We start from the raw sequence: 99,716 nt of genomic DNA on the forward strand, positions 1-99,716 counted from the left end.
GGGCACTGCCATTGGTCGCCTCGCCACCCGCGCCACCGGCGGCGCCCCTGCCGGCATAGGCGTCGCCGCCAACGCCGCCGACACCGTAGGCATTGCCGCCCCGCGCATTGCCGCCGTCGCCGCCGACGCCGCGGCCGCCGTTGCTGGTGCCGTAGTTGAGCGCGGTGTTGCCGATGTAGCCCACCGAATTGCCCGTGACCGTGCCGATCAGCGTGCTGGTGGCGTTGGCGGTGGAAGTGTTGAACGCGTTGGTGAACGTGGAGGTGGCGGTGCCGCCGTTGTTGGCGGCCACCCCCGCCAGCGCGTTGGCGTTGGCCGCGCCGGTGCTGTTGTTATTGTCGTTCCGGTTGCTGTTGTCCAGCGTGGCGCTGGAACTGTCGTTGGCGCTGGCGCCCGCGCCGGATTGGGTGACGGCCGTTTGCGCATACGCCTGCGTACCGAAGCACAGCGCGACTGCCGCGCCGATCAAGATTTTTTTCATGGTTGCTCCTACCTTGCAAAGAAGTGAATGTGCCCGGGCGAACCCTCTCCCGGTCTCACTTCCTTCGCAAGCTTGGTGCCATCCGCGCCAAGGCCTTGTTCTGCAAGGCTTATCTTGCCGGTGGCGCGGCCGCGCCGGCGGATTTCAGCAGCGGCGCGTCACGCCGCTGTGACAACCCGGCGCTTCACTCATTCTGGCCGTCGGTGTAACTTGCGCGCGACGGCGCGCTGATCCCGTGCTTGGCCAGCAAGCGGTAGAGCGTCATGCGCGATACGCCCAGGTCACGCGCGGCCAGCGTGATGTTGCGCCCGGCGCGCAGCAGGCTGGCATCGATGGCGTCGCGCTCGGCGCGGATGCGGGCGTCGTCCAGTTGCAGCGGCGCGCGCGCCGGCGAGGCCGCGGCCAGGCCCAGATCCTGCGGCAGGATCAGGCGCCCTTCGGCCATCACCATGGCGCGGCGCACGCGGTTGATCAGCTCGCGCACATTGCCAGGCCAGTCGTGCTCGCGGATCGCCTGCGCGGCGCGGCTGCTGAAGCCCTTCACGCGCGGCGCGCGCTCGCTGGAAAAGGCATGGAAAAAATGTTCGGCCAGCGGCAGCAGGTCGTCCTTGCGCTCGCGCAGCGGCGGCACGTCCAGCGCCAGCACGTTGAGCCGGTAGTACAGGTCTTCGCGGAAGGCGCCGCGCTGCACTGCCTGCGGCAGGTTGACGTGCGAGGCGGCGATCACGCGCGCATCGACCGCGATGCTGCGCGTGCCGCCGACGCGGTAGATGGTCTTCTCCTGCAGGAAGCGCAGCAGGTTGGCCTGCAGTTCCAGCGGCAGGTCGCCGATTTCATCGAGGAAGATCGAACCGCCCTGCGCGCTTTCGATCAGGCCGCGCTTGTCGCGCGCCGCGCCGGTGAAGGCGCCGCGCTCGTGGCCGAATAATTCGGATTGAATCAGCGCTGCGGGAATCGCGCCGCAGTTGATCGGCACGAACGGCCCCTTGCGGCGCGGCGAATGCGCATGCACGGCCTGCGCCGCCAGTTCCTTGCCGCTGCCGCTCTCGCCCCAGATCAGCACCGGCGCGCTGGCCGCCGCCACCTTGACGATCTGCCGCCGCAACCGCGTGATGGCGGCGCTCTGCCCGGTCAGCGTGGCGTCGTCGTCGGCGCGCGGCCTGGCATCCTCGCTGCGCAACGCCGCCATGCCAAGCGCATGGCCCAGCGCATGGCGCAGCCGCTGGCTGTCCACCGGCCAGGTGTGATAGTCGGCGCAATGGTCGCGCAGCAGCTGGCGCCACCCGGCATGCTCCAGCAGCAGCGGCGGCAGCACGGCGATCCAGTGCGGCGACCAGTGGTCGAGCAGGAAGGCGTTGAGATCGGCGCAACTGTCCATGTCCTGCACCAGCAGCAGGCCGACGGCGCACGGCCGCGCCTTGAATTGACGGCGCGCCTCGGCCAGCGTGTCGGCCCGCGTCACGTCCCAGTCCGCCGGCAGCCCCGGCGCGCCGACGCCCACGCAGAGTATCGATTTCGTCGTCATCCCCATTGGACGGGAAATGATGTGAAAAGTTCAAGGCTTGCCCCGCTGCGGAGGCCAATATAGAATGCGCGCTACTTTTTAAGCAGGTGAATAACAACCTGTCAATAGTGCATAAAGCCTAAAACAACAACGGGATGTAGTGAGATGACTGACTTTGAATTGAAACCGGCGACGCTGCCGGGGTGGACGCAACGCGCGTCGCTGCGCGTGCTCAAGCTGTTCGGCTGGCGCATGCTGTACCGCCCGCTGCCCGGTCCGCGCGGCATCGTGGTGGTCTATCCACACACCTCCAACTGGGATTTCTTCGTCGGCCTGTTCGGCAAATGGACGCTGAACCTGCCGTTCCGCTGGCTGGCCAAGGACTCGCTGTTCAAATCGCCGCTGGGCGGCTGGTTCCGCGCGCTGGGCGGCGAGCCGGTGGACCGCAGCGCGCCGCAAGGCATGATCCGCTCGCAGGCCGAGCGCATGAACGCGGCCGACTGGTACTGGCTGGCCATCACGCCGGAAGCCTCGCGCAGCCATCGTCCCAACTGGAAGAGCGGCTTCTATCATCTGGCGATCGAGGCCAAGGTGCCACTGTGCCTGGTGTATATCGACTATCCGAACAAGACGCTGGGCGTAGTCGACCATCTGCATTTGAGCGGCGACCAGGCGGCCGACATGGCGGCCATTGCCGCCATCTACGCCGGCCACCATGGCCTGTATCCAGAAAACGAGGCGCCCATCGTGCTGCAGGAACGCCGCGTCGAGGAACGCCAGTAAGTTACGCCGTCGCCGCCAGCATCACGCCGATGGCGGCAATCGCGGCGCCGGAGACCTTCAGCGCCAGCGCCGGGCTGACGCGGCCCAGCAGATACCCACCATACACCAGCAACGCACTGGCCAACAGCAGGCCCGCCGCGCTGCTGGCCTGCGGCAGTTCGTGACCATGCGCGTTACCGTGCAGGAGCGCGAACGCGCCCACCATCACCGCGCCTGCCGCCGCCGGCAGCCGCACCGCCACCGCGATCAATACGCCCATCAGCGCCACCGTCAGCGCGATGCCGGTTTCCAGTCCCGGAATCGTCAGCCCCATCGCGCCGCTGGCCATGCCGGCCATGACCATGCCGATGAAGGTGGCCGGCAGCCATTTCGCATTTGGCTGGCGCACGCTCCATGCGCCAACCGCAAGCATCGCCAGCAGGTGATCGAGGCCGGTGAACGGATGGGCGAAACCTTGCAGGAAGCCGTGCGTATGGACGCCGGCGCCGGTGTGCGCCAGTGCGGCGGTGCTGGTGGCAGCCAAGGCCAAGGCTGCGATAGTCTTTTTCATGTGAGCTCCTAGTGTGGGGTTTGGCCCAGCAGGCCTTGTTCGCGAATGAAGTCGATTACCTTGGTGACGCCCTCGCCGCTGCGCAGGTTGGTGAAGATAAAGGGACGCGCGCCGCGCTGCTGCTTGGCGTCGCGCGCCATCACATCGAGGTCGGCGCCGACGTGCGGCGCCAGGTCGGTCTTGTTGATGATCAGCAGATCCGAGCGCGTGATGCCTGGGCCGCCCTTGCGCGGAATCTTCTCGCCGCCGGCGACGTCGATGACGTAGATGGTCAGGTCGGACAGCTCCGGGCTGAAGGTGGCGGCGAGGTTGTCGCCGCCCGATTCCACCAGGATCAGGTCCAGGTTCGGGAAGTCAGCCTGCATGCGGGCGATGGCTTCCAGGTTGATCGAAGCGTCTTCACGAATGGCGGTGTGCGGGCAGCCGCCGGTTTCCACACCCATCAGACGTTCGGCCGGCAGCGCGTCGGCGCGCAGCAGGATCTCCATGTCTTCCTTGGTGTAGATGTCGTTGGTGATGACGGCCATGTCGTACTTGTCGCGCATGCCCTTGCACAGCATTTCGCACAACGCGGTTTTGCCGGAACCTACCGGGCCGCCGATGCCCACGCGCAGAGGATTGGAGGTATTCATTTTGTGTGTGCTCTTTCAGGATCTGTATAAACGGCTGTATTGAACTTCGTGCTGCATCGACAGCAGCGACAGGCCCGGCGCCCAGTTGCACATATCGTCATCGCTGACGGTTTGCGCATGGCGGGCGGCGGCTTCGATCTCTTCGCGCAGCGACAGCAGCATGCGCTGGCCGGCCACCTGCCCCAGCGGCACGGATTTGACGCAGACCAGCACCTGATTCTCAGCCCAGGCGAACAGCATGGCCAGCAGTGCCGAGTCGTGCGGGATATTCAGGGCGGCGACGGCGCAGCTGAAGGCGGTGGGCAGCGCGACTTCCGGTTCGGATTGCAGGTGCTTCAGCATGGCGGCATCGGTAATGCCTAGTTCGGCCACCAGCTTGGTGAGCGAGTAGCCCATCTGGATGGTCTCGGCGCGGAATTCGGCGCTGTCGCGCGAGGCGATGAATTTTTCGCTCCAGTCGCTGACGGCGCACCAGTCGCGCCGCGACCAGGCTTGCATCAGGCGCCAGGTGATCGGCGCTTCCCATTGCGCCACCACTTCGTGCAGGTGGCGGACGACCCATGCGCGCGCGGTGTCGGCGTTGCGCACCGCGCCGCTTTCCAGCGCCGCCTCCAGCCCTTGCGAATAGCTGTATGCGCCAATCGGCAAGGCCGGGCTGGCGAATTGCAGCAGGTTGAGGAGCGCGGCGGCCTGCATTTATTTAGGATCGCTCGGACGGTGAATTTTCTGGCGCAGCGGGATCGGCGCCAGCGGGCCGTTGTCGTGATGATGGCCATGGCCGCCGCCATACGCGCCGGACTCCGGCTCGAACGCCGACATCTCTTCCACCACCGTGGCGCCCAGACCGGCCAGCATCTCCTTCAGCACCGCATCGGCGCGGATGCGCAGGAAGCCGTCGCCCACCTGCGCCTGCGTGTGGCGATTCCCGAGGTGGAAAGCGCAACGCAGCAGCGCATGCGCGTCGGCGCAGGTAACTTTGTAGGTCGGCTCCGGCGCGGCGACCACGCGCACCACGCGCTTGTCCTCGCCGGTCAGCAGGTCGCCGTCGCGCAGCACGGTGCCGCGCACGGTGAACACCGCTACGTCCTCGCCGTTGTCCAGCGTCGCGCGCAGGCGGCATTTTTCGCGCAGCTCATACGGCAGCACCAGCTGCGCGGCAATGATGTCGGCTTGCGGAATCTTGGTATGTAGTGTCAGCATAAAGCGGTCAGCATGGTCAGAACAGGAAATAGCGCTGCGCCATCGGCAGGACGACGGCCGGTTCACAAACCAGCAATTCGCCATTGGCGCGCACTTCGTAGGTTTCGGGATTGACATCCATCTTCGGCGCCAGGCTGTTGTGGATCATGTCCGACTTGCGCAGCGCGCGCATGCCCTTGGCCACGATCAGCGTTTTATTCAGTTTCAACGCGTCGCCGATGCCGGCGTCATACGCTGCCTGCGACACGAAGGTGAACGACTTCTTCAAGCCGCCGCCGAAAGAGCCGAACATCGGCCGGTAATGCACCGGCTGCGGCGTCGGAATCGAGGCGTTCGGATCGCCCATCAGCGCGGCGGCGATCATGCCGCCTTTTAAAATCATCTGCGGCTTGACGCCGAAGAAGGCCGGCTTCCACAACACGATGTCGGCGATCTTGCCCACCTCCAGCGAACCGACGGCATGCGCAATGCCGTGCGTGATGGCCGGGTTGATGGTGTACTTGGCGATATAGCGCTTGACGCGGAAGTTATCGTTGCGCGACGAATCCGGCGCCAGCGGTCCGCGCTGCACCTTCATCTTGTGCGCCGTCTGCCAGGTGCGCATCACCACTTCGCCGACGCGGCCCATGGCCTGCGAGTCGGACGACATCATCGAAATCGCGCCGATGTCGTGCAGGATGTCCTCGGCCGCGATGGTCTCGCGGCGGATGCGCGATTCGGCAAACGCCACGTCCTCGGTGATGGCGGCATCCAGGTGATGGCAGACCATCAGCATATCCAGATGCTCGTCCAGCGTATTGACCGTGTACGGCCGCGTGGGATTGGTCGACGACGGCAGCACGTTCGATTCGCCCACCGCCGCGATGATGTCCGGCGCATGGCCGCCGCCCGCGCCTTCGGTGTGGAAGGTGTGGATGGTGCGGTCCTTGAACGCGGCCAGCGTGTCGGCCAGATAGCCGCCTTCGTTCAGCGTGTCGCTGTGGATGGCGACCTGGATGTCCATCCTGTCCGCCACCGACAGGCAGTTGTCGATGGCGGCCGGCGTGCTGCCCCAGTCCTCGTGCAGTTTGAGGCCAATGGCGCCGGCCAGCACCTGCTCTTCCAGCGGCGCCGGCAGGCTGACATTGCCCTTGCCGAGAAAGCCCAGGTTCATCGGGAACGCATCGGCCGCCTGCAGCATCGAATGCAGATGCCACGGCCCCGGCGTGCAGGTGGTGGCCGAGGTGCCGGCCGATGGCCCGGTGCCGCCGCCGATCATGGTGGTCACGCCGCTCATCAGCGCTTCCTCGATCTGCTGCGGGCAGATGAAGTGGATGTGCGTGTCGACGCCGCCGGCGGTGACGATCATGCCCTCGCCCGCGATGATCTCGGTGGCGCCGCCGATGGCCATGGTCACATCGGGCTGGATATCCGGATTGCCGGCCTTGCCGATGCCGGCGATCACGCCGTTCTTCAAACCGATATCGGCCTTGACGATGCCCCAGTGGTCGATGATCACCGCGTTGGTGATCACCGTGTCCATCACGTCGGCGGCCACGCGCTGCGACTGGCCCATGCCGTCGCGGATCACTTTGCCGCCGCCGAATTTCACTTCCTCGCCGTAGGTGGCGTAGTCCTTTTCGATTTCGATAAACAGTTCGGTGTCCGCCAGCCGGATGCGGTCACCTGTGGTCGGACCAAACATCTCCGCGTAAGCGCGGCGCGAGATTGTAGCCATGAGAGCCTTTTAGCTTTTTGGTGGTTTGGAGTCCAGCTTGCCCATTACTTTCCCGTTGAAGCCATAGACTTCCTGGTCGCCGTCCAGCTGCACCAGTTCCACGGTGCGCTGCTGGCCCGGCTCGAAGCGCACGGCGGTGCCGGCCGCGATGTTCAGGCGCTTGCCGTAGGCCTTCCAGCGTTCCAGCTTGAGCACGGAATTGACTTCAAAAAAATGGAAATGCGAGCCGATCTGCACCGGGCGGTCGCCCTGGTTGGTGACGACGACGGTGACCGTTTCGCGGCCCACGTTCAGACCGATCTCACCCTCTTCAAGCTTGTATTCACCTGGGATCATGATGAACTCCTTATGGGATGGGGTTGTGGACAGTCACAAGCTTGCTCCCATCCGGGAACGTCGCTTCGACCTGGATGTCGGGGATCATTTCGGGGATACCCTCCATGACGTCGGCGCGCGTGAGTATGCGCGTGCCGTCGGACATCAGTTGGGCGACAGTTTTGCCGTCGCGGGCACCTTCCATGATGGCGCAGGTAATCAGCGCCACCGCTTCCGGGTAATTCAACTTCAAGCCGCGTGCAAGGCGGCGTTCCGCCACAATGCCTGCGGTAAAAATCAACAGCTTGTCTTTTTCGCGTGGAGTCAGGTCCATGTCGTTGTGCTCTTTCTGCTCTTTCAGGTTTGCCAGATGCGCGGCGTGACGGCCGCGCGTTCCAGCAGATGCGGGCGCAGGCGGCGCCACACGGCCAGCATCAGGCGGCGCGCGGTTTCGCTGTCGTCGCCCAGATGGCGCGCCACCAGCACCCCTTTGGTTTGCGTAACGCCGAAAACATGCGCGCCGTCGGCGGCGATGTCGGCACGAATATCATTCAGCACGGCGGCCGGCAGCGGCTTGCCGGCCGCCGTCAGCGTGGCGCACACGGTATGGCCGTTCAGCGCCAGCGGGCTGTCCAGGCGGCCGCCGACCATGTCGCCCTGCTCCCACCAGATCAAGCGGCCCTCGCGGCGGATGCTGCTGCGCTGGCGGATGCGGCCGGTGCGGAACAGCTCGCCCGAGCCGCGCCGGCCCATGCACAGGATTTCGCAGCCGAGGAAGGTGGCGCCGGCGGCCAGTTCCACGTGCTGCTCCAGCACCACGTTAGCGGTATCAAAGAAGATCGTTTCCTGCGGCAGCCATTCCAGCGCGGCGCCCTCGTTGACATGCAGGTGCACCGCCTGGCGCGACTGTTTGCCGTTGGCCTGATACCACTTGGCCGCGCCCGGCGTGGTGATGAAGGCATGCGCCTGCGTGCCGACGCCGATGTCGATTTCCAGCTGGTCGCCGCCGACCACGCCGCCCGGCGGGTGGACGATGATGGCCTGGCAGACCTTCTGATCCTCCGGGTAAAGCGCCTTCTGCACGCGCAGCGGGCCGTAGTGGATTTTGTTCAGCAGCCGCGTAGTGCCGGCGTCATCCGCAAAACCGAGCGTGAGGCTGGCCTGCCAGGCAGTGGTGCCGGCGCCAAGGTCACGCGATGCGGTGCAGTCAGGCATATAAAAAGGAGGATGAAATAATGTACTGTCCTATGCAATCGTCATGCCAGCTCTTAGCCTCCCTGCCAGACCAAGCACGCACCGTTATGCGGCGCATTGCACCAAATAAGTGCAACCGTTGTAAAAAGTTCCCTCTGGAAAATATATTTCGCGATTTCTACGCCGGCAAAAGCTTGGCCTCACGCTACAAAAGCAGCTTTTTCATTGTTGGGGAATAATAGATTTCATTGAATAACAGAAACTAAAGTTGCCAGGTTTGAACTGGGAGGTCCGTCATGAAAAACAAATTCCTTACGCGCGCGATCGTCGCCGCAGCATTGCTGCCGATGCTGGGCGTCGCGGCCGTCTACAACAACGGCTCCAAGACCACCACCTTCGACGTGACGCTCAAAATCATCGCCGACTGCACCATCGCCGCCAACGGCCTGGACTTCGGCCAGACGCAAGGAGTGCTGGCCACCAACGTCAGCATTAACACCACGCTGCAGGTCACCTGCACCAACACCACACCCTATAACATCGGTCTGAACGCGGGAACCGGCACCGGCTCCACCACGGCGGCGCGCGTGATGACCGGCACCAGCGGCAACAGCAGCACCGTCTCGTTTAATCTGTACCAGGCTGCGGGCAACACCATCTGGGGCAATACACAGGGCACCGACACCAAGTCCGGCGTCGGCTCCGGCGTCGCGGTATCGCATACGGTGTACGGCGTGGTGCCGGCGCAAGCGACGCCGCAACCGGACACCTACAAATCGACCATCACCGCGACCGTGTATTTCTGATTCTTGATGCGGACGCAAGGGAGCTTTGAGCCGCGCCCTATTGGTATGCAATCGTGCGGTCCCCATACTGTCTGCTTCTCGTATTGAATCTGGGAGCAGCACATGAAAGTATTCGTCACCGGCGCCGCCGGTTTTATCGGCAGCTCGATCGCCGCGGGCCTGGTCAAGGCCGGCCATGAAGTGCTTGGCCTGGTGCGCAAGCCGGAACAGCTGGAGGAAGTGAAGAAGATCGGCGTCACCGGCGTTCTGGGGTCGCTGACCGACCGCGATCTGCTGATCGCCCAGGCGCAATCGGCCGACGCCGTCATCAACGCCGCCAGCAGCGACAACCGCGCGGCGGTGGAAGCCTTCATCGATGCGCTGGCCGGCAGCGGCAAGGTGTTCCTGCATACCAGCGGTTCGAGCATCGTCGGCGATGCGTCGGGCGGCGAAGGCACCGACAAGATCTATTACGAAGACAAGCTGCCCGCGCCCACTGAAGACAAGGCCGCGCGCGTCGCCATCGACAACCTGGTGCTGGATGCCGCCAACAAGGGCGTGCGCTCGGCGGTGCTGTGCAATACCCTGATCTATGGCCACGGCGCGCTGCCGCGCGACTCGGTGCAGCTGCCACGCTTGCTGAAACAGGCGCGCAAGAGCGGCATCGTGCGCCACGTCGGCCCTGGCCGCAACATCTGGTCGAACACCCACATCGACGACGTGGTGGACCTGTACCTGCTGGCGTTGGAAAAGACCGAAGCCGGCACGTTCTACTTTGTGGAAAGCGGCGAAGCCTCGTTCGGCGAAATGAGCAGCGCGATCGCCAAGGCGCTCAACCTGGGCCCGGCCCAGGACTGGCCGCTGGAACAGGCCAAGGAAGAATGGGGCTACGAGATGGCCTCGTATGGCCTGGGTTCCAACAGCCGCGTGCGCGGCGAGCGCGCCCGCAAACTGGGCTGGCAGCCGCATCGTCCGCCAGTGCTGGACTGGATCGCCGGCGACATGCTGCGCGGCTGACGCTAGCGGATCGGCGTGTAGGTCAGTCCGAACATCTGGGCATATTCGGCCAACGGCGGCAGGCCTATGCTGCGCCGCCGTTGGTCGACATGGGCCTCATCCTCGATCGGAAAAAATTTCAACGGCTTACCGGACAGCTGCGAACCGTATAGCTGCGGCTTGCCGTCGAAGACGCGGACGCGGTCTTCCAGCAGCGCCAGGTCGTCGCCCCGGGCGTCGCCGCGCTTGACCGCGTCGCGCAACAGCGGCAGGTATTTACGCTGGGTGTCATTGTCCGCGTGCTGCACCACCAGGAAAGCGGTCTGCGACGCCGCGCCGGCGAAACGCAATCCTGGCCAGCCGAAGGCATCGATGATCTCCGCCAGACGTTTGGTATTGGCGACGTCGATTGCGGTTTGCTGCTTCCATTCATCTGGCGTCAGGTCGCCGTTGCCCGCACGGCCGCGATATAACTGGTCGGTCGCGCCCATCGCTTCCAGGTCCCGCACCGCCTTGGCACGTTCAGCGCTGATGGCAGCACTGCTTAGCACGACGTCCTCGCCGAACAGGATGAAGGATTGGCCGCCGTCCGGAATCACTCGCGCTTGCACATTGCCCGTCAAATGCTGGCTTGTCTTGTCGTTCTCCGCATGATTGGCTTTGGCGCTGATCCCGGTTTTGGCGCCGATGGCAAAAATCATTCCGCCGACAGGTTTGCCGTCGGCATAGAAAGACACCGTGGTCTGTGACAGGCCGTCCTCCGCCCGCGCGGACAGCACAACACTGGCCAGGGCGCCGATGAGCAGGATGCGTGGATACCGCGTCATTGCGCCTCTTGTGTTGGCGCCGGCGCCGGCTGCGGCGCCGCTTTGGCGTTCAGGCTGTTGATCACGCCCGCCGGCACTTCGACCGGCTTGCCGTTGACCGTCACCTTGCCGTCCTTGATCTCGATGACGGTGCGCAACTCGTCCTGCTCCACCACGCCGTAGCCGCCGCTGACGGTCCTGCCGACCACCATGCTGACGACGGAATCAGTGCCTGCATCGATCTGTTTGGCGGCATCCGGCGCCGCCGGATTGATGGTCCTGGTGATGAAGGCGCGCGATGCGTCACGCACCAGCGCCACCGGCAGCCGCACCTCAATGCGGCCGACCAGTTTCTTCAGCAGCGCCGACAGATCCTTGAAGTCCGCCTCCACCACTTTCTGGAAGCCGATGCGGCCCTTCAGCGAAGCCGTGTTACCGTGATAGCCGATGCTGATGTTGTCGATGAACAGCGTGGCGCCGGCAATGGCGACGCGCTTGCCGAAGTCCTGCAGCGCTTTCAGCAACTGCTCCCGCTCTTCCGCCGCTTCCAGCTTCTTGCCTTGCTGTTCGCGCCACTGCTTGCCCAGTTCCGCCACCGCCTTGACCGGCACATTGGTCAGGCGGAAGGCGGAGTTGACGTGCTCCACACGCTCATTGCCGAACACGATGGCCTTGATCGAGCTGCCGTAGATGATCTCGGCCATCGCGCCACGGCGCCGGACATCCGACTTCGCCTCGATATCCTCGAAGCGCATCGTCTCCTTGAGTTCCGTGTCGCCGGCCGGCGCATCGCGCATGACGATGCTGCCGATCTTGAGGACGGCGGTGCCGTAAGTCACTTCGTCGGCGCCGGTCTGCTGCTTGCTGATCATGTTCATGTTCAGCAAGCTCACCGACATGTCCGGACGCGAGATCACCAGCGACGGCCACACGGTGGTACTGGTGGTTGCTCGGCCGCTCTTGTCGACATTGACCTTCGAGACCAGTTCAGTCCAGGTGAAATCGGTGCCGTTATCCTGCTTGTAGGCATACGGCGCCAGTCTGGCGACGTAATTGACCTGCCCCTTGACACCGCCCGCCACGCGCGTCATCGGCAGCGGACGCTCGGTGCCGAAGATCTCCTGCAGCTTGGGGCGCAGCTCCGGCGAAAACTGGAATTTGGAATAGGCTTCGAGGCGCTTGCCGGGCGTGCGTTCCTTGCCCAGCACCGCCTGGACCTCCTTGGCGGCATCGCCCAGCGTGATGATGGTCTCTTGCTTGAGGAAGTGGGCTGGCGCCGCGTCCTGGGCGTGGGAAGGAGTGGCCAGCAGGCCGCCAGCCAGTGTGACTGCGAGGAGTGTCTGTTTCAAGGTGCGCGCCGGAGAAGTGGAAGGTGTAGCATTTTACCCAACCATACCCTCCGGAAATACACGCATTGTCACTCCAGATCGGGATACGGACTCTTGCCGCCGTCCGCGATGAACTGGTCGATGCGCGCCTCCAGCACCGGCAGCGGCACCGAGCCCAGTTGCAGCACGGTGTCGTGGAAGGCGCGGATGTCGAACTTCTGGCCCAGCGCCTTTTCCGCCTTGTGGCGCGCGTTGATGATGCTCATCTCGCCCAGGTAATAGGACAGCGCCTGCCCCGGCCACGAAATGTAGCGGTCCACTTCCGTTTCGATCTCGTGATCGGACAGCGCGGTGTTTTCATGCAGATAGTCCTGCGCCTGCTTGCGCGTCCAGCCCTTGCTGTGGATGCCGGTATCGACCACCAGGCGCGATGCCCGCCAGGCCTGGTAACTGAGCATGCCGAAGGTTTCATACGGCGTTTCGTACATGCCCATCTCGGCGCCCAGGCGCTCGGTGTACAGCGCCCAGCCCTCGCCATAGGCCGAGATGTAGGCGTTGCGGAATGGCGGACGGCCCTTCTGCTCCATCGCGATCGGCATCTGGAAGGCGTGGCCCGGCGCCGATTCGTGCAGCGTCAGCGCCGGCATGCTGTACAGCGCGCGCGCCGGCAGGTTGTAGGTGTTGACCAGGTAGACGCCGGGACCGCCGCGGCCGGAGGTGTAGAACGGCGCCTGGTCGTCCGGCACCGGGATCACCGCGAAGCGGCGGCGCGGCAGGTAGCCGAAGTACTGCGACACCTTGCCGTCGAACTTCTTGGCCACCCACGCGGAGCGCATCAGCAGCTCTTCCGGCGTCTTGGCGTAGAACTGCGGATCGGTGCGCAGGAAGTGCAGGAAGGCCGGCAGGTCGCCCTTGAAGCCGACCTGCTTGATCACGTCCTGCATCTCGTTGCGTATCTTGGCCATTTCATCGAGACCGACCTGGTGGATCTGGTCCGCGCTCATCGAGGTGGTGGTGAATTCGACGATCTTCGACTGGTAGTAGGCTTTACCGTCCGGCAGCGTCTCCGCCGCCAGCTCTTCGCGCGCCTTGGGCACGTATTCTTCGCGCATGAATTTCAACAGCGTCTGGTGCGCCGGGATCACGACAGTCTGGATCACCTTGACCGCCTGCGCGCGCAGCTCTTCCTGGCGCGCGGCCGGCATCGCAGCCGGCATGGTCTTGAACGGCAGGTAGAACACCGTGTCCTGCGGCGTCTTCGCCTCGGTCACCGAGGTGATGGAACCGTCGCGGCCCACCAGCGTGACCTTCGGCGGCGTGAAGCCGCGCGCCAGGCCGGCGCGCATGTTGACGATTTCCTCGTTGAAGTAGCGCGGCACATCGGCCAGCTGCTTCAGGTAATCGCGGAATTCGGCGTCCTTGGTCATCGGACGGCGCGCGGTGCCGGCCATGTTGGACCAGAAGGCGGTATCGGCGTTCAGCGGCTTTTCATATTCCTTGAACTGCTGGGCGGCGATGAAGGCGGCGATCTGCGCCTTGTAGACCTGGTAGTTGATGCGCTCGGGCGCCGACAGCTTCGCTTCCTTGATGCCGTCCAGCTTCTTCATCACGCCCTGCCAATAGGCGGTGCGGCTGTTCTGGGTGGCGACGTCGATCTGCGGCAGCGATGGCGAGACGCCGCTGTCGTCGTCGTCCTCGCCGTCTTCCTGCTTCTGGCTCAAACGCCATTTCCATTCCTGGGTGTAGATGGCCTTGAACTGGGCGTCCGACGGACCGGCCTTGACAACCGAGCCAGCACTGGCGGCGCCGGCCGCATTCAGACACAACAGCATGCATGCACCGGCGATGGCGGTGCTGAACTTCTTTTCCATAAGACTCCAGGTAGATTACATGGTCAACAGATTGCGGCGCTCGCGCAGCAGCGCGGTAAAGCCTTCGGCGTTCAGCGGACGGCTGAAGAAATAGCCCTGCATCTCGTCGCAACCGCGTTCGGTCAGGAACTGCACCTGCTCGCGCGTTTCCACGCCTTCGGCGATCACCCGCATGTTCAGGTTGTGCGCCAGCGAGATGACCGACAGCGCGATCGCCGCGTCGTCGCTGTTGGTGGTGACGTCGTCGACGAAGGACTTGTCGATCTTCAGCACGTCGATCGGGAAGCGCTTGAGGTAACTCAGGCTGGAATAGCCGGTGCCGAAGTCGTCCAGCGAGATGCTGACGCCGATGTCCTTCAGGCGGCGCAGCGCCGCCACCGCCTTGTTCGGATCGCCCATCACCGTGCCTTCGGTGATTTCCAGGCCCAGGTACTCGGCCGCCACGTCGAACTTGCGCAGCGTGCTTTCCACATACGGCACCGTGGCGTCGTTGGCGAACTGCCCCGCCGCCAGGTTGACCGCCACCTTGATCTTGCCCAGGCCCTGGTCGTGCCACACCTTCATCTGCGCGCACACGCTTTCCAGCACCCACTCGCCGATCGAATTGACCAGGCCATATTCCTCCGCCAGCGGGATGAAGCGGTTCGGCGGCACCTTGCCCAGCACCGCGTTATCCCAGCGCAGCAGCGCCTCGGCGCCGACCATGGCGCCGGTCTTCAGGCAGACCTGCGGCTGGTAGTGCACCTCGAATTCGTCGCGCGCGATGGCGCCACGCAGCTGGCCCTGGATCGCCAGCTTGTCGCGGATTTCCGCGTCCATGCGTTCGGTGAACAGGGCGTAGTTGTCGCGGCCGATTTCCTTGGCGCGGAACAGCGCCGTGTCGGCGTTGCGCACCAGTTCATCGAAGCTGTCGCCATCGGTCAGGCTGACCGCGATGCCGATGCTGGACGTGACCGTGATCTGCTGGCCGTCGATCACCAGTTCCTTGCGCAGCCCGGCCAGGATCTGCTGCGCCATCACCATGGTGGCGCTCAGTTGCGCATCGTCGGCAACGATGATCTGGAATTCGTCACCGCCCTGGCGGGTGACGATGTCGCCCTCGCGCACGGTTTCGCACAGGTATTTGGCCACCACCTGCAAGGCCTTGTCGCCCATGTCGTGGCCATACGAATCGTTGATGCTCTTGAAGCGGTCCAGGTCCAGGCACATGACCGACACGCAGCGGCCTTCGCGGCGCGCCGTGTTCAGCGTCTGCGAAAAGCGCTCGCGCGCCAGCAGGCGGTTCGGCAGCCCGGTCAGCGCATCGTGATTGGAGAGGAAATCGATCAGGTGCTGCTCGGCCTTGCGCTCGGTGATGTCCATGAACACCGCCACGTGGTTGATCACGTGGCCGTCGGCGTCGCGCACCACGGAGGCGCTCAACAGGCCTGGATAGGTTTCACCATTCTTGCGGCGCGCCAGGATCTCGCCCGACCAGTGCCCCTTGGTGATGACCGACTGCACCAGCGCATCGAACGAGCCGGGGTCCAGTTCGCCGGCGTGCAGCAGCCCGACGTTCTGGCCCAGCACTTCCTTGGCGGTGTAGCCGGAAATCTGCGTGAAGGCGGGATTGGTGGCAACGATGCGCGCCTCGCGGTCGGTGACCACGATCGCATCCTGGGTCGCCTCGAACACCTGGCTGGCCAGACGCAGGAACTCCTCGTTGGCGCGGCGCTGCTCGACTTCCTTGGCCAGTTCGGCGGTGCGTTCGGCCACGCGCTGTTCCAGCAGCGCGCGCTCCTCGGCCAGCGCCTTCTGCGCGCGGCCCAGGCGCACGTGGGCGTCGGTACGGGCCAGGATTTCCTCGGCCTGGAACGGCTTGGCGACAAAGTCGACCGCGCCCAGTTCGAAGCCGCGTACCTTGTCGTCGGTATCGTGCTGGGCGGAGAGGAAGATCACCGGCACCTGGTTCAGTTCCGGATTGGCCTTCAGGCGGCGGCACACCTCGAAGCCGTCGATGCCGGGCATGCGCACGTCGAGCAGGATCAGCTCCGGCGGCCGCGATTGCGCGGTCCATAGCGCCAGCTCGCCGTTGGGCGCCTGGCGCACGTAGTAGCCGGCCTCGGTCAGCAGGTCGCTCAGCAGCTTGAGCGAGGCCGGCGTGTCTTCCACGATCAGCACTTCGCCCTTGGTGTGTTGTTCCGACAAATCCCGATGCATGTAAAGTCTCTCGCCTGATTTAGCTGCTACGTTTCATTATCATATACTGGTCAGGCCGCAGGCTCCAGTTCATTACCCGCCTCGTCCAGCAGCGCACACAGCTGCGGATACTGGTGCAGCTGCACCATGTGCGCGATGCGCTCGGCCACATCGGCCAGCGCCGGCGGCAGAGGCTCCAGCAGCATGGCCACGCGCGCCAGATTCAGCTCCTGCACGGCGGTCTTCAGGTCGCTGCGCAGCTCCGGATCGAGACGCCGCAGGTCGTCGCGGTTCAGCGGCTCGGGCGGCGCCTGGCGCGCGGCGGCGCGGTGGCGGCGCACGAACTGCAAATTCAGCTGCTGCTCCAGCACTGCGTACAACTGGTCCTGCTCGACCGGCTTGCGCAGGAATTCGTCGGCGCCGGCGCCCAGCGCCTCCTCGCGCTCCTCGGCGAAGGCGGACGCGGTCAGCATCACGATGCTCGGCTGCGGGCCTTCGTGGTTGGCGCGGATCTGGCGCGTGGCGCTGATGCCGTCCAGCGCCGGCATGCGCCAGTCCATGAACACCAGGTCCGGCTGCCACACGTCGACCATGGCCAGCGCCTGCACGCCGTCACCGACCACGGCGACGTCGAAGCCCAGCGGCTTGAGCAGGCTTTCCATCAGCGCCCCGCCATCGGCGTTATCGTCCGCCACCAGGATGCGGCGGCGCTGCTGCGGTTCCAGCACGGCCACTTCGTCCTGGTCGATGACCGGCGCTTCGTCGGCCACCTGCACGGCGACCGTGAAGTAGAAGGTCGAGCCATGGCCCGGCGTGGAGTGCAGCGCCAGCGTGCCGCCCATCAGCTGCACGAATTCGCGCGAAATGGTCAGGCCCAGGCCCGTGCCCTCCTTCGCGCCCGGGCCTTCGGCCTGGATGAACGGTTCGAAGATGCGCAGCTGGTCTTCCTCGGCGATGCCGGGGCCGTCGTCGATGACGGCGAAGGCCAGCTCGCAATGGCCGTTGCGCGACACGCCGCGCACCTTCAGCGTGACCTTGCCCTGCGCGGTGAACTTGACCGCGTTCGACATCAGGTTCAGCAGCACCTGGCGCAGCTTGGTGCCGTCCACGCGCGCGCTGACCGGCAGGCCGAGGCAGTCGAGCACCAGCTCGACGCCGGTCTGCACCGCGCGCATGCTGACCATGTCCATCACTTCCTGCAGCATGTCGTTGACGTGGACCACCTCGGTTTGCAGCACGGCGCGGCCGGCCTCGATCTTGGACAGCTCCAGGATGTCGTTAATCAGCGTCAGCAAGTGCTGGCCGGAGCGGTGGATGATGGCCAGGTTGCGCTTTTCTTCCGGCAGCATGTTCTTCGAGTCGGCCATCAGGCGCGAGAAGCCGATCACCGAATTGAGCGGCGTGCGCAGCTCGTGGCTCATATTGGCCAGGAAGGTGCTCTTGGCGCGGTTGGCCGCCTGCGCCTGGCGCACCGCCACCGACAGCGCATTGGTGCGCTCGGCAACCAGCTCCTCCAGGTGGACGCGGTGGCGCACCAGCTCCTGCTCGGCCGTGCGGCTGGCCGTCACGTCGTAGTTGACGCCGACCATGCGCATCGCGTGGCCCTGGCCGTCGCGGAAGGTCATGCCGTCCGCCTTCAGGTGGTGGACGGAGCCATCGGGCCAGATCAGGCGGTACTCGATGTCGAATTCGGCGGCGCCGTTGAGCGCCTGCTGCAACAGCATCTCGGTCGGAATGGCGTCGTCCGGGTGCACCATGCTGCGCCAGGTCTGGAACGGATTGTCCAGCTTCTCGCCCTCCATGCCGTGCAGGCGGTACATCTGTTCGTCCCACACCATCTGGCCGGTGACGATGTTCCAGTCCCAGATGCCGATGGCGGCCGCGCTGGAGGCGATCTGCAGGCGCTCCTCGCTGGCGTGCATGGCGACGTAGCGGCTTTCCATCAGCCGCACCATGTCGCGGATGGAGGCGTTCAGCGTGCGCAGTTCGCCGGTGTACCAGTCGCGCGGCGGCGCGGCGCCGGAATTCTGGCCGGCCTTGACGCTGGCGGCGTAGCGTTCGATATTGGTCAGCGGTTTGAGGATCAGTTGCCACAGCAGCAGGTAGAGGCTCAGCACCAGCGTCACGTCCAGCACGAAAATCAGGCCGGCGATGGTGTACAGGCGCTGCCGCAATTGCTCGATCAGCACCGCCGGCGAAGCGTACACGGTGATGGTGCCGATGTTCTGGCCGCCGGCGACGATGGGCCGCTGCTCGGACAGCAGTTCGGGATCGGACGGCAGCCGCTCGGCCGGCACCAATTGCGCCTCTTCGTTGCGGCTCAGGATGAAGGGACGGGTGCTGGCCGCCGGCGCCACCGCGCTGGCGTACAGGTCGCGGTTGCTCAAGCCGCTCTTCATGATGGTGACGATCTGGGTTTCGTCGAAGTTCCAGGCCGGCAGCGCCACGGCGGCGGCCAGCTCGTCGGCGCTGTTGGCCAGCGTCTTGCGCAGCTGCTCCCAGCGCTGCGCCCGTTCCACCTGATAAAAGTACAGCGCAAACGTGGTCAACACCAGCGTGACCACGGCGGTCAGCGTCACGCTGACAAAAACGGCGATCGATACTTTTCCTATACGGCGCGCAAGTCGAACCAACATCGGCAAACCATTCTTCGGGGTTAATCTGCGTTGTAACGACTTAGATCATAGGTTCAATCCAGCGTGAAGTCCATGCATATTTGCGCCTAAGCAACATCCTTAACGTTATGTAATTGATCCCATGCATTGGCGGTGCTCAGGAACAGCTTGCCGTTCAGTTGCGGCAGCAGCGTACTATTACGTAGACGATCCATCACCGGCCCCTTCACCTCGGCCAGATGCAGGCCGATGCCGCGCCGCTTGAGGCTCTGGTTCAGCTCCGCCAGCGCCATCAGGGCGGTGGTGTCGATCGAGCTGACCGCCGACATCACCAGCAGCAGCTGGCGCGCGCTCTGGTGCGTGGCCAGTTCGCATTCGATGCGCCCGGTGACCGCCTCCACATTGCCGAAGAACAGATTGGCGTCGATGCGCAGCGCCAGCAGTTCCGGCTGCGTCTCGGCCGGATAGCGTTCGATATTGCGGAAATGCTCGCTGCCGGCGATGCGACCCAGCACTGCGATGTGCGGCCGGCTGGCGCGCCAGATCAGGGTGCCCATCGACAGCGCGACGCCAATCACCACGCCCGCCTCCACGCCCATGACCAGCACGCCGAGACAGGTGGCGCCCCAGGCCAGCGCATCGCCGCGGTCGTACCGCCAGGCGGTGCGCAGGATGCCCAGTTCCAGCATGCCCAGCACGGCGACGATGATGGTGGCGGCCAGCGTCGGCAGCGGCAACAGCGCCAGCCAGCCGGTGGGCGCGATCAGCGCGCAGGCCAGCAGCATGGCGGTGATCAGACTGGCCAGCGGCGTGTTGGCGCCGGCCGCGAAGTTGACGGCGGAGCGCGACAGGCTGCCGGTCACCGGGAAGCCGCCGGACAAGGCACTGGCCACGTTGGCCGCGCCCAGGCCGATCAGTTCGTGGTTGCTGACCAGCTTCTCATTGCGCTTGAGCGCCAGCGACTGCGCCGCCGACATCGACATCAGGAACACGATGAAGCCGATCAGCAGGCCCGGTTGCAGCAAGGCGCGCCAGTGCGCGCTGGACGACGCCAGGTTCAGGTGCGGCAGGCCGGCCGGCACGGCGCCGGTGGTACGCACGCCCATCTCTGCCAAACCGGTGAACGCCATCAGCCCGATGCCGCCCAGGACCACCAGCATCGGCGCCAGCTTGGCGCAGACGTCGGCCGCCACCGGCGACAGGCCGCAGCGCTTCAGCACCCCGGCCAGATACTGGCGCGCCAGCACCAGCAACAGCAGCGAACCGACGCCCAGCGCGGCGCTGGGCAGGTGCGCGTGCGGCAGCTCCGCTCCCAGCAAGGTGTGAATCTGATCGTAGGCGATGACCAGCGCCGAACCGACGGTAAAGCCGCTCATCACCGGGCGGGAAAAGAAGTTGGCCAGAAAACCCATGCGCAGCAGGCCGCACAGCAGCAGCACGCCGCCCGACACCAGCGCCAGCTGCGCCGCCAGCACGCCGGCCAGCGCCGACCCCGGCGCCGCCAGCGGACCGATGACGGCGGCCGTCATCAGCGAAATGATCGCCATCGGCCCGACCGACTGCGTCATGCTGCTGCCGAACAGGGCGTAGACGATGGGCGGCAGGATGCTGGCGTAAATGCCGACCACCGGCGACAGCCCCGCCACCAGGGCATACGCCATGCCCTGCGGGATCATCATCATCGCCACCACCAGCCCGGCGCTGACGTCGCCCGGAAGTTGGTCACGCCGGTAGTGCTTCAGCCATTGCAGCATCGTCGTTCCACTGTACAGAAAGACGCCAGTTTACCTTAAATGCGTTTACCGAATTAGCTCATTCGATAACCGCATAACGATAGTTGCAAATTTTAAAACACTCATCTATTGTGTTGTCATGCAGGCCTTATGCGCCCGCGGAGGAAACATAGCATAGCTCGGCCGGCACTTTAAGGGCGAGCACGGTACCTTTGCCAGGCGCGCTGGTCACTTCCAGAACCGTGCCGACGCGCTTGGCGCGTTCATGCATGCCGACCATGCCGAAATGTCCCCCGTGCATACGGCGACGCAATTGGGCGTCGTCAATTCCGCAACCGTCATCGACCACACTCAGCGACAATCCGTCCCGCAGGTAGTCGAGCCTCGCCGTGATCTGGCTGGCGTGTCCATGACGGAAGGCGTTGGTCAGCGCCTCCTGCGCGATGGCACACAGCTCTTCCTGCACCGGCGGTGCCAGCCGACGCGGTGTACCGGTCGACACCAGATTGAAGGCGACGCCTTCATGCTGTGCGGCCATGGCGTTGCCGCAGCCTTCGATTTGTTCCTGGAGATCGCGTCCGCTTCGAAGTTGCTGCACTTGATCGCGGCCTTCGTTAATCGCCTGCTCAGCCTGCGTAAGTATCGATTCGAGCTTGATGCGTGGCTCGCTGTCCTCGGGCAGCTTGGTCAGCACCGTGTAGACGCGCAGTATCAGCGCCTGCACGCTTTGCAGGAAAGTGTCGTGCAAGGTGCGGGCGATGCGCACGCGCTCGTCCATGCGCACTTCCAGCTGACGCGCGATGGCCGCTGTCGCCTTGCTCAACCGATAGCGGTACAAGCCATACACCGCCAGGATCGCGGCAAGCACGCACATCAGTTGAAACCACCAGGTTTGCACGACGGTCGGCGCGATCTCCAGCTGCAGCGTGGCCACTGACGTGCCGGCCAGGCCATCCTCATTGACGGCGCGCACGCTGAATGTATAACGGCCCGGCCCCACATTGGTGTAATAGGCGGCGCGACGGCTCCCCGCGTCCTGCCATTGCGGATCGACGCCGTCGAGCCGGTACTGGAAGCGCATGGCTTCCGGCTTGCGCAGGCTTGGCGCCGTATATTGGATGTTGAAGCTGCGCGTGTCCGGCGGCAGGCGCAACGGCGATGTTGCCGGATAGGAGCGGTTGTCGACATTGACGCGCAGCAGTTGCGCCACCGGCCTGACAGGGTTGGGCCGCAGCTTGGCCGTATCAAGCCGCACCAGGCCTCCGCTGCCGCGCAGCCATAGCACGCCGCCGCCCATGTCGTACACGGACGGCTGACGATTATCCAGCGTTGCCTGGCCGGGATAGCCTTCCTGCGAATCGATCAGTTCGTACACCAGCGGAATAGCGGGCTGGCGCACCGACGCGTCCCAGTCTTCGCGGCGAATGTGGACCAGGCCGCGGCCGCCGTTCAACCACCGGTCGCCATCGGCTGTCACCGCCATGCCGCTGACGTTGCGCAATGCCTCCACGCCGGCCGGCCCAAGGGCGACGAACTTGTGGTCGAGCAGGACCGCAATACCGCGCTCCCCTGCCACGACCAGTTGCGGGCCGGGAAAGATGCCCGACTCCTGGCCCACCAGCGCGATATCGTAGGGGGTAAGCTTGCCGTTATCCAGGAACTTCAGGCTGCCGTCGTTATTGCTAAGCCACATCTGGCCGGGACCGCCCGGCGCCAGCATATAAATGCGCTGGGGGATGTTGAACTCCGTGCGATCGTGCCACCGGCCGTCCATCCATGCCATCAGACCGGCTTGCATGGAGACCACCCACAAGACCTTGCCGTCGTCGAACATGCTCACCACGCTGATGTCCGCTGGTTTGCCATCCCGTTCCGGGAATGCAATCCGACTGGACTGGCCTCGGTAGATGCGCTCGATGTAGCGTCTGCCGGCGACCAGGATGGCGCCGTCGCGATCGGTCGCGATCGAGGTGCCCGAGCGTTGCGGGTCGCGGACGGCCACGCCGTCGGCGCCGATGGTCCAGATGCTATTCATCTGCCCGTCCGCCACCCATAACTTGCCCGCATTGTCGCTGGCGGCATTGAGTTCGCCAGCGACGCCAGCCATATTCGCAGGGATCAGCTTGTTTTCGCGAAAACGGTCAATCCCCGACTTGGTGAAGATCCAGACATTGCCTTCCCGGTCTTCCAGCACGCCACGCGTGCCAAGGTCGCTGAGCTGCCAGGGCTGGTCGAGACGATCCGTGGCCTCGTGTTCCGGGTCCAGCGCCCCGCTGCGCCGGGCGCCGGCGCGGGCCATTCGACAAATGCCGCGCGGGCATAGCGGAACCCAGAGATTCCCATCCCGGTCGAATTGCCCCGCGCTGCGCGCTGCGCCCTGGTTAAACGACGGCAGTCGCTGCGCATGCTGTCCGAGTGGCGGCATCGGTACCAGTCGCACGCGGTCGTCATTACCATTGATCCAAAGACGTCCATCGGGCGATAGCAGCAAGCCGCCTTGCATGCCCTCGCCCTCCACGCGCACCAGTTTGTCCGTGGCACGGTCATGGCGGTACAGCGCCTGCCTGTTCGAGATCCAAAGGCGACCGTATTGATCCACCACCAGGCTCTGGGTCGCCTCCGCCCATTCCGCACCGCTGGACATCACCTGCCACCGGCCTTGGGCATAACGATACAGCCCGTTCAGGTTGATGGCCCAGATCGCCCCGTCGCGGTCCAGTGTCATGGCGCGGAATGTGCCCAGTTGATGCGGGAGCGGCGGCAGTTGGGTGCTGCTGCCGTCCGCATGCAGAACCATCAGACCGTCCGGCACAAAGCTGATCAGCAGATCGCCATTGTCGGCTGCATGAAGTTTGTAAACGCGGCTACCCTTGAGCGGATAGCGCTCAAACGTCATGCCGTCAAACCGATACAGCCCGCCGCGCGTACCGAGCCACAACCAGCCATCCGGGGTCTGCGCCATGCTCGTGATATCGGACGGCACGCCGTCCTTCTGTGTCCAGCTGGTGTGGTTGAGCTGATCCAGCCGGAGATCAGGATTGAGCGCATGCGCACATGGCCACCACAGCAGTGAAAGCAAGCCGACCGCCAATGGCCAGTGGTATAGACGCATGAACATTCCTGATCGCAAACTCGCGATTTTAGATTGTCCACAACAAACGCAACATGCCTATATATGGTGAGGTGACTGCAAAACAACAGCGATGCCAGGTGACAGTATGTGAGTATTGCGCATGAACAAGGTGCTATCCTTGCAGCATTCGGCCACAAGCGGTCTATTACAATGATGTTCGGGCTTAGGCAAGAACTGGCACTTTCATGTACCGTCCACAGCGTTGCAATTAAGGACCTAAAAAGGAAAGCAAAAACATGCAGCTTCATAAGATAACTATCGCATTTTGCGCGCTGTGCGTGTCTGCCCCCAGCTGGAGTTCCGGAGACAACGACCTGTGGATTCTGCCGACCGCCATCGCATGTTTAGCTCAATATCCCGAATTGTCCAATACTCGCCTTGGCACTAACCTGATAAATTCTGACAAACTCCAGCAGCACATCAATAAAGCGAAGGCCGTCCTGGCGTCTAATCCATGGCAAGGTCGTGCACTCTGTGACGAGCTGATGCCAATGAAACGCGATCCGCAGCGTGACGATCAAACGTATTTAAACAACATGCGTGACAGGCATCTGGATACATTGAAGGCACTTACTGAACGCTTCCCGGATGGCTGGTCTTTCTCGCAGCAGCCAAAATAACTTGCAAAGATCCTATAAGGACTGGGATCGGCTGCCAAAAGCTGACTAAGAAAAATTCAATTAATACTTGGAATAATATTCGGCATTACCCTTTTTTTCTAAATTCTGACTTGGGTATTGGGGGCATCTCCAGAGAAGATGCATAGTCCGATTGATAGGTTTAACTGGAATGTTTTTGTGGTTGCTCAGCGGGTCTCGCTTTGCCCGTTACGCGTTGAGTATAGTGTACTTTCTGAGTGCGCTTTTGCCCGCATTGTCGGTTGTTCGGCCAGGCGAGACTCCTGCATTCATCGCTCTATTTTTGTCCTTTAGTACGTTCACAATTGGTGCTGGTGTTTTCTCGTTCGGTCAACTGTCTTGCGTGCATTGACCGATCCAGTATCTTTAACAAGAGAATAATGCAGCTTCCGGCCAACAGCGGATTTTAGAATTCGGGCTACCGACAATGACATTTCGTGCTCACGCGACTTTGATAGCTAACTGGACTCTTGCAGTGTCTCCAGCTGTCTTATGGCTTTACTTTCTCGTATGGAGGCACTCGGACTGGAAGGGGCAGTTTGTATATTTTTTTTCCGCGTGGCTGACACTTCTAGGGGCTAGCTTTGTAGGTATCTTCCGCGTTACTCATGGGGAGCTACTTGCTGCTAGACTAATGTATTCCTTTTTGTGGCTTTTTACCATCATTCCAATCTCTTGGTTTTTAGCTTTCTGCGCGGCAGTTGACGGTGCAGCAGTCATGCCGTAAAGCGTAGGCCGAAATCGGCCAGAACTGGTCGGTCGGAAATGCGTTCCTAATATTCAATATTTGTAGAACATTTGATGAACTACCTAGAACTCAAGTCACCCCATGATGGGGCGTTGCTGATATTGGAGATTACCGACCGGTTCCATGACAGCGTGGAATTTAATGTTCAGGTAAAGACTGGTAACTTCTCTGGCTCTGCTTCCTCATCGACGTTCATGGCCGTTCCACTTGAAACGTGGTTTCAAAGTATGGCCGACGACTGGGCGGGGTGGAAAGATGAGAAAAAATAGGGAGACTTGGAGAGTCGTGTCCAGTTGAGTGCTACTGCCGACAAGACCGGACACATTAAAGTAAACGTGTTTTTAGCAGGTCAGGATTATGATTCTCAACTGCGAGTAAATATCATGTTTGAGGCAGGACAGCTAGACGACATGGCACATGATGTTGCTCGCCTTTTCGCGTAGTTCATTTTCGGCCATTCTCTGTTTATTGCTAGCGGTTTCTGGTTGTGCGACTGAAAACAGCATGTCTGAAGTATTAATATTAATTTCCAAATCCGGAGCTGACTTCTACGGAAAAACTTATACTTCTAGAACTGATCTGGCTACAGCATTAGTATCGAAGCAGGTGAGCACTGTTCATTTAGTGCTAGACCACGGCGTTCCATACAATCAAGTTGAAATGACCTTTGGTGCTGTACAAGACGCTGTGCTGTGCTTGATGTTAGATTGATCGGCAGTTGCAAAGGCTGCTGAAATCTGTCAAAAAAAGACAGATGCTCAATGGGAGGAGAACATGATTAAAGTAAATTTATTTACGTTCCGGAACCTGGCAGAATTGATAGTGCTGGCGACACTGGCAATTGCTATTCCTTATTTCGTTTTCGAGTCGTCGAGGCCCTGGCATTATCTTGCAACCGCCGCTACTTTTTTCATATCACCAGGCATAATAATCGGCTCCTTTCTCCATGGTGACCCTCATCTGTCTACCCGAATCGACCTGTATGCAGGAGTTCAAATGCAATTTTTTGCGATGTGGTTACTCTATCAAATTTTTAAAATGCGTCAGCCTTGCTTAGCGCAGATTACCCACTCGTAGGCTGACGCTTACGACAGCCTACGATCAATAACAGACATTAATAAGATACTTAACTTTTTTATTTAAAATTTAAAACCCAAGGTATCATGGAATCTCAAAGAATAATATTTTCCGACATCATTTTGAGAGAGTATTCAGATTCAGACGCCGAAGAATTTACAAACGCTATCCTCGAATCGGTTGAGTCGGTCGGCCATTGGATGCCCTGGTGCTCCAGGGAATACACAGTTAGCGATGCACTACAATGGTTTTCTGATTGCCGAAAAAAAGAAACGGCAGGTGCGGCATATGAATACGGTGTATTTTCTCTGTCTACAGGAAAATTTTTGGGCGGTGCCGGGCTAAATGCCCTTCAACATCAGTACAAACTTTGCAATCTGGGGTATTGGGTTCGCCAAACGGCGCAACGACAGGGAGTTGCGTCTAAATGTGTACAGGCACTTTCACATTATGCATTTCACCAATTAGGACTTCATCGTATAGAAATCGTAGTCGCCGTGGGCAATACTGCTAGTGAGCGCGTTGCAGTAAAGGCTGGTGTGGTTCATGAATGTATTGCAAGAAACCGTCTTTATTTAAATGGTGCGCCAATGCCTGCCCATGTTTTTTCATTAGTGCCTAGCTAAAGGGATTTCACCTCACGCTTGCAAGCGGACTTCTTGCCTCACCATGTTCGCCGCGTTCAGTCAACAGCGGGCGTTGCGATAGCGAAGGATAATTTTAGTGAATTTAGTTGCAGATAATCTCAGCAGAAAATTGGCATTTGCAGGAACAGTAGCAGCTGCTTTTTGGGTGGCTGGGTTATATTTTGCATTTCATCCGACAAGCCTGTTCGGACTTCAGTACGTTATAACTGCGGGCGTCTTGGAATGGGCATCAACAATTTTCGCATTAGGTGCAGGCGCCTGGTGCATGCTTTTACTTTATCAAGCCTTTCGATGTCGCGGTGTGGCATGGTGGGCATACGTTATAGGTCTTGTTACAACAGGTGGTACAGTCCTTGTTGCGCTGATTGCTTCTTACGCCTTATTTAATAGTTATTTTTAATAAATCGAGCGATTTCGGCCACTACCGGATGATGGGGTTAGTCTATCCCGCGTAACTTCAGATGCGGGCAATGAATACGTCATCGTTAGCTTCTCTGACGGGGGACTCAATTGTCGTGGTTTCTTTCAACTGATAGAACTCTCATCAAGCGGTATCGTCAAGATTTCCCAAGAGTTTGGAGAGTGTCATGAGCTTGCCGGTGCAGGCTTCGTTGCGCCAAACCCGGTAGTGCACCTTAGACAATCCATTGATGGCAAAACCGTCGAGATGAGTAGCTTCCTTTGGCGGGATGGGGCGATCAGCAAGATTTTCCAATCGACGGATACTTGTCGCTCACTAGGCTTTTCAGCGACGACGGTTTCCAGGAAGTTGAATTCCAACATGGAGAAGCAAGTTGGCGGCGTTGGAAGATTGCAGTTCTATTCGGCCCCTATAGAGACTTGTGCAAAGAATGGAATGTTCGTTCTTCCTGGTGAAAGGCTAACGTCGTCATTGCGATTTGAAAACTTTGTATATGTCACGTACATAAATCCAAAGACTGCCAAGCAGGCTGAGGGATGGGTACACGCTGACCGGCTCTTTTCTGCGGAACAGTGACTGGCCACATCCAAGTGTATTTCTGTGACCGGCAAAATGCTTGGCAGCGCGACTCGAACGAAAATTAAAATGGCCTATTGCGCCAGTATTGCTGGCATATCGTTTCCTAGTCTATAGGGAATTCGATCAGTAGCTTCTCGACTTTTTCACCTCCAATGATCTTGACCGTGCCGTGTTCACAATCAATTTCTGTTGGTAGTTTATCTTCGGCCCGGAGCGCCAATCTCTGTCTGATGTGGTTGGCGTCAATGCCTTTTTTCTTAAGGTACAGTCGTTGGGCGACGATGTTTGTTAGTACTTTCTTTTCGTCGTCGCCTAACACAATCGCGACCTCCAGCGAAGGTGCGGGGGAATATTTATAAAGGGTGAACTCGCCATTTTGAACAATGGTCGATTTTTTCTTGTCGAACTTGAGGTAGGCCAGCTCGCGTACCGGATCAACGATCTCCGAGACCAGATCACAGCGAAGTGTATAGTTTTTTCGGTAGGCGTTTAGGTCATCAACGCTCGCGATGGCTGAAAGGGAGAAGCTACTGCCCAATAGAAACGTGAAAGCGGTCTTGATTAATTGCTTGCTCATCGCTCTACTCCTTTATTGACTCTAGAGAATCGTAACCTTAAAATTTGTCTTAATTTTCACACAATGTCACTTCAATAATATTGTTGTGTGACGGGGAGCGAGGCAAACGTCCGGGTCGCAGCGCAAGCCGCTGATCGCATGAGTCTGCGTATCCATCCAGACGACGCCTACATCCTGCAGTATCATTCTTAGCGACGACACAACCTGTATCCCTAACGGAGACCCACATGAAACGCGTAACCGGCATCGGCGGCATCTTCTTCCACGCGAAAGATCCTGTGGCGCTGCGCGCCTGGTACAAGGATCATCTCGGCATCGACGTGCAGGTGTGGGGCGGCGCGGCCTTCACCTGGGAAGGCAAGGAAACGACTGTCTGGTCGATCGGCCCGGCGGACAATGGTCACTTCGAGCCGAGCACCGCGCCGTTCATGATCAACTACCGCGTCGACGATCTGACCGCCCTGCTCCAGGCCTTGCGCGACGAAGGCTGCCAGGTGCTCGACAAGACCGACGACTCGGACTACGGCAAGTTCGGCTGGGTCATCGACCCGGAAGGCAACAAGGTCGAGCTGTGGCAGCCGCCCGCCGGCCAATAAGCGCCTAGCGCCTAGCGTGGCAGCGCGTCGCGCGCCGCCGCCAGCACTTCAGCCGACAGCGCCTCGTCGTCGACCGCGCGCGCCAGCACGATGGCGCCGACCATGGCCGCATATTGCGCCAGCGCCTGCTTGCGCTGCTCGGCCGCATCCTCGGCGGGCATCAGCTGCTGCAAGACGGCGATCTGGCCGCGCGCGCCTTCGGTCATCGCGTGCCGTGCCTTGTCGCCCAGACGGCCGATGTCCGGCCCCAGCGCCGTCACCGCGCAGCCGCTCTCCGGATGATCGCGGTGGGTCTCGCTCAGATAGCTGGCGCGGATCTTGTCCAGCGCCGCATCGCGGCCATCGGCCATAAAACCTTCCCAGCGCTCCACCGATTTCTTCAGCGCGTGCGCGGCAGCCTCGGCCAGCAGGTCTTCCTTGGACTCAAAGTGGCCGTAAAAGCCGCCGTGCGTCAGCCCTGCGCTCTTCATCAGATCGGACACGCCGATACCGTCATATCCTTTTTCGCGGAACAGCCGCGCGGCCGTTTCGACGATGCGCTCACGGTTGAGCGCTACCTGTTCCCTGCTGACTTTCATTTTCGACTCCTACCTCTAATCTATTGACATTATATATTACAGGCATAATATATCAATCATTACGATCATCATTAAAGGAAGCCATCATGAAAGCAGTCATCAGCGCCTATGCCCGTTCGCCCTTTCATTTCGCCCGCAAGGGCAAGCTGGCCGAAGTCCGCCCGGACGATCTCGGCGCGCAGGTGGTCAAGGGCCTGATCCAGCGCACCGGCGTCGATCCGAAGTTGCTGGACGACGTGATCCTCGGTTGCGCCTATCCGGAATCCTCGCAGGGCAACAACCTGGCGCGCATCGTCTCGCTGCTGGCCGGCTTTCCGCATGAAGTCAGCGCCATGACCATCAACCGTTTCTGCGGCTCGTCGATGTCCGCCATCCATATCGCCGCAGCCAATATCGAGGCCGGCCTGGGCGAAGCCTATCTGTGCGTCGGCGTCGAGTCGATGACCATGGTGCCGCAGGGCGGCTTCAACTTCTCGCCAAATCCGCAACTGCTGGCCGAAACCGACGCCTACATCAGCATGGGCGATACTGCGGAAAACGTCGCCCGCCAATACGAGATCGCGCGCGCCGACCAGGAAGTGCTGGCGCTGCAATCGCACCAGAAAGCCGCCGCCGCGCGCGCGGCCGGCTTGCTGAAGGACGAGATCATTCCGATCACCACCGCCAGCGGCGAGGTGGTCGCCGAAGACGGCTGCATCCGCCCCGGCACCACGCTGGAAGCGCTGGCGTCGCTGAAGCCGGTGTTTGATCCGGAGCATGGCGTGGTCACCGCCGGCACCTCGTCGCCGCTGACCGACGGCGCCTCGGCGGTGCTGGTCACCACCGAGGAATTCGCCCGCAAGCACGGCCTGAAGCCAAGCGCGCGCATCGTCTCGATGGCGTCCGTCGGCGTCGATCCGGCGTTGATGGGCATCGGACCGATTCCGGCCACGCAAAAAGCCCTCAGGATCGCGGGCCTGAAAGCAGAGGATATCGATGTGGCGGAGATTAACGAAGCCTTCGCCTCGCAGGCGCTGGCCTGCGTGCGCGAACTGGGCATCAAGCCGGAGGCCTTGAATATCGATGGCGGCGGCATGGCCATCGGCCATCCGCTGGGCGCCACCGGCGCGCGCATCACCGGCAAGGCGGCGACGCTGCTGGAACGCACCGGCGGCCGTTACGCGCTGGCCGCGCAGTGCATCGGCGGCGGCCAGGGCATCGCCACCATCCTCGAAAAGCTCTAAGCAGCCACCTCGATGCAGTTGCGGCCCGCGCGCTTGGCGCGGTGCAGCGCTGTGTCGAGGCGGTCAAGCACGGCGCCGCTACCCTCCTCCGGCCCCACCTGCGCCACGCCCAGCGCGATGCTGACGGCGGCGCCGAAGTCGACCGCCGGCAGGTCGGCTTCGGCGATCGCGCTGCGCAGCTTTTCCGCCAGCCGCACCGCGTCTTCAGCAGTGGTGTGGGTGGCGACGATCAGGAATTCCTCGCCGCGCATGCGCGCCAGCGTGTCCGAGGTGCGCAGACGGCCCATCACCGTTTCCGCCACTTTGCGCAAGGCGATCTCGCCCACCTGGTTGCCGTATAAATCGTTGGACGACCGGAAGCTGCTGACGTCAAACGACAGCAGCGCCAGCGGCAGGCCGTAACGGCGCGCGCGGCGGATTTCGTTGTCCAGCGCATCTTCGCCGGCGCGGCGGTTGGCGGCGCCGGTGACGCCGTCCACGGTACTCATCTGTGACAGCCGGCCGGACAGCGCATCGTTCTGATGCTTCAATTCGCTCATGCCGAGACCGAAGCTGACAAACTGCGCCAGGCTGGCGAAGCAGGCAAATTGCTCGCGCGAGAAGCTGATATGGCGGTCGAACATCAGGCAGATGGCGCCCATCTCCGGGCCGCCCGGATCGGCGCGCAACGGCAGCGCCAGCACCATGCGCACATTGCGGTCGTGTAGCGCCATCGCCAGTTCGGGATCGCCGGCTTTTTCCGGCGCGTCCAGCAGCACCATCTCGCCGCGCGCCACCGCCATCAGCGGCGGGAACACATCGCGCAGCGGCGATTGCAGCAGACGGTCGCGCCGTTGCAGCAGGCGGCTCAGATCAAGGTGGTTGCGCGCCTCCTGCGCCACCAGTTGCAGGTCGCCGCGCTCCTTCATGTGCAGCACGGCGGTGTGGCGCACGCCGGGGAAATTACACAGGGCCAGGCAAATCTGCGAGGACATGCTGGCGATGCTGTCGATGCCGCTCAACGCGCGCTGCAGGCTGCGCTGCACGCCGAGCAGGTCGCGCAGTTCCTTTTCCTTGTCCAGCAACGCCTGCTGCATGGCGGCGGCCGGGTCGGCCGGTACGGCCAGCGCCTGCCGCACGGCCTGCTGGAGCTCATCGTTCAGCACCGGGCAGATGCGATAGTCGAAGGCGCCGTAAGCCATCAGCTCCGGCAGCCAGGCGGTGTGTTCGAAAGCGCACAGCAGCAGCACCGGTGCGCCGGCGCGGCCGCGTATCAAGGCGCCCACACCGGCCAGCTGACTCAGTTGTTCAAAGCCGCTCAGGTCGAGGATCAGCAGATCGGCTTCGCGCCGGGCCAGCTCGGCGCCGGCGGTGTCCACATGGTCGCACATCACCAGTTGGGAGAACATTTCGCCGCAACAGGACTGGAATTCCGCCCTGCGTTCCGGGGCGGGATGGAAAAACACGCCAGTGCTGTTCGACCGGCTGTAGACGTGCGACATGATGTTGCCCCCTAGTATTTATAATTTGTTTATCTCTCGCACGATAGTGTGCCATAAAGTTCAAAACTAGCAATCTTTTTGCAATAATTTTATGCTTTCGGCATATGTGAACAAGCGCACCGTCATGCAAGCGGGCCGCGCCAATACTGTTTCTTCCAGAATCAAGGAGGGACACCACCATGGCACAATCGGAAAACAAGGCCGACTCCGGGGCGGCCAGCATGCAGCGCGAAGTCCAGCAGCGCCAGGATCGGATCGACCAGCAAGGTCCGCGCGCCAGCGTGACCGGCAAGGGCGAGGCGCCGGAGCAAACCACCGGCCACGAATATCCCGGCACGCCGCTGCCGACCCAGCATCTGCAAAAGCCGGGGCTGGAGGCGGACATGCAGCTCAAGCCCGAATTCCTCGCGCCCGACTACTGCGGCAGCGGCAAGCTGGCCGGCATGGTGGCGCTGATCACCGGCGGCGACTCGGGCATCGGCCGCGCGGTCGCGGTGCTGTACGCGCGCGAAGGCGCGGACGTGGCCATCATCTACCTCAACGAAGACCAGGATGCGCAGGACACCAAGCGCTACGTGGAGGCGGAAGGCCAGACCTGCCTGCTGCTGCGCGGCGACGTACGCGATGCGGCGTTCTGCCGCGACGCCGCGCATCAGGCGCATGAACGTTTCGGCCGGCTGGACATCCTGGTCAACAACGCGGCCTTCCAGGAGCACACGCAAAAGCTGACCGATCTGACCGAGGACCGCTTCGACCTGACCATGAAGACCAACGTCTACGGCTACTTCCACATGGCGAAGGCGGTGGTGCCGTACCTGAAGCGCGGCGCGGCCATCATCAACACCGGTTCGGTGACCGGCCTGTCCGGCACGGAGGATTTGCTGGACTATTCCACCACCAAGGGCGCGATCCACGCGTTCACCAAGTCGCTGGCCTCCAATCTGCTGGAGCAAGGCATCCGCGTGAACGCCGTGGCGCCGGGACCGGTGTGGACGCCGCTGAATCCCGCCGACGCCTCGCCCGAGAAGATCGCCAGGTTCGGCGCGGACACCGACATGAAGCGCCCGGCCCAGCCGCAGGAGCTGTCGCCGTCGTATGTGTTCCTGGCGGCGCCGTGCTGTTCCAGCTACATCACCGGCATTGTGCTGCCGGTGACGGGCTCCGTGGGCGCCTGAGCCATGGCCGCGCGCGCATTGTGGAAAGGGGCGATCAGCTTTGGCCTGGTCTATATTCCGGTGGAGATGTACACGGCGGTGCAGGAGCATGATCTGGATCTGACCATGCTGGACCGGCGCGACTTTTCGCCGGTCGGCTACAAGCGCTATAACAAGAAGACCGGCAAGGAAGTCACGTGGGACGATATCGTCAAAGGCTACGAGTACGAGGATAACGAGTACGTGGTGCTGTCGGACGAAGACCTGAAGCGCGCCAATGTGGAGGCGACGCAGACCATCGACATCGTCGCCTTCGTGGAGGCGGCCGACGTGCCGCTGACTTACTATGAAACGCCCTACTACCTTGCGCCGTCGCGTGGCGGCGCCAAGGTGTACGCGCTGCTGCGCGAGACGCTGCGCAAGGCCGGCAAGATCGGCATCGCCACGGTGGTCATGCGCACCAAGCAGCACCTGTGCGCGCTGGTGTGCGTGGAAGACAAGATCGTGCTCAACACTTTGCGCTATGCGACCGAGATCCGCAGCGCGGAGGAACTCAAGCTGCCGCCTGCGACCTTGAAGGCGGCCGGCATCAGCGACAAGGAGTTGAAGATGGCGCTGTCGCTGGTGGAAGGCATGAGCGAGGACTGGAAACCGGAGCAGTACCACGACACCTACAAGGAAGACGTGCTGGCCATGGTCAAGAAAAAGATCAAGGCCGGGCAGACCAAGACGATTACCGCGCCGGAGTCCGAGCCGAGCACGCCGAAGGCCTCCAACGTGGTCGATCTGGTGGCGCTGTTGCAGGATAGCCTGGGCAAACGCGGCGGCAAGGCGGCGCCGGCCAAGGCACGCGCGGCCGATGACGAGGAAGAGGACGAAGCAAAGCCAAAGTCCAAAGCCACCGCGACGCGCAGCCGCGCCTCTGCCCCGGCGTCCAAGGCCAGCGCAAAGACCGCAGCCCACACGGCGGCGGCCAAACGCAGCAAGCCGGCCACCAGCCGCGCCAAGGCAGCCTGACCACGCGCCGCAGGATGGCGGCTGCGCGATTTTTCAGCCCTGGCCCGGCTTGAAGTACATGCGCTTCATGGCCGGCGCCAGGCCCTTGGCCGATTTGGCGTAATCGTCCCACGGCGCGTTGCCGACATCCAGACGCGTATGGGCGTTGGCGACGTTCCAATAGTCCGCGCCCTGCAAGCCTTCCAGCTCGTCCCAGGTGATCGGCACCGAGATGCCCAGGCCCGGACGCGTGCGTGCCGACCAGGCGCTGACGGTGGTGGCGCCACGCCCGTTGCGCAGGTAGTCGATGAAGATCTTGCCGACGCGGTTGCGCGGCCCGCTCTTCAGCACAAAGCGTTCCGGTATGGTCTCCGCCATGTGCGCGACGATGGCTTGTGAAAAGGCCTTCACGTCATCCCAGCCGTAGCCCGGCTTGATCGGCACCACCACGTGCAGCCCCTTGCCGCCGCTGGTCTTCAGGAAGGCAGGCAGTTCCAGCTCCGTCAGGAAGGCGCGCATCAACTGCGCCGCTTCCTTGACCTGGTCCCAGGTGACGCCCTTGCCGGGATCGAGGTCGAAGATCATGCGGTTCGGTTTTTCGTAGCTGCTGCCGTTGGCGTTCTGCGTGTGCAGTTCGATCACGTTCATCTGCGCGGCCGACAGCAAGCCCTCTTCCGTTGGCACTTCCAGCATCGGCGGATGGTCCGGATCCAGCGACTGCTTGAACTGCTTCACGCCCGGCATGCGCGAGACCTCGGCGTGCTTCTGGAAGAACAGTTCTCCGCCTACGCCTTCCGGTGCGCGCACCAGCGATACCGGGCGGCCTTTCAGGTGCGGCAGCATCAGCGACGCCACCAGCGCGTAATAGCGCACCAGCGTTATCTTGGTGGCGCCGCTTTGCTTGTCGATGATGCGGTCTGGATTGGTGATTTTCAGTGACTTGGGCAGCTTGCCCTCGACTGGTTGTTCGCGCTCGATGGCGCTGGCTTTCTTGTCCATGCGAAGTCCTTTGAATACAGAATGCCGGATCGAGCCGGAATGCGTCCACTCGCCAAATGCGACTTCCGCCACCAGCACCGGCTTGAGCCAGTGGGCTTTCCTGGCGATGTCGCGGCTGGGCGCGAACGGACTTTTGTCTGCGGCCTGCTTGTCCATCTTCGCTTTCAGCTCGGCCAGCGAGGTGGCGTTGAAGCCGCTGCCGACGTTGCCGGCATATTGCAGCTTGCCGTCCTTGTCGTAGGTGCCGAGCAGCAGCGAGCCGAAGCCGCTGCGCGCGCCCTGCGGATCGGTATAGCCGCCGATGACGAATTCCTGGCGCTGGCCGCATTTCAGCTTGATCCAGGTGCCGCTGCGGCGCGCGGAGTAGCGCGAGTCGCGGCGCTTGCCGATGATGCCTTCAAGGCCCATCTGGCAAGCGGCGGCGATCATGTCCTGCGGCGAGGCGCTGAGCGCGGCGCTGAAGCGGATGGTGTCGTTGGCGCGCTTCTTCAGTACATCCGCCAGGATGGCGCGGCGTTCTTCCAGTGGCAGTTCGCGCAGGTCGTGACCGTTGTGGAACGGCAGGTCGAAGAGGAAGTAGACGATGTCGCCGGGATGCTCTTCGTCGAAGGCGTTTTGCAGCAGGCCGAAGTCGGGACGGCCGTTGTCGTCGTGGACGACGATTTCGCCGTCGTACCAGCCGGTTGGTAACTTCATTTTGGTCAGCGCGGCGTGCAGCGGTTGCAGCTTGTGCGTCCAGTCGTTGCCGTTGCGGGTGATCAGGCGGATGTCCTTGCCGTCCACGCGCGCCAGCAGCCGGTAGCCGTCGAACTTGACTTCGAATAGCCAGTCCTCCGCCGATGCCGGCGGAGTATCGACCAGTGTGGCCAGTTGCGGCGACAGTGTCTCGGGCAGCGCGGACTTGGGCGCGGCCTGCTCGGCGGTGGTGGCCGCGCGGCGCGCGGCGGCAGGCGACGCGGCGGCGGGCGACGCGGAGGGCCTGGCGACAGGAGTGGGCGCCGGGCCGTCGGGCATCGGCAGCGCTTTCACGCTGTCCGGCATCTCGTCGATCACGCTGAACTCTTCCGCCGGACGGGCGTAGTCGTCCTTCTCCTTGATCAGCAACCACGGCTCCTGCTTCTCTCCCTTACCTTTCATGCGCACCAGCACCCAGCGGCCGTGCATCTTGTGGCCGTGGATCTCGAATTTCAGATTGCCCGCCGCCAGCGCCTTGCGCGGATCGTCCAGCGGATACCAGGTGCCCTTGTCCCAGATGATGACCTTGCCCGCGCCGTACTGCTTGGGTGGTATCGTGCCTTCAAAATCGTTATAGGAAATCGGATGATCCTCGACGTGCACCGCCATGCGCTTGTCGTGCGTGTCGTAACTCGGGCCCTTGGGCACGGCCCAGCTCATCATCACGCCGTCCAGCTCCAGCCGGAGATCGTAATGCAGCCGCGAAGCCCAGTGCTTCTGGATGACGAACGCCAGCGCCTCCCTGCCCTCGTCGCCGCCTTCGGCAGGTTCGGGGGTGATGGCGAAGTTGCGTTTGGCCTTATAGGTTTTGAGGGAGTCTGTCATCCCGTCAGACTATGCCCGTCCGTTTCGCGGAACCGTGCGTTGGCGAACATGTAAGCGATTGTAAAGGCCGTCAACGCTTGGTTTCCGGGCCGCGTTTTCTGCTCAGTGACACGGGAATTGTCCCGGCCCTGAAACCTTACTAAAGGATGTATATCATGACCAAAGTAATCGCTACCCTGATCGCCGGCCTGTTCGCTACCGCTGCATTCGCACAGACCCCAGCTCCTGCTGCCGTCAAGGCCGAAGCCAAGGAAACCAAAACCGCCGCCAAGGCGGAAGCCAAGGAAACCAAGGCTGAGATCAAGGCAGAAGCCAAGACCGCCAAGGTAGAAGCCGACGCCAAGAAAGACGTCGCCGTCGCCAAGGCCGAAGAAAAATCCGACAAGGCCGATGCGCACGCCAAAGCCACCAAAACCAAAGCCAAGGCCCACGCCAAAGCTGAAAAAGCAGAAGCCGCGACCACGCCAGCGCCTGTCACCACCAAGTAATCACGTCGCTTCAGGCGTAAAAAAAAGCGGACCTTTCGGTCCGCTTTTTTATGCTTCACTGATTTTACTGCTGCGCTACCGTCTGCGCCGGCGCGCCGGCATCCCAGCCGCCGCCCAGCGCGCGGATCAGCGCCACCGTGGTGACCGCGCGATTGCCGCGCAACTGCACCGCATTGCGCTCCACCGTCGCCAGGTTGCGCTGTGCGTCCAGCAGATCGAGGTAGCTCGAACGGCCGGCGCTGTACAACTTCTGTGCCAGATCGGCCGAACGACGCGCGGAAACGACTGCTTCGTCGATCTGCGCCGTCTGGCCGGCCAGGATGCGCAGGCCCGCCAGATTGTCCTCAACCTCGGCAAACGCCGTCAGCACGCTTTGACGATACGTACCGACCGACTCCTCCAGCGCACCCTCGCTGCGGGTGATGTTGGACTTGTTGCGGCCACCGTCGATCAGCGGCATCGACATCGCCGCGCCCAGCAGCCACGAACGGCTGCTCCACTTGAACACGTCGGCCACGGTGTTACCCGAGATGCCGCCCGCATTCGCGTTCAGCATCAGCGACGGGAACATCGCCGAACGGGCCACGCCGATGCGGGCGTTGGCCGCTTCCATCGCGCGCTGTGCGGCGGCGATGTCGGGACGGCGCTCCAGCAGCGACGATGGCAGGCCGGCTGGAATCACCGGCAGCAGCGCCGTGTCCAGCAACGGGCTGTTACCCGCCGTGTAGCTGGCCGCCGGTTTGCCCAGCAGGACAGCCAGCGCATGCTCGGTGGTCACGCGCTGACGTTGCAGGCCGATGGCTTCCGCCTTCGACGTCGCCAGTTCGGTCTTGGCGCGCGACAGATCGAATTCGCCGATGTCGCCCAGGTCGAAACGACGCTGGTTGACCTTGACGTTTTCTTCGCGGGTCTGCACCGTGCGGTTCAGCGTTTCCAGCTCGGCGTCGGTAGAACGCAGACGGAAGTAGGTCTGCGCCACGTCGGCTTGCACCGACAGCAGCACCGAGCGGTAAGTCGCTTCGACCGAGGCCGCATCGCCACGCGCCGCGGCGACGTTGGACGATACGCGACCGAACAGATCGACCTCGTAGCTGGCGGTCAGGTTGGCGCTGAACACCTTGGCCGGCGCCACCGGCGTACCGGCCGGCAGGCCCAGTTCCACGTCCGACTGGCGCAGGCGCTGGGCGCCGATACCGACGCCGACTTGCGGAATGCGGTCCGCTTCGGCGATGCCGGCGATAGCGCGGGCCTGCTTGACGCGGGCGGCGGCCACCGACAGGTTGGCGTTGGCGCGGGTGGCTTCGTTGATCAGCTCATTGAGGGCCGGATCATTGAACGCCAGCCACCACTCGCCGCGCGGCTGCGCTTCGGCGGCTTGCGCCTGTTTCCAGGTGCTGCCGTCGGCAGCCGTCTTGGTCGGCAGGTCGGCCGCGGCAGGCAGCTGCGATTCCTTGAACGCGGTCGGCACGTCCATCGCAGGTTGCTTGAACTCCGGCGCTGCGCATGCGGTCATCAGCAAGGCCGCCAGGATGGGCGCTACGCCCTTAGCGATCATATGCAGCTTGTTCATATTAGTGGGTCCCTTCCAGTTTTACCGTAGAGGCGTCGCCATCCACGGCAGGTTTTTTCTTCTCCAGGCTGACGGCCAGCTTGCGCAGCAGGACATAGAACACCGGCGTCAGGAACAGGCCGAAGAAGGTCACGCCCAGCATGCCGGCAAACACCGCCACACCCATTGCATGACGCATTTCCGAACCTGCACCGTGCGAGAACACCAGCGGCAGCACGCCCATGATGAATGCGATCGACGTCATCAGAATCGGACGCAGACGCAGGCGGCAGGCTTCCAGTGCGGCATCGACGATGCTGCGGCCATGGTGTTCCAGCTCCCGTGCAAACTCCACGATCAGAATCGCATTCTTCGACGCCAGGCCCACCAGCACGAACAGCGCAATCTGCGTGAACACGTTGTTGTCGCCGTGGGTCAGTTTCACGCCAACCAGCGCGCAGAAGATCGACATCGGCACGATCAGGATCACCGCCAGCGGCAGGGTCCAGCTTTCGTATTGCGCAGCCAGCACCAGGAACACCAGCAGCACGCACAGCGGGAACACGTAGATCATGGTGTTACCGGACAGGATGTCCTGGTAAACCAGCTCGGTCCATTCGTAGCCGATACCCTTCGGCAGGACTTCGTTGACGATCTTGGTCATTTCAGCCTGCGCTTCGCCGGTCGATACGCCAGGTGCGGCGCCGCCGTTGATTTCAGCCGCCACGTAAGCGTTGTAGCGCTGCACACGGTCCGGGCCATAGCTGTCCTTGACGCGCATCAGCGACGACAGCGGAATCATTTCGCCCTTGTTGTTGCGGATCTTCAGTTGCGCGATGTCTTCAGCGTGCGAACGGAACTGCTTGTCAGCCTGGACGCGGACCTGGTAGGTGCGGCCGAACTGGTTGAAGTCGTTCACGTACAGCGAACCGAGGTTGATCTGCAAGGTCTGGTAGATCGTCTGCAGCGGCACGCCCAGCTGCTTGGCTTTCTGGCGGTCGATGTCGGCGAACAGCTGCGGCACATTGATCTGGTAGCTCGAGAAGACGCCGGCCAGTTTCGGGTTCTGCCAGGCTTTCATCTGCACTGCCTGCACCGCTTTATACAGCTCGTCGTAACCCAGGTTGCCACGGTCTTCCAGCATCAGCTTGAAGCCGCCGGTCGTACCGAGGCCGCTCACCGGCGGTGGCGACAGCACCAGCACGAAGGCGCCTTCGATCGCACCCATGCGCTTGTTCATTTCCGCGGCAATCGCTTCAGCGGTTTCGTTGGACTTGGTACGTTCTTCGAACGGTTTCAGGCCCAGGAACACGATACCGGCGTTTGGCGCGTTGGTGAAGCCGTTGATCGACAGGCCAGGGAACGAGATCGAGTTGTCCACGCCAGGAATGTCCTTGGCGATTTCCGACATCTTGCGGATCACGGCGTCGGTACGGTCCAGCGAGGCAGCGTCAGGCAATTGTGCGAAGCCGATCAGGTAGCCCTTGTCTTGCGGCGGCACGAAGCCCGGCGGCACGATCTTGAACATGAAGCCTGCGGCAACCGCCAGCACCGCGTAGACGATCAGCGAACCGCCCTTGCGTTTCAGCGCGCTCTTCACGCCGCCTTCATAGCCGTGCGAAGCGCGGTTGAAGAAGCGGTTGAACCAGCGGAAGAAGCCACCGAAGACCTTGTCCATGCCGCGGGTCAGCGCGTCTTTCGGCGCATCGTGCGGTTTCAGCAGCACGGCCGACAGCGCCGGGGCCAGGGTCAGCGAGCTGAATGCCGAGATCACGGTCGAGATGGCGATGGTCAGCGCGAACTGCTTGTAGAACTGACCGGACAGGCCGGAGACGAAGGCGATCGGCACGAACACGGCGCACAGCACCAGTGCAATCGCGATGATCGGACCACTCACCTCTTTCATCGCCTGGATGGTCGCGTCATGCGGCGACAGGCCGTTTTCGATATTACGTTCGACGTTCTCCACCACCACGATCGCATCATCGACCACGATACCGATGGCCAGCACCAGGCCGAACAGCGACAGCGTGTTGATCGAGAAGCCGAAGCCCAGCATCACGGCAAACGTACCCACCACCGACACCGGCACCGCCAGCAGCGGAATCAGCGAGGCGCGCCAGGTTTGCAGGAAGATGATCACCACCAGGGCCACCAGGATCACCGCTTCGATCAGGGTGTGGATCACGGCGTCGATCGACTGACGCACGAATTGGGTCGGGTCATATACAACGCTGTACGTGACGCCTTCCGGGAAATCTTTCGACAGGCGGGCCATGGTCGCGCGGACGTCGGCCGACAGCTGCAGCGCATTGGCGTTAGGCGCCTCGAAAATCGGGATCGCCACCGCCGACTTGTTGTTCAGCAGCGAGCGCAGTGCGTAGGAGTTCGAACCCATCTCCAGGCGAGCGACATCCTTCAGCAGCGTTACCGCGCCGTCGGCGTTGGTCTTCAGGATGATATTGCCGAATTCCTCCGGGCTTTGCAGACGGCCTTGCGTGTTCACGGTCAGCTGGAAGTCCGCGCCCTGGGCCGGGCCCTGGCCGATCACACCGGCAGCCACCTGCACGTTCTGCTCGCGGACGGCGTCGACGACGTCGCCGGCGGTCAGGCCGCGTTGAGCCACTTTCTGTGGATCGAGCCAGACGCGCATGGCGTAGTCGCCCGAACCGAACAGCTGCACCTCGCCCATGCCGGGCAGGCGGGCCAGTTGGTCCTTGACGTTGAGCACCGCGTAGTTACGCAGATACAGGTCGTCGTAACGGCCGTTCGGCGACTGCAGGTGGACCACCATGGTCAGGTTCGGCGAGGCCTTGACGGTCGTCACGCCGATCTGGCGCACTTCTTCCGGCAGGCGTGGCAGCGCGCGTTGAACGCGGTTCTGCACCTGCGTTTCGGCCTGCTCGACGTTGGTGCCGATCTTGAAGGTGACGGTCAGCGCCAGCGCGCCGTCCGAGGTGTTTTGCGAGGACATGTAGAGCATGTTCTCGACGCCGTTGATCTGTTCCTCAAGCGGCGCGGCCACGGTTTCGGCGATGATCTTCGGATTCGCGCCCGGATACTGCGCGCGCACCACGATCGACGGCGGCACCACATCCGGGTACTCCGAGATCGGCAGCTTGAAGATCGATATCAAGCCGGCGACGAAGATAATGATCGACAGAACCGCCGCGAAAATCGGCTTGTCGACAAAAAATCGAGAGATATTCATTTGTAATTATTCCTTGGTGGTGCCAGTCTTGGCGACTGCAACTTTCTCTTCTTTTTTGGCCGGGGTGGCGGCCAGCGGATCGGCATCCATCGGCACGATGGTCGGGGTGATCGGCGCGCCCGGCTTGACGCGCTGCAGGCCGTTGACCACGATCTTCTCGCCCGGTTTCAGGCCGTCGCGCACCACGCGCAGGCCGTCGACTTGCTGGCCCAGCGTGACCGGACGGTATTCCGCCTTGTTGTCCTTGCCGACCACGAACACGAACTTGCGGTTCTGGTCGGTGTTGACGGCGCGCTCGTTGATCAGCAGCGTCGACTTGGCGCCGGTGCTGCCGGCCAGTTGCACGCGGGCGAACAGGCCAGGCACCAGCAGGCCGTCGGCGTTGACCAGGGTGGCGCGCATGCGCACCGAGCCGCTGCGCGGATCAAGCTGGTTGTCGACGAATTCCAGCTTGCCTTCGTGCGGGAAGCCGGTTTCGTTGGCCAGGCCGATCTTCACGGTGGCAGGCTTGCCCTGGTGGGCAGCGGCGCCGACGCGCAGGTAGGTGTCTTCGTCGCCGTCAAAGGAGGCGTAGATCTGGTCCAGCGACACCACCGAGGTCAGCACGGCCGAGGCGTCGACCAGGTTGCCCAGCGTGATTTCGGCTTTCGACACACGGCCGTTGATCGGCGACGTCACCTGGGTGTAGCTCAGGTTCAGCTTGGCCGCTTCGTACTGGGCCTGGGCCGCGTGAGCGTCGGCGTCCAGCTGCTTGAAGCTCGATGCCGAGGTATCGTATTCGCGCTGGGCGATGGCTTTGTCGGCCAGCAGTTTTTCGGCGCGGGCCAGTTCCACCTTGGCCAGTTCCACCTTGGCGCGGGCCGAGTTGGCGGCCGCTTCGGCGCGGTTGGCTTCGGCCTGGAATGGACGCGGATCGATCACGAACAGCACGTCGCCTTTCTTGACCTGCGAACCCGGCTTGAAGTTGATCGCGGTGATGAAGCCGCCGACGCGCGGACGGATCTGCACTTGCTCGATGGCTTCCAGGCGGCCCGAGAACTCCTGGGTTTCAATGATGTCTTTCTCGACCACGGCTGCTGCCGATACCGGTGGACCGCCCGCGCCTGCAGGTGCTTCCGCTGCCTTGCCGGTGGCCTCGCCACAGCCGGACAGTGAAATTGCGGCCAGGCCCGCCAGCGCCATGGCGGCGACCAGCGGTCGCGCCACAGCAGACATTGATTTAATGGTTTTCATGTTAATTCCTTTTTGTATGAAAATAATTAATGGAAAAGGCGGCACCGGGCGGTCTCAACGAAAATCGAGAAAACACGGTACGAACGCCCCGCTGGCAAGCCAATGGGGACGTGACTCTACATACTGCTTAAGGGGTGGGAAATCCTATGCGGCCGGCGGTGTCTCGGACCGCTCCAGGCCAGCAATGAAGCTGGCGATTTCTCCAAGCGCTTGACATCGGCAAGCACATTCGTTGCGTGCCCCCACATCGTTCAGGGGCGCCGGCTGCATGCGCCGGACCGTGGTTTTGACACCGCAGGAAATCAGCTTGGCGCCGTACTGTTCCGCCTCGTCGCGCAGCGGATCGTCTTCGGTCGACAGGATGAGTGCCGGTGGCAGGTTTTTCAAACGGCTCGATTGCAGCGGCGATGCGTAGGGGTGCGTGCGGTCGGCGGCGTTCGGCAGGTAGCCGCGATAGGCCTTGGCGCAGGCGTCGGCCACGTCCAGCAGCTCGGGCGCTTGCAGTTCGCGCATCGAGCAGGTGGTCAGGCCGGGGTCCAGCATCGGCATCACCAGCACCTGGCCGGCCAGCAGCGGGCCGCCGCGGTCGCGCGCCATCAGCGCGCAGACGGCCGCCAGGTTGGCGCCGGCTTCAATGCCCGCGACCAGCAGTTGCTTGCCGCTCCAGCCCAGCTTGGCCTTGTTCTTCTTGGCCCACAGCAGTATCGCGTGTGCATCTTCCACCGCCGCCGGGAAAGGCTTCTCGGTCGCCAGGGTATAAGCAGAGGCTAGCACCGCGACGTGCTGGCTGTCGTCTGCCAAATGGCGGAGGAACATGTCCGCATCTTCCAGGTCGCCGCCAACGAAACCGCCGGCGTGGAAGAAGACCAGCAGCATGTCGCGCTTGGCGCCGGCATCGCCGCTGGTATAGAGACGCGCCGCCAGCGGACCTTCCGCACCCTTTACTTCCAGGCTGCGGATTTTCAGTTGGTCCGACAAGGTCGGCAGCTTCTCTACTGGATTGTTCATTGTTGCACCGTTCCCAATTCGTTGGAGGACAACATGCTAGCAGGATCGCAAGGTTTGTCGCCGCTCGCGACCAGCGTCAGCGCGCGCACGCCGCGAACCTCCGTCTTGGCGGTATGTGAATAGGCGTCGGTATATACCACGCCTGCCAGTGCAACCGACGTCAGCGCCAGTGCTATCGTTGCGAAAATTGCATCCCGATAATTCATGTTGGTCCTCCTTTCTTCGTCTTTTACTTTGTGCAGTACAGCAATCTTAAACTTGTTCTACAATCCGATAAATAAGGCAAAGTCGAATTGATTGTTCAGGATCTTGAACAATGAGGACCAAAGATGAATAAACTTCAAGCGATGGAAGTATTTGTGCAGGTGGTGGACGCCGGCGGCTTCACGCGCGCGGCGGAAAACATGAAGCTGCCCAAGGCCACCGTCTCCACCCTGATCCAGGCGCTGGAAACCTCGCTGGCGGTCAAGCTGCTGCACCGGACCACCCGCCACGTCAGCGTCACCGCCGACGGCGCCGCTTATTATGAGCGCTGCCTGCGCATCCTGTCCGACGTGCGCGAGGCCGAGGAATCGCTGTCGCGCACCCGGCTCAGCCCAAGCGGACGGCTGCGGGTCGACGCCCCGACCGGCCTGGCCAGCGATGTCATCGTGCCGGCCCTGCCGCAGTTTTTCGAGCTGTATCCGGACATCCAGCTGGAACTGGGCTGCAGCGATCGCCCGGTGGACCTGGTCGAGGAAGGCGTCGACTGCGCCGTGCGCGGCGGCGCGCTGGGCGACTCCAGCCTGATCGCGCGCCGGGTCGGCATCCTGCAGTTCACCACCGGCGCCTCGCCAGCCTACCTGGAGCGCTACGGCCGTCCGGCGCACCCCAACGATTTACTGCGTCACCGTTGCGTCAACTATTTTTCCGCCCGTACCGGTAAAATCTTCGACTGGGACTTTACCCGCGACGGCGAACGGGTGCAGGTGGCGCTGCCCGGCCATATTGCCTTGAACGATAGCAACGCCTATATCGCGGCCGGCATCGCTGGACTGGGCATCGTGCAGATGGCCAGCTTCATGATGGAGCCGCTGCTCCGGGACGGCCGCTTCGAATTGATACTCAACGACTGGGTCAGCGATCCGCTGCCGATCCACGTGGTGTACCCGCAGAACCGCCACCTGTCGGCCAAGGTGCGCGTGTTTGTCGAATGGGTCGCCGAACTGTTTTCCAACCATCCCGGCATGCGCTTGCCGAAAATGCCGGCGCGCGCCCCTTCTTTTGAGGTTGCCTTATGAATGACTCCCACCGCATCGTCTTCCTCGACCGCGACAGCGTGATCGCCAATGTCCGCAAGCCGTCGTTCGCCCACGAGTGGACCGAGTATCCCGCCACCGTGGCCGGCGACGCCGTGCAGCGCCTGCGCGACGCCCGCGCCACCATCGCCATCACCAACAAGGTGCCGCTGTCGGCGGACGATCTGGCGCAGCTGCCGGACCTGAAGCTGATCGCGGTGGCCGCCACCGGCACCAATATCGTCGACCTGGCGGCGGCGCGCGAGCGCGGCATCGTCGTCACCAACATCCGCAACTATGCGGTGCACACGCTGCCCGAGCACACCTTTGCGCTGATCCTGGCGCTGCGCCGCCAGCTGGTGGCCTACCGCGAGGACATCGAGGCCGGTCTGTGGCAGAAGTCCGAACGCTTCTGCCTGTTCGGCCACCCGATCGCCGACCTGGCCGGCAGCCGCCTGGGCCTGTTCGGCTACGGCGCGCTGGGCAAGGCGACCGCGCAGATCGCCCGCGCGTTCGGCATGGAAGTCATCGTCCACAACCGCTCGCCGCTGCCCGATGCGGCGGCCGACGGCGTGCGCGAAGCCGGCTTCGACGAAGTCCTGGAGACGTCCGACGTGATCAGCCTGCACCTGCCGCTGACCGAGGCCACCCGCAACATGATCAGCGCCAAGGAGCTGATCCGCATGAAGCGCAGCGCCCTGCTGATCAACACCGCGCGCGGCGGCCTGGTGGATGAGGAAGCGCTGGCCGACGCCCTGCGCAGCGGCCTGATCGCCGGCGCCGGCTTCGACGTGCTGGTGACGGAACCGCCGCCGGCCGACAACGTACTGCTCAACCTGCGCCTGCCGAACTTCATCCTGACGCCGCATTCGGCCTGGGCCAGCACCCAGGCCATGCAGACGCTGGTGGACCAGTTGATCGGCAACGTCGAGGCCTGGGCCGCCGGCGCGCCGCGCAACGTGGTGGCCTGACGGCTAGCTGGAGAACACGTTCATGGTCACCACTCCGGCGATGATCAGGCCGATGCCGACCAGCGACGGGATGTCCAGCCGCTGTCCCAGGAAGAACCAGCCGATCAGGGTGATCAGCGTGGTGCCGACGCCGGACCAGATCGCGTAGGCGATACCGACCGGCACCTGGCGCAAGGTCAGCGACAGGCAGTAGAACGCCGCCGTGTAGCCGGCCACCACCACGATCGATGGCAACAGCCGGGTGAAGCCTTCGCTGTGCTTGAGCGCGGTGGTGGCCATCGTTTCCGAACCGATGGCAATGGACAGTAGCAACCATTTGTTCATGTCGTTCTCCCTAGCCGCGGGCGACCACGATCATTTTCTGGTTGACAAGCTCCTTGAGGCCGTCCTCGGCCAGCTCGCGGCCATAGCCGGAGCGCTTGACGCCGCCGAACGGCAGCTCGGGCGAGGTCGACGAGCGGGTGTTGATCCACACCGACCCGGTTTCGATGCGCGAGGCCAGCTTGCGCGCGCGCTCGACATCGGCCGAGAACACCACGCCGGACAGGCCGAACATCGAATCATTGGCCAGTTCCACCGCCTCGTCGTCGCTGCGCACCACGTAAACCTGGGCCACCGGGCCGAAGAACTCGGAGAAGTACGCCGGGTTGTCGCGCGTGACATTGGTGAGGATGGTCGGGCTGTAGTAGGCGCCGGGGCCAGGCAAGGCCTTGCCGCCGTAGTGCAGCGTGGCGCCGGCCTGGACCGCGTTGTCGACCTGCTGCGCGATGTCGGCACGGGCGGCCAGCGAGCACAGCGGCCCCATGTCGGCGCTTTCGTCCATCGGATCGCCAACCTTGATGCCGGCAAAAATGGCGGTGAACTTTTCCAGGAAGCGGTCCGCGACCTTTTCGTGCACGAGGAAACGCTTGGCCGCGTTGCAGGCCTGGCCCGCCACATACAGCCGCGCCGCCGCGCCCACTTCAGCGGCCTTGTCGACGTCGGCGTCGTCCAGCACCATGAAGACGTCGGCGCCGCCCAGTTCCAGCACCGACTTCTTCAGATATTTGCCGGCCTGCGCGGCGACGATGCTGCCGGCTTTTTCCGAGCCGGTCAGCGCCACGCCCTGCACGCGGTCATCGGCAATCAGGGCGGCGACCTGGTCGCCGGAGGCATACAGATTGGTCCACACGCCCGCCGGCGCGCCGGCGGCGCGCACCAGCTGCTCGAAGGCGGCGGCGGCTTGCGGCACGTTGCTGGCGTGCTTGGCCAGGACCGGATTGCCGACGGCGATATTCGGGCCGGCCACGCGGATCAGCTGGTACAGCGGGAAGTTCCATGGCTCCACCGCCACCACCACGCCGATCGGGTGGTATTCGGTCCAGGCATCGCCGTGCGCGGTTTCCAGCTTGCGGCCGGCCAGGAAGCCGGCGGCGTTGCGTGCATAGTAGCGGGCGATGTCGGCCGACATCTGCACTTCGAAGCGCGCTTCCGAGATGCGCTTGCCCATTTCCTGCACCAAGGTGACGGCCAGTTGCTCGGAACGGGCCTCGATCAGGTCCGCCAGCTTGTCCAGCACGGCCAGGCGCGGCTGGATGTCGCCCTTGGACCAGTCCGATTTGTAGACCGCATGCGCCACGGCCAGCGCGGCCTGCACCTGGGCGTCGGTGTGGTTGTCGAAGGTTTTGACCAGTGCGCCGGTGGCCGGATTGATGCTTTGGTATGCCATGATGTTTCTCCTGATTGAGGTTGGTATGGCCCCAGTGTAGAAAAATCCGGCATCACAATAAATGGAAAAGAATCGACTTCAGAATTCCATTTTCAGGAAGGCAAACTGGATTAGCGTCAGAAACTCCCCGGCAGCAGGATGTTGCGGTCGACCTGGCGCACATCGCGCAAGCCGCAGAACGCCATGGTCAGATCCAGCTCGTTGCGGATGATATCCAGGCATTTGCTCACGCCCTGCTCGCCCATCGCGCCCAGGCCGTACAGGAAGGGCCGCCCGATGTAGACGCCCTTCGCCCCCAGCGCCAGCGCCTTGATCACATCCTGGCCCGAGCGGATGCCGCCGTCCATGTGCACTTCGATCTGCTTGCCGACCACCTCGGCAATGCGCGGCAGCGCGCCGATCGAGGACTCGGCGCCATCCAGCTGGCGGCCGCCGTGGTTGGAGACGATCAGCGCATCGGCGCCGCTTTCCACGCACAGGCGCGCATCTTCGGCGTCCATGATGCCCTTGATGATCAACTTGCCGCCCCAGCGCTGCTTGATCCACTCCACATCCTTCCACGACAGGCTGAGATCGAACTGCTGGCTGGTCCACGACGACAGCGACGACATGTCCGACACCGAGGTCGCGTGGCCGACGATGTTGCCAAACGTCCGGCGCGGCGTGCCCAGCATGCCCAGGCACCAGCGCGGCTTGGTGGCCAGGTTGATCAGGTTGGGAATGGTCAGCTTGGGCGGCGCCGACAGGCCGTTGCGTAGATCCTTGTGGCGCTGGCCCAGCACCTGCAAGTCCAGCGTCAGCACCAGCGCCGAGCAGCGCGCGGCCTTGGCGCGGTCGATCAGGCGGTTGATGAAGTCGCGGTCCTTCATCACGTACAGCTGGAACCAGAATGGCGCGCTGGTGTGGGCGGCGATGTCCTCGATCGAGCAGATGCTCATGGTCGACAGGGTAAACGGCACACCGAATTTTTCCGCCGCCTTGGCCGCCAGGATCTCGCCGTCGGCGTGCTGCATGCCGGTCAGGCCGGTCGGCGCCAGCGCCACCGGCATGGCGACATTCTGGCCGATCATGGTGCTGGCCAGCGTGCGGTTTTCCAGGTTGACCGCCACGCGCTGGCGGAATTTGATCCTGGCGAAGTCTTCATTGTTGGCGCGGTAGGTTGATTCGGTCCAGGAACCGGCATCGGCGTAATCGTAAAACATGCGTGGGACGCGTTTTTTTGCCAGCACGCGCAGGTCTTCAATGGTGGTGATGATGCCCATCCAGTCTCCCCTTTTAGTATGTCCGACAGATCATCAGCCATTTTTTTGTAAAAGCCAAGTTCATTTAGCGGATCTGGGTGTACAGCTGAAACATCGCATACTGCATCGCGAATTGCAGCGCGGTGACGGAGAGCATGACGGTGATCATCCAATTGCGAGTACTCTGCTGCGCGCGTTCCAGATCTTCTTTTGTCGCAAAATGCGAAAGATCTTCCTTGGTAGCGAAGCGTGACAGGTCTTCTTTCGTAGCAAAGCGCAACAGGTCTTCTTTGGTGGCGAAGTGTGCCAAGTCTTCTTTCGTGGCAAAACGCAACAGGTCTTCTTTGGTGGCGAAGCGTGCCAGATCTTCTTTCGTGGCAAAACGCAACAGGTCTTCTTTGGTGGCGAAGCGTGCCAGGTCTTCTTTCGTGGCAAAGCGCAACAGGTCTTCTTTGGTGGCGAAGCGGGCGAGATCCTCCTTGCTGGCAAAGCGCTGATCGACGTAGGACTTGAAATCTGCCAGGCTTTCCTTCAGCTCGGCCTTGGTGACATAGTTGGCCTGGATATCCCGGACGATCTCCACCAGCGTTTCCATCTGATGCTCCTGCAGTGCGACGCGTAGCTCCATGCTTTTATCATTCGCCATGACGGCCTCCCGGTCAAGGCAGTCAGCCTACAGTGCGTGGCCGAGACCGCGCATGAGCAAGCGCAAGGCACAAAGCAAAAGGGCCTGAAGATTTCTCTTCAGGCCCTTCTACTTACGAATTTTGGTGCGGCTGGCAGGAATCGAACCCACGACCCCTTGGTTCGTAGCCAAGTACTCTATCCAGCTGAGCTACAGCCGCGAAAGACAACATTATAGCAGAGCAATTCCAATTCCAAAAGGCCTAACTTGAAGTTTCCTGCCATGTCGCGCACTGTTGACAATGGCGCATGCATCGGCCCCGCGTTCGTCCTAACATGAATATCCACCCAAACACCGCAAGAGGCAGACCATGGCTCTCAGGCTCATCACCACCGCGCTGGCCGCCATCGTGGTCGGCATCGCGCAACCGGCGTTCGCCGATGTCACCTACAGCTACACCGGCGCCAAGTTCGACAACGTCAAAGTGCTGACCATCTTCGATCCCGAAGTGCCCCCCGAAAACGCCCTGGCCGAAAGCGCCCGCGTCAAGGCAATCCTGCTCAACGATCAGATCAACATTACGCTGACCACGCCGGTCTACATCCCCGCCGGCTGGACCACTTTCGACTACACCGGCGTTTATGGCGAGCTGGGCGTGGCATTGTGGTCCTTGCAACCGTCGAATCCCGGCGCCGGCGTGGGCTGGACGCTGACCAACAGCGCCTTCGGCGGCAGCGGCCACATCCAGGTGGAGAATATCTTCAACTATGATCCCTGGATGGATTCGCGCCTGTCGGTTTCGCTGCATGTGGGCGCCGGCAACACCATCGATGCCTGGGAGATCACCATGCTGCCGGGCGATGCCTACGGCCCGCCCACCTGGGACATCAAGATGGGCAGTTCCAGCACCACCGGCGACACCCTGCTGTATGAATTCGGCGCGGCGCACGGCTATCAGCGGCAGGAAGCGGCCACCAGCACGATCGGCAACTGGACAGTGGCCGGGCCGGTCACCGAGCCCGGCCCGGCCACCCTGATGCTCGGCGGCCTGGCGGCGCTCGGCTTGATCCTGAAAAAACGGCGCGCATAAAGCAAAAGGGCCCGAAGATCACTCTTCAGGCCCTTCCACTTACGAATTTTGGTGCGGCTGGCAGGAATCGAACCCACGACCCCTTGGTTCGTAGCCAAGTACTCTATCCAGCTGAGCTACAGCCGCGTAAAACAAGATTATAACAGCACTTTCTTGTTTGAAAACAGAAGAATCTTCCAATCCCTCTGGTGAAACTGATGGTGCGGCTGGCAGGAATCGAACCCACGACCCCTTGGTTCGTAGCCAAGTACTCTATCCAGCTGAGCTACAGCCGCACTGTGCAAGCATTATAAAGCATTAATTTTGTTTTGCAAAGTACGATATTTTCTATCGTTTAGTTGGTCCAGCATACGAAATACCGAATCAACTGCCCTGCAAAACTGCTCTGCTGCATCTCTTTCAAACAGCGTGCCGTTCGAAAGAAGCAGCATTATAGGGATACTCCGGTAGCTTGTCCAGCACTCCGTACAGGGGCCGCCTCAGGTGCCGAACTCGGCCGCCGCCTTGGCCGACCACAACGCCTCGTTGTAGGACGGATAGGGGTCGCCATAACAGTCCACATGGCCGTCGGCGCCGACAAACTTGATCCACCAGCCCTCGCTGTCCGACAAAATCGCGATATCGCCCTCGCGGCAGTGGCCGCCGACCTCTTCGCCCTGTTCCAGTACAACAATCTTCACCTTGCGGTGCTTGATGACATTCACCATTGCTTCGATCTCCTCGCTTCATTCATGCCAGTTATCGCGCACATTACGAATCTAAATTTGCATTCATTTGCGCATTGCAGCATCATTGACCTGTCTCCTCTATTCTCCTCCAAGGAAATAGATTTAGCCCGCTCCTGTAGCGGGCTTTTTTTTATCCGTGTACGATGCACTCAGCTTTGCCTTTTCATAAGACCGATACAAGACAGATAACAGAGAGCGTCCGCACCGCATGAATCACCCATCCGCCGTCCTGCCGCCCGCGCCCGACTGGTCGCAAACCGCCCTCGGCCCCGCCGCAGACTGGCCCCCCAGCCTGCGACTGACCATCGACATCCTGCTCAACTCGCCGCAAGCCATGTTGCTGATGTGGGGCCCGCAGCAGATTATGGTCTATAACGACGCTTACGCCACACTGATCGGTCTGCCGAGCCTGCGCGCGCCGGGCGGCAAGGTGCCATCGATGCAGCCGGCGGCGTGGAGCTGGAACAGCGCCGCGCTGGCGCCGGTGCGCGAAGGCCGCAGCGTCAGTTACCGCGGCTGCGAACTGCCGGTGTGGCGCGACGGCCACATGGCGCCGCAGCCGCTGGACCTGTACTACACCCCGGTGCCGGGCGACGACGGCGGCGTGGCCGGCATCCTGTGCACGCTGGCCGCCGGCCGCAGCGCCGCCACGGCCGACAGCGACATTCCGCTGCGCCTGCTGGTGGTGGAGGACAACAGCGACGCCCGTTACCTGGTCTGCGAGACGCTGCGCGCGCTGGGCCACGAGGTGGAAGCCGTGGGCAGCGGCGAGGAAGCGCTGCCGCAACTGGCGCAGCACAGCTTCGATGTGTTGTTCACCGACGTCAGCCTGCCCGGCATGTCCGGCGTCGACCTGGCGCGCCAGGCGGTGCGGCAGAAGCCGGAACTGGCGCTGCTGTTCGCTTCCGGCTACGGCGAGGAATTGACGCGCCACCTGGAATTCCCTTCCCAGTCGTTGCAAAAACCTTATGATATCGAGCAGTTGCAGGCCGTGCTCGAACAGATCGGCGCCCGCCTGCACGGCCGCTGATTCCACCGGCGCGGCGCGCCTGCCAAACGTGCGGAGCCGCTGCGGGGGTTGGCGATAGAATGGGGCGATGATAGTTCCGAACACTCCCACCGCCATGCCGTCCCTGGCATCGGATGCGCACGAAGAGCTGCTACGCGCGAGGGAAGCCTTGCACCAGAGCCAGTTGGAATTGCGCGCGCTGGCCAACTCCATGCCGCAGCTGGCCTGGATCGCCGAGCAGGACGGCACCATGGTCTGGTACAACGAACGCTGGTACGACTACACCGGCACCACGCCCGAGCAGATGGCCGGCGACGGCTGGCAGCGTGTCTACGCCCCCGATTGCCTTGAAGCCATGATCGCCCACTGGCAACAGTCGCGCCAGAGCGGCGAAGTGTTCGAACTGGAAGTGCCGATCCGCAGCGCCAGCGGCGAGTTCCGCTGGTTCCTCACCCGCGCCAATCCGGTGCGCAGCGGCGACGGCAGCCTGTTGCGCTGGTTCGGCACCAGCACCGACGTCGACCAGGTCAAGCGCGCGCAGGAAGCGCTGCGCGACGAAACCGCCGTGCTGGAACTGCTCAACCGCACCGGCGCCGCCCTCGCCTCGCAGCGCGACCTGCGCCTGCTGCTGCAGGAAGTGACCGACGCCGCCACCAGCATCAGCGGCGCCCGCTTTGGCGCCTTCTTCTACCACACCACCAACAGCGCCGGCGAGGCGCTGGTGCTGCACACGCTGTCGTCCGGCGCGCCGGACGCCTTCTCGCAATTCGGCCAGCCGCGCGCCACCGCCCTGTTCGGCCCCGGCATGCGCGGCGAAGGCACGGTGCGCTGCGACGACGTGCTGCAAGACCCGCGCTACGGCCACAACCTGCCCTACGCCGGCGTGCCGCCCAACCATCCACCGGTGCGCAGCTACCTGGCGGTGCCGGTGGCGCTGCGCACCGGCGCGGTGATCGGCTGCCTGATGTTCGGCCACCCGGAGCCGGGCATCTTCAACGAGCGTACCGAGCGCATCATCGGCGGCATCGCCGCCCAGGCCGCCGTCGCCATCGACAACGCCCGGCTGTACGAAGCCTCGCAGCGGGCCGCCGAGGAACGCAAGATCCTGCTCGACTCGGAACGCCAGGCGCGCGCCGAGGCCGAGCGCACCAGCCAGCTCAAGGACGAGTTCCTGGCCACGCTGTCGCACGAGCTGCGCACGCCGCTGACGGCCATCCTCGGCTGGGCGCAAGTCCTGCGGCGCGGCAGCCGCGACCAGGCCGACCTGCACCGCGGCCTGCAAACCATCGAACGCAACGCCCGCGCCCAGGCGCAGCTGATCGAAGACCTGCTCGACATGAGCAGCATCGCCTCCGGCCGCGTGCGGCTGGCAATGCAGCCGCTGGCGCCGGCCGTCGTCGCTGCCGCCGCCATCGAATCGGTGCGCGCGGCCGCCGAGGCCAAGCAGATCCGCATCGACAAGGATTTCGCCGCCGTGCCCGGCATGGTGGCGGGTGACGCCAACCGCCTGCAGCAGATCCTGTGGAACCTGCTGAGCAACGCGCTGAAGTTCACGCCGCGCGGCGGCGTGGTCGAGGTCGGCGTGCGGCGTGATGGCGAGCACATCCTCATCAGCGTGCGCGACAGCGGCATCGGCATCGCCGCCGCCTTCCTGGGCCACGTGTTCGAACGCTTCCGCCAGGCCGACGCCACCACCACCCGCGAGCATGGCGGACTGGGGCTGGGACTGGCGATCGTCAAGCACCTGGTCGAGCAGCACGGCGGCACCATCGGCGTCGAGAGCGAAGGCGAAGGCCGCGGCGCCTGCTTCACCGTGCGCCTGCCCCGGCTCGACAACCTGCTGCCGGCGGACGCGGTCGCCGCGCCCGAAACCGCGCATGCTGCGGCGCATGATTTATCCGGCCTGCAAGTACTGGTGGTGGACGACGAGGACGACGCGCGCGAACTGATCAAGCGCATCCTCAACGACTGCAACGCCGACGTGCTGACCGCCGCCACCGCCACCGAAGCCTTGAATTTGCTGCAACACGCGCGCCCCGATCTGATGGTCAGCGACCTGGGCATGCCGGAGGTCGACGGCTACGGCCTGCTGGACCGCATCCGCGCACTGGGACCGGCGCGCGGCGGCGATTTGCCGGCCATCGCGCTGACCGCCTTCGCCCGCTCGGAAGACCGGATTAAAGCGCTCTCCAGCGGTTTTCTGGCGCACATTGCCAAGCCGGTCGAGCCGAACGAACTGATCGCCAAAGTGGCCGCCATGGGCGCCGCCCATCGCCACGCCTGAAAACGATATCAGTCTGATCATAGGTGTAGATTAATTTCCATGAGGCAATTTTTCCACTCCTACTTCACGACGCGGCAATGTCCTACAAGCAATCCGAAAAACTCTTGATACACTACAAAACTGACAGAAACAGCGTAGAATTATTTCCGCACGGAAATTAAATGCGCTGGTGTGCGGCGCACCACCCGAACAATGCGTTATTATCTAAATACTATTTAAGCGATAAAGAGACCGAGACCATCATGCCAAGCCGAGACGAAATCCTGAACGCCAAAATCCTGGTGGTGGATGACAGCGCAGACAACGTCGAACTGATGTTGGAGATCCTGCGCGAGGCCGGCTATACCGATGTGTCCTCGACCATGCTGCCCGAGCAGGTATGCCCCATGCACCGCCAGCATTGCTACGACCTGATCCTGCTGGACCTGCAAATGCCGGGCCTGAACGGCTTCCAGGTCATGAAGGGCCTCAAGGAAATCGAACAGGGCGGCTACCTGCCGGTGCTGGCGCTGACCGCCCAGCCGAGCTTCAAGATCGCCGCGCTGGAAGCGGGCGCGCGCGACTTCATCAGCAAACCGTTCGACCTGCTCGAAGTCCACAAGCGCATCCACAACATGCTGGAAGTGCGCCTGCTGTACAAGGAGCTGGCGCAGTACAGCCGCCAGCAGCAGGAACTGGCGCTGCACGATCCGCTGACCGCCCTGCCCAACCGCCGGCTGCTGGAGGACCGCATCGCCACCGTGCTGCAGCACGCCACCCGTCAGCAGAACAAGGCCGCCGTCATGTACCTCGACCTGGACGGCTTCAAGGTCATCAACGACACCCACGGCCATGCCTACGGTGACGAAATCCTCAAGCAGGTGGCGCAGCGCCTGGTTGGCTGCTCGCGCAAGGAAGACACCGTGGCGCGCGTCGGCGGCGACGAATTCGTCATTGTCATGGGCAACATCGCCCATGTCGGCGACACCCAGGAGCCGGCCAACAAGCTGATCGAAGCCGTCTCGCAGCCGTATCAAGTCAACGGCCTGACGCTGCAACTGTCGACCAGCATCGGCGTCGCCCTGTTCCCCGACGACGCGACCGAAGTGGCCGCCGTGATCGCCGCTGCCGATGGCGCCCTGTACGAAGCCAAGCGCGCCGGTAAGAACCGCTACCGCACCGTGCAGCCGATGACCGGCGAACCCGTCCAACACCACACCATGTCCACCACGCTGGCCTGAAACGACAACGGGCGGACCGCAGTCCGCCCGTTCCGGTTTGCCGCCGCTTAGTGCGCGGCAGCCTCTTCCTTCAGACCTTGCTTGGTGCTCTGGCTGACCTTGTCCGCGTGCTGGTGGTCTTCATGCGCACTCACCATTTCTGGAGGCACTTCGATGCGGGTCACACCGGCGTCTACCGAAACCGGATCGCTGGCCGGGAAAGTCATTTCCACGCCATTGTCCAGCAAGGTTTCCTTGGCCTGCTCGGCCGGCGTTTCCTGCTCCAGCTCGGCCAGGGTGGTGATCGCCACCGCCCATTTGACGAACTCCAGGTTGGCCAGGTCGCGCACGGTGACCACGTTGAAAGCCTGGGCCAGCGCCTTGGCATCCTTGGCGCTCAGGCCGCGCAGGGCGCTGGTGGGGGCATCGGCCAGCGCGCGGAAGGTGTGGCCGATATATTCTTTGTCCACGACAGTATCGATATTCATGATGGATTCCTTTCAGTTGACGTTCTCACACACTGTGACAGGCGGCCAGCGCCGGGTCTGTGCGGGATCGAACACTGCTCCCACCACCCTTCTGTCGCGCTCGATTGACTATGTGTTTTTGACTTTAAATTACCCCCTTGCTATGATCGATTATGCATCTCGCACAGCGCAGAGACCCCGTGCCTAAAATAGACAAACCCAAGATTTTGGTCGTCAATGACGACGCCAACAGCCTGTTCGCGCTGACCAGTCTGCTCGCCCAATGGGCCGAGCAGGAATGCTATGAGGTGCTGGCCGCGCGCTCCGGCCAGGACGCCCTGCGCCAGGTGCTGATGCACGACTTCGCGGTGATTCTGCTGGACGTCAACATGCCCGGCATGGACGGTTTCGAGACCGCCGAAGCGATCCACGCCCGCGCCCGGTCGGCCGACATCCCGATCATCTTCATCACCGCCTTCCTGGCCGACGAACTGGACCGCCTGAAGGCCTACCAGCACGGCGCCGTCGATTTCCTGTTCACGCCGGTGATCCCGCAGGTGTTGTACGCCAAGGTCGCCGTGTTCGTGGCGCTGGCGATGAAGAACGAGGAACTGAAAAAACAGGCGCGCCAGCTGAGCCAGCGCACCACCGAACTGACCGCCACCAACCAGCGCCTGACCCGCGAGATCGAGGAACGCAAATCGATGGAGCGGCAGAACCACGCCAAGGATGAATTCCTCGCCATGCTGGGCCACGAGCTGCGCAATCCGCTGAGCGCCATCAGCAGCGCCGCCTCGCTGATCGGCCTGCCGGGCGTGTCGGTCGACGGCGTGCAGCGCGCCAAGAAAATCATCCAGCGCCAGAGCCAGCACCTGGGCCGCATCGTCGACGACCTGCTGGACCTGTCGCGCGCCATGTCCGGCAAGATCCTGCTGAACCGCTTGCCGCTGGACCTGTCCAAGCTGGTCGCCACGGCGCTGGAAACCTACCGCGCCACCGGCCGCAGCACCGACTACGAACTGGTGCAGGACCTCGACGCCGGCTGGATCGACGGCGACAGCACCCGCCTGGAACAGATCACCAGCAACCTGATCGACAACGCGCTGAAATACACGCCGGCCGGCGGCCGCATCGAGGTGCGCACCTGGACCGAGAACGACGACGTGGTCCTCAGCGTGCGCGACACCGGCGTCGGCATCGCCGCCGAACTGCTGCCGCACGTGTTCGACGTGTTCGTGCAAGGCAGCAGCACGCTGGACCGCTCGCAGGGCGGCCTCGGCATCGGCCTGTCGCTGGTGCGCCGGCTGGCCGAACTGCACGGCGGCAGCGTGGCCGCCGACAGTCCGGGCGACAACCGCGGCAGCACCTTCACGCTGCGCCTGCCGCGCATCGAGCATCAGGTGGTGGCGCCGCCCGCGCCGGCCGGCCGCGGCGAACACGGCAAGCCGCGCGTGCTGCTGATCGAAGACAACGACGACGGCCGCGAAATGATGAGCATGATGTTGAACGGTTACGGCTACGACGTCGAAGCGGCCGCCGACGGCCTGCTCGGCCTGAGCGCCGCCCTGAGCTATCAGCCCGACCTGGCGCTGGTCGACATCGGCCTGCCCGGCATCGACGGCTACGAGGTGGCGCGCCGCCTGCGCGCCGATCCGGCCACGCGCGACATCAAGCTGATCGCCCTCACCGGCTACGGCCTGGCGGAAGACCTGCAGCGCGTGATGGAAGCCGGCTTCGACCGCCACCTGGTCAAGCCGGTCGACATCGACCAGCTGATGGAAGTGATCGACACCTGCGCCAGGGTGCCGGTACGCGAATAGGCCGCGCACGCTTGGGCCACGGTGCGCCACAAGTTGCAAAGCTCGGGTATGATCGGGTCAGAGCATAGTCCGTCCGACTTTAACGAGAAAACCCATGTCCGTACCGGCATCGCAAGAACCACACACTCCGCAGCAGGACGCCCTGCGCAGCGCCGACCTGAGCGAGCTGCTCGGCCACGTCCACACCTGCTGGGACAACGAGCGCCGCTCGCTGTCGCGCCAGTTGCACGACAGCCTGGGTTCGTCGCTGACGGCGCTGACCATGCACCTCGGCCTGCTGATGCAGAAACTGCCGCCCGACCAGGCCTTGCAGGACCGCGCCGGCCACATGAAAAAACTGCTGAACCAGATCGTCGAAACCAACCGCCAGATGCAGCTCAAGCTGTGGAACGACAAGCTGGAATTCCTCGGCGTGCGCGTGGCGCTGGATGAACTGGTCACGCAATTCGGCGAACAGCGCGGCATCACCGCCCGTTGCAGCCTGCCGGAAGACGAACTGGATTGCCCGCGCAGCCACGGCATCGTGCTGCTGCACACGCTGGAAGAAGCGCTGCGCAATATCGACAGCCACGCGCAGGCCACCGAAGTCGACGTCATCGTTGACGACAACGAAGACGAAGTGATGATGACGGTGAAGGACAACGGCGTCGGCCTGAGCGGCCCGGTGGCGGCCGACTACAATCCGTCGGCCGGCAAGTTCGGCCTGCGCATGGCGCGCGAGCGCGCCGCCTACCTGGGCGGCACGCTGACGCTGTCGACCGGCGCCGAGCGCGGCGTCACCTTGACGATGATCCTGCCCAAGCCGGCGGCCGCCGTTTAATGCAGCTTGACCAGCGGCGTGGTGCGCTTGATCAGGAAGCGCGCCACCGCCAGCACGGCCGTGCGCACCGTGCCCAGCACCGCCTTGTGGTGCATCAGGTGCAGGCTGACGTACATCAGGCGCGCCACAAAGCCGTCGACAAACCAGCTTAATCCCTTCAGCGATCCCATCAGGCTGCCCACCGACGTGGTCTGGCCGAATGACACCAGCGAACCGTAATCGCGGTACACATACGGCTTGCCTTGCGGCGGCTGATTCTTGTGCTGGCGCAGGAAGGTCTCCAGCAGATAATCGGCCATCTGGTGCGCGGCTTGCGCGCGCGGCGGCACCAGCTTGCCGTCCGGGCCGACGCAGGCGGCGCAGTCGCCCAGCGCATAAATATCATCGAAGCCTTTGACCGCCAGCGTGCCGTCCACGTCCAGCTGGCCGGACTTGGTGGTGGGCAGTCCCAGCGTCTTGAGGAAGTCCGGCGCCTTGATGCCGGCGGCCCAGACCACGATCTGCGCCGGATAGACGGTGTCGCCGGCGGTAACGCTGGCGCCGTCGATGGCCGTCACGCGGGTGTCGGTCACCACTTTCACGGCGCGCTGGTGCAGCAGATCCAGCGCGGCGCTGGAGACTTTTTCCGGCAGCGGCGCCAGGATGCGCGGCGCGCCTTCCAGCAGGGTGATGCGCACGTCGCGCTCGGCCTTCAATTGGCGGAAGCCATAGGTGGCGTAGACGTCGCTCGCTTCGCGCAGCTCGGCCGCCAGCTCGACGCCGGTGGCGCCGCCGCCGATGATGACCACGTCCACACCTGCTTCGGCGTTGACGCTTTTTTTCAGCTCGGCCAGCGTCAGCAGCTTGAGCAGCGTCAGGCGGAAACGCTCGGCGTCTTCGGTGGCGTTCAGCGAAATCGTGTGCTCGGCCGCGCCGGGTACACCGAAGTAATTCGACGTGCTGCCGACCGCCATCACCAGCTTCTCGAAGCCGATCTGGCGTTCGGGCAGGATCTCTTCGCCGTTGTTGACGATGGCGCCGACAGTCAGCAGGCGCTGCTGGGCGTCCAGCGCCAGCATCGGGCCGTAGACAAAGGTGAAGTGGTTGTCGTGCGCCAGCATTTGGTAGGACAGCCCTTCCTGGTGCACGTCCAGCGTGCCGGCCGCCACCTCGTGCAGCGAGGGTTTCCAGATGTGGAACAGGCGGCTGTCGACCAGCATGACGGCCTGCGGTCCCAGCTTGCGCCCCAGTTTGCAGGCGAGCTCCAGCCCGCCTGCTCCGCCGCCAACAATCACGAATTTACTTTGCAAACTATTCTCCTGTGGCGGCAACTGCCGCCGGGTTATCGGTCGTGCCGGTCATGGCCGCGATCGTGACCGCGGCCATGATCGTGACCATTGTCGTGGCCACGGCCCGGACCGTGGTCGTCGCGGCGATCATCGCGGTAATGCTCCTCGCGACGCGGACCGCCATGGCCGTGACGCTCGTGGTAACGCGGCACATATTCATTGTTGTACCACCGATCCTGCACGAAAAACACTCTCTGATTGCAGGCATGGTAAGCATGGCAATGTTTCGCCCAGTTCCTTGCGTGGCCCGGCGGCACGCGCAGATAGATCGGCGCCACCTCGACGTAACGCACCGGCCGTTCGATGATCACCGGCTGGCGGTACAGCACCTGCGGCGGCGGATAATCGCCGACGTCGATGCGGCCGTAAAAGCCGGGCTGGCCGACGCTGAGGGACAGGCCGACATCGGCGGCAAAGGCGGAGGCGGACATGGCCAGCAGGCTGGCGGCGAGTAACGTGGCTTTCATGATGAGTCTCGATTCTTGATCCGAGCGAACTTGCTCACCTCTTAGCATAATAAAGCCTGCAGAAAATCTCTGTGCGCTGACGTACATAAGTTACTTATGCTAAACTAATCGTTCGATACCTAACGATTAGCTGGTGAATCATATGTCTTCTATCGAAGAACGCTTCTCTGCCGCCCTGCACGGCACCGCCCGCGCCTGGCGCCTGGCGGTGGACCGCCGCCTCAAACACCTGGGCCTGAGCCAGGCCAGCTGGATGGCGATCGCCCTGACGGCCAAGGAAAAGGAACCGCCGTCGCAGACCCGGCTGGCCGCCCGCGCCGGCGTCGAAGACCCGACCATGGTGTCCACCGTCGACAAGCTGGTCAAGGCCGGCTACATGCTGCGCACGCCATCCGAGACCGACCGCCGCGTCAAGCTGCTGAGCCTGACGCCGGCCGGGCAGGCAATCTACGCCACCGTCTGGAAGGAAGCCCAGGTGGTGCGCCAGGAAATGCTGAGCAAGGCCGATCCGGCCGTGCTGCTGCTGGTGACCGAGTTCCTGGAATCGATCCATAGCGACATCGAGTCCTTTTCGTGAGCACAACGATGAGCACAGCAGCAAGCACCGCCGCCGCGCCCGACGACGGCCTGAACCGCCGCATGATCACGGTATCGATCATGCTCGCCACGATCATTCAGGCGCTGGACGGCACCATCGCCAACGTCGCCCTGCCGCACATGCAGGGCAGCCTGTCGGCCTCGCAGGACCAGATCACCTGGGTACTGACCTCGTTCATCGTGGCCGCCGCCATCGCCACGCCGCTGACCGGCTGGCTGTGCGACCGCTTCGGCCAGAAGAACATCTTCCTGACCTCGGTGGCCGGCTTCACCATCGCCTCGGTGCTGTGCGGACTGTCCGGCACCTTGAGCGAAATCGTCATCGCCCGCCTGTTGCAAGGCGTGTTCGGCGCCGCGCTGGTGCCACTGTCGCAGGCCACGCTGCTCGACATCAATCCGCGCGAAAAGCACGGGTCGGCCATGGCCGTATGGGGCATGGGCGTGATGATCGGCCCGATTCTCGGCCCCACCCTGGGCGGCTGGCTGACCGACAGCTACGACTGGCGCTGGGTGTTCTTCATCAACATTCCGATCGGCGCCATGGCGTTCTACGGCATCTGGCGCTACATCCGCAAGACCGACGCGCCGCGCAAGATGAAGTTCGACGCCTTCGGCTTCGCCACCCTGAGCCTGTCCATCGGCGCGCTGCAGATGCTGCTCGACCGCGGCGAACAGAACGACTGGTTCAGCGCCACCGAAACCTGGGTCGAGGCCATCCTCCTGGCGCTGAGCTTTGCGTATTTTGTCGCCCACACCGCCACGCGGCCGGCCGGCAAGTCCTTCTTCGATTACCGGCTGCTGCGCAATGCCAACTACGTCAGCGGCCTGTTGTTCATCTTCATCGTCGGCCTGGTGCTGTTCGCCACGCGCGCACTGACGCCGTCGATGCTGCAAAGCCTGATGGGCTATCCGGCCAAGATCGCCGGCCTGGTGACGGCGCCCAGCGGCATCGGCACCATGATCGCGATGATGATGGTGGGCCGGCTGGTGGGCAAGGTCGACCTGCGCCTGCTGCTGGGCATCGGCTTCGCCATCACCGCCTTCTCGCTGTGGCAGATGACGCGCTACACGCTGGTGCTGTCGCAAAGCGACATCGTCTGGCCGGGCGTGATCCAGGGCCTGGGACTTGGCCTGGTGTTCGTGCCGCTGAGCGCCGCGACGTTTGCCACGCTGTCGCCCGAAATGCGCGCCGAAGGCACGGCCATCTACAGCCTGATCCGCAATATCGGCAGTTCGATCGGCATCGCGCTGGTGCAGACGCTGCTGGTGCGGAACACGCAGACCGTGCATGCGTCGCTGACCGAACACGTCACCACCACCAACCCGGCGCTGCTCAACAACCTGGCCACGCCGGAAGCGGCGGCCACGCTGAACAACGAGATCACGCGCCAGGCGTCGATGATCGCCTACGTGGATGACTTCTGGCTGATGTTTATTATGACTTTGTGCGTGATACCGCTGCTGCTGTTGATACGCCCGCCGGCCAAGAGCGCGCCGGTGACGGTCGACCACGCCGCCATGGATTGAGGAGAAGCAAATGAAAACACGATTACGACCTACCCTGCTGGTGATGGCAATCGCCATGACGCTGGCCGGCTGCGCAACAGTCGCCCCCGACACCCATCCGCTGGAACGGCGCGACCTCGCCAGCGCCGAACTGTCGGCCGGCATCAAGCTGGCCAACGAAGGCTGGCCGCAAGCCCAATGGTGGACCGCCTACCATGACGACCAGTTGAACGCCATCATCAAGCAGGCGCTGGCCGGCGGCCCGTCGCTCGAAGTGGCGGCCGCGCACATCGGCACCGCGCGTTCGTCGCTGTCGCGCAGCCTGGCCGACCTGGGGCTGGAAACCTCGCTGTTCGCCAACGCCAACCGCCAGCGCTATTCGGGCACCGGCCTGTTCCCGGCGCCGATCGGCGGCGCCTACTTCACCGAAGAGACGTTGCGGCTGGACCTGCACTACAACTTCGACTGGTGGGGCAAGAACCGCGCCCAAGTGGCGGCCGCCGTCGGCGAACTGAATGCCGGCCGTGCCTCCTATGCGGAAGCCGAACAAGCGCTGGCCGCCTCCATCACCCAGAGCTACTTCCGCCTGCAAGGCGCGTGGGCGCGGCTGGCGAATACCGAACAACTGGCGGCCACGCAAACAGCGCTGGTGCAGGACAAGGCCAAGCGCATCGCGCGCGGCCTGGCCAACGCCGACGAGCAGCGCGCCGCCGAAGCGGACCTGAGCCTGATCCGCAAACAGCAGGCGCAGCTCAAGTCGGACATCGAGCACGAGCGCGAAGCGCTGCGCGCGCTGGCCGGCGCCGACAACAAGGCCCTGGCTGACCTGAAGCCGGTGGCGCTGTCGTCCGCCCCGCACGCGTTGCCGGCGCGCCTCGGCATCGAACTGCTGGCGCGCCGACCCGATCTGCAAGCCGCGCGCTGGAAGGTCGAAGCATCGCTGAGCACGATCGACGCCGCCAAGGCCGCGTTCTATCCGGACGTGAACCTGACCGGCTCCATCGGCCTGGACACCGTCAAGGTGGAAAACCTGCTGCAGGCGGCCAGCCGTACCGTCTACCTCGGCCCGACCGTGTCGCTGCCGCTGTTCGACAGCAAGCGCCTGGACGCGCAGCTGGACGGCGCGCGCACCAACCGCAACGAACGCATCGCCGAATACAACCAGACCATCGTCAAAGCGGTGCGCGACGTGGCGCAGAGCGGCGCGCAGCTGCAAGGCATCGAACAGCAGATCGTGCAACAGGCCGAAGCCACCGGCTCGGCCCGCGCGCAGCTGGCGTCGGCGCAGGCGCGCATGGACCACGGCCTGGCCAGCAACAGCAGCGTGCTGAATGCGCGCCTGGCGCTGCTCAAGCAGCAGGACGCCGACCTCTATCTGCAACAAGTACAACTGCTGGCCGAAGTCGCGCTGACCAACGCGCTGGGCGGCGGCTATCACGAAGAAGCGCCGCTGGCGACTGCATCCAAATAAATCAACGGACCACATCATGAGCACTGTCACCACCCAACCTACCGAGAAAAAGCGCAAGTTCATGCTGGCCGCGATCACGCTGGCCTTCATCGCTGCGGGGATCGCCTACGCGGCGTATTACGAAATCGTGCTGTCGAAAATCCAGGAGACCGACAACGCCTACGTTGGCGGCAACCTGGTCAACATCTCGTCGCAGGTGACCGGCAACGTCACCGAAATCCGCGCCGATGAAACGCAGATGGTGCAGGCCGGCGCGCCGCTGATCCAGCTCGACGCGGCCGATGCCGACATCGCCTTGCAGCAGGCCGACGCCAGGCTGGGCGCCGCCGTGCGCCAGCAGCGCCAGCGCTACGCCGACGTGGCGCAGTACGACGCCAACGTCGCCCTGCGCAAGCTGCAACTGAAAAATGCCGAAGACGACCTGGCGCGCCGCAAGCCGCTGGCCGCCGACCATACGGTCTCCGGCGAGGAAGTGGCGCACGCGCGCCAGGCGGTGGACGATGCACGCGCGGCGATCGCGGTGGCCGTCAAGCAGGAAGAAGCGGCCAAGGCCGGCGTCAGCGGCGTGGCGGTGGCGCAGCATCCGTCGGTGCAGGCAGCCAAGGCGGACTACGTGCAGGCGTGGCTGGCGGCGCGCCGCAACACCATCCTGGCGCCGGTGTCGGGCTATGTGGCCAAGCGCAGCGTGCAGATCGGCGCTCGGGCGACGCCGGGCACCTCCCTGATGGCGATCGTGCCGCTGGATCAGCTGTGGGTGGACGCCAACTTCAAGGAATCGGAACTGAAGAACATCCGCGTCGGCCAGCCGGCCAAGGTGGAGGCGGATATGTATGGCAGCAAGGTGGAATTCCACGGTCGCGTGGTGGGCCTGTCGGCCGGCACCGGCAGCGCCTTCTCGCTGCTGCCCGCGCAGAACGCCAGCGGCAACTGGATCAAGGTGGTGCAACGTCTGCCGGTGCGGATTGCGCTGGATGCGAAGGAGCTGAAGGAGCACCCGCTGCGCATTGGCCTGTCGACCACCGTGTCGGTGGATGTCAGCAAGACCGATGGCCCGGTGCTGGGCGCGGCGATGCCGCAAACGCCGGTGTACACCACGCAGGCGCTGACGCAGCCATTGCAGCAGGCCGGCGGTGCGGCCGATGCGATCATCGCGCACAACCTTTAACCCGGTAAGGCGGGGTCTGACCCCGTACGGGGTCAGACCCCAAAGCGGAACGCCTTGCGGGGTGCGGCGTCACGCCAGCCGCTACCCCTTGAGCAGCTCGGTGTCGAGTTGGCGTATTGCCGTTTGGGCCTGGGTGATGACGCGCTCGGCGATCCGCTGACGCATGCCGGGCACGCGTCCCGCCGCTTCGGCTTCCAGCAAAATCGGCGTCAGCATCTGCAAGGCCGAGTCGCGGAAGCCCTCCGCCACCAGGTCCAGTTGCGCATTGAACGACTGCTCCGCCGCCAGCAGTTGCTTGCGCAACTCCTCCTCGAACGCCGCGCGCTTGTCGCGGATCTCGGTGCGCTTGCGCTTGCCGCCATCGGTGAACCACTTGAACGCCCCCGCCAGCAGCACCGCGCCGCCGACAAACGGCGCCACCGGCGCCACCACCGGCAGCACCACCGCCGCACCAATCAGATACGCCGCCGTGCCGGTACTGGCCGCCACCGCCGCACCGCTGACCAGGGTCACATTGGCCGCCGTATCCAGCTTGTTGACAATGCGCGTTCCCACCCGCAGGCGCGGCATCAGCTTGGCCAGCGCCGCATGGTGCTGACGCTGGAACACCGTCGCCTGCCCCAGCTTCATCCCCGACTGGAACAGCCGCAGATCCTCCTGCAGCAGCTGCAAGGCCTGCTCCTTGCGACGCACCACACGGTCCAGCCGCCGCTCCATCTCCTGCCCGAACTGGTTGCGGCTGATGCTGGCCCAGACATCTTCATCTTTCCATTTATCGGTATTGAGTCGGTCGCTCATCGCCAGTTCGATGGCATTGCCGGCATCATGCACCGCATCGTCGATTTCCTCCGACATCAGCCGCCGCTCATACGCCATGCGCTGCTCGACCAGCTGCAACCGCTGCGTGACCTGGCTTTTCAGATCATGCGCGGCGCTGACCAGCGAGCCAGCCGCCGCCTCGCCCACTGCCAGCAGGCGCGACTGCTCCAGGTAAATGTCGATATCGTGCGTGATAGCCGCCGTGGTGCTGCCGACCAGCTCCCGCAATTGCAGGTGGTCGATCTCGCCGGACTGGAAATGGCGCGCGTGATCGACCAGCGTCGGCTGGCCGGCCGTGCGGCCGAAGTCCGCCACCGCATCGGCCAGCGAACGGCCGCGCACCAGGCGCCGCGCTTGCTCGCCCAGGTTGGCCAGGATGCCACGCTCTTCCGCCGGCGGCAGGCGTTGCAGATCCTCGGCCGAGACGCGTACCGACAAGGCCTTGGCCAGCCGCTGCGCCAAGGCGCGGGCATCGGCGCCATGCAGCGCCAGCAGCGGGATCACCATGTGCAGCGCCTGTTCGCGCGCGGCCTGATCGATGCCGGTACAGCTGCGGCTGAGCGCGTTCAGCGCCCAGTCGACTTCGACGCCGGATTCGATGGCGTTCAGCACCAGCGCGGTAAAAACGGCGGAGGATTGTCCGTCGCCGGCGATATCGGTGACGGCGGCGAATTGCGCCAGCGTCAGGCTGCCCTCGTTGCCGGCGATGGCGCCGACCGCGCGCGCGTAGGCGGAGCTGAAGCTCTGGTCGGACGATAAATGTTCGTCCAGCGAACGGACGACGAGCTGCGACGACGGACTATTCACGCCTGCTCCAGTTGGTTGTGATGCCATTATTACATTGTAACTGAAGCGAGCTCAACGAGGCAGATAGCGCAGGATGGTGACAACGGCGCCGATGGTAACGCCAGTCTGGGCAAGGAACAGCGTGATGAACAGTCCAAGCATCCATTTCACCATATCAAACTTAAGGTCCTGCAGTTGCATATGCACCCAGTCCTTTGTGGCCAAGGTTTGCGTAAGGTTCTCCAGGACTTCTCCCAGCGCATCGGCGTGCGCAGTTGCCTGTTGGGGCGGCACGCCGCCCTCTTCCAGGTGCTTGCGGTATTTGGCTGATTCGACGGAGTTCATGGACACAGTATGCGCCACTCGCCGCCGAATTCAAGCAGCGCACTTTGATGCAGATCAGCCCCGCACCACCTCGGTCGACAAGATCAGCGTCTCCTTGATTTCCTCCATGACGACATAGCTTTTCGACTGCGCCGCCCCAGGCAAACTGAGCAGCATGTCGCCCAGCAGATTGCGGTACTCGGCCATTTCATGAATGCGCGCCTTGATCAGGTAATCAAAATCCCCCGACACCAGATGGCACTCCTGCACCTCCGGAATCCGCAACACCTCGCGCCGGAACTGCTCGAACGCCGGTCCGGACTTCTGGTTCAGCGTAATCTCGACAAACACCAGCAGCTTGGCGCCCAGCGACGGCGGATCGATGCGCGCGTGATAGCCGGTGATCACGCCATCGCGCTCCATGCGCTTGACCCGCTCGATGGTCGGCGTGGTCGACAGCCCGACCTGCTCGCCCAGGTCCTTCATCGAGATGCGCCCATCCTCCTGCAGGATCTGCAATATCTTTCTGTCCAGTTTGTCGAGACTTCTGACCGATTCTTTCTGAATTCGCATAAAAATCCACTATTTTCACGAAGATATACAGTAACAAACACTATACAAACGAGAATACCATAGCGGAATATCTGGCAGTTAAATAATCGGGGGACTTTATGCGTGTCGTAATCCTGGGTAGCGGCGTCATCGGCGTCACCAGCGCCTACTATCTGGCCAAGGCCGGCCATGACGTCACCGTGCTCGATCGCCAACCCGGTCCCGCCCTCGAAACCAGCTTTGCCAACGCCGGCCAGATCTCGCCCGGCTATGCCTCTCCCTGGGCCGCGCCCGGCATCCCGCTGAAAGCGATGAAATGGATGCTGCAACGCCACGCCCCGCTGTCGATCACGCCTGACGGCACGCTGTTCCAGCTGCAATGGATGTGGCAGATGCTGCAAAACTGCAATGCCGAGCGCTACGCCATCAACAAGGAACGCATGGTGCGTCTGGCCGAATACAGCCGCGACTGCTTCAAGGCTCTGCGCGCCTCCACCAGCATCGCCTACGAAGGCCGCCAGCAAGGCACGACCCAGCTGTTCCGCACGCAGGAGCAGATGGACGCCGCCGCCAAGGACATCAGCGTGCTGGAGGAAACCGGCGTGCCCTACGAACTGCTGAGCCGCGAACAGCTGGTCGGCGCCGAGCCTGGCCTGGCGCGCAACAAGCTGGTCGGCGGCCTGCGCCTGCCCAACGATGAAACCGGCGACTGCCAGCTGTTCACCACGCGCCTGACCGCCATGGCCGAAGAGCTCGGCGTCAAATTCCGCTACGGCATGGACATCACCGGCCTGGTCACCGAGGGCGACGCCATCAAGGGCGTCAAGTGCGGCGACGAACTGGTCACCGCCGAGTCCTACGTGGTCGCCATGGGTTCGTACTCGACCGCGCTGCTGAAAGAACTGGTGCAGATTCCGGTCTATCCGCTGAAGGGTTACTCGATCACCGTCCCGATCGTCAATGCAAGCGCCGCACCGGTCTCGACCATTCTGGACGAAACCTACAAGATCGCTGTCACCCGCTTCGACGACCGCATCCGCGTCGGCGGCATGGCCGAGATCGCCGGCTTCAACACCGAGCTCAACCCGCGCCGCCGCGAAACGCTGGAAATGGTGGTCAACGATCTGTTCCCGGGCGCCGGCGACACCGCCGCCGCCAGCTTCTGGACCGGCCTGCGTCCGATGACGCCGGACGGCACGCCGATCGTCGGCCGCACCGGCCTGCGCAACCTGTACATCAACACCGGCCACGGCACGCTCGGTTGGACCATGTCCTGCGGTTCGGCGCAACTGCTGTCGGACATCATCTCCGCGCGCCGTCCGGCAATCCGCGCCGACGACCTGTCGGTCAGCCGCTACAGCACCGCCGCCGGCGCCCGCCAGCCGCAATTCGCCAACGCCTGATCTCCCCGCCTCCCCGTTCGCGGCATCCGATCCGGACGCCGCGAACGTCTCCGCAGCGCCCCATTCCCACGCATTTGACGCCGCCGCGTCACGATCTGTCGCATTGCCGCCGCTCTTCGTCGAAGAACCTGCAACAACGCTGTGTTGAGCGTTGAGATTGGGCCCAAGCCTGCGTATAATTTTGACCATGAATAAACTTGAAGCATTCGGCCATATTGCGGCCCTGGCCATTCGTGGCGAACTCGTTTTCCCGACCAGCGTGAACGCCGCGCTGCGCGTACAACTGGCGTTGGATGATCCCGACTGCCCGATCGACACCGCCATCAGCCTGGTGCTGGCGGAACCATTGCTGGCCGCGAAAACCGTGGCCATCTCGAATTCGGCGATGTTCAACCGCGCCGGCGCGCCGGTGGTGACCAATGTGCGCGGCGCCATCATGCGCATCGGCTACCAGAACCTGTTCGCGCTGGCCGCCGCCATGGTGGTGCGCCAGTTCGGCAGCAAGATCACCGACCCGCAGGTGCGCAACATGGCCGAAAAGCTGTGGGACCACACCATCGCCGTCGCCGCGCTGGGACGTTTGATCGCGCGCCATGTCACCGGCGTCAATGAAGACACCGCGCTGTTCGCCGGCATCGTGCACGAAGTGGGCGGCTTCTACCTGCTGTCGCGCGCCGACGAATTCCCCGGCCTGCTGGATGAAGATCCGGAAAACTGGCATTCGGCCAGCGAGGAAATCATCACCCGCGAAGTGATGCGCAAGCTGTGCATCCCGGAGCCGGTGGCCGACGCCATCGAAGGCCTGCGCGACAGCTTCATGTCGATTCCGCCGGACACGCTGCTCGACACCCTGCTGCTGGCCAACCACCTGACGCCGGTGAAGTCGCCGCTGCAGGAGCCGCAGCGCGACCTGCCGCCGCACTCCGACTCCGCCATCGACCTGTTCATCGACGAACAGAAACTGGCCGCCATGCTGGAAGAAGCACGGCGCGACGCGATCGACATGAGCGCCGCCCTGCTGGTCTAACTTTTTACGCGGGCCGTCCGGCGCAGGGCGGCCCGTTGCTCTTTGTGGAGAATTGCATGCAGACTGCGCCCCTGTCCTACGGCTCCGATCAATCCGGCCTGGTATGCGGCTACCTGTTTGGCCGCGATGCCGACGGCAAGGCCCTGCCCCTGGACACCGACGCCGCCTGCGGGTGGCTCAAGGAGCGCGAGCAGCATCCGCAGGAATTCGTCTGGCTGCACTACAACCTGGCCAACACCGCCAGCGAGAAGTGGCTGCACGAGCACACCGCGCTGCCGGAGGAGTTCTACGACAGCCTGCATGAAGGCCCGCGCTCGACCCGCATCGAACTGGCCGACAACACGCTGATCGCGGTGGTCAACGACGTGGTGCACGATTTCACCTTCGAGCCGTCCGACATTTCCACGCTGTGGCTCAGCGTCGACAAGCAGATCGTCATCAGCGCGCGCCGCAAGCCGCTGCGCGCGGTCGACAGCCTGCGCAACGCGGTGCGCAACGGCGAGCCGATACGGTCGTCGGTAGAGTTGCTGATCCACCTGCTGCGCGACCAGGCCGACGCCCTGATCAAGATCGTGCGCGACGCCATCACCACCGTCGACGGCATCGAAGATAATCTGCTGGCCGGAAAACTGACCACCAAGCGCGCCAGCCTGGGCGCCTTGCGCCGGGTGCTGGTGCGCCTGCAACGCCTGCTGGCGCCGGAACCGGCGGCGCTGTTCCGCCTTCTGCAAAAGCCGCCGGCCTGGGTGGCGGAGATCGATGCGCAGGAGCTGCGCCAGTCGACCGAGGAATTCTCCATGGTGCTGGCGGACATGGCGTCGCTGCAGGAACGCATCAAGCTGATACAAGAGGAAATCGCGGCGCTGGCCAGCGAGGCCAATAACCACAGCCTCTTCGTGCTGACCGTGGTGACCGTGCTGGCCCTGCCGATCAATATCATCGCCGGTTTGCTGGGCATGAACGTGGGCGGCATTCCGCTGGCCCAGTCCGAGCATGGCTTCCTGGTGGTGGTGGTGATTGTCGCCAGCTTTACCGTGATCGCCGGCTGGCTGGCCTTCCGCCGCCAGCGCGACGTGAGCTAGGGCCGAGCGTCCGTACCCGCCAGGCGCCGGCCGCCGCCGCCGCGATGCCCATCGCCAGCGCGATCAGGTTGTCGCGCCGGTAATCGCCGCGCACCTGCCCCAGGCTGGCCACTTCCTTGCCGCCCACCGCCACGCCGTAGGCCGTGTAAAACGCGCCCGGCGCAAAGCCGATGCCGGTTTTCTGCTGGCGGAAGAACTTCACCGTGACGGGATACAGTTCGGCGTCGCGGATGGTCTGGCGCTGGCGACCGTCACCGTCGCCTTTGGCGTACAACACCAGCTGCTGCTGGTCCGACAAAGTGAAATACAGCGCGCCGCGCGTCTCCTGCTGCCACATCACGCGGCCGCGCGCCGTCTCCAGCTGCGCCGCCCGTGGAAAGCGGTATTCCAGCACACCGAACAGCGCGATCAGGCCGATGCCGAGCCACAGGAAAAAATACGCCCCGCGCTCGCCGGCAAACCAGTCTTTCATGTTGAGATGGCGTTGATGGAAATGCCAGCATCATACATGCACAAGCTTGACCACGATAAGTACCATGGAAGAATTGAGCGCCGCCACGCCAACCAGCGTGGTGATCATCCACTTCATGATGCGCGTTTCCAGATCGGATAGATCGGCCTTGGTGGCGAAGTTTTTCGCCATATGCTCGATGGTCGCCTGCATACTGGCCAGCGTAATATCGAGGCGAGCAATATCGTCTTTCGTGGCAACGGTTTTATTCAGCACCGCAAGGTCGCGTTCGACCGCCGTCAGGCGCCTGTTCAGCGCTGACAATTCTTCGCTCGGCTGTGTGGTGTCGGTTTCCATGCGATCCATCGTGCGCCTTCAAACCCAGCTCTGGCAAGCTGAGCAGGATTGATTTATGTCAAATACATGCCTTGCCGCTGACATCGGCAAATAAGTAAACTTTTTTGTTTACTTATTGTTGAGCCAGCACTACAGTGGAGGGCATGAAAACATCCTTGCTCATCTTCTCCGCCTGCCTGCTGGCCCTGCTGTCCACCATCGGCGCGGCGCTGCCGTATCCTATCCTGCCGCCGCTGTTCGCGGCCGGCGCCACCAATGGCCTGAACACCTTCCTCAACCTGCCGCCCAAGCTGCTGTTCGGTCTGGCGTTGACCATCAACCCGATCGGCCTGCTGATCGGCTCCGCCCTGCTGGGCCCGATGTCGGACCGCTACGGCCGCCGGCCGGTGCTGCTGATTACCGCTGTCGGCGCCGCCATCGGCCACGCCGTCACGGCCGGCGCGCTGCTGATCGAATCCTACCCGCTGTTCATCGTCGCCCGCTTCGCCACCGGCCTGCTGGAAGGCAGCGGCTCGGTCGCGCGCGCGCTGCTGGCCGACCGCCTCGAAGGCGACCTGCGCCGTAAAGCGCTGTCGTGGTTGAACGGCGCCTTCTACATGGGCTGGCTGGCCGGCCCGCTGCTGGCCGGCGCCACGCTGCAATTCGGCATCACCACGCCGTTCTGGGTCGCCGTCACCGCGCTACTGATTGTCGCCGCGCTGGTCGCCGTCACGCTGCCGCGCGAAGCGCCGTCCAACGCCACCACTTCCTGGTGGCAGGTGGCGCGCGACCGCCACGCGCTCAACCTGCTGCGCGAACCCGATCTGCGCGGCCTGTTCATCATCACGCTGGCCTACACCTGCGGCGTCACCGGCTTCTACGAGTTCTACCCGCTGTGGCTGGTGGAAGTGCCTGGCTACGGCGCCCAAGGCATCGCCTGGACCACCGCCGCCATGTGCGCCGTGATGACCGCCACCACCATCGTCGCCGGCCGGCCGTTCAAGGGCGAGCCGCTGCTGCGCGCCCGTCTCTACGCCTTTGCTGTGGCGGCCATCATCGCCGCGCTGGCCGCCAGCAACGCCACGCTCGGCATCCTGTGCATCGTCCTGTATGGCATACCGCATTCATTCTACAACGCCATCGTGCCCAACTATTGCGCCGAACGTTTCGGCGCCGCCCACGGCCAGGGCGCGGTGATGGGACTGATTTCCACCACCTTCTGCCTGGCCAACATCCTCATGGCGCTGGTCGGCGCGGTGCTGACCTTGATCGACACGCGTCTGATCCTGCTGCTCGGCGCGGCCCTCACCGCCTGGTCGGCCTGGCGCATGCAAAGCTGGCACCGCAGCATGCAGACGGAGGCGCTGGCATGAACACCGCCGACCAGACACTGTTCCTGATCAAGACGCGCGGCCCGCAAACCGCGCAGCAGCTGGCCGCGCTGCTGGACCTGACCTCGATGGGCGCGCGCAAGCAACTGGAATCATGGCAGGACAAAGGCATGGTCACCTACGAGGATGTGGCCGACAAGCCGGGCCGACCGTCGCGCCGCTGGCTGCTGACCGAAGCCGGCCACGCCCGCTTCCCGGACCGTCATGCCGAACTGACGGTGCAGCTGATCGACCAGGTGCGCAGTCTGTTCGGTGACGCCGGCCTGGACAAGCTGATCCAGTCGCGCGAAGCCAGCAGCGAACGCGATTACCGCCTGCATCTGGCCGGCGTCCGCGACCTGCCCGAGCGCGTGCAGGCGCTGGTCCAGGCCCGCACCGCCGAAGGCTATATGGCCGAAGTCGAATCGCAGGACGACGGCAGCCTGCTGCTGGTGGAAAACCATTGCCCGATCTGCGCCGCCGCCAAGCAGTGCCAGCAGTTCTGCCGCTCGGAGCTGGACCTGTTCCAGCGCGTGCTGGGACCGGACTGCTCGGTCGGCCGCGTGGAACACATGCTGGCCGGCGCGCGGCGCTGCGTGTATCTCATCAAGCAAATCTAAGGCATGGTGAAATATTTTGATAACTGTTACATTTTGATATGTTGCGGCGCGTTGCAAGCTGCACAATACCGCCTGCGGCACCCGGCACCACTATCAAGAACCAACAGGAGAATCAACTTGGCAAAATCTTTCACCACCATGGCCGGCGCAGCGCTGCTGCTGGCCTGTGGCGCAGCGTCGGCCCAACTGGGCAACGGCGGCGGCACCTATGCCGGCGTCGACAAGGTTAATCTGAATCCGCCGGCCATCGTCGCCAGCCACCTGGACAACGCTCAGCTGGTGCTGAACGCGGACGCCAAACTGCTGGGCGCTGTCGGCATGAACGACGCGGCCGCGCAGGCCGCCGCCGCCGGCACGCTGACCGCCGACGCCACCCGCGCCCAGATCGAGGAAGCGCTGAAAGTGCAGTCCGACAGCGGCCACGCGCTGGAACAGAAACTGGCCGCCAAGGCCGAGTTGAACGACACCGCCAAGCTGGCCTTCAGCTCGGCCGTCGGCGACCTGGCGCGCGGCCTGACCGCCGAAGCGGGCATGGCGCGCGACCTGGCCGAGGTCCGCAAGACGCTGAAACCCGGCGGCGGCGCGGCCGCATCGGCGATCTACCTGAGCAAGGCGCTGCCGGGCTCCGTCAAGGATCTCGGCGAAACGCTGCGCGCGGCCGCGGCCTACGCCAAGGCCAACAACATCATGCTGCCGCAGGCAGCGACCGAGGCGCTGAACCAGTTGTAAGCAGCGCCGCCAGTTGCTGCGGCGGCAGCGGGCGGCTGAACAGATAACCCTGCATCTCGTCGCAGCCGTTCTCGCGCAGGAAGCTGCGCTGCTGTTCGGTCTCCACCCCTTCCGCAATCACCCGCAGCTTGAGGCGGTGCGCCAGGCCGATGATGGAACTGGCGATCGCCTCGTCGCCGCTGCTGCGTCCCAGATCGCGCACGAAGGATTTGTCGATCTTCAGCGTCGAGATCGGGAACGACTTCAGCGCCGACAGGCTGGAATAGCCGGTGCCGAAATCGTCGATCGACAGCGACACGCCCATCGCCCGCACCTCGGCCATCTTGGCCACGGCCTGCTGCAGGTCGCGCATGATCACGCCTTCGGTCACTTCCAGCTCCAGCCATTCCGGCGCCAGGCCGCTGTCGTCCAGCGCCCGCTGCACGCGCTGCACCAGTTGCGGATCTTCGAACTGGCGCGGCGACACATTGACCGAAATGCGCAACGGCGCGATGCCGGCATCCTGCCAGGCGCGGTTCTGCGCGCAGGCGCTGCGCAGCACCCAGTCGCCCAGCGCCACGATCATGCCGCTTTCCTCGGCCAGCGGAATGAAGCGGTCCGGCCCGATCACGCCGTGCTCCGGATGGTCCCAGCGCACCAGCGCCTCGACGCCGAATACGCGGCCGGTATGCAGGTCCACCTTGGGCTGGTACACCAGGCGGAACTGGCCGTCGTCCAGCGCGCTGCGCAAGCCTTCCAGCAGCACCAGCTTTTCCTCGATGCTGGCGTTCATCTCGCGGGTGTAGAACTGGCAGTTGTTCTTGCCCAGCTCCTTGGCGCGGTACATCGCCGCGTCGGCGTTCATCAGCAGCGTTTCGGCGTCGCCGCCGTCGTTCGGATACACGGCCACGCCGATGCTGCAGCTGACCTGCACTTCCTGCCCGCTGACGCTGACCGACTGCAGCACCGCTTCACGCACGCGCTCCAACACCGGCGCCGCGTCGACCGCCGATCCCGGCTCGCTCAACAGCAGCACGAATTCGTCGCCGCCAAAGCGGCCAACGGTGTCGCTGGCGCGCAGGCAGCCGGCCATGCGCTCGGCCACCACTTTCAGCAGCTCGTCACCGGCGTTGTGGCCCAGGCCATCGTTCACCAGCTTGAAGCCGTCAAGGTCGATGAAGGCCACCAGCACCGAGCCGCCGCCGCGCCGCGCCTGCGCGATGGTGTGCTCCAGGCGGTCGGCGATCAGGCTGCGGTTGGGCAGGCCGGTCAGCGTGTCGTGGTGCGCCAGGTGCAGCATGCGCTCCTCGGCCAGCTTGCGCTCCGAGATGTCGCGCACGATGGCCACAATGCCGCCCTCCACCGCCACCACCTGCTGGTGCAGCCAGCGTCCGCCCAGTTGCGGCACGGTGCTCTGCCACTCCTGTTCATGCATGCCGCCGACGTTCATCACCTGGATCAGGTGCTTCAGCATGCCGTTGTGGCGCGCATCCGGTATCAGTTCGCACATGGTGGTGCCGCACAGTTCCTGCCTGCTGCGGCCCATCATCTGCGCGGCGCGCTGGTTGGCGTCGACGATCTTGAAGTCGATGATCACGTCGTATTCGTCATGCACCTCGCGCATCAGGAAAAAGGCGTCCAGGCTGGCGGCCGATGCCGCCGCATAGGTTTCCTGCGCGCGCCGCATGCCGGCGCGGTTGCGCGCGCCCTGCCACGACCATAGCCACAGCAGCCCGGTGAGGAACACCAGGCCGCCGCTGAGGAGCGCGCCCTCCCACAATTTTTCGCGGCGCTGGCGCTCGAAGCCAGCCATCAGTTCCTTCTCGTCCAGCCCCACCAGCACATTCAGCGCGATGCCGTGCAGCTCGCGCATGCCGCTGTACTTGCCGCCGATCTGGTTTTCGAGCTCGCCCTCGGCGCTGCCGAGGCGCTGACCGAACGACATCTTGTCGCCGGTGCGCAGCGCGCGCACCACGCCGTCCGTGCCCACCAGTCCCAGCATGCCGCGCTCGCCGAGGCGGCTGCGTTCATAGCTGCTGGTGAAATAGGCCGGATCGGTTTCGACGATGACGATGCCGGCGAAATTGCCGTCGGCGTCGTCCAGCCGGCGCGTGAAGTGCAAATGCCATTCGCTGTTGGCGGCGTCGCGCAGCACCTGGCTGACAAAGGTGGCGCCGCTGTCGCGCTCCTGGTGGAATTTGAAGTAGCCCTGGTCGGCCACCGAAATCGACAGCGCGCGCGGATGGCTGGCCACCGTCATGCCGTTGCGGTCGACAATGCTGACCACGAACACCACGCCCGGCGGCAGCAGTCCTTCGCGGCCCAGCTCCGGCAAGGCGCCCAGCGCGCCCTTGCGCTCCACCGCGTACTTCACCATGCGCAGCGTCTGGTCGATGCCGTCGATGCTGCGCGCCACCTGCGCCTCGTAGGTGCCCAGCATTTCATGCAGCGAGTCGCTGGCCGATTCCTGCGCATGTTCGCGTTCGGCGTCGATCTCGTGGAAGGTCACCACCCAGATCGCCACCAGCAGCAGCAGGGCAAACAGCGGCAGCGAAACGTGCGTGTCCAGGCCACGGCGCGACCAGCGCGCGCGCAGCGATTCCTTGTGGGGGGTCATGGCGTCACCTGTATGGCTTTGACGCTGGCATCCAGCGCCGACTTGTCGATGTAGGCGATCATGGCCGGATTGTCCGCCACCAGCTTGCGCACCGCGACGCTGCCGGACAATTCGCGCGGCGGCTGACCGCGTCCCGTGAACACCATTTTGGTCCAGTAGGCTTTCATCAGCGCCGGCGTGCGCGCCGCCACCGTGATATAGAAATCGTTGCGCAGCGCGCTGCCCAGCGGCAGGTCGAGCGCGATCGCCTCGGCGCCGCCGGGGAAACGGCCGTTCTGGCCGAGGAAGATGGCCGCCACCTGCTCCGTGCGCAGCGTGCTGACGGGATTCTTGGCCGAGACGATGACCACGAATTCGGCGCCGCTGGCCATGCCGCTGCACAGCAGGCACACCGCAAGACACCAGCGTAGACGGGAAAGGAGCTTGAGCATGGTCAGAACACGCAATCGAGGACAACGCTGACCACCGCCACCGGATGGCCCGAGCGGAAGCCCGGCTGGACGTTGATGAAGGTGCCGGTCGATCCCTGCTGCGGCATGATGCGGTCGTATTGCAGCTTCAGCGCGTAGTTGGGATGCAGATCCCAGCGCAGGCCCGCGCCGGCGGTGCTCTGGCGCGGAATCGCCGCCAGCAGCTGGTTCAAGCCGCTGGTGAGCTGCCGGCCCACCTGGGCCTGGCGCGCCGACGCCTGGCCGACATCCAGCCCGGTGACGCTGGTTTGCATATTCGGCCGCGACACGGAATACAGCAGGTAGGGCGTCAGGTCGCGGTGACGATAGCCGGCGCTGAGGTAGGCGACGGTCTTGTCGCCCAAGTAGGAACGCGCATTGAAGCGGCCGATCTCGCCCATGGCGAACCAGCGCCCCGGATCATAGGTGAAGCCGAGCGTGGCGACATAGGCGTGCTTGGTGCGCAACTCGTAGCGGTCCGCCAGTTCCCCGCCCTGGTCGCCATACTGGCGCAGGCCGTCGAACAGTTCGCGCGCGATGTCCACGCTCAGGTCCGCGCGCAGCACACTGGCGCGCAGCGTCAGGGCGCCGGCGGTGGTGGTGTTCGACAGGCCGGTCAGGCCGTGCGCCTGCGCACGCGCGCCCGGCGTCGCCGGCACGTCGGCGCGGCCGTAGAACAACTGTGTCAGGTTGCCGGCGTCGCCGGCCTGCCAGCGGTAACTGAGGTCCGCACCGTCGCTGCTGGACAGCGGAATCGCGCCATACAGTTCCACCGGCGGCCGCACCCACGGCAAGGCGTAACCCACCTTGCGGTAGTCGCCGGCCAAAAACAGCGGCAGCGTGATGCGGCCGGCGCGCATGCTCAGATCCGGCGTGGCCTGGTACTGCAGATACGCCCATTGCACCGTCGGCGCGTAGCCGTTGTCCAGCGTGCGCTCGGACAGCAGCTGCACCACCGCCGACCAGCGGCCGTTCAGCGTCACGCCGGCACGCACGCCGACGCGGCTGTCCACCGTCGCGCTCCATGGGTGACTGTAGCCGGCCGCGCCCGGACTGAGGACGTTGGCGGTGAAATCGGCCTGGTCGCCATTGCTGCGCGCCGCACCCAGCGTGCCGAAGCCGCCAAAGTTCCAGCGCGACGCGCCCTCGTCCGCGCTGTCCGCAGGCTCGCCTGCCAGGGCTGCACAGCAGCTCAGCATCATCACGGTGGCCACGGCGGCGCGCTTGGGCGAGAGGTCTACGGTCATACAATTCCTGTTGGTGTCATGGGCGCCCCACCGTCAGCGCGCGAACGCACGAACGCGCACCGCATGCGGGCAGCGTCGTTTTTCACTGAGTGGGAAGGTGTTCGGCGTCAGGCCGGCTCAAGGAGGCCGCTACTGATGCACGAGGGCACAAGGCTGGGGTGCCATACGAAAGAACTTATTCGGACCCATGAACTTTATACTGCATTAAAGCAACTGTCGATACCTTAAAGCAATATACCGAAAGATTCTCTCCAAAGATCACATTTTAGGATAGGTGATTGATAACTTCAATATCTGGAAGGTAATGTTTTTATTGCCGTTTACGCCATCTTAGGTCTGCGCTAACGCGCTGATCAGCTTGTCCAGGCTGTAGGGCTTTAACAGGAATTGGGCACGCTCCAGCGGCGCGCTCGGATGCTGGCCGCTGGCGTAGATGATGCGCAGCGCCGGCTGCGCGGCGCGCGCCTGCGCCGCCAGCACTTCGCCGGACATGTCGGGCAGCGAAATATCCGTCAGCATGATGTCGACGGCATGCTGTTGCAGCAGCGCCAGCGCGGTGGCGGCGTCGCCGGCGGGGAACACCGTGTGGCCCAGCAGTTCCAGCAACTCGGCGGTGGTTTCGCACAGTTCCGGCTCGTCCTCCACCAGCAGGATGCGCGCGGAACCCGGCTGCGCCGCTGCCGGCCCGGCCTGCATGGCTTGCGCGTCGCTGGCCGTCTGCACGTGCTGCTGGCGGTTGCCCAGCACGTGGCGCACCTTGCGCGCCAGCGCCTCGCGCGTGTACGGTTTGCCCAGCAGGTCGACACCCGCATCCAGCCGTCCGCCGTGGACGATTGCGTTTTCGGTGTAGCCGGAGGTGAACAGCACCGCCATGCCGGGCTGCCGTTCGCGCGCCTTGCGCGCCAGATCCGGGCTGCGCAGAGGCCCCGGCATCACCACGTCGGTAAACAGCAGGTCGATCTGCATGCCGCTGTCGATGATGCTGAGGGCACTGGCGGCGTCGTTCGCCTTCAGCACCTGGTAACCGAGTTCGCTGAGCAGCTCGACCACGGTGGCGCGTACGCCCTCGTCGTCTTCCGCCACCAGGATGGTCTCCTTGCCGCCGACCACGGCGCGCGCTTCCGGCTGCGGCAGCGCATCCTCGACGTCGGTGGAACGCGGCAGGTACAGCTTGACGCAGGTGCCGTTACCCGGCTCGCTGTAGATCTTGACGTGGCCGCCGGACTGGCGCGCAAAGCCATACACCATCGACAGCCCCAGGCCGCTGCCCTTGCCTTCCGGCTTGGTCGAGAAGAACGGATCGAAGGCCTGCGCCATCACTTCCGGCGTCATGCCGCTGCCGGTGTCGCTGACGGCGATCATCACGTACTGGCCGGCCTGCAGCTCGGGATGGGCGCTGGCGTAAGCGTCGTCCAGGTAGGCGTTGCCCACTTCGATGGTCAGCTGGCCGGCGCCGTTCATCGCATCGCGGGCGTTGATGCACAGGTTGAGGACCGCGTTTTCCACCTGCGCGGTATCGACCAGGGTATTCCACAAGCCGCCGGAAATGACCGTCTCCACCTCGATCTCTTCGCCCAGACTGCGGCGCAGCATGTCTTCCATGCCGGTGATGAAGCGGCCGATCTTGACCACGCGCGGATCGAGCGCCTGGCGGCGGCCGAACGCCAGCAGGTAGCTGGCCAGCTTGGCGCCGCGCGTGACGCCGGCCAGCGCGTTGTCCAGACGCCGCTCGGCGCGCGCATTGCCGCTGATATCGCCGGCCAGCAGCTGCAGATTGCCGGAGATGACCTGCAGCAGGTTGTTGAAGTCATGCGCCACGCCGCCGGTCAGCTTGCCGATCGCTTCCATCTTCTGCGACTGCTGCAAGGCCGCCGCCGTGCGCCGCATCTCCTCCGCCGCCGCCCGTTCGGCGGTGATGTCGCGGCCCACCGCGTGGACGTAGCGCGAATCCGGCGCCGCCGTCCACGACAGGATGGCGTAGCCGCCGCCCTTGCGCCGCGTGCGGTTCTCGAACTTGAAGGTGGTGGCGCCGCCGGCCAGCGCCGCCATCTCCAGTTGCGACGCTTCCAGGTCGTCCGGATGAATCAGCGTGTACAGCGAGGTGCCCACCACCTCGGAAGTTTCCCAGCCCAGCAGCCGTGTAAAGGCCGGATTGATGGCGGTGATCCAGCCTTCCAGTTCCGCCACCAGCATCACATCGGTGGAGTACTGCCACATGCGGTCGCGCTCCGCCGTGCGCGCATTGACCTGCTGCTGCAACATGGCGGTGGTGGACTTCTGGTCCTGGATGTCGGTGTTGGTGCCGACCCAGCGCTGCACCACGCCATGCTCGTCGAAGATGGGCAAGGCGCGCACCAGGTGCCAGCGCCAGGCGCCGTCGGCGCGGCGGATGCGGAATTCGGTTTCATAGGTCTGTCCGGCGGCGACGGCGGCGAACCACAGCGGCGAGGACGCCTCGCGGTCGCCTTCGTGCACCAGCTCGCGCCAGCGGTCGCGGTCCAGCTCTCCGGCCGGCGTGCCGGTGTAGCGGTAGACCTGCTCGTTGAACCAGTCAACGATGCCGTCGGCGCCGGAGGTCCACACCTGGCTGGGCATGGCCTGCGCCAGCGTGCGGAAAGTGTTTTCGCTGGCGCGCAGCCGGTCGCTTTCGTCGCGCAGCGCCAGTTCCGCCTTGACCTTGCCCGAGGTCTCGATGACGATCGCCATCACGCCCACCGGCGTGCCTTCTTCATTCAGGATCGGCGAGTAGTCGAGGTTCATCCACACCTGTTCCGGCTTGCCGGTGCGGTGCAGCGTCAGTTCCTGATCCACATAGGCCAGCGTGCCGCCGGCCAGGCCGACTTTCAACACGTTGTCGTTGAAGTCCGCCACCTCCGGCCAGCCCTCGCGCACATTGGAGCCGAGCAGCGTCGGATGGCGGCCGCCGGCAAAGACCGAATAGGCGTCGTTATAGATCATCACCCCCGGCTCGTCCCACAGCGTGACGATCGGCACCGGCGACCGCAGCACCAGCGCCACCGTGGTTTGCAGCGATTGCGGCCAGCCGGATATCGGCCCCAGCGCGGTCTTACTCCAGTCGTAGGCAGCGATGATGTGTGCGAGTTGGCCGCCGCCTTGCAGGAATGGATAGTTCACGGGCAATGAAGGATGATAGGGTTGATGGATTATAGCTTTGTCCTCTACACAAATTCCGCACACCACAGCAAACGTGCATTGCTTCGGGCATAAATTTCAGATAACATGGTGAGAATAGGAATCATTATCATATAGAGACACATGGATATCCCTCAAGAGCTGCGCAAACTCGGCCTGAAAGCCACCCTGCCCCGACTACGCATCCTGCAGCTGTTCCAGGAATCGAAGAGCAAGCACCTGAGCGCGGACGACGTCTACCGCCTGCTGCACGACGAAAATATCGACATGGGCCTGGCCACGGTGTACCGCGTGCTGATGCAGTTTGCCGACGCCGGCATCCTGATCCGCCGCCATTTCGAGTCGGTGGCGTCGGTGTTCGAGCTGAATGAAGGCAGCCATCACGACCACCTGATCTGCACCAACTGCGGCCGCATGGAGGAATTCCTCGACGCCGAAATCGAACAGCGCCAGGAAGCCGTGGCGGCAGAGCGCAACTTCGTGCTGCACGAGCATTCGCTGTCGCTGTACGGCTTTTGCGGCGACTGCGCCGCCAACATCAAGCCGATGGCTGGGAAGAAGCTGCGGCGCGCTTGAACAGGTCTTCGATAAAGTCGACGAAGACCTTGATCCGGGCGGCGCGCTGGTGCCGCTGCGGATACAGCACCGACACATCCGGCCCCGCCGCCTGCCACGGCTCCAGCAACGGCAGCAAGGCGCCGCTGCGCAGCGGCGCCGCCAGCGACACCGACAGGTGCTGGACGATGCCGCCGCCCTGCACCGCCATTTCAATCAGCGATTCCACGTGATCCATCGCCACCGCGCCGCGCGGCGTGGCAGTGAACGGCTGGCCGTCCTGCTGGAAGGCCCATGGCCGCAACTGGCGCGCCTTGGGGTACACGAAGTTCAGGCACGGCAGCCGGTCCAGGTCATCCGGATGCTGCGGCCGGCCATGACGGGCGATGAAATCCGGCGCGGCGCAGCAGATATAGCGGTTCTGGAAGATGCGGCGGCCGATCAGCGAGGAATCCGACAGTTCGCCGATGCGCAGCATCACGTCCACGCCTTCGTCGACCATGTCGATCAGGCGGTCGCTGGCCGTCAGCCGCACGCTCAGTTCCGGATAGGCCGCCAGAAAACTCGGCAGCGCCGGCGCCACGTAAAGCCGCAACAGGATGCCGGGCATGTCGACGCGCAGGCTGCCGCGCGGCTCGTGCAGCGAATCGCTCATGCCCGCCTCCAGCTCGTCCATGTCGGCCAGCAGACGGCGCGCCTGTTCGATGCAGCGGCGGCCATCGTCGGTCAGCGACATGCTGCGCGTGGTGCGGTTCAGCAGCTTGACGCCGAAGTGCGCTTCCAGCACGCCGATTTGATGCGTGACCGAGGACGTGGAAATCCCCAGCCGGGCCGCCGCGCGGCTGAAGCCTCCCGTATCGACCACGGCGCAAAACACTTTCAGGGCATCCAACCTGTCCATCGCACTCTCCTTTAGCCCGATTATTCACGATTTCGGGATACTGCGTCCCCGCTTGCCCGGTTTTTCTTCGGGCGCCGCTGCCGCAGAATGGCTCCATCAACCTACTTCGGGAGTCATCACCATGCAAGCCATCGTACTCGTCGCCTTTGGCGCACCGCTTACCCAACAGGATATCGCACGACCCGCCGCCGGTCCCGGCCAGGTGCTGGTGCGTGTGCACGCCAGCGGCGTCAATCCGCTCGACACCAAGATCGCCGCCGGCCAGGCCGGCCATGCGCAGGCCGCGCTGCCTGCGGTGCTGGGCATCGACATAGCCGGCGTGGTGGACAGCGTGGGCGCGGATGTTGCGGGCTTCGCGCCCGGCGACCGGGTCTACGGCATGACCGGCGGCGTTGGCGGCGTGGCCGGTTCGCTGTCGGAATACGTGGCGGTCGATGCACGCCTGCTGGCGCACATGCCGGCCAAGCTGTCGATGCGCGAAGCCGCCGCGCTGCCGCTGATCTTCATCACCGCCTGGGAAGGGCTGGTCGACCGCGCGCACGTCGGCGCCGGCAAGACGGTGCTGGTGCAAGGCGGCGCCGGTGGCGTCGGCCACATGGCGGTGCAGCTGGCGGTGGCGCTGGGCGCGCAGGTGTCGGCCACCGGCAGCGCCGACCAGCGCGCCGCCATCGAAGGCATGGGCGCGACCTTCATCGACCGCAACGTGCCGGTGGAAGAATATGCCGGCGAAGGCTTCGACATCGTCTACGACACGGTCGGCGGCGCGGTGCTGGACGCGTCGTTCCGCGCCGCGCGCCGCTATCACGGCCACGTGGTGAGCTGCCTCGGCTGGGGCACGCATGCGCTGGCGCCGCTGTCGTTCCGCGCCGCCACCTACTCCGGCGTGTTCACGCTGCTGCCGCTGCTGAGCGGCGAAGGCCGCGCCCACCACGGCGACATCATGCGCGAAGCCAGCGCGCTGGTGGCGGCCGGCAAACTGAAAGTGCTGCTGGACGCGACCCGCTACATGCTGTCCGCCGACAGCGTCAGCGCCGCCCACCGCGCACTGACGGAGCGCACGGCCAGCGGCAAGGTGGTGGTCGAGCTTATGGAATAAGCGTGTCCGCCTCGCCGAACGACGCCGGCGGCGCGAACAGCATGCCCGGATTGGCGAACATCTTCACAGGCCTGGACTTGTCGTCCTTGATGAAGCCGAACTGGCCCGGATCGTAACGGAACTCGCCGGCGCGGTTGACGATGGAGATACCGCCCGCGCTGACATGCACGTGCAGGCCCGGCTCCAGGCCGGACGAAGGCGCGGTCAGGTATTCCAGGAAGAAGGTGGTGCCACGGATGCCGATGGTGGCGCTGGGCGTCTTCAGCGCGAACTTCTCCTTGCTGCGCTTGCCCAGCAAGCCGGTCACCGAACGCAGCCCACCCTTCACCAGCGTGAAGGCGGCGCGGTCGCTTTCCGGCTTGGCGCTGTCGAACGAAAACTGGTTGACCACCACCGTGGTTTCCGGCTTCAGCGTCAACTCGCTGTTATCGATGAAGCGCACCAGCGCATAGGCGCCGGCCGCGGTGACCAGCGTATCGCCGCTCTCCACCTCCGACTTCGCCTGCAAGGCTTTCACTGCGCCAGACGGCGAACGCGCGCTCATCGCGCCGCTCACCTGCACCACCACGCCCGCCACCTGCGCCGCCATGGCGCAGGTAGCAGCGACCCACAGCAGCAACGCCACCAGTATTCGCATGCGACACCCGTACAAAATATGAACAGGCGGTTTTATACCATGGATGCCGGCTCATGGAACGGATAATCGGTGTAGCCCACTTCCGTGCCGCCGAAGAAGCTCGGACGGTCGTAGTCGTTCAGCGGCCAGCCGTTGCGCAGGCGCTCCGGCAGGTCCGGATTGGCGATGAAGTGGCGGCCGAATGCCACCAGGTCGGCATCGCCCGCTTGCAGGATCGCTTCGGCGGACGCGCCATCAAAGCCGCCAGCGGCGATGATGGTGCCGGCGTAATGCTTGCGGATCAGTTGCGCGGCCACCGGCGCCTGGTTCTTGCTCTCATCCTCGATATTGCCGGCGATGCGCGGCTCGATCAGGTGCAGGTAGGCCAGCTTCAGGGCCGCCAGCTGCTGCGCCACATAGTTGAACAGGCCTTCCGGATCACGGTCCGACATATCGCCCCAGTTGCCGCTTGGCCCGATACGCACCGCCACCTTGTCGCTGCCCCAGACCGAAATGACGGCACGGGTGGCGTCCAGCAGGAAGCGCGCGCGGTTCTCGAAGGAGCCGCCGTAGATATCGGTGCGCTTGTTGCTGCCATCCTGCAGGAACTGGTCGAACAGATAACCATTGGCCGCGTGCAGTTCGACGCCGTCGAAGCCGGCCTCCTTGCCGCGTGCCGCCGCCTGCCGGAAGCTCTCCACCAGCCCCTCGATTTCAGGAATGGTCAGCGCGCGGTTGGGCGTGTTGGCCACCCAGCCTTCGCTGGTGTAGGCCACGCCGCCGTGCGGCACTTCCGACGGACCGACCGGAACGCTGCCGGCGGGCTGCACGTCCTTGTTGGACTGGCGGCCGGCGTGGTACAGCTGCAGGAAGATCTTGCCGCCCTTGGCGTGCACGGCGTCGGTGACCTGCTTCCAGCCGGCGATCTGGCTGTCGTCATACAGGCCAGGCGCGCCAAGGTAGCCATTGCCGTTTTCAGCGGCGATGGTCGCCTCGCCGATCAGCAAACCGCCCGGCGAGGTGCGCTGGGCATAATATTCCGCCATCAGCGCGCCAGGGCGGGCGCCGGCTTCGGCGCGCATGCGGGTCAGCGGCGCCAGCACCACGCGGTGATTGAAAGTGTAACGACCTAAGGTAACTGCGGACATCAGCTTGTTCATGATTGGCTCCAATGGGATTGCGATGGAGGGAATATACGGATCGGCCGATTGAAGATAAATAGGCTTGCATTCGCAAGATATCGGACAGATACTTCCGCAATCACATCAGCATGGAGGGGAACCGGATGGACAGCCTGAGCGGAATTTCGATGTTCGTCACCGCGGCCGAGATGCGCAGCTTTACCAGGGCCGCCGCCCATTTCGGCGTTTCATCATCCGCCGTCGGCAAAAGCATCGCCCGCATGGAGGAACGGCTGAACGTGCGCCTGTTCCATCGCAGCACCCGCAGCATCACGCTGACCGCCGAGGGCCAACTGTTCCTGGAGCGCTGCCGCCGCATCCTCAGCGAGGTGGAAGCAGCCGAAGCGGAACTGTCCGAACTGTCGGGCACACCCAGCGGACGCCTGCGTGTCAGCGCGCCCCAGCTGACCGGGCTGCTGATGCCGACGCTGACCGGTTTCATGCGCCGCTATCCCGACATCGCGCTGGACATCGACCTGTCAGACCGCATGGTCGACATCATCGAGGAAGGCTTTGACGCCGTCATCCGCACCGGCGCCCAGAGCGATTCGCGGCTGGCGTCGCGCCGCATCGGCTCGTGCAAGCAGGTCGTGGTGGTGGCGGCCAGCTACCTCAAGCAGCACGGCACGCCGTCGCATCCGTCCGAGCTGGCGCAACATGCCTGCCTGCTGCATAAATTCCCGGCCACCGGCCGCATCGAACGCTGGCCGTTCAGGCTGGCAGAAGGCGTCGCCGATCCGGTGCTGAAGGAGCGCATGACCTGCACCACCATCGAGGCCATCACCTATGCGCTGCTGGAGGGCGAAGGCATCGCCTTCCTGCCCACCTTCATCGTCGAGGATGAGCTGAAGACCGGCCGCCTGCAAATCATCCTGGAAGACTATATGGACCAGACGGTGACCTTCTCCATGCTGTGGCCGGCCAGCCGCCACGCCTCGCCCAAGCTGCGCGCCTTCATCGACTACGTGGTGGCCAACATGCGCATTTAGGTTAATTCAGGACATCCAGCTCCGATAAGTTCGGAACTACATCCTCTTTATTCCGCAAAGCGCGGGCTGCACACTGTATTCCTCTCACTTTTGACGTAAAGAGGAACCATGAACGCCAATCAGAAAATCCGTGTCGGCATCGTCGGCGCCGGCAATTGGGCCGAATATGGCCACATCCCCGCCCTCAAGCTGCTGCCGCAGTATGCGATGACCGCGATCCACAGCCGCAGCCAGGAAAAGGCCGACGCCGTCGCCGCGCGCCACGGCATTCCGCATGCACTGAGCTCCTTGCAGGCGCTGGTCACGCATCCCGAGGTGGACCTGGTGCTGGTGCTGAATCCCGCGCCCAGCCATGAAGAAGCCATCCGCGCCGCCATCGCCGCCGGCAAGGACGTCTACAGCGAATGGCCGCTGACGCCGAAAACCGCGCTGACGCAGGAACTGATCGCGCTGGCCGACCAGGCCGGCGTGCGCCACCTGGCCGGCTTGCAGCGCCGTCTCGGCGCCGACTACCGCTATGTGCGCGACCTGGTGCGCGACGGCTACATCGGCGAACTGCGTTCGGCGCGCTTGCACGTCAGCGTCGAATACTTCCAGTCCGCGCGCATGCAGGCGCTGTATTTCACCGTCCCGCAGGAGAACTATTCCGGCCTGCTGCACATCTACGGCGGCCATTTCTTCGACGCCGTGTTCAGCATGCTGGGCCACCCGGCCAGCATCAGCGCGCTGGCCGTCAACCAGTTCAAGGAAGTGACGCTGATCGAAACCGGCGAAAAGCTGCCGCACACGCTGGCCGACCAGGTGGTGGTGAACGGCATTTTCGCTAACGGCGCCGTGCTGACGGCGCACCTGGAAGCGGGCAAGCGTAACAACTACGGCTGGCAGCTGGATTTGACCGGTTCCAGCGGCGACCTGAAAATCTCCAACAGCACCAGCTTCGGCCAGGCCTTCAATCTCATCGAAGGCGCCCAGGGCGACAGCCAGCCGCTCAAGGTGCTGCCGGTGCCGGACCGGTACAACTGGCTGCCGCCGAATCAGCTGGGCGGCAGCCAGCTGGAACTGGCCAACCTGTACGCCGCCTACGCCAGCGACCTGCGCGACGGCACGCACCTGGCGCCAACCTTTGCCGACGCGCTGGCGATGCACCGGCTGATCGACAGCATCGAGCTATCGAACGCCGGGGGCCGCCGGGTTCAGACCAGTCCCGCCATATAACCCGAGGACGCCATGCCGGCGCTGTAGTCCGGCGCCGGACGGTTGCGCGGACGCTGCGGCGCCGGCATATCGATCACGGTCAGCTCCTCCCTGGCGCTGCCGGCCATCTTGAACAGGCTGACGCTGCGCGCCAGGCGCTCCGCCTGCTCCTGCAGCGAAACGATGGCGGCCAGCGATTCCTCCACCAGCGTGGCGTTCTGCTGCGTCACGCTGTCCATCGAGGCCAGCGTGCGGTTCACCAGTTGCAGTCCCAGGCTTTGCTCGCGGGTGCCGTTGCTGATGTCGCCCATCAGCGTCGCGCCGCGCAGCACGCCGCGCACCACGTCGTCGATGGTGGCGCTGGCGTCCTTCACCGCCTGGCCGCCGCCGTTCACTTCGGCCAGCGACTGCACGATCAGATCCTTGATCTCCTTGGCCGACTGCGCGCTGCGCTGGGCCAGCGCCCGCACCTCGCCCGCCACCACGGCAAAACCGCGTCCATGCTCGCCGGCGCGCGCCGCCTCCACCGCCGCGTTCAGCGCCAGCAGATTGGTCTGGAAGGCGATGCCGTCCATCAGCCCGACGATGTCGCCGATGCGGCGCGACGAGGTGCTGATGCGTTCCATGGTCGCCGTCACCGCCGATACCGCCACTTCGGCTTCGCGCGCCACCAGCGCGGTCTGGTCCATCAGCTTGTGGGCCTGCTCCGCCTTGTCGGCGTTGTTGGCGACGGTGGTGGTCAGCTCTTCCACCGTGGCGGCGGTTTCCTCCAGCGTGGCCGCCTGGCCTTCGGTGCGCTGCGACAGGTCGCCGGTGCCGGCCGAAATCTGCGCCGAGGCGGTGGCGATGGTGTCGGTGCCGCCCCGTACCTGGGTCACCATGCGTTGCAGGTTGGCGCTCATCTGGTTCATGGCGCGCAGCAGTTCGGCCGTTTCGTCCTTGCCGCCGGTTTCCGCATCCACCCGCAGGTCGCCTTCCGCCACGCGGCGCGCCACGTCCACGGCGCGGCCCAGCGGCACCGAGATCATGCGCGCCACGCGGCCGGCCAGCAGCAGGCCCAGTACCAGCGCGCCGGCCATGAAGGCGAAGATCAGGTGGCGTGCATGCAGGTAGGTCTGGTCCGCCGATTGCGCCGCCTGCGCGCTGCCGGCCTCGTTGATGGCGACCAGCTTGTCGATCAGCGCCATCGCCTCGAAGTCATACTTGCGCGATTCGCCCCGCACCACCGCCAGCGCGCCGACGTCGTCGCCATGGCGCGACAGGGCCACCACCTGGCGCACCGCGCCGCGATAGGCGTTCAGCGACGCCTGCAACTGGGCCGTGATGTCCAACTCGGCGCCGCTGCGCGGCTGCGCCGCATAGGCGGTCAGCGAATTCTGCACCTGCTGCATCTGGCTTTCCATGTCCTGCTCGTACTTGCGCAGGATGTCCGGCTCGGTCGACACCACGTGGAACAGCTCAAAGGTGCGGAAGCGCGTCAGACCGTACTTGATGTCGAGCGCATTGCGCACGCCCGGCGCCCAACGGTGGTCGATTTCATTGGTCACCCGGTCCAGCTCATACAGCTGGAACACGGAGAACACGCCCAGGCCCATCATCATCGCCAGCACGGCGGCGACGACCACATTCAGCTTCTTGGCGATTTTCAGGTTGCGGAACCAGTTCATGGCAATCTCCTTAATTATGCCGCCTGCAGCTGCAGGCTACCTTCGAGGAAGTTCAGTGCGGATGCCGCCGGCAAAGGACGGCTGTAGTAGTAACCCTGGATCTCGTCGCAGCGCCAGTTGCTCAACAAGGCGCGCTGGGTTTCGGATTCGACGCCTTCGGCGATCACGGTCAGGCCCAGGCTGTGGCCAAGGCTGATGGTGGCCTGCACGATGGCGCTCTGCTCCTTCACCGAATGCATATTGCGGACGAAGGACTGGTCGATTTTCAGTTTGTGGATCGGGAAGCGCGACAGATAGGCCAGGCTCGAGTAGCCGGTGCCGAAATCGTCGATGGCCAGCTTCAGACCCAGCGCGCGCAGGCGGTGCAGCAAGGCGATGGCGCTTTCCGCATCCTCCACCATCACGCTCTCGGTAATTTCCAGCTCCAGGCACGACGGATCGATGTGGGTGGTGGCCAGCAGGTCTTCCAGGTGCGCCAGGAAGCCCGGCGCCGCAAACTGACGCGGCGAGATATTCACCGCCACCACCACGCGCTGGCCGGTTTCGGCCTGCCACACGCTGATCTGGCGGCAGGTTTCCTCCAGCACCCAGTTGCCGATGGAGACGATCAGGCCCGATTCCTCGGCCAGCGGAATGAAGTCGGCCGGCGAAATCAGCTTGCCCTGGCGGCGCCAGCGCACCAGCGCCTCGAAGCCGATCAGGCCGCCGTCGCTCAAGGCCTGCTGCGGCTGGTAATGCAGTTCCAGTTCCTCGCGTTCGACCGCATGGCGCAGCAGCGACTCCAGGTCGAGGCGCTCGCCGGCTTCGGCGTTGAGCTGCTGCGAATAGACCTCCAGCCGGTCGCCGCCGGCCTTGCGCGCCGCTTGCAGCGCGGCGTCGGCATTGCGCAGCAGGACGTCCGGATTGGCGCCGTGCTGGGGATAGCTGACCGCGCCCAGGCTCAGGGTGGTGTAGATTTCGTGGCCTTCGCAATCGTAGGGATTGCGCACCTCGTCGCGCAGGGTGGACAGCGCCTCGGCCAGCGCCAGGTCGCTGCACTCCATGCGGAACAGGATGGCGAAGTTGGCGCCGTCCAGGCGGAACACCTCGCCGCCGCTGCGTTCCGCCGCGCTGCGGATGCGCTCGGCCAGGCCGATCATGACGCGATCGCCGAAGGCGTGGCCGAAGCCGCCGATGATGCGCGAGAAGCGATCGATGGTCCCCAGCACCACCACGTGCGGCACCGCCGGCAGCGACGCCAGGCGCGCCTCGAAGCTGCGGCGGTGCGCCAGGCCGGTGAGCGGATCGTGCCGCGCCTGGTGGCTCAATTCATTCTCCACCCGCACGCGGGCCCGGACGTGGTACAGCATGAACAGGCAGGTCACCAGCGCCAGCACGTCGAACACGTGCACCAGGCCCGTGATCCAGCCGATGGCGCGGTTGGCCATGGTGCCGTTGTCGTAGATCGCATCCTCGACGTTCTGCTGCAGGCCGTCGATGCGCAGGCGCAGCTGCTTGACGTCGTCGTTCATCTGGATCAGCACCGCGCGGGCGGCGGCCGGGTTGGCGCCGACGTTGCGTTCGAATTCAGGCGTCAGCTTGACGATGCGCTGGTAGCCGTCGCGCAGCGCATCGAGCTCCGGGCCGTCGCCCAGGCTCGGGCGCAGCTGCGCCAGCGTGGCGTCCAGCTCACTGCGGCCCATGCTCTCCAAAAACTCGAAGCGGTCCGGCGTGATCGAGTCCGTGAAGCGCTTGTCCATCGCCAGCTGGTAGCGCAGCAAGGCGCTCTCGAAGTCGCCCAGGTAGCGCATCTGCGGGATGGTGCTGTTCAGCAGCGGCGTTTCGTTGCGGCGGATATTGTGCGCGGTGCGCTCCATGAAAACCGACAGCGTGACACTGGCGACGATCACCAGCAGCAGCAGGATGTAAATGAGACGGCGCGAACTGCTGATGATGTTTTTCATGGGGTTACTCCTCGGCGTGGGTCGGGAAGCTGCCGCTGGCCTGGTTCAGGCAGCGCAGTAGTTCGTTCGCTTCAAAGGGTTTGCTCAAAAAGCAGGAAGCGCCACCGTGCAGTGCGCGCTTGCGCAAGGCGGCTTCCGGGAAGGCGGTCATCAGGATCAGCGGCAGCGCGTTGCCGTCGCGGCGCAGCTGCTCCAGCAGTTCGATGCCGCTCATGCCGGGCATTTGCAGGTCGGTGATGATGCAGTGGTAGTCGCCCAGCGCGCCGGAGGCGAGCAGCGCCAGCGCGGAATCGTAGGCGTTGGCGGCGTAGCCGTAGGAGCGCAGCAGGCTCCTCAAGCCGACACGCACGTCCTCGTCGTCGTCGACGATGGCAATATTACAAAATTGTGGATCCGGATCTGACACTTGTTGCTCCCTTGTTCGGACGGCGGCTCGCGGCCGTCCTGCGCATGGGAGAACAATACAGTTTAGAGAGGGTTGAGAAAATTATACAAGGGTATAGGTGGGGCCGGAGTCAGGCCAGACCGAGGGTCTCGGCCATGCGCACCAGGTCGGCGAAGGTCTTGGCCTGCATCTTGCGCATGGCGTTGCCGCGATGGATCTTGACCGTGATCTCGCTGGTGCCCACCTCGCCGGCGATCTGCTTGTTCATCAGGCCGCGGGCGGCCAGCGCCATGATCTCGCGTTCGCGCGGCGTCAGCGTCGCATAACAGGCCTTGACGCCGTTGCTGGCCTGGTCGCGCTGGCGCCGTTCCTGGTCGGCCGCCAGCGCCAGATGGATGGCGTCCAGCAGGTCCTGGTCGCGGAACGGTTTTGCCAGAAAATCAACAGCGCCGGCCTTCATGGCCCGCACCGACATCGGAATGTCACCATGCCCGGTCATGAAAATGATGGGCAGCGCCACGCCGTCGCGATTCAGCTCGGCCTGGAAATCCAGCCCGCTGACGCCCTGCAGGCGCACGTCGAGCAGCAGGCAGCTGGTCAGTTCGCGCCGCGGCTCGGCCAGGAACGCCGCCACCGAGGGGAAGCTGGCAACCTGCATGCCGATGGAGCGCAGCAGGCTGGAAATGGCGTCGCGCAGCGGCGCCTCGTCGTCGACGATGTAGATCAGGGCGTCCGAATAATCAATCTGGTTCATGGGCAGGCAAGGTGAAAAGAATGGTGGCGCCGGCGACGGGACTGTCCGGGGCGGGCTGTTTGACCCAGATACGGCCGCCGTGGTTCTCGATGATGGAGCGGCAGATCGGCAGGCCCATGCCCATGCCGTCCTCCTTGGTGCTGTAGAAGGCCTCGAACAGGCGCGGCACGGCGCTGGACGGGATGCCGGGACCGGAATCGCTGACGCTGACCTGCAGCGCGCCGGCGGCGTCGCGCTGGGTTTGCAGCGTCAGCACCGCCTGGCCGGGACGGCAGACGGCCATGGCCTGGATCGCGTTCATCAGCAGATTGATCAGCACCTGCTGCAGCTGCACGCGGTCGCCGTTCGCCGGCGGCAGGTCCGGCGTCAGGCCCAGCATCAGCGCCACGTGGTGGTTATTCAGCTCGCGCCGCACCATGTCCACGCTCTCCTCCACCACCGCGTTCAGATCCAGTTCGGCGTAGGTCGGGTCGCTGCGGCGCGCCAGCGCGCGAATCCGCTTGATGACGTCGCGCGCGCGCGCGCTCGCCTCCAGGATGCTGGTGACGGTGGCCCGGGCCTCGTCCAGCTCCGGCTGCGGGCGGTTCAGCCAGCGCAGGCAGGCCTCGCCGTTGGTGGAGATGGCGGCCAGCGGCTGATTGACCTCGTGCGCGATCGAGGCGGCCAGCTCGCCCAGCATGGTGACGCGGGTGGCGTGCGCCAGCTGCACCTGGGAACGGTGCAGCGCCTGTTCGGCCAGCACCGCCGCCGTCACGTCGGTCAGCGCGCCCAGGTACTCGCACTCGCCGTCCTTGGTGTGGCGCGGACGCGACAGCACGTGCACGTATTTGAGTTCGCCGTCCGGCATCAGCAGCCGGTGACGCAGATCGATCTCGTCCTCGCAGCGCAGCGACTGGTCGATCGCCGCCTGCACGGTGTGCCGGTCCTCCGGCGCCGTGTGGGCCAGGATGCGTTCCATGGTCGGCTCGACGTCGAGCGGGTAGCCATAGATGCGGGCCGCCTCGTCCGACCAGTACATGCCGCCGCCGGGCGACTTGAAACTGAAGCTGCCGGTCTTGCTGATGCGCTGGGTGCCGGCCAGGAAGGCCTCGCTGCGGCGCAGCGCGTCCTCGCGCGCCAGCAGTTCGTCGGTGGCGGCCTGACCGCGCAGCACCAGCACGCAGGTGACCACGATGGCCAGCAGGCCGACCAGCAGCCGGCCGGAGGCGGCGGCCGAAAACACCTCGGTGTGGGTCAGCGCGTAGGACAGCACGGTCAGCACCAGGCAGCTGGCGGTGGCCAGCAGCACGCCGCGCCGGGCCCAGATGCCGGCCGAAACCAGCACCACGATCACGTACATGACGGCGATCGCCATGTCCAGCGGTGAAAAGGTGTCGATCGCGAAAATCAACAGCATCAGGGAAATCAACAGCGCGGACATACAGGGAGTGCGGGGAACCCGTAACATGCCTATCCTTTTTGGTTATATTGGCAATACCATGGAATTATAGTGCGGATTGGGCGGCTTGCATCCTATACACCTGTATATGGGGATGCGCGGCTACCTATTCGGAGGTATAGTGTCGCCCGCGCGGCAATTGCGCTACGCTGTGGGCATTGATCTGCGGGAGAGAGACCGTGAAATTGTACGAAACCCTGGCCGCCGATATCGCCAGCCAGATCGCGCAGGGCGTGATCCGCGAGGGCGAGAAGATTCCGTCCGTGCGGCAGACCAGCCAGCACCACAATCTGAGCGTCTCGACCGTGATCCGCGCCTTCCTGCTGCTGGAAAGCCAGGGCGTGATCGAAAGCCGGCCGCAGTCCGGCTACTTCGTGCGCCGCAAGCCGGTGCTGCAGGCCAGCGCCGGCACCGCCGACGGCCCGCTGGCGCCGGCCGAGATGGCGCGCGGCGCAACGCTCGACAGCAGCGCCCTGGTGCTGACCACCCTGCGCTCGATCAACCAGGGCAGCGTGCCGCTTGGCTCGCCCTATCCCGACCCCGCCACCTTCCCGTGGGCGCGGCTCAACCAGTACGCCAACGGCCTGGCGCGCCGCGCCGGCCAGATGGGCATGACGGCCGACCTGCCGCCGGGGAATCCGGAACTGATCCGCCAGATCGCCCGCCGCCACCTGGAAAACGGCCTGTCGGTGGACGCCGGCGAAATCATCGTCACCACCGGCGCCACCGAGGCGCTCAATCTGTGCCTGCAGGCGGTGGCGCCGCCCGGCAGCGCCATCGCGGTGGAGTCGCCGACCTATTACGCGCTGCTGCAGGCGATCGAACGGATGCGCATGCACGCGGTGGAGATCGAGACCGATCCGGTGGCCGGCATCAACCTCGAGGCGCTGGAGCGCGCCATCGTCGAACAGGGCGTGGTGGCCTGCATGGTCATGCCCAACTTCCAGAACCCGCTGGGCTTCCAGATGAGCGATGAGCGCAAGCGCGCCATGGTCGAGATGCTGGCGCGGCATGAGGTGCCGGTGATCGAGAACGACGTCTACCACGAGCTGTATTATGGCGACGTCCATCCCACCTCGCTGAAGAGCTACGACACGCGCGGGCTGGTCCTGCACTGCAACTCGTTCTCCAAGACGCTCAGTCCCGCCAACCGCATCGGCTGGGCCCTGCCCGGCCGCTACAAGGCGCAGGTGGAAAAGCTGAAGTTCCTCAACACGCTCAACACGCCGGCCCTGCCGCAGCTGGCCATTGCCGAATATCTGAAGAACGACGGCTACGACTACCACCTGCGCAAGCTGCGCAAGGCCTATGCGCAGAACGCCAGCATCATGGCGTCGGCGGTGCGGCGCTTCTTCCCGGCCGGCACCGGCGTCTCCACGCCGGTCGGCGGCTACGTGCTGTGGGTGAACCTGCCGCACGGCGTGCGCGCGCTGGAGCTGTATGCGCGGGCGCAGGAACGCGGCATCAGCGTCGGCGCCGGCAACATCTTCGCCACCGGCGACGCCTTCCAGCACTGCATCCGCCTGAACTACAGCTACCCGTGGAACGCCGAGGTGGAAAGCGCCGTGCGCACCCTCGGCCTGCTGGCCGGCGAGCTGGTGGTGCAGTACAACTGTACCCCTTGCAAAGAGGCCAATCTGTAGCCGTTTCGCTGGCGCGGCCGCGCTTATTCTGACAGTCTGCCACTTCACGGGGTCACACTGTCATGAAAACCGCTCGCATCAAGGTCGCCAATCTGCTGATTACCGGCTTTGGCCTGATCTGCCTGTTCCTTGCCGCCGTCATCGCGCTGGGCCTGACGGAACAGGCCAAGCTGAACGCCGCCACCGCCACCATCGCCGACGACCGCTGGCCGAAGATCGAACTGGCCACCGACCTGCGCCTGCGCGTGACCGACATCGCGGTCTCGCTGCGCAACCTGATGCTGACCACCGACCCCGCCGTGCGCGCCCACCAGCTCGACAGCATCGAGGGCTACCGCCGCGACGCCGAAGCCAGGCTCGCCGAGCTGGATCGGCGCGTGGTCACGCCCAATGGCCGCGCCGCGCTGGACAAGGTGCGCACCGCCTACCAGGACTACACGGCCGGCCAGCAGAAACTGATCGCGCTGGTGCAGGCCGGCCGCGACGCCGAAGCGCGCGACTATTTGAACGCCCACGTCAAGCCGATGCTGCAAGCCTGCCGCGAAACGCTGGCGGCGCAGATCGGCAACGAGGTGTCGCTGATGCGCGAGGCGCGCGAACAAGCGGCGCATGCCTACGCCGCCACCCGCATCAAGATGCTGGCGCTGGGCGCGGCGGCGATGCTGGTGTCGATGGGCGTGGCCGGCGTCATCATCCGCCGCCTGCGGCGCGACCTTGGCGGCGAACCTGACCAGGCGGCGCGCACCGCCGCCTGCATCGCCGACGGCGACCTGACGCGCGCCATCACGCTGCGCGACGGCGACCGCAGCAGCATGCTGTACGAAATGGAGCACATGCGCGACAACCTCGGCAAGCTGGTGGCGCAGGTGCGCTCCGATACCGAGATGATCGCCGCCGCCTCGACCCAGATCGCCAGCGGCAACCTGGATCTGTCGGCGCGCACCGAACAACAGGCATCCAGCCTGCAGGAGACCGCCGCCGCCATGGAGGAACTGACCACCACCGTACAGCAGAACGCCGACCACGCCGCGCGCGCCAACGGCCTGGCGCAGCGGGCGTCGTCGGTGGCCGGCAAAGGCGGCCACGCGGTGGCCGCCGTCACCGAGCGCATGGACTCGATCCGCAGCTCCGCCAGCCAGATGGCCGACATCATCGGCCTGATCGACGGCATCGCCTTCCAGACCAACATCCTGGCGCTGAACGCCGCCGTGGAAGCGGCGCGCGCCGGCGAGGCGGGACGCGGCTTTGCCGTGGTGGCGGGCGAAGTGCGCCAGCTGGCGCACCGCTCCGCCGACGCCGCGCGCGACATCGGCGCCCTGATCAAGACCGCGGTGGAACAGGCCGGCGCCGGCGACCAGCAGGTGCGTGCGGCAGCGGAAGCCATGCAGGACATCGTGGAAAGCGTCGCCAGCGTCGAACAGATCATGGCGCAGATCAAGCACGCCAGCGCCGAGCAGCACGCCGGCATCCTCGCCTGCAGCCAGGCGATCGTGCAGATGGACCACGGCACCCAGCAGAACGCCGCGCTGGTGGAGCAGGTGGCCGCCGCCGCACACGCGCTGCAGGAGCAGTCCGGCCAGCTCGAAGACGCCGTGTCGCGCTTCAAGATCGCTGAAACGGCGGTGCGCGCATGAACGCCGGCCACGCTCCCGCCCCCGGCCTGCGCGCCGTCGTCATCGACGGCAACGCCGCCGAAATGGACGCCACCATCGCCCTGTGCCGCCAGGCCGGCATCATCGTCAACGGCTGGTCCGACTGCGGCGCCGGCGCGCTGGAACTGATCGAATCGCTGCCGGCGCCGCCGGACCTGGTCATCATGGAACTCGACCTGCCGGACATGGACGGCGCCGACCTGCTGCAGGCGCTGTCCATGCTGGAACCCGGCCTGCCCGTCATCATCACCGGCCGCCACAACCAGCGCCTGCACGACGCCGCCCTGACCCTGGCCGCCACGCTCGGCCTGGAGGCGCTGGCCGCCCTGTCCAAGCCGCTGCACGCCGAGGCGCTGCAGGACGCCGCCCACAGCTGCGAGCCGGCGCTGGCGCGCGCCGCG

At 64.0% G+C, this 99,716-nt stretch carries 89 protein-coding genes, 3 tRNA genes and 1 pseudogene; 39 read left to right on the forward strand and 54 right to left on the reverse strand.

Annotation, left to right across the window (positions count from 1 at the left end):
• Together GJ695_RS20925 and GJ695_RS20930 are read right to left on the reverse strand one after the other, a co-directional pair.
• A pseudogene (locus GJ695_RS20925) lies at positions 1–481 on the reverse strand (hypothetical protein); the annotation flags it as partial.
• 184 nt (positions 482–665) lie between these two features.
• Positions 666–2,006, reverse strand: a complete 1,341-nt coding sequence (locus GJ695_RS20930) for a sigma-54 dependent transcriptional regulator (RefSeq protein ID WP_154368140.1) — start codon at positions 2,004–2,006, stop codon at positions 666–668.
• A 144-nt stretch (positions 2,007–2,150) separates the two neighbouring features.
• Here GJ695_RS20930 and GJ695_RS20935 point away from each other — a divergent pair, with 144 nt between their 5' ends.
• The gene (locus GJ695_RS20935; RefSeq protein ID WP_154368142.1) at positions 2,151–2,768 is read left to right on the forward strand and encodes a 1-acyl-sn-glycerol-3-phosphate acyltransferase; all 618 of its coding nucleotides are present in this window, start codon (positions 2,151–2,153) and stop codon (positions 2,766–2,768) included.
• A gap of 1 nt (position 2,769) precedes the next feature.
• Here GJ695_RS20935 and GJ695_RS20940 read toward each other — a convergent pair whose 3' ends face one another.
• Genes GJ695_RS20940 through GJ695_RS20975 form a run of 8 tightly spaced genes read right to left on the reverse strand, consistent with a single transcriptional unit; the run spans position 2,770 to position 8,397 of the window.
• Positions 2,770–3,318 carry a HupE/UreJ family protein gene (locus GJ695_RS20940; RefSeq protein WP_154368144.1) on the reverse strand — a complete coding sequence of 183 codons (549 nt, stop codon included), beginning with the start codon at positions 3,316–3,318 and terminating at the stop codon, positions 2,770–2,772.
• 8 nt (positions 3,319–3,326) lie between these two features.
• Positions 3,327–3,950, reverse strand: coding sequence for an urease accessory protein UreG (gene ureG / locus GJ695_RS20945; RefSeq protein WP_154357808.1), 624 nt, complete (start codon positions 3,948–3,950; stop codon positions 3,327–3,329).
• A 15-nt stretch (positions 3,951–3,965) separates the two neighbouring features.
• Positions 3,966–4,646, reverse strand: a complete 681-nt coding sequence (locus GJ695_RS20950; RefSeq protein WP_154368146.1) for an urease accessory protein UreF — start codon at positions 4,644–4,646, stop codon at positions 3,966–3,968.
• The gene (ureE, locus tag GJ695_RS20955) at positions 4,647–5,150 is read right to left on the reverse strand and encodes an urease accessory protein UreE (RefSeq protein ID WP_154368148.1); all 504 of its coding nucleotides are present in this window, start codon (positions 5,148–5,150) and stop codon (positions 4,647–4,649) included. It lies immediately after the preceding gene.
• A gap of 16 nt (positions 5,151–5,166) precedes the next feature.
• Positions 5,167–6,867, reverse strand: coding sequence for an urease subunit alpha (gene ureC / locus GJ695_RS20960; protein ID WP_154368150.1), 1,701 nt, complete (start codon positions 6,865–6,867; stop codon positions 5,167–5,169).
• Positions 6,868–6,876: 9 nt separating this feature from the next.
• Entirely contained in the window at positions 6,877–7,203 is a 327-nt protein-coding gene (locus GJ695_RS20965) for an urease subunit beta (RefSeq protein ID WP_154357812.1), read from the reverse strand.
• A 10-nt stretch (positions 7,204–7,213) separates the two neighbouring features.
• On the reverse strand, positions 7,214–7,516 hold the full coding sequence (locus GJ695_RS20970) for an urease subunit gamma (protein ID WP_117010090.1): 303 nt from the start codon (positions 7,514–7,516) through the stop codon (positions 7,214–7,216).
• 23 nt (positions 7,517–7,539) lie between these two features.
• On the reverse strand, positions 7,540–8,397 hold the full coding sequence (locus GJ695_RS20975) for an urease accessory protein UreD (RefSeq protein WP_154368152.1): 858 nt from the start codon (positions 8,395–8,397) through the stop codon (positions 7,540–7,542).
• A gap of 275 nt (positions 8,398–8,672) precedes the next feature.
• Between GJ695_RS20975 and GJ695_RS20980 the strand changes: the two genes are divergently transcribed.
• Both GJ695_RS20980 and GJ695_RS20985 read left to right on the forward strand, forming a co-directional pair.
• Positions 8,673–9,182, forward strand: a complete 510-nt coding sequence (locus GJ695_RS20980) for a Csu type fimbrial protein (RefSeq protein WP_154368154.1) — start codon at positions 8,673–8,675, stop codon at positions 9,180–9,182.
• Between the two features lie 102 nt (positions 9,183–9,284).
• The gene (locus tag GJ695_RS20985) at positions 9,285–10,178 is read left to right on the forward strand and encodes an NAD-dependent epimerase/dehydratase family protein (RefSeq protein ID WP_154368156.1); all 894 of its coding nucleotides are present in this window, start codon (positions 9,285–9,287) and stop codon (positions 10,176–10,178) included.
• A gap of 2 nt (positions 10,179–10,180) precedes the next feature.
• On the opposite strand, the gene GJ695_RS20990 is transcribed toward GJ695_RS20985, so the two are convergent.
• The 7 genes from GJ695_RS20990 to GJ695_RS21020 form a co-directional block, all read right to left on the reverse strand.
• Complete coding sequence (locus GJ695_RS20990) at positions 10,181–10,984, reverse strand: DUF6624 domain-containing protein (RefSeq protein ID WP_154368159.1); 804 nt, start codon at positions 10,982–10,984, stop codon at positions 10,181–10,183.
• Positions 10,981–12,312 carry a DUF945 family protein gene (locus GJ695_RS20995; protein WP_154368161.1) on the reverse strand — a complete coding sequence of 444 codons (1,332 nt, stop codon included), beginning with the start codon at positions 12,310–12,312 and terminating at the stop codon, positions 10,981–10,983. Before GJ695_RS20995 ends, GJ695_RS20990 begins: the two co-directional genes overlap by 4 nt.
• A gap of 68 nt (positions 12,313–12,380) precedes the next feature.
• Entirely contained in the window at positions 12,381–14,162 is a 1,782-nt protein-coding gene (locus GJ695_RS21000) for a DUF885 domain-containing protein (RefSeq protein WP_154368163.1), read from the reverse strand.
• Between the two features lie 15 nt (positions 14,163–14,177).
• The gene (locus GJ695_RS21005) at positions 14,178–16,361 is read right to left on the reverse strand and encodes a two-component system response regulator (protein WP_154368165.1); all 2,184 of its coding nucleotides are present in this window, start codon (positions 16,359–16,361) and stop codon (positions 14,178–14,180) included.
• A gap of 50 nt (positions 16,362–16,411) precedes the next feature.
• Positions 16,412–18,976: an ATP-binding protein gene (locus GJ695_RS21010; protein WP_154368167.1), complete on the reverse strand. Its 2,565-nt coding sequence runs from the start codon at positions 18,974–18,976 to the stop codon at positions 16,412–16,414.
• Between the two features lie 86 nt (positions 18,977–19,062).
• The gene (locus GJ695_RS21015; protein ID WP_154368169.1) at positions 19,063–20,709 is read right to left on the reverse strand and encodes a SulP family inorganic anion transporter; all 1,647 of its coding nucleotides are present in this window, start codon (positions 20,707–20,709) and stop codon (positions 19,063–19,065) included.
• A 127-nt stretch (positions 20,710–20,836) separates the two neighbouring features.
• Positions 20,837–23,800: a sensor histidine kinase gene (locus GJ695_RS21020; RefSeq protein WP_166455147.1), complete on the reverse strand. Its 2,964-nt coding sequence runs from the start codon at positions 23,798–23,800 to the stop codon at positions 20,837–20,839.
• 257 nt (positions 23,801–24,057) lie between these two features.
• On the opposite strand from GJ695_RS21020, the gene GJ695_RS21025 reads away from it, so the two are divergent.
• The 6 genes from GJ695_RS21025 to GJ695_RS21050 all read left to right on the forward strand — a co-directional run bounded on the left by GJ695_RS21025 (position 24,058) and on the right by GJ695_RS21050 (position 27,331).
• Positions 24,058–24,441: a hypothetical protein gene (locus tag GJ695_RS21025; protein ID WP_154368173.1), complete on the forward strand. Its 384-nt coding sequence runs from the start codon at positions 24,058–24,060 to the stop codon at positions 24,439–24,441.
• A gap of 819 nt (positions 24,442–25,260) precedes the next feature.
• Entirely contained in the window at positions 25,261–25,476 is a 216-nt protein-coding gene (locus tag GJ695_RS21030; protein ID WP_154368175.1) for a hypothetical protein, read from the forward strand.
• A gap of 148 nt (positions 25,477–25,624) precedes the next feature.
• Positions 25,625–25,918: a hypothetical protein gene (locus GJ695_RS21035; RefSeq protein ID WP_154368177.1), complete on the forward strand. Its 294-nt coding sequence runs from the start codon at positions 25,625–25,627 to the stop codon at positions 25,916–25,918.
• Positions 25,919–25,981: 63 nt separating this feature from the next.
• Positions 25,982–26,284 (forward strand): hypothetical protein, encoded by a 303-nt coding sequence (locus GJ695_RS21040; protein ID WP_154368179.1) that lies wholly within the window; start codon positions 25,982–25,984, stop codon positions 26,282–26,284.
• Positions 26,285–26,370: 86 nt separating this feature from the next.
• Positions 26,371–26,910 carry a GNAT family N-acetyltransferase gene (locus GJ695_RS21045; protein WP_154368181.1) on the forward strand — a complete coding sequence of 180 codons (540 nt, stop codon included), beginning with the start codon at positions 26,371–26,373 and terminating at the stop codon, positions 26,908–26,910.
• A 97-nt stretch (positions 26,911–27,007) separates the two neighbouring features.
• A complete protein-coding gene (locus GJ695_RS21050; RefSeq protein ID WP_154368183.1) occupies positions 27,008–27,331 on the forward strand; it encodes a hypothetical protein in 324 nt (107 codons plus the stop codon).
• Between the two features lie 703 nt (positions 27,332–28,034).
• Here GJ695_RS21050 and GJ695_RS21055 read toward each other — a convergent pair.
• The gene (locus tag GJ695_RS21055; protein ID WP_154368185.1) at positions 28,035–28,508 is read right to left on the reverse strand and encodes a hypothetical protein; all 474 of its coding nucleotides are present in this window, start codon (positions 28,506–28,508) and stop codon (positions 28,035–28,037) included.
• Between the two features lie 227 nt (positions 28,509–28,735).
• Here GJ695_RS21055 and GJ695_RS21060 point away from each other — a divergent pair, with 227 nt between their 5' ends.
• Positions 28,736–29,104: a VOC family protein gene (locus tag GJ695_RS21060; RefSeq protein ID WP_154368187.1), complete on the forward strand. Its 369-nt coding sequence runs from the start codon at positions 28,736–28,738 to the stop codon at positions 29,102–29,104.
• Between the two features lie 11 nt (positions 29,105–29,115).
• Here GJ695_RS21060 and GJ695_RS21065 read toward each other — a convergent pair whose 3' ends face one another.
• Positions 29,116–29,682 carry a TetR/AcrR family transcriptional regulator gene (locus tag GJ695_RS21065; RefSeq protein WP_154368189.1) on the reverse strand — a complete coding sequence of 189 codons (567 nt, stop codon included), beginning with the start codon at positions 29,680–29,682 and terminating at the stop codon, positions 29,116–29,118.
• Positions 29,683–29,768: 86 nt separating this feature from the next.
• Between GJ695_RS21065 and GJ695_RS21070 the strand changes: the two genes are divergently transcribed.
• Positions 29,769–30,905 carry a thiolase family protein gene (locus tag GJ695_RS21070; RefSeq protein WP_154368191.1) on the forward strand — a complete coding sequence of 379 codons (1,137 nt, stop codon included), beginning with the start codon at positions 29,769–29,771 and terminating at the stop codon, positions 30,903–30,905.
• Here GJ695_RS21070 and GJ695_RS21075 read toward each other — a convergent pair.
• The gene (locus tag GJ695_RS21075) at positions 30,902–32,293 is read right to left on the reverse strand and encodes a GGDEF domain-containing response regulator (RefSeq protein WP_229260446.1); all 1,392 of its coding nucleotides are present in this window, start codon (positions 32,291–32,293) and stop codon (positions 30,902–30,904) included. The two genes, GJ695_RS21070 and GJ695_RS21075, sit on opposite strands and share 4 nt — an antisense overlap.
• Before the next feature lie 272 nt (positions 32,294–32,565).
• On the opposite strand from GJ695_RS21075, the gene GJ695_RS21080 reads away from it, so the two are divergent.
• Together GJ695_RS21080 and ku are read left to right on the forward strand one after the other, a co-directional pair.
• Complete coding sequence (locus tag GJ695_RS21080) at positions 32,566–33,561, forward strand: SDR family oxidoreductase (RefSeq protein WP_154368195.1); 996 nt, start codon at positions 32,566–32,568, stop codon at positions 33,559–33,561.
• 3 nt (positions 33,562–33,564) lie between these two features.
• Entirely contained in the window at positions 33,565–34,557 is a 993-nt protein-coding gene (gene ku / locus GJ695_RS21085) for a non-homologous end joining protein Ku (protein ID WP_154368197.1), read from the forward strand.
• A gap of 33 nt (positions 34,558–34,590) precedes the next feature.
• Here ku and ligD read toward each other — a convergent pair whose 3' ends face one another.
• The gene (gene ligD / locus GJ695_RS21090) at positions 34,591–37,095 is read right to left on the reverse strand and encodes a DNA ligase D (protein WP_154368199.1); all 2,505 of its coding nucleotides are present in this window, start codon (positions 37,093–37,095) and stop codon (positions 34,591–34,593) included.
• A 155-nt stretch (positions 37,096–37,250) separates the two neighbouring features.
• On the opposite strand from ligD, the gene GJ695_RS21095 reads away from it, so the two are divergent.
• Positions 37,251–37,583: a hypothetical protein gene (locus tag GJ695_RS21095; protein WP_154368201.1), complete on the forward strand. Its 333-nt coding sequence runs from the start codon at positions 37,251–37,253 to the stop codon at positions 37,581–37,583.
• 64 nt (positions 37,584–37,647) lie between these two features.
• On the opposite strand, the gene GJ695_RS21100 is transcribed toward GJ695_RS21095, so the two are convergent.
• The 5 genes from GJ695_RS21100 to GJ695_RS21120 form a co-directional block, all read right to left on the reverse strand.
• Positions 37,648–39,153, reverse strand: coding sequence for an efflux transporter outer membrane subunit (locus tag GJ695_RS21100; RefSeq protein ID WP_154368202.1), 1,506 nt, complete (start codon positions 39,151–39,153; stop codon positions 37,648–37,650).
• Between the two features lies 1 nt (position 39,154).
• Positions 39,155–42,343, reverse strand: coding sequence for an efflux RND transporter permease subunit (locus tag GJ695_RS21105; protein WP_154368204.1), 3,189 nt, complete (start codon positions 42,341–42,343; stop codon positions 39,155–39,157).
• A gap of 6 nt (positions 42,344–42,349) precedes the next feature.
• On the reverse strand, positions 42,350–43,576 hold the full coding sequence (locus GJ695_RS21110) for an efflux RND transporter periplasmic adaptor subunit (protein ID WP_154368206.1): 1,227 nt from the start codon (positions 43,574–43,576) through the stop codon (positions 42,350–42,352).
• A 144-nt stretch (positions 43,577–43,720) separates the two neighbouring features.
• A complete protein-coding gene (locus GJ695_RS21115) occupies positions 43,721–44,584 on the reverse strand; it encodes an alpha/beta hydrolase (RefSeq protein WP_154368208.1) in 864 nt (287 codons plus the stop codon).
• A complete protein-coding gene (locus tag GJ695_RS21120; protein ID WP_154368211.1) occupies positions 44,581–44,790 on the reverse strand; it encodes a hypothetical protein in 210 nt (69 codons plus the stop codon). The genes GJ695_RS21115 and GJ695_RS21120 overlap by 4 nt, the downstream gene beginning before the upstream one ends.
• Positions 44,791–44,913: 123 nt before the next feature.
• Here GJ695_RS21120 and GJ695_RS21125 point away from each other — a divergent pair, with 123 nt between their 5' ends.
• Complete coding sequence (locus GJ695_RS21125; RefSeq protein WP_154368213.1) at positions 44,914–45,864, forward strand: LysR family transcriptional regulator; 951 nt, start codon at positions 44,914–44,916, stop codon at positions 45,862–45,864.
• Positions 45,861–46,832 carry a D-2-hydroxyacid dehydrogenase gene (locus GJ695_RS21130; protein WP_154368215.1) on the forward strand — a complete coding sequence of 324 codons (972 nt, stop codon included), beginning with the start codon at positions 45,861–45,863 and terminating at the stop codon, positions 46,830–46,832. The genes GJ695_RS21125 and GJ695_RS21130 overlap by 4 nt, the downstream gene beginning before the upstream one ends.
• Before the next feature lie 3 nt (positions 46,833–46,835).
• Here GJ695_RS21130 and GJ695_RS21135 read toward each other — a convergent pair whose 3' ends face one another.
• From GJ695_RS21135 to GJ695_RS21155, 5 genes are all read right to left on the reverse strand, one after another.
• Positions 46,836–47,156 (reverse strand): DMT family transporter, encoded by a 321-nt coding sequence (locus GJ695_RS21135; protein WP_154368217.1) that lies wholly within the window; start codon positions 47,154–47,156, stop codon positions 46,836–46,838.
• A gap of 10 nt (positions 47,157–47,166) precedes the next feature.
• A complete protein-coding gene (locus tag GJ695_RS21140; protein ID WP_154368224.1) occupies positions 47,167–48,540 on the reverse strand; it encodes an NAD-dependent succinate-semialdehyde dehydrogenase in 1,374 nt (457 codons plus the stop codon).
• Between the two features lie 116 nt (positions 48,541–48,656).
• Entirely contained in the window at positions 48,657–49,802 is a 1,146-nt protein-coding gene (locus tag GJ695_RS21145) for an alpha-hydroxy acid oxidase (RefSeq protein ID WP_154368226.1), read from the reverse strand.
• Positions 49,803–49,866: 64 nt separating this feature from the next.
• Positions 49,867–50,427 carry a hypothetical protein gene (locus GJ695_RS21150; RefSeq protein ID WP_154368228.1) on the reverse strand — a complete coding sequence of 187 codons (561 nt, stop codon included), beginning with the start codon at positions 50,425–50,427 and terminating at the stop codon, positions 49,867–49,869.
• Between the two features lie 122 nt (positions 50,428–50,549).
• Positions 50,550–50,626: transfer RNA gene (locus GJ695_RS21155), tRNA-Arg, on the reverse strand.
• Positions 50,627–50,776: 150 nt separating this feature from the next.
• Between GJ695_RS21155 and GJ695_RS21160 the strand changes: the two genes are divergently transcribed.
• Complete coding sequence (locus tag GJ695_RS21160; RefSeq protein WP_154368230.1) at positions 50,777–51,496, forward strand: hypothetical protein; 720 nt, start codon at positions 50,777–50,779, stop codon at positions 51,494–51,496.
• Positions 51,497–51,545: 49 nt separating this feature from the next.
• Here GJ695_RS21160 and GJ695_RS21165 read toward each other — a convergent pair.
• From GJ695_RS21165 to GJ695_RS21175, 3 genes are all read right to left on the reverse strand, one after another.
• Positions 51,546–51,622, reverse strand: a tRNA-Arg gene (locus tag GJ695_RS21165).
• A gap of 72 nt (positions 51,623–51,694) precedes the next feature.
• A tRNA-Arg gene (locus GJ695_RS21170) sits at positions 51,695–51,771 on the reverse strand.
• Positions 51,772–51,975: 204 nt separating this feature from the next.
• Positions 51,976–52,203 carry a hypothetical protein gene (locus GJ695_RS21175; protein WP_154368232.1) on the reverse strand — a complete coding sequence of 76 codons (228 nt, stop codon included), beginning with the start codon at positions 52,201–52,203 and terminating at the stop codon, positions 51,976–51,978.
• A 229-nt stretch (positions 52,204–52,432) separates the two neighbouring features.
• Between GJ695_RS21175 and GJ695_RS21180 the strand changes: the two genes are divergently transcribed.
• From GJ695_RS21180 to GJ695_RS21190, 3 genes are all read left to right on the forward strand, one after another.
• Positions 52,433–53,254, forward strand: a complete 822-nt coding sequence (locus GJ695_RS21180) for a response regulator (protein ID WP_154368234.1) — start codon at positions 52,433–52,435, stop codon at positions 53,252–53,254.
• A 67-nt stretch (positions 53,255–53,321) separates the two neighbouring features.
• Positions 53,322–55,517, forward strand: a complete 2,196-nt coding sequence (locus GJ695_RS21185) for a hybrid sensor histidine kinase/response regulator (RefSeq protein WP_154368236.1) — start codon at positions 53,322–53,324, stop codon at positions 55,515–55,517.
• A 242-nt stretch (positions 55,518–55,759) separates the two neighbouring features.
• Positions 55,760–56,737, forward strand: coding sequence for a GGDEF domain-containing response regulator (locus GJ695_RS21190; protein ID WP_229260445.1), 978 nt, complete (start codon positions 55,760–55,762; stop codon positions 56,735–56,737).
• Between the two features lie 47 nt (positions 56,738–56,784).
• On the opposite strand, the gene GJ695_RS21195 is transcribed toward GJ695_RS21190, so the two are convergent.
• Complete coding sequence (locus tag GJ695_RS21195) at positions 56,785–57,204, reverse strand: hypothetical protein (protein WP_154368238.1); 420 nt, start codon at positions 57,202–57,204, stop codon at positions 56,785–56,787.
• 179 nt (positions 57,205–57,383) lie between these two features.
• Between GJ695_RS21195 and GJ695_RS21200 the strand changes: the two genes are divergently transcribed.
• Positions 57,384–59,003: a response regulator gene (locus GJ695_RS21200; RefSeq protein ID WP_166455146.1), complete on the forward strand. Its 1,620-nt coding sequence runs from the start codon at positions 57,384–57,386 to the stop codon at positions 59,001–59,003.
• Positions 59,004–59,097: 94 nt separating this feature from the next.
• Positions 59,098–59,823, forward strand: coding sequence for a sensor histidine kinase (locus tag GJ695_RS21205; RefSeq protein ID WP_154368242.1), 726 nt, complete (start codon positions 59,098–59,100; stop codon positions 59,821–59,823).
• Here the strand turns inward: GJ695_RS21205 and GJ695_RS21210 are convergent.
• Entirely contained in the window at positions 59,820–61,112 is a 1,293-nt protein-coding gene (locus GJ695_RS21210) for an NAD(P)/FAD-dependent oxidoreductase (protein WP_154368244.1), read from the reverse strand. The two genes, GJ695_RS21205 and GJ695_RS21210, sit on opposite strands and share 4 nt — an antisense overlap.
• A gap of 32 nt (positions 61,113–61,144) precedes the next feature.
• Entirely contained in the window at positions 61,145–61,618 is a 474-nt protein-coding gene (locus GJ695_RS21215) for a hypothetical protein (RefSeq protein WP_154368247.1), read from the reverse strand.
• A 142-nt stretch (positions 61,619–61,760) separates the two neighbouring features.
• Between GJ695_RS21215 and GJ695_RS21220 the strand changes: the two genes are divergently transcribed.
• Genes GJ695_RS21220 through GJ695_RS21235 form a run of 4 tightly spaced genes read left to right on the forward strand, consistent with a single transcriptional unit; the run spans position 61,761 to position 66,357 of the window.
• A complete protein-coding gene (locus tag GJ695_RS21220) occupies positions 61,761–62,195 on the forward strand; it encodes a MarR family winged helix-turn-helix transcriptional regulator (RefSeq protein ID WP_154368248.1) in 435 nt (144 codons plus the stop codon).
• 8 nt (positions 62,196–62,203) lie between these two features.
• Complete coding sequence (locus tag GJ695_RS21225) at positions 62,204–63,742, forward strand: MDR family MFS transporter (protein ID WP_154368250.1); 1,539 nt, start codon at positions 62,204–62,206, stop codon at positions 63,740–63,742.
• A gap of 10 nt (positions 63,743–63,752) precedes the next feature.
• Positions 63,753–65,192: an efflux transporter outer membrane subunit gene (locus tag GJ695_RS21230; protein WP_154368253.1), complete on the forward strand. Its 1,440-nt coding sequence runs from the start codon at positions 63,753–63,755 to the stop codon at positions 65,190–65,192.
• A gap of 16 nt (positions 65,193–65,208) precedes the next feature.
• Positions 65,209–66,357 carry an HlyD family secretion protein gene (locus tag GJ695_RS21235; RefSeq protein ID WP_154368255.1) on the forward strand — a complete coding sequence of 383 codons (1,149 nt, stop codon included), beginning with the start codon at positions 65,209–65,211 and terminating at the stop codon, positions 66,355–66,357.
• Between the two features lie 81 nt (positions 66,358–66,438).
• Here the strand turns inward: GJ695_RS21235 and GJ695_RS21240 are convergent, their stop codons facing one another.
• Genes GJ695_RS21240 through GJ695_RS21250 form a run of 3 tightly spaced genes read right to left on the reverse strand, consistent with a single transcriptional unit; the run spans position 66,439 to position 68,859 of the window.
• Positions 66,439–67,983, reverse strand: coding sequence for a hypothetical protein (locus GJ695_RS21240; RefSeq protein WP_371866585.1), 1,545 nt, complete (start codon positions 67,981–67,983; stop codon positions 66,439–66,441).
• Positions 67,984–68,034: 51 nt separating this feature from the next.
• A complete protein-coding gene (locus tag GJ695_RS21245; RefSeq protein WP_154368259.1) occupies positions 68,035–68,307 on the reverse strand; it encodes a CCDC90 family protein in 273 nt (90 codons plus the stop codon).
• 54 nt (positions 68,308–68,361) lie between these two features.
• Positions 68,362–68,859, reverse strand: coding sequence for an Lrp/AsnC ligand binding domain-containing protein (locus GJ695_RS21250; RefSeq protein ID WP_154357867.1), 498 nt, complete (start codon positions 68,857–68,859; stop codon positions 68,362–68,364).
• A gap of 98 nt (positions 68,860–68,957) precedes the next feature.
• Between GJ695_RS21250 and GJ695_RS21255 the strand changes: the two genes are divergently transcribed.
• The 3 genes from GJ695_RS21255 to GJ695_RS21265 all read left to right on the forward strand — a co-directional run bounded on the left by GJ695_RS21255 (position 68,958) and on the right by GJ695_RS21265 (position 72,350).
• Positions 68,958–70,241 carry a D-amino acid dehydrogenase gene (locus GJ695_RS21255; protein ID WP_154368261.1) on the forward strand — a complete coding sequence of 428 codons (1,284 nt, stop codon included), beginning with the start codon at positions 68,958–68,960 and terminating at the stop codon, positions 70,239–70,241.
• Positions 70,242–70,428: 187 nt separating this feature from the next.
• Positions 70,429–71,268 carry an HDOD domain-containing protein gene (locus GJ695_RS21260; RefSeq protein ID WP_154368263.1) on the forward strand — a complete coding sequence of 280 codons (840 nt, stop codon included), beginning with the start codon at positions 70,429–70,431 and terminating at the stop codon, positions 71,266–71,268.
• A gap of 56 nt (positions 71,269–71,324) precedes the next feature.
• Positions 71,325–72,350 (forward strand): transporter, encoded by a 1,026-nt coding sequence (locus GJ695_RS21265; protein ID WP_154368265.1) that lies wholly within the window; start codon positions 71,325–71,327, stop codon positions 72,348–72,350.
• Here the strand turns inward: GJ695_RS21265 and GJ695_RS21270 are convergent.
• Both GJ695_RS21270 and GJ695_RS21275 read right to left on the reverse strand, forming a co-directional pair.
• Positions 72,298–72,822 carry a hypothetical protein gene (locus GJ695_RS21270; protein ID WP_154368267.1) on the reverse strand — a complete coding sequence of 175 codons (525 nt, stop codon included), beginning with the start codon at positions 72,820–72,822 and terminating at the stop codon, positions 72,298–72,300. The two genes, GJ695_RS21265 and GJ695_RS21270, sit on opposite strands and share 53 nt — an antisense overlap.
• Positions 72,823–72,852: 30 nt before the next feature.
• Positions 72,853–73,158, reverse strand: a complete 306-nt coding sequence (locus tag GJ695_RS21275) for a hypothetical protein (RefSeq protein ID WP_154368269.1) — start codon at positions 73,156–73,158, stop codon at positions 72,853–72,855.
• Between the two features lie 143 nt (positions 73,159–73,301).
• Here GJ695_RS21275 and GJ695_RS21280 point away from each other — a divergent pair, with 143 nt between their 5' ends.
• The 3 genes from GJ695_RS21280 to GJ695_RS21290 all read left to right on the forward strand — a co-directional run bounded on the left by GJ695_RS21280 (position 73,302) and on the right by GJ695_RS21290 (position 75,856).
• Positions 73,302–74,510 carry an MFS transporter gene (locus tag GJ695_RS21280; RefSeq protein ID WP_154368271.1) on the forward strand — a complete coding sequence of 403 codons (1,209 nt, stop codon included), beginning with the start codon at positions 73,302–73,304 and terminating at the stop codon, positions 74,508–74,510.
• A complete protein-coding gene (locus GJ695_RS21285; RefSeq protein ID WP_154368273.1) occupies positions 74,507–75,127 on the forward strand; it encodes a helix-turn-helix transcriptional regulator in 621 nt (206 codons plus the stop codon). Before GJ695_RS21280 ends, GJ695_RS21285 begins: the two co-directional genes overlap by 4 nt.
• Positions 75,128–75,244: 117 nt before the next feature.
• Positions 75,245–75,856: a hypothetical protein gene (locus tag GJ695_RS21290; protein ID WP_154368275.1), complete on the forward strand. Its 612-nt coding sequence runs from the start codon at positions 75,245–75,247 to the stop codon at positions 75,854–75,856.
• Here GJ695_RS21290 and GJ695_RS21295 read toward each other — a convergent pair.
• The 4 genes from GJ695_RS21295 to GJ695_RS21310 all read right to left on the reverse strand — a co-directional run bounded on the left by GJ695_RS21295 (position 75,813) and on the right by GJ695_RS21310 (position 83,283).
• A complete protein-coding gene (locus GJ695_RS21295) occupies positions 75,813–78,452 on the reverse strand; it encodes a bifunctional diguanylate cyclase/phosphodiesterase (protein WP_154368277.1) in 2,640 nt (879 codons plus the stop codon). The genes GJ695_RS21290 and GJ695_RS21295 overlap by 44 nt on opposite strands.
• Complete coding sequence (locus GJ695_RS21300) at positions 78,449–78,883, reverse strand: type 2 periplasmic-binding domain-containing protein (protein WP_154368279.1); 435 nt, start codon at positions 78,881–78,883, stop codon at positions 78,449–78,451. The genes GJ695_RS21295 and GJ695_RS21300 overlap by 4 nt, the downstream gene beginning before the upstream one ends.
• 2 nt (positions 78,884–78,885) lie before the next feature.
• Complete coding sequence (locus GJ695_RS21305; protein ID WP_154368281.1) at positions 78,886–80,148, reverse strand: hypothetical protein; 1,263 nt, start codon at positions 80,146–80,148, stop codon at positions 78,886–78,888.
• A gap of 330 nt (positions 80,149–80,478) precedes the next feature.
• Positions 80,479–83,283, reverse strand: coding sequence for a hybrid sensor histidine kinase/response regulator (locus GJ695_RS21310; protein ID WP_166455145.1), 2,805 nt, complete (start codon positions 83,281–83,283; stop codon positions 80,479–80,481).
• 141 nt (positions 83,284–83,424) lie between these two features.
• Here GJ695_RS21310 and fur point away from each other — a divergent pair, with 141 nt between their 5' ends.
• Entirely contained in the window at positions 83,425–83,877 is a 453-nt protein-coding gene (fur, locus tag GJ695_RS21315; RefSeq protein ID WP_154368285.1) for a ferric iron uptake transcriptional regulator, read from the forward strand.
• Here fur and GJ695_RS21320 read toward each other — a convergent pair.
• Complete coding sequence (locus tag GJ695_RS21320; protein ID WP_154368293.1) at positions 83,840–84,757, reverse strand: LysR family transcriptional regulator; 918 nt, start codon at positions 84,755–84,757, stop codon at positions 83,840–83,842. The genes fur and GJ695_RS21320 overlap by 38 nt on opposite strands.
• A gap of 121 nt (positions 84,758–84,878) precedes the next feature.
• Between GJ695_RS21320 and GJ695_RS21325 the strand changes: the two genes are divergently transcribed.
• Positions 84,879–85,853, forward strand: coding sequence for a zinc-dependent alcohol dehydrogenase family protein (locus GJ695_RS21325; protein WP_154368294.1), 975 nt, complete (start codon positions 84,879–84,881; stop codon positions 85,851–85,853).
• On the opposite strand, the gene GJ695_RS21330 is transcribed toward GJ695_RS21325, so the two are convergent.
• Positions 85,843–86,490: a FecR family protein gene (locus GJ695_RS21330; protein WP_166455144.1), complete on the reverse strand. Its 648-nt coding sequence runs from the start codon at positions 86,488–86,490 to the stop codon at positions 85,843–85,845. The two genes, GJ695_RS21325 and GJ695_RS21330, sit on opposite strands and share 11 nt — an antisense overlap.
• 32 nt (positions 86,491–86,522) lie before the next feature.
• A complete protein-coding gene (locus tag GJ695_RS21335) occupies positions 86,523–87,629 on the reverse strand; it encodes an alkene reductase (protein ID WP_154368295.1) in 1,107 nt (368 codons plus the stop codon).
• A 125-nt stretch (positions 87,630–87,754) separates the two neighbouring features.
• Between GJ695_RS21335 and GJ695_RS21340 the strand changes: the two genes are divergently transcribed.
• Together GJ695_RS21340 and GJ695_RS21345 are read left to right on the forward strand one after the other, a co-directional pair.
• On the forward strand, positions 87,755–88,639 hold the full coding sequence (locus GJ695_RS21340) for a LysR family transcriptional regulator (RefSeq protein ID WP_154368296.1): 885 nt from the start codon (positions 87,755–87,757) through the stop codon (positions 88,637–88,639).
• 108 nt (positions 88,640–88,747) lie between these two features.
• Positions 88,748–89,854 (forward strand): Gfo/Idh/MocA family protein, encoded by a 1,107-nt coding sequence (locus GJ695_RS21345; RefSeq protein ID WP_154368297.1) that lies wholly within the window; start codon positions 88,748–88,750, stop codon positions 89,852–89,854.
• Here the strand turns inward: GJ695_RS21345 and GJ695_RS21350 are convergent.
• The 5 genes from GJ695_RS21350 to GJ695_RS21370 form a co-directional block, all read right to left on the reverse strand.
• Positions 89,833–91,500 (reverse strand): methyl-accepting chemotaxis protein, encoded by a 1,668-nt coding sequence (locus GJ695_RS21350; RefSeq protein WP_154368298.1) that lies wholly within the window; start codon positions 91,498–91,500, stop codon positions 89,833–89,835. The two genes, GJ695_RS21345 and GJ695_RS21350, sit on opposite strands and share 22 nt — an antisense overlap.
• Before the next feature lie 14 nt (positions 91,501–91,514).
• Positions 91,515–93,443 (reverse strand): putative bifunctional diguanylate cyclase/phosphodiesterase, encoded by a 1,929-nt coding sequence (locus tag GJ695_RS21355; RefSeq protein ID WP_154368299.1) that lies wholly within the window; start codon positions 93,441–93,443, stop codon positions 91,515–91,517.
• 4 nt (positions 93,444–93,447) lie between these two features.
• Positions 93,448–93,849 carry a response regulator transcription factor gene (locus GJ695_RS21360; protein WP_166455143.1) on the reverse strand — a complete coding sequence of 134 codons (402 nt, stop codon included), beginning with the start codon at positions 93,847–93,849 and terminating at the stop codon, positions 93,448–93,450.
• Positions 93,850–93,958: 109 nt separating this feature from the next.
• Complete coding sequence (locus tag GJ695_RS21365) at positions 93,959–94,582, reverse strand: response regulator transcription factor (protein WP_154368301.1); 624 nt, start codon at positions 94,580–94,582, stop codon at positions 93,959–93,961.
• Positions 94,569–95,978, reverse strand: coding sequence for a sensor histidine kinase (locus GJ695_RS21370; RefSeq protein WP_229261300.1), 1,410 nt, complete (start codon positions 95,976–95,978; stop codon positions 94,569–94,571). Before GJ695_RS21370 ends, GJ695_RS21365 begins: the two co-directional genes overlap by 14 nt.
• 221 nt (positions 95,979–96,199) lie before the next feature.
• On the opposite strand from GJ695_RS21370, the gene GJ695_RS21375 reads away from it, so the two are divergent.
• The 3 genes from GJ695_RS21375 to GJ695_RS21385 all read left to right on the forward strand — a co-directional run.
• The gene (locus GJ695_RS21375) at positions 96,200–97,663 is read left to right on the forward strand and encodes an aminotransferase-like domain-containing protein (RefSeq protein ID WP_166455142.1); all 1,464 of its coding nucleotides are present in this window, start codon (positions 96,200–96,202) and stop codon (positions 97,661–97,663) included.
• A 62-nt stretch (positions 97,664–97,725) separates the two neighbouring features.
• A complete protein-coding gene (locus tag GJ695_RS21380) occupies positions 97,726–99,297 on the forward strand; it encodes a methyl-accepting chemotaxis protein (protein WP_154368307.1) in 1,572 nt (523 codons plus the stop codon).
• Positions 99,294–99,716: response regulator (locus tag GJ695_RS21385; RefSeq protein WP_154368309.1), on the forward strand; the 423-nt coding region annotated here is incomplete at its 3' end. The genes GJ695_RS21380 and GJ695_RS21385, both read left to right, overlap by 4 nt.

Origin of the sequence: Duganella alba (genome assembly GCF_009674495.1) — a bacterium.
Taxonomy (GTDB): domain Bacteria; phylum Pseudomonadota; class Gammaproteobacteria; order Burkholderiales; family Burkholderiaceae_D; genus Rugamonas; species Rugamonas alba.

Coding starts and splice junctions, on each gene's coding strand:
- GJ695_RS21145 (WP_154368226.1), bottom strand. CDS start 49,802: ATGGGCATCATCACCACCATTGAAGACCTGCGCGTGCTGGCAAAAAAA.
- GJ695_RS21220 (WP_154368248.1), top strand. CDS start 61,761: ATGTCTTCTATCGAAGAACGCTTCTCTGCCGCCCTGCACGGCACCGCC.
- GJ695_RS21095 (WP_154368201.1), top strand. CDS start 37,251: ATGACCAAAGTAATCGCTACCCTGATCGCCGGCCTGTTCGCTACCGCT.
- GJ695_RS21205 (WP_154368242.1), top strand. CDS start 59,098: ATGTCCGTACCGGCATCGCAAGAACCACACACTCCGCAGCAGGACGCC.
- GJ695_RS21070 (WP_154368191.1), top strand. CDS start 29,769: ATGAAAGCAGTCATCAGCGCCTATGCCCGTTCGCCCTTTCATTTCGCC.
- GJ695_RS21280 (WP_154368271.1), top strand. CDS start 73,302: ATGAAAACATCCTTGCTCATCTTCTCCGCCTGCCTGCTGGCCCTGCTG.
- GJ695_RS21380 (WP_154368307.1), top strand. CDS start 97,726: ATGAAAACCGCTCGCATCAAGGTCGCCAATCTGCTGATTACCGGCTTT.
- GJ695_RS21035 (WP_154368177.1), top strand. CDS start 25,625: ATGATGTTGCTCGCCTTTTCGCGTAGTTCATTTTCGGCCATTCTCTGT.
- GJ695_RS21300 (WP_154368279.1), bottom strand. CDS start 78,883: ATGCTCAAGCTCCTTTCCCGTCTACGCTGGTGTCTTGCGGTGTGCCTG.
- GJ695_RS20940 (WP_154368144.1), bottom strand. CDS start 3,318: ATGAAAAAGACTATCGCAGCCTTGGCCTTGGCTGCCACCAGCACCGCC.
- GJ695_RS21160 (WP_154368230.1), top strand. CDS start 50,777: ATGGCTCTCAGGCTCATCACCACCGCGCTGGCCGCCATCGTGGTCGGC.
- ureG (WP_154357808.1), bottom strand. CDS start 3,950: ATGAATACCTCCAATCCTCTGCGCGTGGGCATCGGCGGCCCGGTAGGT.
- GJ695_RS21355 (WP_154368299.1), bottom strand. CDS start 93,443: ATGAAAAACATCATCAGCAGTTCGCGCCGTCTCATTTACATCCTGCTG.
- GJ695_RS21030 (WP_154368175.1), top strand. CDS start 25,261: ATGAACTACCTAGAACTCAAGTCACCCCATGATGGGGCGTTGCTGATA.
- GJ695_RS21335 (WP_154368295.1), bottom strand. CDS start 87,629: ATGAACAAGCTGATGTCCGCAGTTACCTTAGGTCGTTACACTTTCAAT.
- GJ695_RS21270 (WP_154368267.1), bottom strand. CDS start 72,822: ATGAAAGACTGGTTTGCCGGCGAGCGCGGGGCGTATTTTTTCCTGTGG.
- GJ695_RS20980 (WP_154368154.1), top strand. CDS start 8,673: ATGAAAAACAAATTCCTTACGCGCGCGATCGTCGCCGCAGCATTGCTG.
- GJ695_RS21015 (WP_154368169.1), bottom strand. CDS start 20,709: ATGCTGCAATGGCTGAAGCACTACCGGCGTGACCAACTTCCGGGCGAC.
- GJ695_RS21075 (WP_229260446.1), bottom strand. CDS start 32,293: ATGTTCTCCCAACTGGTGATGTGCGACCATGTGGACACCGCCGGCGCC.
- GJ695_RS21175 (WP_154368232.1), bottom strand. CDS start 52,203: ATGGTGAATGTCATCAAGCACCGCAAGGTGAAGATTGTTGTACTGGAA.
- GJ695_RS21120 (WP_154368211.1), bottom strand. CDS start 44,790: ATGAATTATCGGGATGCAATTTTCGCAACGATAGCACTGGCGCTGACG.
- GJ695_RS21275 (WP_154368269.1), bottom strand. CDS start 73,158: ATGGAAACCGACACCACACAGCCGAGCGAAGAATTGTCAGCGCTGAAC.
- GJ695_RS21370 (WP_229261300.1), bottom strand. CDS start 95,978: ATGCTGTTGATTTTCGCGATCGACACCTTTTCACCGCTGGACATGGCG.
- GJ695_RS21225 (WP_154368250.1), top strand. CDS start 62,204: ATGAGCACAGCAGCAAGCACCGCCGCCGCGCCCGACGACGGCCTGAAC.
- GJ695_RS21260 (WP_154368263.1), top strand. CDS start 70,429: ATGAATAAACTTGAAGCATTCGGCCATATTGCGGCCCTGGCCATTCGT.
- GJ695_RS20990 (WP_154368159.1), bottom strand. CDS start 10,984: ATGACGCGGTATCCACGCATCCTGCTCATCGGCGCCCTGGCCAGTGTT.
- GJ695_RS21135 (WP_154368217.1), bottom strand. CDS start 47,156: ATGAACAAATGGTTGCTACTGTCCATTGCCATCGGTTCGGAAACGATG.
- GJ695_RS21005 (WP_154368165.1), bottom strand. CDS start 16,361: ATGCATCGGGATTTGTCGGAACAACACACCAAGGGCGAAGTGCTGATC.
- GJ695_RS21235 (WP_154368255.1), top strand. CDS start 65,209: ATGAGCACTGTCACCACCCAACCTACCGAGAAAAAGCGCAAGTTCATG.
- GJ695_RS21055 (WP_154368185.1), bottom strand. CDS start 28,508: ATGAGCAAGCAATTAATCAAGACCGCTTTCACGTTTCTATTGGGCAGT.
- GJ695_RS21230 (WP_154368253.1), top strand. CDS start 63,753: ATGAAAACACGATTACGACCTACCCTGCTGGTGATGGCAATCGCCATG.
- GJ695_RS21105 (WP_154368204.1), bottom strand. CDS start 42,343: ATGAATATCTCTCGATTTTTTGTCGACAAGCCGATTTTCGCGGCGGTT.
- GJ695_RS20935 (WP_154368142.1), top strand. CDS start 2,151: ATGACTGACTTTGAATTGAAACCGGCGACGCTGCCGGGGTGGACGCAA.
- GJ695_RS21340 (WP_154368296.1), top strand. CDS start 87,755: ATGGACAGCCTGAGCGGAATTTCGATGTTCGTCACCGCGGCCGAGATG.
- GJ695_RS21150 (WP_154368228.1), bottom strand. CDS start 50,427: ATGGCGAATGATAAAAGCATGGAGCTACGCGTCGCACTGCAGGAGCAT.
- GJ695_RS21330 (WP_166455144.1), bottom strand. CDS start 86,490: ATGCGAATACTGGTGGCGTTGCTGCTGTGGGTCGCTGCTACCTGCGCC.
- GJ695_RS21180 (WP_154368234.1), top strand. CDS start 52,433: ATGAATCACCCATCCGCCGTCCTGCCGCCCGCGCCCGACTGGTCGCAA.
- GJ695_RS20970 (WP_117010090.1), bottom strand. CDS start 7,516: ATGGACCTGACTCCACGCGAAAAAGACAAGCTGTTGATTTTTACCGCA.
- GJ695_RS21365 (WP_154368301.1), bottom strand. CDS start 94,582: ATGAACCAGATTGATTATTCGGACGCCCTGATCTACATCGTCGACGAC.
- ku (WP_154368197.1), top strand. CDS start 33,565: ATGGCCGCGCGCGCATTGTGGAAAGGGGCGATCAGCTTTGGCCTGGTC.
- GJ695_RS21080 (WP_154368195.1), top strand. CDS start 32,566: ATGGCACAATCGGAAAACAAGGCCGACTCCGGGGCGGCCAGCATGCAG.
- GJ695_RS21350 (WP_154368298.1), bottom strand. CDS start 91,500: ATGAACTGGTTCCGCAACCTGAAAATCGCCAAGAAGCTGAATGTGGTC.
- fur (WP_154368285.1), top strand. CDS start 83,425: ATGGATATCCCTCAAGAGCTGCGCAAACTCGGCCTGAAAGCCACCCTG.
- GJ695_RS21130 (WP_154368215.1), top strand. CDS start 45,861: ATGAATGACTCCCACCGCATCGTCTTCCTCGACCGCGACAGCGTGATC.
- GJ695_RS20930 (WP_154368140.1), bottom strand. CDS start 2,006: ATGACGACGAAATCGATACTCTGCGTGGGCGTCGGCGCGCCGGGGCTG.
- GJ695_RS21185 (WP_154368236.1), top strand. CDS start 53,322: ATGATAGTTCCGAACACTCCCACCGCCATGCCGTCCCTGGCATCGGAT.
- ureC (WP_154368150.1), bottom strand. CDS start 6,867: ATGGCTACAATCTCGCGCCGCGCTTACGCGGAGATGTTTGGTCCGACC.
- GJ695_RS21215 (WP_154368247.1), bottom strand. CDS start 61,618: ATGAAAGCCACGTTACTCGCCGCCAGCCTGCTGGCCATGTCCGCCTCC.
- GJ695_RS21250 (WP_154357867.1), bottom strand. CDS start 68,859: ATGCGAATTCAGAAAGAATCGGTCAGAAGTCTCGACAAACTGGACAGA.
- GJ695_RS21190 (WP_229260445.1), top strand. CDS start 55,760: ATGCCAAGCCGAGACGAAATCCTGAACGCCAAAATCCTGGTGGTGGAT.
- GJ695_RS21255 (WP_154368261.1), top strand. CDS start 68,958: ATGCGTGTCGTAATCCTGGGTAGCGGCGTCATCGGCGTCACCAGCGCC.
- GJ695_RS21040 (WP_154368179.1), top strand. CDS start 25,982: ATGATTAAAGTAAATTTATTTACGTTCCGGAACCTGGCAGAATTGATA.
- GJ695_RS20950 (WP_154368146.1), bottom strand. CDS start 4,646: ATGCAGGCCGCCGCGCTCCTCAACCTGCTGCAATTCGCCAGCCCGGCC.
- GJ695_RS21325 (WP_154368294.1), top strand. CDS start 84,879: ATGCAAGCCATCGTACTCGTCGCCTTTGGCGCACCGCTTACCCAACAG.
- GJ695_RS21010 (WP_154368167.1), bottom strand. CDS start 18,976: ATGTTGGTTCGACTTGCGCGCCGTATAGGAAAAGTATCGATCGCCGTT.
- GJ695_RS21125 (WP_154368213.1), top strand. CDS start 44,914: ATGAATAAACTTCAAGCGATGGAAGTATTTGTGCAGGTGGTGGACGCC.
- GJ695_RS20985 (WP_154368156.1), top strand. CDS start 9,285: ATGAAAGTATTCGTCACCGGCGCCGCCGGTTTTATCGGCAGCTCGATC.
- GJ695_RS20975 (WP_154368152.1), bottom strand. CDS start 8,397: ATGCCTGACTGCACCGCATCGCGTGACCTTGGCGCCGGCACCACTGCC.
- GJ695_RS21140 (WP_154368224.1), bottom strand. CDS start 48,540: ATGGCATACCAAAGCATCAATCCGGCCACCGGCGCACTGGTCAAAACC.
- ligD (WP_154368199.1), bottom strand. CDS start 37,095: ATGACAGACTCCCTCAAAACCTATAAGGCCAAACGCAACTTCGCCATC.
- GJ695_RS21020 (WP_166455147.1), bottom strand. CDS start 23,800: ATGCGTCTATACCACTGGCCATTGGCGGTCGGCTTGCTTTCACTGCTG.
- GJ695_RS21025 (WP_154368173.1), top strand. CDS start 24,058: ATGCAGCTTCATAAGATAACTATCGCATTTTGCGCGCTGTGCGTGTCT.
- ureE (WP_154368148.1), bottom strand. CDS start 5,150: ATGCTGACACTACATACCAAGATTCCGCAAGCCGACATCATTGCCGCG.
- GJ695_RS21065 (WP_154368189.1), bottom strand. CDS start 29,682: ATGAAAGTCAGCAGGGAACAGGTAGCGCTCAACCGTGAGCGCATCGTC.
- GJ695_RS21285 (WP_154368273.1), top strand. CDS start 74,507: ATGAACACCGCCGACCAGACACTGTTCCTGATCAAGACGCGCGGCCCG.
- GJ695_RS21305 (WP_154368281.1), bottom strand. CDS start 80,148: ATGACCGTAGACCTCTCGCCCAAGCGCGCCGCCGTGGCCACCGTGATG.
- GJ695_RS21195 (WP_154368238.1), bottom strand. CDS start 57,204: ATGAATATCGATACTGTCGTGGACAAAGAATATATCGGCCACACCTTC.
- GJ695_RS21000 (WP_154368163.1), bottom strand. CDS start 14,162: ATGGAAAAGAAGTTCAGCACCGCCATCGCCGGTGCATGCATGCTGTTG.
- GJ695_RS21320 (WP_154368293.1), bottom strand. CDS start 84,757: ATGGACAGGTTGGATGCCCTGAAAGTGTTTTGCGCCGTGGTCGATACG.
- GJ695_RS20965 (WP_154357812.1), bottom strand. CDS start 7,203: ATGATCCCAGGTGAATACAAGCTTGAAGAGGGTGAGATCGGTCTGAAC.
- GJ695_RS21110 (WP_154368206.1), bottom strand. CDS start 43,576: ATGAAAACCATTAAATCAATGTCTGCTGTGGCGCGACCGCTGGTCGCC.
- GJ695_RS21100 (WP_154368202.1), bottom strand. CDS start 39,153: ATGAACAAGCTGCATATGATCGCTAAGGGCGTAGCGCCCATCCTGGCG.
- GJ695_RS21345 (WP_154368297.1), top strand. CDS start 88,748: ATGAACGCCAATCAGAAAATCCGTGTCGGCATCGTCGGCGCCGGCAAT.
- GJ695_RS21045 (WP_154368181.1), top strand. CDS start 26,371: ATGGAATCTCAAAGAATAATATTTTCCGACATCATTTTGAGAGAGTAT.
- GJ695_RS21265 (WP_154368265.1), top strand. CDS start 71,325: ATGCAGACTGCGCCCCTGTCCTACGGCTCCGATCAATCCGGCCTGGTA.
- GJ695_RS21295 (WP_154368277.1), bottom strand. CDS start 78,452: ATGACCCCCCACAAGGAATCGCTGCGCGCGCGCTGGTCGCGCCGTGGC.
- GJ695_RS21060 (WP_154368187.1), top strand. CDS start 28,736: ATGAAACGCGTAACCGGCATCGGCGGCATCTTCTTCCACGCGAAAGAT.
- GJ695_RS21245 (WP_154368259.1), bottom strand. CDS start 68,307: ATGAACTCCGTCGAATCAGCCAAATACCGCAAGCACCTGGAAGAGGGC.
- GJ695_RS21115 (WP_154368208.1), bottom strand. CDS start 44,584: ATGAACAATCCAGTAGAGAAGCTGCCGACCTTGTCGGACCAACTGAAA.